Consider the following 115,343-nt stretch of genomic DNA (forward strand, 5'->3'; position numbering starts at 1 on the left):
GCTCTGATCGTCGTTCTATCGCAAGTGATTGGCGAAAAATCGGACAAGATATGGAGCGAGGGTTAATTCAGTATGACAGAGAGCTTACCAGAAGAGCCAAAATCAGTGGCACAAACAAATAGTGCTGAAATCATTGACAGATTGCAAAATCTTCCACCACAAGAACGAGAAGATTTAATTGCAACTATGGAAATGTATTCTGGTCCAATTCCACATCCAGATATTCTGAAGGGTTATCAAAACCTTTATCCTGAAGCCGCAAAGAGAATTATAGAGAATGGGTTACAGGAGTCGGAGCATCGAAGAAATTTGGAGACTAAACGTCAAAAAAGACGTGGCCGTCTAGCGTATATATGCTTATGGGGCGGCTTGGTGATAATGACACTTTTTCTAGTGTTCTCATTTTATTTAATTTTAAATGGTCATCAGATTATTGGTTCCGTTTTTGCAGGAACCAGTTTCATAGTACTGATGGGGACTGTGTTTGATTTAGCAGCCAAGCTATCTGGCAATGATGACTTGCATTCAAATGATGATTAGATTATTACAAATAAACAATTAAGTTATATATTATACTTATAAAGGGGTGCGGTTATCCCTTGTGTAGTTGGCACATTCCTAACTCTGGCGGGGGCGGGATGTGCTTTTTATTTTATAAATCTAATAATTGTGCCTTTTTTTTATCAAACTCATCTTGTGTAATTATTTCAGAGTCTAATAATTCCTTATATTGTTTGATTTCGTCTGCGACACTGGTGTCAGATGAACCCCCAATGTTATCTGAAACTGACTGTTGATTGCGGCTGGCATCAATAATTCTGTCTAATAAAACAGATAATTCTTCAACTCGTTTCTGAGCACCTTGAGCTACCCATGAATCAGCTTTGGTTTTTGAATCAATAAACGAAAATTCAACAGATTGTCCGTCTGCTAAGTAAACGTTGACCCCAACACTAGAGACCTCACTATATCTTTTGCCACCAGTAACGGCACCTACGATTGCACCAGCACCGCCAAAAAGAACGCCGCCAGTAAGTGCACGAGCTACTCCGTGATGTTTAGTCACTTCTTTGCCTTGAACATAAGGCCTATAGCTGGTGATGTCATAAAAATTCATTAACCGTTTTTTGCTGAGTATTGAAGGGCGAAGCATAAGCTTTTGTGATACGAAATCGGCTTCGATTCCATCAACTTTAATGGCTCTCTCAGAAGAAAACTTAACTGGCTCAGGAATATCTTCTTCATCCTGACGTGCTATATCTGGATCAAATGTGGGCAATACAAAGTTATCCACTTTATCTTTAACGGTACTAAGTGGCATAGAATTAAGCTTGAATTTCTCAGAGATAGTGGGTGGAATATGATACCCAAGTGATTGGAGAAGTTTATTCTCACAAGCTGCACAGATTATCCCTCCTTTAATTTTAAGTTTTGCATCGAAGAGAGCAATCTCGTTTCCACAGTTAGTACATGTGTTCATGATGCACCTCCAAAATAATTAGTTCCCCAAGTATCCCCACAGTGTACCTAATCTGCTCATATCCTCCTTTTGATATTCACCTTTTAACGACTTGAGCTTTGGTCAGATTATCTATCAAATATTTCCTTCCCATATTTTTGTACCATGTTTTTTCGCCATCCAGTGTAATCGATGTTGGACACTATCTCACCTTTACCAGTTTTAGGATTGCGCATCCATCTTTCCTTCAGGTCGGGCAATCCGGCAATGTACGGATCTACCGTGCACCGACAGCCGTCATGAAAAGGTGGAAAATTCATTCCAAATTTGACACGAGAAGTTTGAAATATCTTTTGGTCCATTTCGCCGCATTTAGGGCAAGTTTTTTTGTCCAAAGTGGCACTGATTTGATATGCATCACTCTCACATTCTTTAAGTTCTATGAACATTTCTTTAGATATATTTGAGGAGGACCTAGAGCTTTTTAATTTTTGTTGTAATTCTGTTATTGTTGTACCTATCGCGTTAGGAACGTTGATTATGCCATCTTTAGAGTTATGTTTGTGTGCCCAAGTAAGATTTCTATATTTATTTAGTAAGGCTTGACCATGGGGTGAAGCAACTAAATAGGTGTCTAAAATTTTATCTGCATATTGTTCTGGTTTAAGTTGAGATTCAATCCTAGTTATAAGTTCTTGTTTTCTTCCTGAAACTGGTAGCTTATTTTCTCGTAATATTTCTTTAAGTTGTGGTACTAGTAGAGATTTTAGTGACTCTGATGGAGAACCTTTTTCTAGATACCCCGTACTAATTAGTTTTTTACGGTGTGTAGTAGGATCTATTCCGAATTCATATTTGAAATAGAGTGGTGGCAACGCGTTTATTGATTTATTATTTGACCACATCATAAGGATGATGTCACCAGGTAAGATATCAGATTCGAGTGGAACAAGCAATTTCTTGTCTATATCGGTATCACCTAATGATACCAAAGGATTGACGGATTTTTCTGACTCGCTTTTGGTATCTGAGAGATTTTGAGATAATGTGTTTTTGTGTGGATGACCCCATAGCATTTTCTTAATAGTTTCAATGATCTTCATTATAAGGAACCTCCTTTTTATAGAATTTATGGATTGCGTCTATGGTGTAATCTTCCATAAAAGGAGGTACATCAAATTCTTGCATAAAAGTATAAGCGTTAGCATCCTCAACGTTAACGCTTTCAAAATACATTGGCACGAGAATGTTAATCGCACCTTTGTTAGCCTCTGCTTCAATTGGGGTCTTGCTTATTGTATGAAAATAAAGAATGCCCGAATCCTGATGCTCAATGTGACTAATTTCATGGCAAGTGACATAGGGCAACTGTCTTGATAAATACCAATTCATATTTATAACTATCTTGTTTGTTTCAGGGTTAGATCCGGAAGGGGTATATGGTGAAAAATCTTCACATAAATCATAGCTGATTCCATGATCAACAGCATATTCTAGGGCTCTGCCTAAATATTCATTCATGTCTGCCACCTCGCAGGAGACGCTTCATAAGTTCGAGGTCTTCTGGAGGTATCGGTCGACCCTCGAAAGTCATAATAACGTCATCATCTTCAATATCAACTTTTTTGGGCTTGTTTGATACGGCCTTTTCACTCGTTTTGCCTAACAAATAATCAGTTGAGACTCCAAGTACATTAGCAACTGCATTCAGTTTCTCTATCGAAGGTACTTTGTTCTTCCATGAGTAGATAATATTAGTTTTTAATCCAGCCTTATCGTTTAACTGCGAGAGACTATATCCTTGTTCTTTAGAAATTTTTTTGATTCGTTCAAACATTGTCATATCAATGTTCCTCCAATATGACCAGTTAATAAATAAACTTTAGTTATAAAAGGCTTGATAAAATTAAACTATAGTTGTAATATTAACTCATCAAGTAATCAAGCAACTAAAAACCAACAACTTCGTTGTGTTACTTTGGCGAGAAACAGGAGGCGAAGATAGGTTTAAACTTGCTTATTTAATATGCCTTTATTTTAAACTATAGTTTAAAATAAAGCAACAACTTGATGAATTATTTTAAACTTTTATTTAAGGAGGAAGTCTAATGACCGAAGAAGCTATGTTAGATTCAGTATCGCGAAAATTATTTAAGACATTTCGTGATGCATATCAAGATAAGGGGTGGACGCAAAAGTATGTTGCTGAGTTATTGGATATTAATCCGCAACAATTCAATCGAGCTATTCGCGGGTTAGATAATACGCCAAAGGCAAAGCTGATTCGTGAAAAGGCCCGCGACTTGTTAGGAATCAAATAGAAAGGAAGTACGTTATGAGCGATTTAGTCACCATGCATGATCAGCAAGCAGTTACAACTAGTTTGCAGGTTGCAGAAGTGTTCGGCAAGAATCATCCCCATGTATTAAGAAGCCTCGATGAATTAAAAAAAGATGTGTCCAATTTTGGATACATGTTTGTTGAAACAAAGATTCCCGATTCATACGGTCGGATGAGGCGAGCATTTTACATGAATCGCGATGGCTTCACATTATTAGCAATGGGATTCACCGGTTCGAAAGCATTGGAATTCAAGCTTCAGTATATCGAAGCGTTTAACCGCATGGAAAAGCGAGTTAGCCAGTTTGATATTCCGGCAACTTTGCCAGAAGCGCTGCGACTCGCGGCAGACCAAGCGGAGCAGATTACCATTATGAAGCCGAAAGCTGAATACACCGACAAAATGTTGTCCAATCCAGGGCTCGAAACTACTTCGATGATTGCCAAGAACTACGGTTACTCGGCTACCGCATTCAACAAGTTGTTGAACGGCCTAGGTATTCAATTCAAACAAGGCAAGACGTGGTTACTTTACGCAAAGTACCAAGACAAAGGGTACACACACGTTGAGCCATACGAGTACGTGAATAGCGAAGATTTAAGGCGCGTACGCAATACGATGAAGTGGACGCAGAAAGGTGTCAAGTTCTTGTACGACTTTTTAAGACGCCAAGGCATTCTGCCACTTGTTGAGCAGCTCGATGGTGAGGCGGACGGGCAGACTAGCATGGAGGTGTAAGCATGGTTGTTGAAATGTCTACTGAGCTTGGTCGAGCACTGGCTGACCGGTTTGATGGCATTGCAAAAGAACAAGCGCGAACGATGCTGGAGCCATTGGTTGAGAAAGTATCCTATCAGTATATTTTCGTTGATCGTAAGCGTGCTGCCGAGATGTTAAGCATCTCATTGGCGACATTTAGCAAGATGCAAAAGATTCCACAGATTCGATTAGTTGAAAGGCATTTGCCAGATTGCAGTAAGACACTATATGAGCCACAGGAGCTAAAGAAAGCATTTCTATCAATTATGGAATAAATCATAACGCGGGCAGCGCCAATTGATAGAATGGTGAGGTAAAAAAATGGAGATCTTTTTCGGAATCATCGCACTAATCTTGCTAGTCCGGTCGATCCAAGTTGGCTGGCGGCAAATGGTCAAGGAAGTCGTTAACATGTTTGGAATTTAAGGAGGGAATGGAACTATGAAGCGAAGCAATTTGGCTGAACTGCTAACCAGTTTAAGCAAGGATTATCGTATTGAGCCTTGTGACAATGAGACAACTAGTATCAAGTATAAAGGGTCACCAGCATTTACTATTTCTGAAACGACTCAATTTGAATTCTTTAGTTTTATCGAGGAGTCAATGCCTTTTAGCCACAAAGCTTACATGGCAGTATCGGAGTATGCGATGACGCCTATTAACGAACGACGTGAGGCGCAAAAATATGTATTCCCAATCTGGAATAATTATGGGGGCGAGAGATACTTCATGGGTCGGTGCTTCTATAACGTCACGAAAAATATTGATGAAGCATTTCAAGCCAGTCAAGAAAAAATTGATGGTATGAACTACTTATATGCCTTTGATCTAAACGATATTAAGGAAGAGGTTACTAATGAATAGAATAAAAAATGTTCATGATTGGGTGCAACCAATCATGAACACCAAATTTGAAACTCATCAAATCTTATTTCGCATTTATCATACGCCCAAACCAACACTTTGGCAACGAGTTTGGGGGTGGCTACGATGATGACAACCCAGTCGGATTTTGATAAGTTCAGTAGTTTGAATAAGCCAAGATACGATTTTACAAAATATACATCTATTAGTGCCCCTAAGAAACAAACAGCCGATGCTATTCCACTACTAACACTGGGTAGCAGAAAAGCCTTTTTTAATCGTCCATGTAAAGAGCTGTTAAGTGGGTTTCGCTTTGTCACGTTTGGATACTATGATGGCAAATTGCTACTTACATTTAAACGTAATGGCGAAGGCGATGATGGAGCAAGCAAGCTATCAGTTTTGGGAAAGTATACTCTACAAACTGGCTTTGGATACCCGGCAAAAATATTGGGACAACAGACGGATGCAATCAATTTGGATGTCTTTGTATATAAGTTCAAATTAACGATGGTTGACCAACAGCATGCAGTGATTGATTTGAAGGAAGTTAATTCTAAAACACGAAAGCAGGCAAAGTAATGGAAATCGATGAGCTTGTTACAAGAGTTAAAGCAATTAAGATTTTAATTGCATTCCAAGATGTTCCATATAAGGACTTATCGGATACAGATCCATTACTACACAAATATTTAAATCAGAATTTGATTGATTCATACGTGTTTTTGGATAAAGCGGAAGTACAACTTAATAAGCTACGGGGGTTCGAATAATGTTGAATTCATTGTTGAAGGAAGAACTAACCACGGTGAACGAACGTGAGCATGAGGGCTTTCAGATTGACTCATTACAGTCTGCTGATTGGGCAATGCGAAAGCTGCAGGCCATCGAGGAACACGATACGGAGGTTCAGAATGCTGCCAAAGCAGACATGGACCAGACGATTGCTTGGCGGGATCGAAAGCTGACTGAAAATCAAGCCAGTCGAGAATACTTTGAGAACTTACTCAAAGATTATCTTTACCGAGAACGCCAGCACAATAAAAAGTTCAAAATCGATACGCCACACGGTAAGGTCACTACTCGTAAAACTCCTGCCGGATTGAAGTATGAAGATGCGACCGTGTTGAAATCTTTACGTGATCAAGGCATTACAGAGTTCATTCGAACTAAAGAAGAGGTTAACAAGAAAGATTTGAAGAAAGCTGGTTCAATCATCAATGGCAAATTTGTTTTAGATGACGGCCAAATCGTGGATGGCGTGGCTGAAAAGCCGGCCGGTGAATCCGTTAAATTTGATTTGTAGGTGACAATATGAAGTTTTATGAGGACGGAAAGATTCCTGTAATTCCAAACATGTACTTTATCTATGGTGACGGCGGGACTGGGAAAACGTCATTAGTTAGCCAATTTGTAGGGCACAAGCTATTGTTTAGCTTTGACCTGTCGAGCAATGTGCTGATTGGTAACAAAGACGTGGACGTTGTCATCTTTGAACATCAAGATGCACCGAACGTGCAGGGACTCGTTGAGCAAATGATTATGCGAGCAATTGGCAATCCAAAATATCAAGTTATTGTGTTAGACAACGTGACTGCTTTACAGAACTTGGTACTAGCAAATATCAATGACTCCAAGGATAATCGGCAAAACTATCAAGCACTGCAATTGTGGTTTCGAGGCCTCGGAACAATCCTAAAAGAGAGCGGCAAAACGATTTATGCGACGGCTCATCAAATTGATAACGGCGCAGACGGCATGAATAATGACGGTCGATTCGCAGCCGATATGAATGAGAAAACGTTTAATGCTTTCACAGGATTGTTCGATCTAGTTGGTCGGATTTATTTGAAAGATGGTAAACGAATGATTGATATGGATCCGGAGAAAGGTAATCACGCGAAAAATCGAATTGATGAACGCAAACTCATCGAGGCGGACGAATTAATTAAATCTAAGGGAGAGAAATAAATATGGCTTTATTTACAGCAGATTCAAAGAATGTTTTCGGACAAACGGTGGAGGAAGCAGGTACTTACAACGTTGTCGTTGCACCTAGCTCTCAATTCACGAATAGCAAGCAAACAGGCAAGCCGATGGCGGTTTTTGACTACGAGGTCATTGATGGTAAGTACGCCGGTGGTCAGATTCGATTTGACAATGAAGTTTGGGACGGGTCAACCAAAGAGAAGGCAGACCAATCAGCCAAGCGATTCAGCACTATTGCCGTAGCATTAGGCGCAGCGGATGGTACCGTGTTTGATTCAGTTGAGCAATTTGTTAGTCAATCGATTGGACATAGACTTGCTGTGAGTGCTGATTGGGAAACTAGTCAAAATGGCAAAACGTACCTTGCTGTTCGTGGGTATCAAGCATTTATGTCAGACGGGAGCAAGCCGAACGGTAAAGTGCGCCCGCAAGGCCAATCAGCCACACCAAGTAATGGCTTCGGCAGTAAAAGCGCTCCTAACCAGAACGCCGGCGGATTTGGAAACCAGCCTACAGGCCAGACTAATGCGTTTGGCGCACAGACACCGCAATCAAACAACACCGGCGCTGGCTATTCCAACGCCAACTATCGGGGAGGCATGTCCGATGATATTCCGGACAATTTGCCCTTTTAACTGGAACGATTTAATGACTAAGCTCCAAAAAGAATCAACGCTACACCGGGTGAATTAAATGCAACGATCAAGAACTCAGCTAGTTGAGAGTGAAGGCAAGATCTATCTGGTCACGGAGCTTGACCAGAAGCCCAATTTAGATCACGTAGAGACTGTTAGCGGCACGAGAGACCAATTCTATATGGATTGGGAAATAGCCGATACGCGCAAAGCTAGACCGCAACAACGACGTCTATTCTTTGCACTACTAAATGACATCATGGACTGGTCGGTTACACCGCAAGACTACTTGAAGTCACTCTTTTACTTGCAGTATCAAATTTATACCGATGGCAAGCAGATTAGTCTATCAGACGTCACCACGTCAAGCGTAAGCGATGCTAATCAGTTGCTCGACCTAGTTATCGACTTCATGTTTGAATGGCGTGTGCCGTTTAAGAAGGGTTATGAGCTATTGCCGCGTGACCAAGAGTATTACTTGTTTGAATGCTGCCGGCATCGTGTTTGCATGATTTGCGGTAATCGAGCTGATATCCATCACGTCGATGTGATTGGTGCCGGGATGAATCGGACGCATGTTGACCACACTAAACGGCATGTAATGTCCGTGTGCAGGCGTCACCATTCAGAGCTTGAGCAGATTGGTGCGCCGGCATTCAGTGCGAAGTATCACGTACCAGTTGATGGGATCAAATTAGACGTAGAGACATTAAAACGAATTGGCTTGAAGGGTAATTACAGCAGTGACTGAATCCACCAGAATGGGTGAGAAGCCCGTTGACTGGAGGCAATTATGGTTTATGTACTCATGGTAAATGGCTCGACCGCCGCGGTTTACTCAACTATTGCGGCGGCCCGGAGCGATAAGAAACGGCTTGAAGATAAAATTCAAAATTTAGTAATTATGGCAGTACCATACCGCACTCATGCGGTACTGGATTGAGGTGAAGCAGATTGGCAGGAATTCACTGGATCAAGCTTAAAACGGCCATGTTCGATGATGAAAAGATTCGGCTGATTGAAGTGATGCCGGAAGCCAATGCAATCATTGTGATTTGGATTCGATTGCTAGTGTTGGCCGGGAAGACTAACGATTCGGGATTGATCTATATCCAGCGTGATATGTCGTACTCGGATGAAATGCTTGCAGCATTGTTCAATCTGCCAATTAGTACAGTCAGATTGGCTATGACGACATTAGAGAATTTCGACATGATTGACGTCAGTGAGAACGGCGTGATCAGTATCAATAACTGGGACAAACATCAAAATATCGAGGGTATGGAAAAGGTCAGAATACAGACGGCAGAACGGGTTCAACGCTTTCGTGATAAGCAAAGACAACAACAGATTGAGAGTAACGCTACATGTAACGTTACAGTAACGGAAGGTAACGCAACAGAATCAGACTCAGAATCAGATTCAGAAACAGAATCAGATAGTAAAGAACATGGTCCGGCTACCGCCGAACATTTCGACTGGCAAACAGTAATTGACTATCTTAACGAGAAGACTGGCAAAAGATTCAAGCATACTGATTCTAATAAGAGATTAGTCGTAGCACGGCATAAAGACGGTGGTTATACCGTTGATGACATGAAGCAGGTAATTGATAACCAATGTGCCGCATGGTTGACCAATCCTAACATGAATCAATATTTACGACCGGCGACATTGTTTCGTGCTTCTAAGTTTGAAGGCTACTTGAACAACGAACCCAAGAAAAGTAAGCCAACTACACGAGAGGACTGGTTTGGTGAAACGAATTAAAGAGTTATTCGATCCAGCCAAGGTTCAAGCAATTGCCGCAGCTAAAGGCATCGATGTGAGCAAACTGCCAACTAAGGAACAATTGGATGAAGCAACGCTCAAACGTGCTCAGCAGGCCGTTGTGGTGAATCACCAGCGATACTATCGTGCGATGTCTGTTTGGTCGGGAAACGTACGACTGCAGTTCAAATTTAATGATTGGGATGTACAAAAGCAGACTAATAGTGAGGTAGCTAAAAAGTTAGGTAATCAGGCGTTTGTATTAGCCAAGCAATTAAAGACGGCTAAATTTAATGTGCTGTTGTCCGGTGTTTACGGTGTTGGTAAGACCTCACTAGCATTGGCAATTGCTGACCAGTTGGCACAGTCAGGCCAAACGGTCATGTTTGTTTCAACCGCCGAACTACTCCGGCTTGTTAATGATAAGTACGAGGCGCCGGACGTGCGTATCCGATTGATTGAGATTGGCAAGGCCATGAAGTCGGTGGACGTGTTGATCCTTGATGATTTCGGCACTGAGGGCGGTAAGCCGACCGAGAACAACTACTACAAGCCAGTTCACCGCGACCTGCAGACGATGATGTACCAAGTGGCTAATGCCCGCTGTGACTTTGAGCATAACGAAGTGAAGCACTCAACCATCGTAACGACCAATAACACACGAGGACAACTGGAATCCATGTACGACAAGAAGATTATTGATCGGCTATTGAGCAAAGTTAAGGCGCATCAATTGCTATTTGACGAGATGAAGGGAGTACGGAACGTATGAAGATTATCGATAAGCAAAAAACTAATATCGAATTCGGTGATGTAGTTCAGGATGAAGGTGGCTATTATCTGGTAGTCAGTTTGGATGGTGATTATGCCCTAGTTGAGCTTGAGAGGTTTACAGTGCTGGGCAACGTTCCAGAAGCCAATCCTAATAATTTAAAGGTTTACAAGGTTCCAAGTGTTTTGACCATTGGTTGACATAGAAAGGAGTGCGACCAAGTATGATATGCGAATTATGTCATGGCACTAAAGTTGTGAGCCATCCGCTAGGTAGTTATGGCTTCACGACTGGCCCGTGTCCCAATTGTACGGACTATGTTCATGACCACTATGAGAGTGAGTTGGAGGCGATTGTCGATGACAAGAATCGATCGCGAGTTATTGCTAAGTAAGATCCAAGACGCTGAGCGCAAGTATAAGTCGGTCGCTAAAGCCCCGCCGTGTGTTTTGGCGGACATTCAAGCGCTGACGGCAGTAACTGAGCACCGAGCAGTGCTGACCAAATATGAACTCAATATCATGAAGCGACAGTTTAATGGCGAAATGAGTATGACCGAGGCTGCCACGAAGATGGGACACTCGACCAGTTGGTACAAAGCGCGAGCGCCCGAAGTTAAAGTTGGAAACTATCGAATTATGGAGGACAAGTTGGATGAGTAAACAACGAAAGCACACGAAAAAGTCAACCATCAAGAAAAAGCGGCGGCGGATGCGCCAGAACGCTGACAAGCACAGCAAGGCTGCCAGTGAACAGTCGAGAATAGTGCACGATTATGCACCATATCAAATTGGAGGTGCAAAATGAGTATTGAAGAAAAAGTTTTAGCCAAGATGTCTAGTTATTTAAGTAGTGACGAGTTGGACGAAAAGATCGAAACGGCCATCAAGAAAGCCACTGACGATGTTATCGGCAATCTGTTTACCGAATACAGATCGCCAGTCAAGAAAATTATCGATGAAAATTTGCGAGCTGGACTTTTGACTGAAATGAAGAATACCGATTATTCACAAAGCGTTGTTTCACTCGACCTGCTGGTTAAGCAAGTAATCAAGGATGCTTCGGCTGAGAACAATAATACCCTAAAGCGTTTCAAACAATGGGCAACATTTGAAGCGCCTGAAAGCGTCAAGACATCGGAAATCTTTGATAAATATCTTAAATTTGTCGAAGACAATATTGATGTGAGTGATTTAGAAGTTAATACGGATGAAAAGCCATACTACGAAGGCGGTCTGGCAACAATGGAGATTGATGGCAGCGATTCTAGTTGTGACAAAGTTCAATTGAAGTGTGAAAAAGATAGCGACTTAGATATCAACTTTGGGATTATGCGTTATGGCGAACCACACATTTGGTTCCGTGATAATGGAAGTTGCAGTTTGCGAATGGTCGATGAGTTTGAGTTCTGGTTGCGCAACTTGGAAGCAAATAATGTACCAATTGATGTTGATGAACTAGATATGAGCGGTGAAGTCGAAATTGATGAGGAGCCAGAACCAATTTATTAATGAAAGGCGTGAACAAGCGTTTATGAGGATGATTTAAATGAGTCCAAGTGAGTGGGATGGATTTGCTGAGGAGTATTTGGAAAATAAGCGTTGTGCTTGTACGGTGATGAATCAAATTAACGAGATGAACAATGTCAATTTTATTGATTATGTTCTAAAAGGTAATCGAAACTTGCTGAACGGTATCGTACCGGCGTTTCCGGCCTACGATATTGCCGCACGGATAAAGAATAATGGTTGGCAGCTTACACTTAAGCAACGGCACGCAATTACCAATGTTTACTTATTTTCAAATTACGGATTGAAACAGGAGGACTTGGATTGAGCATTGAGGTTAAAGAGCCAACGAACGAGGAACGTAAGCAGGTGTTTAAACTGTTCGGGGAGGACTAGGAATGGTAGCGAAAGTAAGTGATGTGGAAACTTATCCATATAGTTGTTGTCCACATTGTGGCAAAACTGATTTTCACACAAAGATGAGATTATCAGGTAGCTCAGAGTTCCACTTCCATGGGGATGGGACGAAGGCAGATAATTCCGATATGTATGATGGCATCGTTGACAAGCAGACGAGTAAATATTGTTGGTGCTCGAATTGTGGCATGAGACTTTTCGAGGTGGAAGCATGATTAAAATTTATCGTAAGACGGCTATGATTCAGGCTGAGCAGTTCGATGGCAGCGAGGAGATGATTGTTCAATATGGTGTTGTTCGTGAACGGTCAGTTTACTATAATGGTGGTTTTGACTGCTATATTCCACCGAGACGCAATTCTCTTCGCTTGAATGATTGGATAGTAACCAAATTTAGTGGCAAATATAAGGTGATTAGTGATGATGTGTTCAAGCAGACGTATGCTGAGTTGCCGGTGGTTCCGGTAGAGGTAGCCATGGTGATTCAGAAGTACAAACGTAAGGGCTGGGATATCATGCGCTTTATGTATGACAATTGGGAACAATATGAGGATTATAGCAATTGGATTAATGATAACTCTGAGATAGCGGCTCGCGCGTGGCTCGATGGCTATCAAGTGGAGGAGAGCTAATGCTATCAGTGAATGTTAGTGATTTGATTACATTGCTAGAACAGCAGGATCCGGATTCGCCAGTTGTAGTGCTTGATAGCCGGACTAACTCGGTACTGTGGCTTGATGAGTTTGACGGCAAAGTGGTTGATGAGAAAGACGGGATTGTACGGATTATGGGTAGCTAGGAGGCTTGCTAAGTGGATCAGAAACTAGTTAGAGAAATTACCAAGTTAGTGACGGACCTGGTCCGAGGAGAGCGGAAACGAGAAATCGCAAATGAGCAGACGTGGAGGGTGAAAAACACTAAGCTGTTACTTAAAAACTACGATATTTTGAAAGAACACTCAAAGGATATCGATACGGACATCGATCGTTATCTTAAAGATGTGTTCGACCAGGACGACTTGAAATTGCGTAGTATTGCCGGTTATAAGGCTCGAACCAATAAAATGATGGAATACACCGATTTGATGTTAGCAGCCTACCGAAGCTATGCGGATAAGCGTGATGATGCTACCAGACGTCGTTACTACATTATCCGATACTTGTATATTGAGCCGAAGAAGTTGACATTGATCCAAATAGCTAACCGGTTTGGCGTTGCAGAACGGACAATCATGCGTGATCAGAAAGAAGCAGTAAAAGAATTCTCGATTTTTTTATTTGGAATTGTCAGTATAGAGGAAATGGTGGGGTAATTGTCACTTTCGTGTCGTTACAGTGGCAGTACATTCATTGTATATTGATACGGTAAAGTAGTGGGTGTTTAAGAACCATTCATTTCTTTATCCTCCAAACATTAATACAGACGTACGGTGTCGCCGTGGGCTAATTGGTAAGCCACAATGTGATGCGGGTTCGAAACCCGCCGGCGATATTTCATGAAATGTTTTTGAGAGTAATTGCTGGAATTATCAATCGTTAACGCCTATCATTCCACTAAGTATAGTAATGAATAGGTGGTGAAATAATGGACGACGAGTTAATTACTGAAGAAACAATTGAAGAACAAAATGCTGAAGAAGGTATTGTTATTGGAGAAGGCACAATGCGTGACCTCGAAGACTTCTAGATTGAATATTATACAAAAACTCTCGCTTAATGGCGGGAGTTTTTGTATAATTAATTTAGTTAAAAATCTAATTAATAGGGAGACTTAAGGTATGACTACATCGAAATTATCTGCTCAGATTGTTGTTTCTGAAAACATTGACCGTGTAAATAACCCTAACGGATTAGGTGATACAGTGAGATTAGTAAATCCTACTTTGACACTTGGAATGCCCATTGTACCCACTGCACTTTCTTTTTCGATATCTGTTCTAACTGATGGTTTGAGTTTTGACACCGATCATCATATTAAATTGGCGATTGAAGATGAAAGTAACAACGAGATTAGTAAGGTTGAGGGTGACGTTAAATCGTTTGCTGCGCCCCATATGGGTGGCTTCAACATCAACTTTGATTTCAGAAATGTAGTCTTTCAAAAATCAGGAAGATACACTGCAATATTTAGCATAGATGGTGATCCTGTTCAAAGCCAAAAGTTTAGAACCTTTTCAGATAAAAATGAAGCAACTGTAAATAGAGTCGATTAAACTCATGGAGCCTACTAATAATATATTTCTTGACGCAGATCCAGATTTCAATGAAGAAAACGTGCCTTTTAACGATAAAAGAAGGCTTTTGACTGCTGTTTTTGGAGCTTTTGTGGTAGCATCATCTATAAATAGTAGTCCAATTAATATACAAACTGTTAATCCCAATATTAAAAGTTCAAGTGTCAAAATTGAGAATCGTGGAACTCATGATACTTTAAATTACCAATTGGATGGAGGGTCTATTATGTCTGAAAATAATGGTTTTTTAAACGGAAGAGACTATGAATCCCTCAATAAGCTTATTGATAAGCAAAATCAACACCTTGAGCAACAAATTGCTATGACTAAAGAAATCATTGATACCCAAGAAAAAAATCAAAAAGAGAATATGGAACGTATTGAAACAACTATAAAAGAATTGAATAAAAAAATTGATGGTTTGCCAAGTCAAGAAGAAACGGTTAACAAAATTAGAGATGAAATAAGAGCTGACCACAGGCAGTGGAAGACTTGGGCAATAGCAATTGGTGCTATTGTGATTCCAAGCGTGGTACAAGTCGTTTTACATTTTTTGAATTAGAAGCTTCACTTAATTGTGAGGGTTCTTTTTTTGTTCTATATAAAAAGGAAAATGAGGTGTGGTGGTATGTAATGGATAAACGAGAACAGGCTGGCAAAGACTACATTGCCGGGATGAAGTACAAAGATATTTCAGCTAAGTATGGTGTGCCAGTTGGAACGCTTAAGTCGTGGCGTGCTCGTGACCACTGGGAAAAGGATGCAACTGCAACCCAAAAAGTGCAACCAAAAGTAAAAAAGGATGCACCCAAGGTTGCACCTAAAATAGTAGAAGAATTAGAGGCAAACAACGAGCTGACTGAAAAGCAAAAACTGTTCTGCCTCTTTTATTTACAACGTTTTAATGCGACGTGGGCGTACCAGCAAGCATACAAGTCTAGCTATGAGGTGGCACTAACCAACGGGCCACGGATGCTCGGAAATGCTCGGATTAAATTACAACTGGCTGAGCTAAAAAAACAACAGTCAACCGATTTGTATTTCGATATTCAAGATATCATCAATGAACTACGCCAGATATCCAGAGCCGACGCCAGAGATGTCGTTGATTTCAAGACGGTCAAGCGGCTGTCTTGGTATAAGGTGCGCGATAAAGTTGGACCGTATGAGGATAGTAACGGTCACTTTAGGTGGGAGCCTAAGATTGATCCTGAAACCGGTGAGCAAGCATTCTATTACGAGAATATAGTTAAGTTGCATGACAGCAATGAAATTGATACCAGCAATATCAAGTCGATTCGAATCGACAAGGGTGAGGCTGTGGTCGAGATGTATGACAAGTACAAAGCACTGGATAGCCTTGCCAAGTATGCTGATATCTACACAACGGTACGTGATTCGCAGGGTGTTCAAATTAAAGATGATATCGAAGGAGATGATGGCGATGACGACAGTGGTGAAACTAAAGAGTAAGGTTGCGCCATCGTTCCGCCAGCTTCACGTTGACATCAAGCAGCAGCGACACAGTAACTATTGGTTAAAAGGCGGTCGTGGTAGTACGAAGTCTAGTTTTGTCTCGATCGAGATTATCTTGGGCATCATGAAGGACCCGCAAGCTAATGCAGTCGTGTTGCGGAAGGTTGCGGCGACTCTGCGTGATTCGGTCTATGATCAGTACTTATGGGCGATTGACGCGCTGGGTGTTCAAGACTACTGGAAGGATTCAGTTAGTCCAATGACGCTCACGTACAAGCCGACAGGTCAGCAGATCCGTTTCAAAGGTGCCGACAAACCACGGAAGATTAAGTCGCAGAAGTTTCGCCATGGATTCACTAAATTTAAGCACTATGAAGAGGTTGACGAGTTCGCCGGTTGGCCGGAAATTCGTTCGATGAACCAATCACTAAACCGTGGTGGCTCGGATATTATCACGTTTTACTCGTACAATCCGCCAGCTAGTCAGAACAGTTGGGTTAACCTGACTACTGACAAAGAAAGCTTGCGTCCCGACACCTTGGTGCATGCAAGTGACTATCTGACTGTGCCAAGAGGATGGCTAGGCAAGGAGTTCTTAGCTGATGCCGAGCAACTTAAACTAGACAATCCTAAAGCGTACGCTCATGAGTATATGGGCGAAGTCACGGGGACAGGCGCCGAGGTGTTTGATAATATTATCAAGCGCCAAATCACGGATGATGAACTACAACTATTCGATAACATTAAGAGAGGTCTTGACTTCGGTTTTGCGAGTGATCCGCTAGCCTTTGTTGAGACCTATTTTGATGTCGCGAGACACCGGCTGTATATCTTCAATGAAATCTATCAGGTCGGCTTAAAAAACCGTAATGCGGTTGAACTGATTAAGCGACTCAATCCAGAGAACAAGGCAATCGTTGCAGATTCGGCATCACCGGGCGTGATTGCTGAGTACCGCGACATGGGATTGAACGTGATTGGAGCGCGTAAAGGTCCTGGCAGCCGTGATCAAGGTTATAAGTGGCTGCAGGATTTACGTGAAATTATTATTGATCCAGTACGGTGCCCCAACGCCGCCCGTGAGTTCACCGGCTACGAGTTGGAACGTGACAAGAACGGTAATTTGAAAGCCGAATATCCAGACGGCAACGATCATACGAACGATGCTACGAGATATGCAGAGGAATCACTAATTAGGAAAGGAGGATTTAAACCTTGGAAGTAAAACCAATGATTGAACTACTAAAGAGGACCGATCCGCGAAGAGTTAAGTTTGCTGAAAAGTTTCGTAGGTCATTGCGATATTATTCAAACGAGAATGATATCACGTTGCGCAACAATGGCGAATCTAAAACCAATGATGATGGCAAAGACGAGATTCTACGTCACGCTGATAATCGTGTGAGTTCCAACTTTCACCAATTGCTGGTTGATCAAGAGGCTGGTTATCTAGCTACGGTGCCTCCGGCAATTGACGTTGAAGATGAAGCGTTGAACGATGAGATCAAGGAGGCGTTGGGTGATAACTTTAATTTGCGACTCAATCAGCTTGTTGTTGATAGCAGTAATGCGGGGATTGCTTGGCTGCATTACTGGATTGATGATGATAATCAATTTCGTTATGGGGTTGTTCCGCCTGACCAAGTGACACCAATTTATAGTAACGACTTAGACCGTAAGCTATTAGCGTTGCGGCGGTCATATAAGCAACTTGATCCAGACACAGCTAAGTATTATTCAATCCACGAATACTGGACTAGCGATGATGTTACCGTGTTTAAATCCCGATTGCCTGATTATAGTGATCTAACTACGATGGACGATCGGTTTAGCATTACGGATGTTTCAAGTGGTCAAGACTTGGGGGCTAGCAGCTCAATCAAGCATGGATTTGGTCGGATACCATTTATTGGCTTTCCTAAGAACAAGTATGAGCGACCAGATCTATTCAAATACAAGGGGCTAGTTGATGTCTATGACGATGTCTTCAATGGCTTTGTAAATGACCTCGATGATGTTCAGCAAGTTATCTTAGTGCTCACCAACTACGGTGGAACTGACTTAGATATATTCATGAAGACATTGAAAGAAAACAAAGCTGTGAAGATGGATAGCATTGGCCCTGGCGATAAGTCAGGCGTCGATAAGTTAACCATCGATATTCCTGTTGAAGCTCGTGATAACGTTCTGCAGCGTACTGACAGCAAGATATTTGTTGATGGTCAGGGCATTAACCCGGTTGACTTTAAAGCGATTGGTAATGCCTCAGGAACGGCAATTAAAGCATTGTACGGGCATCTTGAACTCAAAGCGTCGGTCACTGAATCTTACTTTAGAGACTCGATTACCGAATTGGTCCGCGCAATTATGCGCTGGCTTAAGGTTAGCGATGCGGATGGCCGTTCAATCACGCAAACGTGGACTCGGACGTCGATTCAAAATGACTTGGAGCAGGCTCAAACACTCGCGCAGGTCGCTCAATATTCTAGTGCTGAGACGATTGCTAAAGGCAATCCATTAGTGCCTAGCGATGGCTGGCAAGATGAGGTCAAAGCACGTCAGGATGATATTGTCGTTAATGATGGCTATGGCAATCAGCAGGCACAGGATGATCTGAACGATGGTGGTAAAGATGGGGAAGCTTAGTTATTGGGAACGCCGGCAACTAAAAGTTAAAGCACGCCAGCTAGATAACTCGGCCAGACTTGAACGGGTGATGCAAGCCGAACTGGTTAAGACTTATCACGACATCGCAAAGGAAGCGTCGATGTGGGTTGACAGATACGCTAAAAATCAAGGTGTCAACTCAGAGCAAGCCATGAAGTCGTTACAAGGTATCAAAACCAAGCACTGGCAAATGACGCTTGAGCAGTTCGAGGCCAAGGCCAAACAAGGCGGCTATGAAACGGAACTCAATAATGAGTATTATCGTAGCCGTATTGCAAGACTAAGTGCCTTAGAGGAACAAATTCGACGGCTAACCAAAGGACTTGCTCGTAAACATGCTGCGACCATGCGAACGGCGCTAAGCAAGCAGTACGACGATACGTATATGCGAACGACGTATAATATACAGGCGCAACAAGGTGCATTCACTGCGGACTTTGCACAGTTTAACGAGACTCAATTAGAAATGATTGTATCTAGTCCTTGGACGAAAGATGGCAAAGACTTTTCGAAGCGAATCTGGCAAAACTATCAGCAGGAGTTGCCAAGCTATTTAATGGATTCATTGTTCAGAGCGACAGTCATGGGCTGGGGACCACAAAAGGTTGGCCAGATGATGCATGCCCAGTTCCAAGACGTGCAACGTAATCGAGTGCATAATTTGGTCACGTCTGAGATGGGCCACATTGCGGAAGAAGCCACGGCCAAGAGTTACGAAGAGAGTGACATTGACGAGTATGAGTACATGGCGACGTTAGAGAGTCACACTTGCACAATCTGTGGTCATTTAGACGGCAAGCGTTTTAAGATGTCTGAGCGCCAAGTTGGTGTCAATTATCCGCTCATTCATGCCCGTTGCCGGTGTACGACTGTTCCATTCATTGCTGACTTACCAGACGTTGGAGAGCGTTGGATGCGTGATCCTGAAACTGGTAAAGGCAGACTGATTAAAAATGTTAAATTTGACGAATGGAAACGTCAGTATGTTGACAAGGATACTCAAACAATTTGGAATACTCACGATATACGAAAACTTACTACTGATGCACCAATTAGGCAATTACGTGAGATGAGTAAAGAACAAATTGTAAGTTTGATTGATGAAGTGAAACGACCACGACCGGATATCATGCAAGATGTCTACCATGGTGCCTATCGTCAGAACATGCTAGACCGCGCCACTAAACTGGGCTATGATGCTTTGCCGACCAGTATCAGTCAGGCGGATGCCAAGCAGATTCCGGATAAAGCAAAAATTTACCGGTATACTGATCGTAAGCAGCAGTTCCTATATGGAGCATTAGAATATTCAACAACAAATAATTCATTGAATGGTCGTGGCATTTATTTTGGTACTGATTATGAATACGCAAGAGATAAATATGGTGGTGGGAATAGCGAGTTAGTAACAGCTGTAATGAGTAGTGATGCAATCATTGTGGAGCAACTAGTATTTCAGGCAGAAGTACAACAAATAATGAAACGGTTTGATATTGATACGTACCCAGATGCAACAATTGGTGAAATGCTTTTTGATATAATAGGCATGCAACTTGGTATTGATGGATGGTATAATTCAAATGGTGATAAGTATGTTGTATTGAATCGTGGAAAGCTGGGTGTTATCAATGAAAGTAAATGAAGTCGATCCTGATGTTCGTGAATTCTTGTATTATCGCTTTAATGAACAGCAAGAAGCCGCAGACATTGATTTTAATTCGCCAGAAATGAAAGCCTTCCGGAAAAATCTAGATGTCAATATTTTTACAGCAGAGATTAAATATCATTATTCCAAGTATGCACCCAGCATTCAAGCGTGCTTAGATAAAGCACGTAAGATCACCGAAGACCATTGGCATGTCAAAATTGAATGGGAGTGATTTGATTTGGCTAAAGACGATTATTTTGTAGTGATGTATTTGTTACTTAAGCGACTTTATGGATTATTAAAACAAGGCAAGCAGATTGATGATAAGGAATTGGATGAATTAGGCCGACAGTATAACCGAGATTATTGGAATTATATTCTATATAATCTTAACAATGAAGGGTATATCACCGGGATTCAACGACTTCAAACACTTTCTGGTGATAGCTTTATTCATAAAAACGTTCAGATTACGCCTGCTGGAATTGAGTACTTGTTTAGTAATTCAATGATGGAGAGAGTAAAAAATACGTTAAAAGATATTAAAAGCATAGTTCCCGGTATTTAGGCGCCCAACAAAAATGTTGAGTGCTATTTTTATGCTCAATTGTCCCCAGCACGACGTAAAAAGGCTTATTTATTTTGCCTTGAATTGCGGTCGCACCGCGTTAACAAAGCGTGAAAGGATTGATTATTGATGAAGCGTGAAGCATTAAAGAAAATGGGCCTGACCGATGAGCAAATCAATTCGATTATGGAAACTAACGGTCACGATATCGAGAATGCGAAAGCCTCGGTTGGCGACGTTGAAACGATTAAGCAGGAAAACGAAACGCTTAAAGGCCAGTTATCTACCCGTGATAAGGACATGAAGGCATTGAAGAAGCAGCTTGGTGACAACGAGGACTTAACCAAGCAAGTTACTGACCTTCAAACCAAGTACGATCAAGATACTGAAAAGTTGGCGGCTCAGCTTACTCAAACCAAGTTAAATGGGGCGCTGGACTCAGCGTTGACCGATGCTAAGGCGCGCAATCCTAAAGCTGTTCGTGGTCTGTTAGACATGGATAAGGTTAAGTTAACCGATGATGGTAAGCTTGATGGCTTTGGTGAACAATTGGACGCTTTAAAGAAGTCGGATGCTTACTTGTTCGATGAAGGGAAGCAACCACACTATGATCCTAAAGGTGGCGGCGGTCCCCAAGATGATAATCCGGCACAAGCCCTAATTGATGCATTCAAACAATAAGAAAAGAGGAAATTAAATTATGGCAACAGTAAATTATGCAGACGCCTACCAACAAGCAATCCAACAGGCATTCTATGACGGACATTTGTTTTCAGCACCACTGTGGAATTCACCTTCAAACGGTGCAATCAAATTCGACGGTGCTAAACACATTAAGGTACCACGATTAACGATTGATGAAGGCCGTCGGGATCGGTCACGTCGGATGATTACGCAACCTAGCGCCAACTATTCTAATGATTGGGATAGCTACGAACTAAAGAATGAACGCTACTGGTCAACCCTAGTAGACCCATCGGACGTTGATGAATCTAACATGGTAATCTCAATCGCCAATATCACTAAGCAATTCAACCTTGATGAAAAGATGCCGGAAATGGATCGTGAAATGTTCTCTAAGCTTTATCAGCAAAAGGTAGCGGCGGCTGATGGTGGCTTGCATACCGATACGCTTGATGAAAAGAATATTTTGACCGCGTTTGATGACATGATGGTCAACTTCGATGAAGCTCGGATTCCGCAACAAAACCGAGTGCTTTACATCACACCTAAGAATAACGCAAAGTTAAAGCGGGCCGAAGCACTTAACCGTGAACTTAACTTAAAGGATCCTAACAACATTCAACGGACTGTTTATAGCTTAGATGACGTGGCAATCAGCGTTGTGCCATCAGACCTGATGCAAACGGCCTTTGACTTCACAGTCGGTTCGAAAGCGGTGGACGATGCCAAACAGATTGAAATGTTCTTGATCTACAATGGTGTTCAAATTGCGCCACAAAAGTACAGTTTCGTTGGTTTTGACGCACCAACTGCCGGCAATAGCGGCAATTACCTTTACTACGAACAATCATACGATGATGTCTTACTCTTGAAGACCAAGACAGCTGGGATTGAATTTGTAACTAGCGACAAGACGGTGAGCAAGTTAGCCAAGCCGACTGATACTAATACGGTCGATGAAATTAAGGCATATCTTGACCAAGAAGGTATCACTTATGAAGCTGGTGCTGTAAAGGCTGACTTATTGGCATTAGTAAAGTAGTTTGGAGTGATTAAGATGGAAGAATTACCACGGCGGCCAGTCATACTGGCGCTGCTAATGAAGTTAAATCCTAAACCAGCTGATATGGTCAACTATGATGATGTGATGTCGTATGTCCTCGATAAAGCGATTGCTGATGTGGCTAATTACACTCACGTTGCTGTGATTGACTTGCCAGCGGCATTGGATAGTACGATTATGGCTATGGCACAGCAAGTTATCGATACTCATCAACTATTAGCGCCGTCCGAGGGGCAGTCGGGCGATGTTGATTCGATTAGTGAGGGTAATACGAGTGTTAAATTCAAATCGGCCGCCCAAGTTTATAGCGAGTTACAGGCCGTCAATACAATCAGCGACAATTTTGTCATGCAGCTCAATTCATTTAGGCGGGTGATGCGCTAATGGATGGATTTAAACGGATGGCGACCATCTTACCAAGACTGTGGCATGATCGTGTAACGATTACTGGAGTGCGGCCGGCTAAAGATGGTCCGTTCACCACTACCGAGGACGTGACCGTGTGTACTGACCGGCCTGCTAAAGTCGTATTGAGTGGGCTCAAAGCTGGTGAGCAATCATTCTTCGGCACTGACAGCTATGACGCAAAGTTAATCATTGATAATGGCGTCAAAATTGACGCTGGCGACCTGATTAGCGTGACTGATGTAAATGGTCACACGACCAAGTACAAGCGTGCCAGCAAAGGGTATACCGGTTATGCCAGCCATCAAGAAGTAGCGATGGTACGTGATGAAAAAGCTAAGGAGGTGAGTGTCGATGGCATGGGGAAAGGTTGACGATGCTCAGTTTGAAGAGTTTGCCAACAAAGTTAGTTCATTAATTAAAACTGATGAATTAAAGAAGCAACTTGAGCGGAGTACTAAACGTGTAGGAAAACGGGCAATGGAAAGTGTGAAGAGTAAGACACCTGAAGGTCAATATCCTATGGGCTCTGGCAGAACAGGGGGACATTTGCGAAGAACTTGGCATGTCAGAGGACCATTCATTTCTGATGGCATTATTTCGATGAAAATTTATAATAACACCGATTATGCAACATATGTTGAAAACGGTCATCGAACACGGACACCACATACTGCTGAATCTATCAAGAGGTCTAGAGGCGTGCATTGGATTCCGGGTGAACATATGTTGATGAAGACGATGTTTGAAATTGATGATCAATTACCGAAGCTACTTACACCGGCGCTTAAAGACTTTATGCGGGAGCTGATGTAATGGCATTTAACTTAATTAAACGAATTGCGGATGAATTGAGCGAATTGTTTCCAGATACGCCGATTTACCGTAATGACCAGCGTGGCGGGTTTCAAGAACCGTCATTTTTTATTGAAAAAATCACGAATAAAATTACGCCTAATTTGTTTGGCATCCAAGTTCGAGATAACCATTATCAGTTAGTTTATTTTCCTGATCCTGACAAGCCAAGCGAGGACATGGAGGCAACAGAGGAATTGTTAACGGACAATTTTAAACAACTCTCTGGGTTTGCAACTTTGTGTAACCGTAATTTTGAGTACAGCGATGGTACATTACTCATGACGTTTGAAATAGTTTTTCGTGCAATTCCTGATGAGATGGAAACAAAGCAACAGGTTATGGATTACAAGGGAGGTCTTAAGCGTGGCTGAAACTAAAAAGATTACTAAAAGAACTGTGGCGAAGAAAGCGACAGTCCTAAAGTACAGTAAAGCTGACCTACTCAAGAGTACCGGCTTTACTAAGCTAGAACTAGATATTTTGTCAGTCGCCCTAAATGACGACACCGAATACACATTTAATGAAGCAAAACAAGCGATTAAGAAATTAAAGGAGGCTATCTAAATGGCTGGTGGAATTTGGAAAGCTCAAAACAAAGTACGGCCAGGTGCTTATATTAATACGGTCGGCGTGGCACAAGGTAAGACCGATACTGCAGCAGGCCGAGTGATGTTGGCAAACGGCGTTGATTATAGTTGGGGTGCAAATGGCACTATTCAATTATCTGGCGACAGTGATTTTCAAGCGTTAATTGGTGTTGGTATTGCGGATCCTAAGGCAATTACAATTCGTGAAGCACTCAAGGGTGCACTAACCGTGATTCTAATCAATGCAAACAAAGGCACGAAAGCGACCGTAACTGATGATGCACTGCCATGGTCGATCACTGCGAAATATGCCGGGATTCGTGGCAATGATTTGACAGTATCGGTGCTTAAAGACCCTGCGGACGATGCCAAGCTAACTGTCACGACACTGCTTGGCACATCAGTGGTCGATGAACAAGTCATCACGGTTGATGGTACTACGCCGTTGGTTGCGAACGATTATTTGGATGTGAAAGCAGCTGCTGATGTGGCAACCAAACTTAAAGCGTTAACGGGCAAGACGACCTATAAGCTGGCCGGTGGGACTAGTGAAGTTGGTGATGTCACTCAATTGCTTTCCGAAGCCATGGAGAGCATGACATACAGTGTTGTTACGACTGCTGGTTATGCGGTAGACAATGAAATCCATCCACTTTTGGCGACGATGGTCAAACGGATGCGCGAAGATGAAGGCTATAAGGTAACTGGGGTTGTACCTTGCGACCCAACAGACAAGCAATTCAATTATGAAGGCGTTTCTGCGGTAGCAAATGGCGTGACCTTGCTTGATGGAACTGTATTAGATTCCACGATTGCTGCGGCATATATTGCTGGAGCCTCCTCGGCTACTGATGGTAGTACGTCATTAACGTATTCGATTTATCCAGATGCTGCGGACGCCAATCCTCGTTTATCAAATAGTGCCATTATCGATAATCTTCAAGCCGGTCACATTGTGTTTACAGTAAAACGTGATGGCGATGTGGTCATTGAACAAGATATTAATAGTCTGACCCAATTTACTGCCGACAAGCCAAATTACTTTGCTAAAAATCAAGTTATCAGAACTGCTGACGATATTGCCAATATGGTTCAAGAAACCTTTGAAGATCAATTTGTCGGTCAAATCAACAACAACGCTACTGGCCGTGACCTATTTAAAGCGAGCTTAGTTTCATATTTAACAGGCTTACAGGATAGCAACATGATTCAAAACTTTGTTGAAGATGATATCGAGGTTTTAGCTGGTAATGATAAGGATGCAGTAGTCGTCAATTTGGCAGTTCAACCAAACGAAGCAATGGAAAAACTTTACATGACGATCACAGTTAAATAGAGGAGGACGACAAGATGAGTTCAGTAACACAGTTTCTAAATGGTCAAGATACGATCAGCTCAAAAGAAGCCACTGCCTTTATGAACTATAAGGGTCAAAACATCAGTTTGATGGAGTTAACGGAGCTTAGTGCTGATGTTGAAAAGAACAAGGAAAAGATTCAAGTGATTGGGTCACGGTGGGCTAAGAATAAAACAACTTCGTTATCCGGTAAAGGTAAGTTGTCGGGCTATGTCACTAGCTCAAACTGGCTCAAATATGGGCTTGACTATGCGCATGGCGGCAGTGATATGTACTTTGACATCACTGCAACGATTAATGACAACACGAGTGCTACAGGCTCTCAGACAGTATTGCTTAAGAATGTAAACTTGGATAAAGTTCCAGTACTTGATTTAAAGTCAGACGATGGCGTATTGAAGTGGGATTCTGACTTTACGTTTGATGATGTGAAGTTAGTCACCCCATTCAAGGATATTAAATAACGGAGGAATTTAACGATGGCAGATAATTCAGTAGCTGAGGTTAAAACAAAACAAATTGGCATTGATGCTTTTTTACGAGAAAACACTGGTGATCCAGTTGAAACCAAAGAAGTACCGATTGATCGATTAGGTTTGTCGATTACGATTCGCTCATTATCAGAAAAACAAATGAGCCAAATCCGTAAGCAAAGCACTCGCAAGTTCCAAAACAAGTCTGGTGAACGCTTTAATGAAACGGATGATGATCGATTGGTCGAAAACATGTTGGTGGCTGCGGTGGTCAACCCGGATTTAACTAACGCCAAATTGCAAGAATCATGGAATGCGATCGGACAACCGGCAAACATTCTACGAAACATGTTGCGTGGTGGTGAATATACGGATTTGTCGTCTGCTATCCAAACGTTCAGCGGTTTTGATACTAGTGGTGTAACCGAGGTTGCAAACGACGTAAAAAAATAATTGCGAACGGTGAAGGCAATGAGTTTGAGTATTACTTCTATTGCTTGAACCAATGGGGCTGGAAGCCTAAAGACTGGGTATCGCTTACTTTTAAAGAGCGTGGCTTAGTCATCGCAGGCATCGACATACACGCCGAAGAACAAAAAAAGCTACAAGACGAATTAGAAGCTAAGAGCAGGTAAAAATGCTGTTAGCTTTCTTACATACAATCAGGAGGTGAGCAAATGACAACTGTTGAAGGGTCAGTCATAATCAATGATCGTTTTACGACGGTACTTAACAAATTGGATTCTGGGTTAAAACAATCAACCAATAGTTTTCGCCAGTTTAAACAGCAAATGGCACAAGGAAGCATGGGAAACTTTGGTAGCAAATTCAAAGCTGGCTTTAATCAACTAGACAGTGGAGTTAAACAATCCAGTGGGTTATTTAAGTCGATGTTGGGCGCTAATGTTGTTGGCGCTGGAATCACAAAAGGTGTCGGCATGGCTGCCAATGGCATTAAATCGATTGTTGGTGAGTTGGATGATTCCAGCAAAGCTTGGCAAACTTTTAATGGCAATATGAACCAGCTTGGATCTAGTCCGAAACAAATCAACAGTGCTCGTGACTCGATGCAAGACTTTGCCCAGAAGACAATCTACTCAGCCTCTGATATGGCGTCAACATATAGCCAACTGGCCGCAGTCGGCACTAAGAACACTGGTCAATTGGTAAAAGGATTTGGTGGGTTGGCTGCTGCTTCATCAGATCCTGCACAGGCGATGAAGACTTTAAGTCAACAAGCGACGCAGATGGCAGCCATGCCCAAGGTACAGTGGGCTGATTTCAAGCTGATGCTTCAACAAACACCCGCTGGGATTTCAGTCGTCGCTAAGACGATGCACAAGTCGTCTGCGCAATTGGTTAAAGATATTCAAGGGGGCAAAGTCAGCACTCAAGATTTCTTCAATGCAATTTCTAAAGCTGGTACCAATGCAAACTTTTCGAAAATGGCAACACAATTTAAAACTGTGGGCCAGGCAATGGATGGTTTAAAAGAAAACATTGGGATCAAACTATTACCGGCCTATCAAGCGTTAAGCAAGGTTGGCATTAAAGCAATTAGTGGCCTAGCTGACTCAGTCTCTGATATGGATTTCAGTGGCATTCAGACTAAGCTTGTTTCAGTCGCTAATGGTGTGGTAAGTGGTGTTAAGACGGCCGGGACGTTCATTTCTGAATTTTGGAGCTCAATGGCTTATACATCTACCGTAAACGCTGTGACCGGAGCACTGAGTTCGTTAGGCGGTGCGATGAAGAATATCGGCAATGCCTTTTCTGGTAGTAATGGCATCGATAACCTAGCCAGCTCACTAGGCCGACTTGCTGGGGCTGGTATTACCGGCGCAGCAAACACAATCAAATCGGTCAGCGATGCGGTCAAACAAATGAGTCCCGGCCAGATTAAAGCTGCCGCAATTGCAATTGGTTCGTTGGCAGCCTCGTTTAAAGCTGTTGGACTGATCAAAGGTGGGATGGACCTAGCTGGAAAACTTGGATTAGGAAAGCTTGGCACCGCAGCGGCGACTGCTGTAACTGGCGTTAAGAATGCATTTAAGGGTGGAAATATTTCTGGTGCGATTCGTGCATCCTTTAGTGGCGTTGGTTCAATTGTTTCGGCAGCCTTTTCGCCGGTCACACTTGTAATTGTAACTATTACGGCAGTTATTGCGGCTGGCGTAGCAGCATGGACGAGTAATTTTATGAACATCAGAGGGGTCGTTGAAGGACTCGTACCAATCTTTGGGATTGTTGGTAGCGCTGTGAAGTCGGCTTTTAGTAATATTGCAGGAACCTTAGCACCGCTTGCACCAGCGATTAGAGCAGTTGGAGCAGTAGTTATTGGCGTGCTTGCCATTGGTTTTGTCACTGCATCGGTGGCAGCACTAGCACTAGTTGCTGCTGGTCAAATGGTTGTTGGCGTAATCAGCGCCATAGTTCATGATGCAATGGCTTTGAAAGATGTCTTGACCGGGAATTTCAGTGGAGCAGCTAAAGAGTTTGCCGCTGCTAGTGACAGCTTACAAAATGGTTTCGATGGTGCTAAAAATAGTATTACTGGAATTGGCAAAGTACTTGGAACCGTTAAAGATTCGCTAGGACAGATTGGCAAGTCGAACCCTAAAGTTAAGGTCAAGGCAGACACCAGTGATTTAACAACGGGATTAGATAAAGCATTGGCAAGTGGCGGAAGTAAGACCAGCACCGTCAAAGTCAAGGGTGATACAACACAACTAACTAATAGCTTAGACTTAGCAACTAAAACGCCTAAAAATAGTACGGTTAAAGTCAAAGGCGATACTACTGGCTTAACCAATAGTTTGGACTTGGCAACTAAAACGCCTAAAAATAGTACCGTCAAAGTTAAGGGAGATACAAGTGAGCTAACTAACAGTTTGGATTTAGCAACCAAGACACCTAAAGCAAGCACTGTAAAGGTTAAGGGCGATACCAGTCAATTGACCAGTAGCATGAATCAGGTCACTGGATCTAAAAAGAACAGTACTGTCAATATCAAAGGTGATACGACTCAATTAACGAGCAGTTTAAATAGTGCAACTTCGTCTAAAAAGGCAGCAACTGTGAAAGTAAATGCTGATACAACTCAGCTTAGAAATAGTATGAATTTAGCAATGCCAGTTAATAAAACCAGCAAGATGGTTAAAATCGACGCTGATACTAGTGCAGTTAAACAAAAAACTGCGGCATTAGGCAAGCCAGTTAAAGGCGGAACCGTTAAATATGATACTAAAGTTGCAAAGCCTAAGGTACCACAGCCAACGATGCCAAAACTGTCTCAAATCGATGCACCAAAAGTTGGTAAGCCTAAAGTGCCACAACCCGCCAAGGTTAACGTTGCGCAGATTTCAGCACCCAAGGTTGGAAAACCCAAGACACCACAACCCACAAAACCGAAAGCATCGACGATTGCAGCGCCCAAAGTCGGTAAGCCGAAAACGCCGCAACCTACTAAAGTGAAGGCGACCAATATTGCAGCACCAAAAGTTGGTAAGCCTAGAGTTCCACAGCCTGCTAGAATTACAATTCCAGCGTTGGCTGCGCCAAAGGTTCGACGACCATCAATGGCGCCAGTTGTTTCAGCAGTTAGAGCTGGCATGGCTAGTGCAGTAAGTGCAGTTCGAAGCGGTGGTGCTCAAATGGCCGGCGCTGTTCGTTCTGCGGTTTCAAGTGCTGCATCAGCTGCACGTTCTGGTGCGGGTGCAATGCGCTCTGCCGGTGCGATGATTGGTGCTGGCTTGGCTGGTGGGATGCGGTCACAGGTTGGTTCTGTGGCTGCGGCCGCGAATGCCCTAGTTGCACAAGCAAATCGTGCAGCCAGAGCAGCCGCCAAGATTCACTCACCTTCACGGTTGTTTGCTGAAATTGGGGACTACATGGGTCAAGGTATGGCCGTTGGGATGAATGGTTCTGATACGTTGGTGGCTGCTGCTGGGACGAACCTGGCTAGTGTGGCTGCTAAAGGTGCGTCTGATGGTACGCCGGTCGTTAACGCCAACTACGAGGCACCAAGTAGTATACCAACAACGACGCCGTTTAATAAGTCGGTAAGCAACAGCTATTCGACGACTACTAATAACGGTGGTGACAACAGTTCATCAACGATTCTGAACATCGCAGCCGGAGCAATTCAAGTCGTTAATCGGAATGGTGATGAAACTGGTGAAGAGATTGCTCGTAAGCTAGAAGAACATTTGAAAAAGATCCACAGTAAATCAATGAGTTCGAGGTGATTGAGTTGGCACATATCGGCATTTATTTAACTGATGATAAAAACAAAACGTTTGAATTGCCGGTAAATCCTGCCGAGCTAATGGTTGCTTATGCGACCGATGACGCCACGGAACAGGTCGTCAAGCTTGGCGAAATTAACCGAATTGGTGAAGTTAAGTTACGCCAAATTAGTATTCAAAGTGTTCTGCCAGTTGAGACTAGCGGTGTACACTATGTGACGGCAAGCAAGCCATTCAAAACGGCACAGGACTACATTAATCGATTAACTAGTATCCACGCGTCAAAGAAGCCATTGCGACTTGTGTTATCGGGATCAAAAATTTCGATTAAAATGACGATTGCTAGTTTTGAGTATGGATTTCAAAATGGAAATTCCGACGAGTATGTTTACACGCTTAAGTTGACAGAATATAAAGCATATCAAGCACAGAAGCTGAAAATTGTGAAGAAGAAAGTTGCCAAAAAAGGTAAGAAGAGACCGGCACCGCCAAAGAAAATTGGACGGGGCTCTAAGGTGAGAGTCAATGGTCGATTACATCTGGACAGTTATGGAAGTGGTCCTGGTCAAACAGAACGAAATGCAATCAGGAGGATTTCAATTGTGGCAAACGGCCGAGCCTATCCATACCATGTTGTAACGCTCAGTGGTGGTTGGCGTGGCTGGGTAAAAAAATCAGCCGTAAAGGCGGTGTAGGTGGTGGCAATTACAACGTTTACGATTGGTCGACGGACAACGAGCGATGTTTGGGACGTAAGAGAATTGGTAGCCGGAGATGTCGTATGGACTACCGATTTGAATTATTCCGCTGGATCACTTGAGTTTGATGTAATTGAAGTTGATGAAGGTTTCACGCCACACAATGGGGATATTGTTAAGTTTTATTGGGATAATGTTCAATTGTTTTATGGCTTCGTTTTTGATTTCAAATATACTAATGAAAAATTTAGTGTGATTGCTTATGACAAGTTACGTTATTTGAAGAATCAAGATTCACTAGTCTGGCCAGTGTCGACGCTATCTCAACGGTTCAATAAAGTGGCAACTATGGCTAGTATCAGTCACAGAGTTGTGAACGGATCTAACCACAAGTTGGCAGCAGAGGTAGCAGACGGTAAATCATACTTTGATATGCTACAAAGTGCTATTGAAATAACCGAACAAGCAACTGGAAGTCTGTACTTCGTGATGGCGAACTATGACAAAGTGGAGCTTAGAAAAGCACCATATAAAGCTTTGACGCTAGTTGTGGGTGACAAATCACTCATGACAAAATTCGACTATGAGCGGAGCATTGAAGATGCCGCAAATGTTGTTCGGATTGTCCGTTCGGATGATACTACTGGTGGAGAGAAAACAGCCACAGCATCAAGTGCAACGACCACGAAACTGACGATTGCGACTAGTGGTAGTAAACACAGCATTGATAACTGGGGCCGCTTGCAATATGTCGAACAGGCTAAAGATAAATCAAACTTTGCCCAAATGAAGACTCAAGCTGAGCAGCTGCTTAAAGTTAAAAATAAGCAAACGACTACGTTAAAACTGACAGTGATTGGTGACCCATCCTTGGTGGCCGGTAACGCAGTATATTTACGGGTACAGAGTCTCAAAGATATTGGTCTTGGGACTAAGTCTTTACTGATTACCAAGGCGACACATCATTTTAATGCTGACTACACTGCTGAAATTGAAATGAAGGTGTAAGCATGGCCGGTGAATGGTTGGTGAAAGAGATGATGGCTCGTGGTGGTCATGATTCAGATTATTCAGATGTTGTGTTTGGCACTGTAGTAAGTACATCACCGTTGCAAGTCCAGATTAGCAATACGATGACTCTAACGAGTGCATTCTTGACAACTGGTCAAGCTGTTTCTACGCATAGTGTGCCGATGGTGATTGATGGTGAGCGGAAAACAGTGAAAATTGAAAATGGCTTAAAGTCTGGTGATCGAGTTGCGATGATTCGCGGCGACGGCGGCCAGACTTTTTATATCTTTGATCGTGTGTAGGAGGTGACATGATGGACGAGGTTGAAACGGCTAACGATGACGTTGTCAGTGATGTGATTACACCGGATGCTGAGGAAGAGACACTGCCAACACGGACTTATAAAGTGAGTAAAGGTCATATCATCGGGATGACTGATGATTATGATGCCATGGTGCAAGCCGTCGATAAAATCATGCGAACTGAGCGGTTTGTTTTTCCAATTTATGATGAGCAGTACGGGAATGATTTCGATGAACTGCTGGGCAAAGGATTCGACTATGCCACGGTTGAAGTCGAAAGAATGCTGACTGAGGCATTAGAGGCTGATGACCGGGTCAGTGACGTTTCCATTGATAGCATTGAGCGAACAGATTCAACTACGCTGACTGTCGTTGGCACTGTTGAAACAATTTATGGTGAAATCAGGATAGAAAGTGAGGTGAATGCTGGTGAATCCTGAAACTTTGGCACAGCAATTTGAGGCACAAGATTTTGACTACTACCTAAATGCAATGCTTGACCGTGTCTCGGATACAATCGACAAGCGTGAAGGTTCTATCATCTACGATGCGTTGGCGCCTGCCGCTAACGAGCTAGCCATCCAAACAGTTCAACTCGCAAATGTGGTTCGACAATCCTACGTCATGACTGCCAGTGGCGAGTTTCTGGACTATCGAGCTGCTGAAAGAGGCACAACGCGACAATCAGCCACTGCTACTCAAGCGACAGCAAAGTTTACCGATTCAACGGGTCAGCCGGTAACAAGTGTGCATGTTGGTGATCAGTTCGCTAGTTTAGGTGCAGAGCCGGTTTTTTACCACGTCACTGCTGTTAATGATGACTTGAGTGGTATCTTGACCGCGGATGTCACTGGCACGACACCAAACAGTTATCGTGGCCAGATTCTACCAGTTACTCCTAACGATTCGCTGTCTTGGGCTGAAATTACAGACGTGCCGGTACCAGCTCGTGATGCTGAAACTGATGACCATTTAAGAAAGCGACTACTGTTACCCGATTCGTCAATCGCGTACGGAGGCAACGTTGCGGACTATCAGGACATGCTATCTAAAATTACCGACGTTGGGGCCGGTCAAATTTATCCGGCTTGGCAAGGCGGTGGCACGGTGAAACTAGTAATTTTAAACAACGATTTAAGAGCAGCGAGTGCGGGACTGATTCATTCTGTGAAAGAACAAATCGATCCAGCTGAAGCGACTAGTGAAGGCTATGGATTGGCACCAATTGGTCATAACGTGACTGTGGTGGCACCTACTGAATTAGCGATTAATGTGGCAAGCACGATCGAAGTAGATAGCCAAATCACAATTGCCGCTGTTCAGGCTCAAATTGAAGCAGGTATCAGTGACTACTTTAAGCAGCGGCGTATGGATTGGAATAACGTCGATAGAATCACTGGGCGTGGTTACAAGTTAACGATTTACCGAGCCCAACTGTTGACTGCAATTTTAAAAGTTGATGGCGTGGTCAATGCGTCATTACCACGACTAAATGGTACTGATGGTGATGTGACACTCGTTTTTAATAACTCGGTGTCACAGCTGCCAGTTCTGGGGACGGTGACGTTAAATGGGTAGTCTTTCGAGCTATTTGCCAGATTATTATGATGACGTGGTTGAAATGCAAGCACTTATGGATGCAGAGCAAGTTGTCTTCGATGGTAGTGAGACTGAAATGAAGCAACTGCTGCTTAACCAATTTGTGGTGCAGGCAGATAGTGTTGGACTTAGTATTTTTGAAACACAACTTGGCATCCAACCTGAGCCCAATGAATCGTTAGATACGCGTCGATACAACGTCCTGGCTCGAACATTGCCGCCCAAACCGATTACGATTCGTTACTTGCGTGAGCTACTTCGAGCTGTCAATATTCCAGCAACTATCGACGTGAATGCCATTGATTCCATAGTCAAAACGATTAGCCAAGAAAATCTTATTACAGCATCACAGCTCAAACGGCTAAAGTACTTGCTTAGTGTCTGTTTGCCTGCAAATTTGGCCTATCAGATCATTAAGCACGCTGAGGTAAAGACTAAAGAACCAATTAACTATGGTCAGGCAATTAGCTTATCTGTTTTGACCAGTGTTGGGGCGACACCAACTAATTTTGTCAATTTGACGTCATCGCAAGTGAACTATGGTGAAGCTGCGAGAATCAATATCAGAACAGCAGTTAACGCTGAGTTGATTGATTTTAGGCTAGCGGCTACACAGAAGCTAACTTATGGGGAAGCCAGACATATCAGCATTGCAACAGCTACTAGCGCCACTTTAAAGGAGGTGATATAAAATGGCAACTTATGGAAATTCTCAATTGACTGCCGCTGGATTACTGCTTGCTAGCCGAGCAGCCAGTGGACAAACCAAGTTCAAACTGACACGTACCACGTCAACGGCTAAAGACTTGAGTAGCACCGCTGTTGACGCAATGACAAGTCTACCCAACGAAGTTCAAACAGGTTCGCTAACTGATAACTTAGTGACAAGAAGTAGTGATCATACCATTAAAACGGTCGAAGTACTTTTCACTAATCGAGATTTGAAAGCTGGGTATATTCTCAACGCAATTGGCATTTATGCCAAAGAGGATGGCAGCAATACCGAAATTTTATATTCAGTAATCAAAGCCAAAACTGCTGAAACGATACCTAGTTTTGCGGATAAGGTATTGCTGGAATTCCGATTAGCGGTGACAGTGGTCGTTGGTCAGATTGAAAATGTGACGATTGATGTTAAACCGACTGACTTGGTCACAGTGACATATTTGGAGAATCAGCAAACGCCGGTAGCACTTGGATCAACCAGTTTTGGTGTAAATACTTCCAAGCTTGACCTTAACGATTATCCCAGATTTAAAGCATGGGGGTACTACAACGGTGCTGGTATTCCTCAAACGACGCCTTATGCTGGGGTGCCACGGATGTTTGAATTTACGATGACCGTTGACTTGCTGGTGAATGGTCAAACGATGGTGCCTAAGTTCTTTTTGGCACAAATCAAAGCGGCATTACCAGACTTTGATTTGACTAAATTCAAAACGAATCGAGCTAGTGATGGCAAATGGATGTACTTGATTTCAGAACCAGCGACCATTGGTATCGAGTGTCTCAATGCAACTTTTAAATAATTGGGAGGAAAAATCATGAAAATTACAAATGCATTAGAAAACGTCGGGGGGGGGCAGAATGCTGATCTATTAGCATTTCTAACCCTTTCCTTATCTGTGATTGGCGGTGTCTACAATGACTAATACAATTTTTGATCATGGTGATCCAAACTGGGATAAGATTGTGAATCAGAAACTCATTGATTTATCGGCAGCAACCAAAGACACAGGGTGGGTAGATTTAAATCTATTAAATGGTTTTTCAAATCTTAACAGTACAAAAACGCAAATTCGTATGATTGGCCATACCTGCTATTTAAAAGTTGAAATGAACAGCCTTACGACTGACACAGTCGCGTTTGTTGTTCCTACAACATTTAAACCGGTACCTATTCAAGCAATCGGTAGAACAACTGGTGGCTATGCCTTTCCAGTCACCCTACAGCAGAGCGGTGAATTTCAAGTTGAGTCCTCAAAAGAATGGAAGACACAGCCTACGGATTATTTGAAAGCTTTACTAATTTGGAATAATTAGGGTCGCTCATAATTGGGCGACCTTTTAAAATGAAAGGAAACTCAATTATGACAGTAAAATTAGAGACAATTATACACGGAGAAGCTAACTGGGAAGGCAAAGCCAATCAGAATTTTAATGAACTGAACTCAGACACGCTTCATTCATCAGGAGGGGTCGTGAGCAAGAACAATCTAATTCTCAACTCTGCAAATCCAAGAAACACTATGCATTGGAGAGCTCCGGTAGGTGGGAAGATTACGATTGAAACCAATAATTTATACAAGAATGGAATGAAAAATTTATTTAGCTTGATTCATAATGAACAGAAGCCTGGAGAAGATGAGGAAGTTTATGCACTTACTGATGACTATCCATTGGAGCCAAACAGTAACTATGACATTTTCGTCGTAGCGTTTGGTGCTGTTGGCCTTAGTAATATTGATATATATATGATTTGTCATGATGCCGATGGTAAGGTAAATCCTACTTTGTTAGCTTCTAGAGTAGTACCGAGTCCCGTAAAAGCAGTCTTATATAAATTCAGTTTTAATTCTGGAAACAATGTTAGAGGTGCGTTTCGAATTGATAATAACGGATCGAATGATGGCGTTGACCATCATTTGTATTTCGGTGAGGTCTTTGTAGGAAAGTCAGAGTTCTGGAGTCCAGCACCAGGAGATGTGCGTGGTGATGATACTGGAGTAATCCCACTAACGATGGTTGGTGCAGTCGATGGGATTTATGGTGATGGTAAGTCTCCCGAGGCACGACGTGTTAATGATATTGTGCATTTGACATCAGGCATTGTTGCTACAGCAGATATTCCAAATGGGACAAAGATATTAGCTATTCCGGATGAGTTCTTGGGTGCGGATGGTGAATTGGTTGGATTTTGTCGTAACGTTTTGACGCAAGAAAGCTTCCCAGTGACTATCAAGAATGGTGGGATGTACGTCGCCAAGCTATTAACAAATGGGCAGAAGCTCGATTTTGCAGGCATGACGTATTTAGGAAAGGACGTATAAGAATGGCACAACTTTTATATTTTTGGGACGAAGACGAAGTATTAGATCACAGTGAACTAATTATGACGGATGATGGATTACCTGATCCATTACCCAGTAATTCAACGTTAATTGCTCCGGCAAACGGCTTGTTTGAGCCTATTCATATTAACTCGGATAGAACCGCGTGGTTTGGAATATCCAAGGAAGAATGGTTGGCTGCACATCCAGCGCCTAAGCCTGAACCAACGGCTGAGCAGATGATGCTCATGCAACAGGCAAGTGATATAACGCAATTAAAGCAGTTGGCAATGGCACAAGCAAGCCAGATTGCCGCTCAAAGTAAAGGAAGTGCAGAATAATGACAATTTATGATCAATGCAAATTGTTCAAATCATGGGGACAATATGATGCAAACTATTATCGGGTATTCGTTGGTGCAGGGCTTACAACTGAACAGTTTGAAGAAATTACTGGTGAAGAATATGTAAAGGAGACGGTGACTGATGTCAAAAATTAGTTTAGTATTAGAAAAATTCGGGGGGGGGGGGGGGGGGGGGCAGAGTAGCTTAAACACAGCTGTTCTAACCCTTTTATCATGCAGTCATGGGGGTGCTATCCATGACTAATGCATATCGGAAAATTGATTTTGGTCAAACAAATTGGACAGGTCCACTTGATGGAATGCTGGAGGCTTATGGTAAAGCTACGGATGACACCGGTTGGATAGATTTGCCATTAATGAATACAGTACCACTTGGCTATTTAAGTTATTTGAAAGTACGAGTTGTTGGTGAATCAGTCGCTCTCAGAACTCAATTTGCTGTCGGCACTTCGGGAGCAATTAATATTGCAGTAATTCCGTCAAACCTAATTCCATTTGGATTCCGTTATTTGGTGGGATTTAGACTTGGTGGTATGGGTCCAATTCAGCTGATAATGGATTCTGACCATCGATTAATCGCCAACATTCCTAAAGATGCCATTGATCAACAAATTAATTGTGACACAGTAATTATGAATGGATACAGACTATAGCAGTAGGAGATGAGATAGTGTGCTTGCTCACGTAGTAAAAAATAGATTTTGGCTGTGGAAGGCACTTGAAACGTATGGGCTTGGAATATACTTTATTATCAAGCAAAATGCGTTTGAGTTCGAGCCACCACGGCCAAGCCTACTAGATATTTTTGATGACCCGCCGGCTATTTTCATTTTAGCCGTTGTCGGAACGTTTGCTTTGGTCTATTCGTTATGGGATATAAATTTATCGTATTACAAACCAGTTATGACAGGGTTATTAACCTTTGCATGGCTATTTTTTATGATTGCTTTTGGTATCCACGACTTTGAAATTCAACGTTTTATCAGTTTTGAGTCGATGTACAGCTTTTTCGTACTAGCCTCGACTGTTTGTGAGATTGTGATTGGGGATGACTAATAATGAGCGACGCTGTTATTGTGGCCTTAATCACAACAATGGGATCAATCTTTGTTGCGGCGTTGACTATTTGGAATAGTAATAAGGCTGCTGGCGGCGATAGCAAGGATAAATTAATCAAAGAAAACGAACGACTACAGAAGCAAGTTGATGGTTTGCAAGAGATTGTTGACTATTACAGAAAGAAGGAACCGAAATGATGGAATTTATTCAACTGATTAATGGTGGAACAATCTTTTTAATCGCGGTCGCAACTTACCTGATTATTTGGGCAGTCAAGATGAGTAAGCTAAGCAATCAATTTTTGCCAGTTGCCGCGCTAATCATTGGTGCTGTAATTGGTGTCTTAGTTAGCACCGTCCAAGGAGATGTTACTTGGCTAGTCGGTTTGATCGATGGCATGGTTGCTGGTGCAGTGAGTGTCGGTGGCAATGAATTAATCAAATCAATTTTTGCCATGGTCCAACCTAAGGAGGCGGCAAAATGACCTTGAATGGTTTTGATTTAGCTAGTTATCAGGCTGGCCTTGATGTGAGTGAGTTAGCTGGTGATTTTGCAATCGTGAAAGCAACTGAGGGTGTTGACTATGTGAATCCGTTAATCAGTGGACACGCCAAGCAGACATTGGCGGCTGGTAAGAAACTTGGTGTTTATCATTTCATTCGAAACGATTCTGAGATTAAAGAACAAGCTGATTACTTTTTGACAACAGTCAGCTCATACGTTGGCAAGGCAATGCTAGTCTTGGACTTTGAAAATACTAGCGGTTCGACGATCCAGAATCAATCTGGAGTCTTCTTAGCCAAACAGTGGCTGGACTATGTTTATGATCGTACCGGCATTCGACCACTGATTTATACCGGATTGTCGTGTGAAAACTCATTGGATTGGTCATCCGTTGTCAGTGGTAGTTATGCTTTATGGATTGCGCAGTACAACAACTACAATGCCGTCGAAGGATTTGCGCCCCGTGATTTGTACGGCTCCCTCAAACACTGGAAATCGGCAGCACTTTTCCAGTACACAAGTTCAGGACGTCTAGCTGGCTGGAATGCTGGCTTAGACTTTGATGTGTTCTATGGCGACGAGAAAACTTGGGATAGCTATGCTAAAACGCCCAAGACACCGACGGTCAGTGAATCAGTCACCAAGTCAGCACAAAGTGGGCCACAATGGGTTTCAGAGTCCAAGACCTATACACTCAAGACGGCCGTCAAACTCCGTACTGGCGCTTCAACATCTGCTCGTGTGATCACGACTTTAGCGGCTGGTTCAACGATTAAAACGGATGCTGCAATTATCGTTGGCGGTTATCGGTGGGTTCGTCAGCCTCGCTCTGGTGGATATGGCTATTTTGCAACTGGGCCAGCCAATAATACTTTAGCTTATGTGAGTTCAGGCACTGACCACACCTATTACACGGTCAAATCTGGCGATAGTTGGTGGGCGATTGCCAATAAGTTCGGTTTGAATATGAGTTCACTTGCCAAATTGAATGGGAAATCTACCAGTTCGATGATTCATCCGGACGACAAATTGATGATCAGATAGTAAAGAGGCGGTCAAGTGATTGACCGTCCATACATAAAAAATCCCCATGTTGATGGATGGGCGACATGGGGCGAACTTGAAACGGACAACTAGCTCTAGTTATCCGTGCTAACAATGGGCTAAGGGGAGCGACACCCCTAACTCTTATCAATTACGCAAAAGGTGTGTAATTTACTTTGGAAAGATTGAATTAAATTTACTGATGATCAGTATGTAACTGACGCTGCCCACTGGAAAGTACCACAAAAGTTCCCACAATTCGGTAATTAAGCATAGATTATCATAGACAGTAAATTTTTAAAATACTATTAAATTGGCATTGGTATAGTACTATAAATCCCTATATATAGGGAAAGTAACCCATATTGTATAACAAAAAAAGTTTCAATACCATATAGACATTTGGCAGAAACTTTGCTTTGGGGTTATTTTTTAGCTTGTTCCTTCAATAAATCGCGGATTTCACTCAAATATTGTTCTGATAAATCTGGTGTTGCCTCGTCTTCTTCATCGTCCGCCGGTTCAGTTCGCACCACGCGATTAATAATTTTGACCATAAAGAATACGACAATCGCAACAATGAAGAAGTTGATGACGGCATTGAGAAAGGCGCCGTATTTAAAAGTGGCTTCCCCAATCGTGAACTTCAAATTGGATAAATCAATTTTGCCTAAGAAAATCCCAATTAATGGATTAATGAGATAGTCCGTCAAAGATTTGACGATAGCCGTGAAAGCCGAGCCAATAATGACCCCAACGGCTAAATCAATCACATTACCACGCGCAATAAATGTTTTAAATTCTTCAATCATCATGTATAAACTCCCTTTAGTTTTATCTTAACCAGTATAGCGAAAACTGAAAGTGTCCTCAACCGTATTGCTTAGATTAACGGGATTTGTGCCAGTTTGATTGTTGAATTTTCTAATACTGAGCAATTGGTTTAAATTATTTATTGATTATAGATATCATAATAATATACAAGTGTTAAAATCTGCATATTAAGAAAGGGTGGTTCAGATGTTAGGGTGGATTTGGTCATTGATTGTCGGTGGCGTGATTGGTGCGTTAGCAGGAGTGATTACGAGTCGGGATGTGCCAGCAGGCATACTTGGAAATATTATTGCCGGACTAGTGGGTGCCTGGATCGGTCAGGCCTTATTGGGAACTTGGGGACCGTCACTTGCCGGGATGGCAGTGATTCCGTCCATTATTGGTGCGGTAATCCTAGTCTTGATTGTCTCCGCACTCTTTGGGATGCGAAAGCGAAGCTAAGGCTAGCTTAAGGTAATTACAAAAATTAGCGCGTGATAAAGTAGGATTGAAGCCCGGTTGAGGCTCAATCCTATTATTTTGGTCTTTCAAACGACTGCTAATCGTTTAAATCACCGATAAAAGCGGTTGCATTTCCTGCTTGAGTTCGCTAAAGTGAAAGTATGACAACGAATTGAGAGGGTATTTTGAATGTATAAAATGATCGTATGTGATTTGGACGAAACTTTAATGAACGATGATGGCACGCTTTCGGATAAGAATGCGGCGGCAATTCAGGCGGCGACTGCCAAAGGCGTCTATTTTGTGCCAAATTCTGGGCGTAGCTACACGTCTTTCCAAAATGATTTGGAGAAGATGCAACTACGCGATCGCGCGGGTCAATATTCGATTTCTTATAATGGTGGGTTGATTCTGGAAAACGCGGGTAACCGTCCAATTGCGGTGAATGCGATGCCATATGAGATGGCGAAAAAAGTTTTCCAAGTGGGGGCGGCAAACCATGAGGCAGCCACCCATGTCTATACCCAAGATGTTTTGTACATTTATCATCCGACGCCAGAAGACTCAGCTTATTTGACCAATCGCGGCGTGTCCTTTGAAGTTCTGACGGATACTGATTTTACGCGTTTTAAGCAGCTAAATATTATGAAAGTAATTATGGCCTTGCCAACGATGACCGGGCGCAAAGAGATGCGTGCAGCGGTTGAAGCACAAGTCGATCCTAGCGAGTTAGCTGTGACGTATTCCTCAGATCGCTATGTTGAATTTAATCGCGCCGGTGTTAACAAAGGATCAGCGTCTGTTCAACTGGGCAAGTTACTCAGGATTGCCCCTGCTGAAATTATTGCTGCCGGTGATAATAGTAATGATTTACCAATGTTAAAGGCGGTTGGACTACCAGTGAGTGTTCAAAATGGGCTCGATGTGGTCAAATCTGTGGCTAAATATGTGACCGTTGCAGATAATAATCATGATGCCATCGCTGAAATTATTAATAAATTTATTCTATAAAGCTGTGGTGACAAAGCCGCAACATACTCCGTTTGAACTGAGGCTTTTACAAGTGGTATGATAGACACTGAAAATAGTGTTTTTTGATATTTTTGCCAGTGATAACTCACTGGACATCAGTGAATGGAGGAACGCGCAATGAGTGCGATTCGAGACGATTTAGCCAAAGCAATCAAAAATAAGAATCTCGTTGAAATCTATTCAAAAGGGACCAACGAGCAATTTAGTGTCGGCTATGTCATGCAACAAGACGAAAAGTTTGTCTTAGTCGAAGCCATTAATGTTGACGGTGAGTTAGATGGTCTAGTGGTTTTTCGGAAGACTTCCTTAGCTAAAGTGATTGCCGTTTCCGATTACTTGAAGAGTATGGCAACTATTGTTAGTTTAGCGCAGCAACGGGGCTACTATGATATTTGGAATACGGAACGGTTGATTACCAAGTTTTTGAAAAAAGAAGCTCATCACCAGCATTCCTTGTTAAAGACGTTACTGAAGTTGGCATTCAAGAAAGACCAAGTGATTCAATTATCTGGTCGGATCAAGAAGCATGGCGACAGTTACACGGGCTTTATTCACAGCGAACATAAAAAGTATATTGAATTTAATTACGTCGATACGTTTGATTTAAGCCAACGACCACAAATCGCGGTACGTTATGCTGAAATCGACGAAGCAAGTTTCCATAGTTTCGAAACGTTCAATATTACGGCGGTCATTGAAAGTTACATGCCGGGTGATTTTCATTAAATTGATCTTAGAGGACGTCAAGTTAGCTTTTCGCTAACCTGATGTTTTTTTATGACCAAAAATGACCAATTTAAGGAAAGAAACGGTTAAGAATATTAAGTTTCACGAGATGAAATATACAAATGGCGTTGGTTTCGATACAATAGGACTAGTTAATATCGGGTTTCTGGGGAGGGGCGCACCATCGTTTATGTGTATTGGTACATCGCGGCATTCGATCATTGGTATTCGGTCATGCTGGTGTTTCTGTTACAAATCTTAATTAATCGTGAATTACGGCAGCGGCGAGTCTACTTCACCGTTGTGATGATGGCGGTGTTTCTCACCGGATTATACATGTGGTATGACGATTATTCGGACATTGCAACCTTTATTGTTAATTTAGGATTATTGGGATTCGTCCGCAAGAAGAAATATTTCATTGTGACTAGTTTAACGGCAACCTTGTCGTACATTCTATTCAGTTTCTTTGGTAACTTTGCGACTGAAACGATTTTTCATTTATTACGATTAGGTCTTAATCAATGGAGTGGTTGGCTATTTGAAATTGTCGGTGAAACCATTGTGACCGCCTGCATGTTGGCCGTTGCAATCAGTTTCCAGATTCTGTATAAGCGGCATGCGCGGCAGTTCAGTGATGAAGTTTTACTCAATGTCATCGTCAGTGCCTTGGCAGTCGTGGCGATTGCCTTCTTTGCGATTACGACCGCTGCCGATAATTATAATATTGGTTCAGGTTTCTTAGGAATCTTAATGATCATTCTGGTCGCAATCTTAATGATTAATGGTGGAACTTTCATTTATCTGTTTTACAGTTATACGATGCGGGTTCAAGCGCACCGGCAAGCTTTGGAACGGAAACAATATGATATTTATGTGGATAATTTAGAGCGTAGTTATCAAAATTTACGGAAATTTCGACATGACTATCAAAATATTTTGCTCTCATTGGGCGAATATGTCCATGCGACCGACAATGCGGATTTAAAGCACTATTTTGATGAAGTGGTCGACCAATCACAAAAAAGTTTAACGCGCGATTTTGGTCATTTTGACAATTTGGAACGACTTAAAGTTCGGTCGTTGAAAGCCATTATTCAGAATAAATTTTCGGTGGCACGACAAGCTGGTATTCAGGTGCGTTTAGAAGCGAGTGAACCAGTGAGTCAGTTAGCCATTGATCCGGTCGTGTTAGCCCGCGTTTGTGGGATCTTATTGGATAATGCCATCGAAGCGGTGACTGGCCAAAGCGATGGTCAAATTGCAGTGGCGGTGGTCAAATATCCTAAAATGGTTGAATTAGTGTTTGCCAATTCGTTACAAACACCGATTAAGCGTTTAGACGAGCTAATGACTGCCGGCCACACGTCTAAAGGGGCGGGGCACGGACAAGGTTTAGCAACGGTTCGTGAATTATTGGACCCGTTGGAAAATGTGACTTATGAACTTGGTGCCGGTGAACGGTTTGAATTCATTATCAGTATTGAAAGTGAGTGACGGGCTTGTTACAGACTTTTATCGTTGAAGATGATCCAGAACAATTAGCGACTTTGAAACAGATCGTGACGAATCATATCATGATCAATGATTTTGATATGGCCTTAACCTTAGCTACAGGGACGGCCCAGAATTTAGTGGACCATATCAGTACGCAGCCTGACGTAGAGGGCTTATACTTCTTAGATATTGAATATCCAGGACAGGCGCTGAACGGACTAGAACTAGCCAGCAAAATTCGTGAGTTAGATGTAAACGCCAAAATTGTGTTTGTGTCGACGCATGCGGAAATGGCGTTTTTGACCTTTGAGCGGCGGATTGAACCTTTAGATTTCATCGTGAAAGACTTGGGTCAAGCGGCAGTCAAAGCTAAAGTGGAGAAAGACATTCGCATTGCCTATGAACGATACAATAAGCAGGGTGTTGCTAGTAAAGCAATGTTTTCGTATTCGAAAGGTGGGCAACTCTTTAATTTACCGTTAGCAGAAGTTTTGTTCATTGAAACTGGGACGAGTCGGAATAAACTGTTGTTGCATTTGGTCGATCGTATTGTTCAATATAATGGCAAAATTAGTGATGAAACGGTGGCTCATCCGGAATTATTCCGTGTGCACAAAAGTTTCTTAGTCAATCCGCAAATGCTGGTACGAGTCAATAAGCAGCAACAATTGGGCTATTTTGCCAACGGAGAAACGATTGATATCGCCATCCGTAAAATGCACGACTTGTTGGCGTTGATTAAGCAATCGCAATTGCCGGTCAAACTGAATTAGGAACTCTTATGTAACAAAATCGTCTGTTTTAAAGGCGTTAAAGTGACGTTGGTGCAAGCTATTTTAGGCTTTGCACCTTTTTTGTTGGCTGGGATTCGGACTCGACTATGATTAATCTATCAACTTAGTCAGTCTTGGGGACTGATTGGGAGGGGAGACATTAGTTGTGAAGCAATTTTGGTCGCTTGCATTGATGATTCTCGCCGGATGCTTATTAATTCTAGGTTCCGAGTATAGTTTGCAGGGTGATTCTCGCCGGTATCGGCACCAGGTAACTGCTACGATGACTTATGACGCTGCCAAAAAAACGGCGATCATTCGAGGCCGGACTAAGCATGGGGTGATCGTCACATTGCGAGCTGGAAAAACAGTTCGACAAGTTATTTCAAATAAGCAAGATGGTCGTTTTTATGTCAAAATGGTCGTGAATCGCGGCTCACAAGTTTCAGTAAGAGTCGTCGGACTTAAAACAAAAATATTAAAGGTGCCAGTAGCGTCAAAGCATTAGGTTAACCAATGGGTCGATCCGAAGGGTTACTTTCGGGTCTTTTTTGCTAAAAAAGGGTTAAGCTTGTTGAGGATTAGTAGGCGGACTGCGGTAAATAGCGTATGGTTAATTAGACTTTAAAAAAGGAGTCGTGAAAAAGACCATGTTAATCGTTAGTTTGATATTGATCGTTGGCTTGATTGGTACCGGAATCTTACGGTTTCGCTATCATTATCGGTTGTCGATGGGGGCGATTACCGAAACGGCTTTTGCGTGTTCGTTATTAAATATTGGGGTGTTTTTATTTTTTGTTTTGTTGGGACAACTATCCGGTCCCGTTGTTAATGGTGGCTTTTATTTACCAGTCTATCGTTTGTTACAAGGTGGCCTCATTCCGCTGATTGGCATCATCTTGTCGATTTATGGCATGCGGCGTGAAAAAGGGCTAATGAACTGGTGGTTATTGCAATTTAATTTGTTGTTTTTAATTTTTGATATTTTATTAGTGTGGTTTGGGGGCTATGCGAGTTAAGCACGCTTCAAAGTTTGCTTGATGACATTGTAGCATTCACGGCCGTTGGCGACTGGCGTTTGGTCAACCGTGACGGTGGTGGCTTGATCACGATCAAAGAGTGCGGCAGTTTTAAGGTCGGTTGCCACAATTTTTACACTGAGCGTCACGGCATGGTGATTGGCTAACTGAATCGCGAGCCGGACTTCATCACCCGTGATTGGCTGGGCAGTGACGGCCGTTCCAAGAATCAAGCTCAGGGCAGTTTCTAAATCCGCGGCGTCACCAGCAGTGAATTGGCGTTTATGACCAGTCCGGACGTCAGTAATGAGGTAATTGATCGTATTGACCGCATTTACATAGGCTTCCCCATTTTGATGTTGTGGTGCCGTGCCACGGCTAATTTGGGATAAAGGCCGACGATGGATAATAATCAGTCTGATCAGGAAAAACATGACAATAATGACAATGATACTTGTAAAACGGCTGAATAATGACATAGGACTGCAACACACTCCTTCATGTAAACTGACAAACACAGTTAATTGATTAACTAAAGCGTTTATTAAGATTAACGGTATCTATCCTACCATTATTTTCATGAAATGGGGCTATAGATGTGTAACCTTTTGAATTATTTTAGTCCTAGCAATCAAAAACTTGATATCACAAAATAAATATCATGTACTTTGTAAATTTTAAAAATAAATTATCATTTTTATACCTTTATTGATAATCTTCACACTTTCTTCACAATTATATAATAGTATATACATGTACCTAATAATTATACACTTGTTCATTTTACTCCCCCAAAGTGGATGAACGAGTAAGTACAATCCCCCATATTGTACTTAAACCTAACTCTTTGGCCCTACTGCTACATGCGGTAGAGTCATTTTTTTATCTAGACGGACCCCAAACGGGCCCCAAAAAATTTGTGGTAGAAAATTTTGCCACCTCAATTTTACGTATGCGAAACTGTGTAACTTATTAATTGCTGCGGTAAAATTAATTAGAAGAGGTGAGGCGTAATGCAAGTGATCGATCGTGGTCTAAGTTGGGTTTGGCGTGTCTGCCTATTAATTGGGTTAATCGTTGGAATTATTATCCCACCGATGTTATTAAGGTTAGTGAACGAACTAGACGATAAAGGCGGCCCAATTGGCTGGCAAATCGCCCTAGTCATCGCTTATTTTGCAATTTTTATTTTAGTCATCATTGCCGCGAGTGCGGCTTATCGACACTATACAGGTGAGGTCCAGTTAAAGCGATTACGACATCAAGACTTTGCCTATGTTCTGGGCGGTTATTTAGCAATCATCTTATGTGAAGGTATTTTCCAAATAATTAACCAATTGCTCTATCAACAAAATCAAACGCAGAATAATGCGGCAATTAAAAGTTTAATGAGTGGTAGCCCAGTTGCGATGTGGATGATGGCTATTAGTGCGGTTTTTTTGACGCCAATCGTCGAGGAGTTGGTTTTTCGCGGCGTGCTCACAAATCTCTTTTTTAAACAAGAATGGTTAAAAATAGGCCTGAGCGGCTTGGTTTTTGGTAGCCTACATAGTAGTTCAACCGTTCCAAGCTTTTTGATTTATGTCACTATGGGGCTTATTTTAGCGCTGGTTTATCGTTTATCTGGAAAAATTCAGGATTCGATTATTTTACATTTCTTAATCAATGCTGGGGCGATGAGTATTATGATTATTGGCCTGCTAAATTAAAAAAACACTCGCAAGTCCAAAAAACTTGCGGGTGTTTTTAGTTAAATCTCAGTTCCAGTATATTTAATCTTTTTAGGATCAGCTTGCTTGATACGATCAGCGGCGAAATTAACGGTCTCACGCGTGGCGGCATATGTTTTGTCATCCATACCCAACAGGTCCATACAAGAATTAACATGATCAAAAATCGATGATTTGGCGTCGATTGCCTTTTGTGAAAGTGAAATGTTCACTTGGCGTTCGTCATCTTCATCACGATTACGTTCGACCCAACCTTGAGTTTGCATGCGCTTAAGCAACGGCGTTAAAGTACCACTATCCAAATTAACGTGTGATCCAAGCTCACGCACAGTCATCGGACTATTCTCCCAAAGTGCTAAGAGGGTGATGTACTGCGGATAGGTAAGCTTGAATGGCGCTAAAGCATCTGCATAAAAATGATTGAATCGCTTGTTTGCGGTATATAGGGCAAAACAAAGTTGATCGTCCAGCAAAATATTCTTGGTTGGAGTTGCCATTAAACCAGCCTCCTTTTTATTATTCTAGTATATTGTACGCAATTAATTAGGTATTTGCAATATTTATTACTGTTAATAATGAAATAAGTAAAATAATAAATTGGGAGACTCGGCTTTTAAGCAATTAGCTAGCCTGCAAAAATTGTTTACCAACTGAACTGTTCAAAAATAATTTTGCTAAAGCGGTTTGATTGATGACTAGTTGCTGACTATCATCGAAGACATATAGCGGCACTTGAATCGGTAGGGACTCAGCCACACGATGCTCAACTGGCACCGCCCAAGCAGCCTTAGTTGTTTTAGACTGCTTTTTCGTGGTTGGTTGGACCTTGAGACTTGCGACGAGTTGGAATTGACCATTGTGCTTGGCAGAACTAGCATGATGGACGTGCACCCCGTGTAAGCGCTGATTGAGACGCAAGCCATGTCCCTTAGTCGTTAAGCGTAGTTGTTGTTTGAGCTTTAAAGGATAATCGTGTTGATTATCAATATTTTTGAGACGAATCTTAAACTTGCCAAGTGGGATCTCACGATGGTCATGTTCGACCGTCAATTCATGCTGATCCAACTTAGGACTGTGTTTAATTGGTTCAAAAGTGTATTGTTGTAAAAATTTAGTTACAGAATCCAAAATATCACTCCCTACCTTTAACCTAGTCGTCTGAGAATGAATGTCAATTAATTTGCTGGAAGATTGCGGTCAGTTGATTTTTCAAGTAGAATTGGAGGCAACAGGAGGGGACACAAAATGTTTTTAACTACGGGTGATTTACAACGATCACATATGATTAAATCAGTTGTTTCGGCAACTGAACATTTGATGTTCGAATCAGATGGCATTGATCAATTTGAGCGGTTTGATGGGCTAATTGATAAAGTAAAACAAGATCTCATGGCTAAAGCCGAAGCACAGGATGGCGATGGCCTAATTTATGTGAATTTCAATACTGAAATTGCACAAATGAGTGTGGCACCACGTTTTCTGGTGGTCACTGGGTATGGCACCGTCGTGAAACTAGCGGAATAATGGCAGAAAAAAAACAACCAATTCTAATTGAATTGGTTGTTAGTATTGAATTGATGCCCCAGGCAGGATTCACGCTTGCTGATATGACTGGCTTTATGAGTAAAGCGTGCAAAATTATTCGGCAATTCTTTTAACTGATTTAGGGGTAGTAATGTCATCTAAATATTGTTCGATTTTGTTGTCAATTTTAACTTTGTATTCTTCAATCAAATATGAATATACCTATGCAGTTGTTGCTAAATCAGAATGACCAAGACACTTAGATATTGCATATAGATCAGCACCGCAATAGAGCAGGTAAACTACGTGAGTATGCCGTAATGAATGAAAGTGAAAGCCAACACGTTTAATTTCAAGGACTTTTAGTGATTCTCGTAAGGTCTGGTTAACTGCTGCGGATGTTGGTACGGTTTCATATTGATTATTGATTAGTGAATATTAAATTTGCACGTTTATGTTGCTTTATTTCGATAAACATGTCAGTTAATTCTTGATTGATGCGAATAATTCGGTTTGAAGCTTCGTTTTTAGTTGGGATTAATTCTTGAGTACTTTCATTAAGTGCATGTCTACGGTGATGGTTTTAAATATAACTTTCCACTGTAGTCCTTGAATTTCACCTAAACACATACCAGTATAAATAGTAGTTAAAATCGTTTGATGCGAAGTAAAATTCTTATTAATGTGATTAAAAGAATAGTCTGCCCAATCTATTCATGAAACCCAAAAAACAGGAAAAAAAGCAATCACGATCAAATTTTATCCACAATTATAATTTGATCGTGATTTTTGATTTACAACCAGTATATTTGATAAAATATCGGCTGATCGAAACGCTGTGTTGCATAAATTACTTAGATTGACCTCTTGGTTGAACAGATTTTGAAAAAAGCGAGACTATCGATGTTGTATTCAATGTAAGACTTGCCAAAAAAAAGTCGATCAAAAACATTTGCACTACTCAATTGAATCCACGTTTGGAGCATGTGACACAATTCTAGCAGGGATATGTAATAACCTGAACCGTAAAGTCATGACGTATGCATGGCTTTAGTTGTCGATAATGCAGCTGATTTCATGGCTTGAATAAGATTATAGGCAACGCCGCTAATCAACATATGAAAAGTATTGATTAGATAACTATTGGTAATGAACCAGCAATGGTTCTAAAAACTCACGGACACCATGTGAAGTATATTGATTACCAGGACGCTGTTTAACATTTAGTAAAACACCACTAACCGCGTCAAAAGCCAAAAGCGGGTGATAACCCTCCGTTTGATAATGGGCATTATAGGCGGCATTTTCTTGCTTACCGAATGTATCGGCATGTGTTGAATCAATGTCAATGATGAGTTCTTGCTGATTACGGTCTAATAAGTTGAAATCACCAAGTTGACGAATAATGGCTTCGAATTCTTGAATGTTGGTTTCAGTTAAACGTGAGAAAAAGCGTGAAATGGTCGGTTGTGATACTGCTTTACTTTGACCCAGTAATAGTTGATAAAGGCGGTCATATTGTAGTCGGTTAGCGGCGGCATCGTGTTTATAGCCTGCAATGATCTGAAAAATATGTTGTGTGAAAATTTTGACTGAAGTATGTTTTGGTGATCGACGACGGTCTTTGATATGCAATAGTTGTTGAATAATGTTGTCGAAATTAATTTGATTCATGAATTCTTTGATTAGCACCAAGCCGGCATCTCCAGTAAGGTCACCACCATTATTAGTTATTTTAAGACCAGTTTTGTTAAATAGCATAGATTCATGTAAAGTTGTCATTGGAAACTCCTCTTTTATCGTTGGTTATGGTGACTTCACGATATCATAGTGGAGTTTCTTTTTGCACCCAATTGGTGCAAACGAAAATCAGCCAAGTGCCTTATCGTCTAACGACTCAAAGGTACTTGGCTGATTTTCGTGAATATATTGGGTTACATTATATCTGAAAAGAGTATTGACGGTACAATAGGCTGATAAAGTTCGATTACTGTTCTTCAAATTGGCTCTCGCTTAACGGTGATATTTTTTGGAGCTTTTAGGAGAGCAAGGTAATACTGCATGTTTAAAAATTTGAAACAACGTAATCGCATAATACAGTACGGTTTGATATAGTTGACTTAAACAAATTAAAGATGTGGTGAGAATATGAGACATCCTGGTGAAATTTTGAGGCCCGAGGTTGATAGTTTTGGAATAGCATCAATTGATGAACGTTACTCTGAAATGAATGATAGCTATAACGAGGAACGTTACGGTGAATCCGTTAATTATGCGCGAAGCATGATTGAATCAACTTGTAAATGGGTATATAAAGCACTTAATGATGAGGATATTGATAAAGATAGGTATCTTGGTCTGAATAAATTAATCAAAGGTACATTAAGCTCCTTGAGTTCAGAGTTAGCGGCAAGCGAACGATTTCCAACGGTATTCGATAAAGTGACTGATATTGTCACTGAGATAGGAAATTTACGAAATCTAACTTCAGTTTCACATGGATCAGCGGTGAGATCACAAACTATAACACCCGTCGAGGCAAGGTTTGTTATCTTTGCAGCAGAAGATATAACTTTGACGTTACTAGACTTATTATTCAATAAGACACATTCTTTAAAGGAGAATGCGGTACATTCTGTTATTGATCCTAAAGGAATGACAAAGCTTCGTGAAGATGATAGTTTTGTTACCTATAAGTTAGACGGTAACGTTTCTTTGGGTACAAGAACTGAATTTACAGTGTTCAAGAATTGTAATGTTATTAATCAGGTGATTGTTACCTTACCAAAATGGGTCGATGCTAACTCAGATCAAGAGTTTATGTCTGAACATATGCGAGATTACATGGAGGATGATGCAATAGAAAAGGGTAAAAAGGGAATTAGCGGGTATATGTATTATTCTGCTAAGAAGGATTTCTTGTATGAGGTACAAATTGAGGATAATGCAATTTATATCACAAGTGTTTAACTTTTTAAGGTGGTTTTATTATACTGGTAAACCTCAGGTATGTAGTGCTTGAAACTGCCTCTTACTCACATAGTAGAAGCTTTTTATATAGTTAAATTAGATAAGGAGTGATGTGGTATGTACCAAATTGATATAACTGAGTATTTAGAGAACAGAACTAACCGAGAATCCTTTGGAGTAACGAGTAAGGAGATATTTGTTGATCTAATGCGTCAAGTTGAGATGAAGTTTAGTGATTCAAAGATTGATTGGAATTCTTATATGAATTGTCTCTCAACTGGTGAACGTAATGTTTATGAAATTGATTTATGGCAAAAAAATGACAAAGAAATTTGGTCGATGATTGAACACCATGAGTTTATCAGCAACACTGAAATAATTTCTTTTTTGAGGGGTAATACCAAATAAAATTTTTTAGTCAAAAAAGCGACCAGATTTGAGTGAAAATCTGGTCGCCAAATGTTAGTTCTATTAAGGGCGGTATGTGGGAATCGAACCCACGCGTGCCGGAGCCACAATCCGGTGCGTTAACCACTTCGCCAATACCGCCAACAAGTTGATTAAATTACCAACAGAATCTAGTATACACTAAAACTGGTCCTTGCAAACCGATTCTAATGAATCTTTTGGAAATTAATGCATAAAAATAGAAAAAGGTTTATTTTTGGGGGAACTTTCGCTATAATTAACTATGTTATTGAATAACTACTGCCCCAGTGGCGGAACTGGCAGACGCGCAGCGTTCAGGTCGCTGTATTGGCAACAATGTACAGGTTCGAATCCTGCCTGGGGCATCTCAAACATGTACGATAAAAAAAGACATTAGCAAGCCTCAAATTAAGGGCTTGCTAATGTCTTTTTTTATAGGCTAGTCGACCTGTCTGGTGGTAATTGAACCATCCAAATAAACAAAATAGCTTTGGCGGAGACTCCCACGTGTTTGAGTAGTCGTTTTTGTAAAAGCATCAACTTGATAATAATGATGACCGTGAGCATCGATATTAACGTTAGGAACTGCTTTAAAAGACTCATCTTTAGAGTCATTTAGAACTTGTTCGACCGCTGATGCAGCTTCAGGCGCACCGGTAATGTGATCATTGGTGGCTTGATATTGTTGACCAGTCTTTTTCTCGGCACTGGCGTCCTTAGCCTTGGCTTGTGCCGCCGAGGTTGATTGGCGATTGGCGGCAGCAATTTCGTTGGCTTTCTTAGGTGTAATAGTTGGTGCAGCTTGAGCTGCGCAACCGCCGAGTAGGCCAGCTAGTCCTAACATGGCTAGGATTAAAAATCGCTTGCGCATATAAATTCCTCCAATCATTGCGTTTGAGTGGTCGAGAGGCTCGGGATGGTACTTTGATGGATCACACGGACGTCCACCTTAGCCATCACTAAAATACTAATAATCAATAGTGTTGCTAATAATAATTTTTTCATTGTTGTTCCTCGGTTATTTCCAGTTTGGTACCCAAATAATCCGATCAATTTCAGTAGGGGTGACACTGATCTGTTGCCCCGCATCGGCACCGGCTTCCACCGCGACCACATAAGTAGTAGGATCGGCTTCAACGGTGACCACTGAACCACGTTGGCCGTTGACCGTGTCAATGAGACTGTAAAGCGGAATTTGGGTGGTCGGAATTTCCATTTCATATAATGTAAATTGTAAGAAATATGATTTAGTGCCAGTCTTAATTTGTAACGGCGTATCACTCGCGCCATAATCGGGTAAATTCCGATTTTGAGCGTTAGGATCGTTTAAATATTGCATTTCATCCACGGCATCAATGGCCATTTTCCATTGACCACCAGTAAGTTGGGTCTTAGAAGAAAGTGTCATGACGGAATTTGCGTAGATATCAATGACGTTAAAGGCTTCGTTGACTTGTTTTTTCGGCAAGTAACCAATGACATAGCCATGATCCGCGACTTTTAATTCAACGCGGACAGACCGTTTGGCGCCATCAACTTCTTCAACGAGTTGCACTTCACCAATATTGGCATCCGCGTCGACGCGATATTTTTTGGCATATAAATAATCGGCTTTAAGGCCGGACTCATTATAGTCATCATAGGGCTTGAAATAGCCACGGCGACTGGCATCCGCTAAAGCGGCCTCAAAGTTTTTCTGATAATAATCGAGACCAACGACGTAGGAACGAAAAATAGCTCGTGAATTCGCGTTGATTCGGCGATTCTGGGGTACACTAACCGGTTTTGGCCCCGGTTTAAGTAACTTTTGTTTGTAAGCATCATTTTCGTTTTTAAGGTCGGTTAAAGTTTGATCTTGCTGTTGATTAGCCAAGGTCTGACGAACGAGCCGCGTTCGAATGGATTTTAGCAGGGTCGCTTGTTCCTTAGCCGACTGTTTCAAACGATGGAGATGCACTAAAACGATAATCAAAATTAAACCTAAAATTAAGCATCCTGCGGCGAGGCCGAGGAGAATTGGTAAAGCTCTCATAAGTATTCACTCCAAGAATAGGTGCGTGTTAGATTTCATTATAGTGGACACTTGCACGTTATGCTAATTTTGCGCTTGTCAGCGACCACTCAAATGGGTTATGATGTTTCGTAAATGATTCTTAGTTAACTTGTAAATTAGAAGAAACGGCGGCGACAACGGTGCAGGTGTTGATAAAAATTTACCGGCGGTACCGATATTTTTGGAAATACGCAATTTTTGGCTTTATGGCCGCATTAGTAAACGTATTCGCTTTTTGGTTATTGCACACGGTTTTATTGGAACACTATTTATTTTCAAATACAATTGCTTGGATTCTGGCAACCTTATTCAGTTTCTACGTGAATAAAGCGGTGGTTTTTCGCTCCAAATCAAAAAACTTCTGGCATTGGTGCCAAGAGTTTGCCGGGTTTATGTTAACGCGGGGACTCTCATATTTATTTGATACTTTCTTAATGTTCGTTGGTATCTCGGTATTTTTCTGGGCACCAATGTTTGTTAAAATTATTGATCAAGTCTTGGTCGGTATTTTTAACTATGGGACGTCGCGATTGATATTTATGGAGCACAACCAAAAGATGCGGATGCGGCGTAATATTCTCAAACGTTTAAGCAATCGTAATGATTAGGACCTGGTTAACTGCCAGGCCCTTTTTTTGTCTTTCGAGCGTGATGCAATGACAAACGATTGTTTTAGATCAGGTGCCCGCTTAACAGATAGTGCAGGCTGACGCCACAGATGACAGTTAAGATGAGACCGGCAATCAACAGTGCTAAAAGTTGGGGACTGAGCCGACTTTCTTGTTTTCGGGCAAAAGCGACTTCGATTAAGCCAATCGAGCCGATCCCTAAAACGCCTTTAAGTCCTGTCAGCAACCACGCGGTACTAAAGGTTTTGGTACTGAGATAGACGCCACTGACAATCAATAAAAGGTAACCCAACCGGCTCAAAATGAGATAACGGTTGGTGGCTTTGACGGAATGTCTGGTCAGGCCAAGGGCGACCATCACGAACAACCACAGCCAACTTCCTAAGTGGATACTTAAAATCATTAAAACGCCTCCGTTCAACACTTCGAGTCTAATTTTAGCATGAAAGTGTTGTGCGGGGGCGTTAAGTTTTTATTTGGTTAAGGTTAAATTTTTTGCTTGGACGTAATCGACTAGTTCGATGACGGTTTTAAAGCGATTAAATGGCGTGACGATGTGGACACCGTTGAAGCGTGCACAGATGCCATCAATCAAATCTTTGGCAATCTGAATGCCCACGGCGCGTTCATTACCATCACTTTCAGCCTGCGCCATCCGTGTCAAAACTGACTTTGGTAAGCGGATGCCATGGACTTCATGATGTAAAAATTCGGCATGCCGTTTCGAAACGAGTGGCAAGATGCCCACAAACACCGGAATGTGGATCTGATGTGCTGCGAGCGCTGCTGCCAACGCATCGACATTAGCCAGATCGAACACGGGTTGGGTAATGATATAATCGCAACCATAACTTATTTTGCGTTCAATTGACTTAGTTGAAACGTCGGTACGATAGGCATTTGGGTTAAAGGCAGCGGCAACCCGGAAATCGGTCGCTTGTTTCAAAGACTTTCCAGTGGGACCAATGCCACTATTGAACTGTTTAATAAGCTTGATCAGTTCGACCGACCGAACATCGCCGACAGAAGTTGCGCCGGGAAAATCACCTAATTTGGCCGGGTCACCCGTTATCGCGAGAATGTCCTCGATGCCGAGACTATGCAAGCCCATGATTTCAGATTGCAAGCCAATCAGATTATGATCACGAGTCGTCAAATGGACAATTGGGGTAATGCCGTAGTTGAGTTTAAGTTCTGCGGCAATGGTGGTGTTCGCGATACGGACCGTGGCGAGGGAGTTATCTGAGAGCGTTAGGCCATCAACGCCCGCGGCTTTCAAACGTTGCGCACCTTTAAAAAATTTAGTGGTTTCAAAGTCTTTCGGCGGGTCGAGTTCGACCAACGCCGTTTTTTGTGTGGCAACTTTTTGTAAAAAAGTATGCCGGCCAATCGTGGCGGCCAGTGGCGTTGGTTCTGGTTGTGCCGTTTGACCAGCATGTGGCACAATCGTGCGACTGGCTAGGCCACGTACAAGTGCGGCGGTGTGTAAGGGGGTAGTCCCGCAACAACCGCCGATGAGATTTAGGCCTAGTTGACGGAAACGCTCAGCATATTCTTCAAAATAACTGGGTTCGCCATCATAGACCACGCGCCCGTCTTGATCAGTACCGGGAAGTCCAGAATTAGGATAAACCGCGAGTTTTACCGTGGCTGGGATCGCTAAATTTTCAAATGACTGAGCCAAGTAATAGGGCCCTAAGCGACAATTAGTGCCGATGACATCGGCTCCAGCGGCCGCTAATTGAATGACCGCGTCCGCAAAAGTCGTACCATCACGCAATACCCCAGGCGCTAACATTGAAACGTTCGTGATGACTGGTAAGTCTGTCTGAGCCTTGACGGTCTTTAACGCTGCCAACAATTCGGGTAACTCGTAGTAAGTTTCTAATAGAATGCCATCAAGTTGCTGCGTTGCTAATAAGGCGGTCAACTGTTCCGTCAGACTGGCGGCGACCGTTGCGGGCGTTGCTTGCAAAACGGTCTGATCCGTATCACCTGCGAGCCCTCCAATCGTGCCTAAAATGTAAGCGGGGTGGTCGGCGGCAGCTCTGGCTTTAGTGGACAACTTGACCGCGGCTTGATTAATGGCCGTGACTTGGTCTTGCAAGTCGTAACGCGTTAATTTCAAACGATTAGCGGCGTAAGTGTTGGTTTGAATGACGTCAGCTCCGGCACTTAAATAGGACTGGTGGACGCGTAAAATCGTGTCTGGATGAGTCAGATTCAGATTTTCGAAGGCCGATGCAATCCCGTAATTACCATACAGCAGAGTCCCCATCGCGCCATCCGCGACTAAGACTCGTTGTTTTAATGCTTGTCGTAAATCCATCGCGGCACCCCCTAATGTGTTGGCGTATTGAGCTGAGCTTGAATTGCGTTACGAGCAGCGACCATGTTCTTTAAGGCCGCCAAAGTTTCGGGTTCTTGGCGGGTCTTTAGCCCGCAATCGGGATTGATCCAAAATTGGCGCGGCTTGATCACGCGGAGCGCCCGTTGAATGTTAGCCTCAATTTCGGCCACACTAGGCACGCGTGGACTATGGATATCATAAACGCCCAGCCCAATTTCTTGGTCGTAACCGGTCTGTTCAAACGCGGCGATGAGTTCGCCATGACTCCGCGATGTTTCAATCGAGATCACGTCCGCATCGAGCGCTTTAATGGTATCGATGATGTCGGCAAAGTTCGAGTAGCACATATGCGTATGAATCTGAGTTTCATTTTTGACGCCGGTCGTCGTAATTTTAAATGAATAGACCGCTTCAGCTAGGTAGGCTTGCCAGTGGCGTTGTTTCAGCGGTAGGCCTTCACGCAAGGCTGGTTCGTCCACTTGAATAATTTTGATACCAGCCTTTTCCAAATTTTGGACTTCTTGTCGTAAGGCTAACGCGATTTGGTTTTGAACCTGGGCTTTGGGGATGTCGTCGCGCACGAAGCTCCAGTTGATGATCGTCAAGGGCGCTGTCAGCATGCCCTTAACCGGTTTCGTGGTCAAACTTTGCGCATAAACTGATTCAGCAACTGTAATAGGTTTGGTGTAGGCAACGTCGCCGAAGATCACGGGTGGGCGTACGCCACGCGAACCATAAGATTGGACCCAGCCATTTTGCGTCGCGTAAAAGCCAGTCAATTTTTGCCCAAAGTATTCAACCATATCGGTCCGTTCAAACTCGCCGTGGACTAAGACGTCTAAACCGAGTTTATTTTGAAGCGCAATCCAACGCTTGGTTTCAGCGTGTAAGAAAGTTTGATAGTCCGCATCGCTTAATGCGCCTTTTCGCCAAGCTGCACGTTTGGCGCGAACGGTATGGCTTTGCGGAAAACTTCCAATGGTCGTTGTCGGTAATAGCGGCAAGTTGAGACGGGCGTGTTGCAATTTGATCCGCGTCGCAAAGGGGGCTTGACGCTCAAAGGTTTGTCGTGGCAATTGGGCTTCAGCGGCCCGCACACTTTGATTATTGCGATGCGTCGAGTTATTGAGTGCCTGTAGCTTGGCTTGATTAAGGTCAAATGCCGATTGAACCGCTGCAATGCCGTGATTAGCGGCCCGCGTCAGTACCGCCAATTCTTGTAATTTTTGGTCGGCGAAGGCTAAGCCACCTAGTAAGACTGGATCAGCTTGGGTTTCATTTTTGGTGGTAATAGGCACGTGTAATAGGGAATTCGCAGGTTGTAACCACAGGTGGTCAGGGGCCGCAATCGTTTGTAATTCTTGGACTAATTGGGCTTTTTTAGCCAGATCACTGGCCCAGACATTATGGCCGTCAATCAATCCGGCGGCGAGAACTTTATCGGCTGGAAAACCACTGGTTCGTAGATGTGCCAAGTTTTCACCGTGATCATGCACGAGATCTAAGCCAATCGCCTGGACGGGTAATTTGACGATTTCATCGTATAAATCCAAACTATCAAAATAAGTTTGTAAGACGATTTTTAAGGTTGGTACGGCGGCGTGTAAAGTGGTTAACGCTTTTCGATAGGGCGCTAATTCCGCGGGGTTAGTGGTCTTAACGAGTGTAGGTTCGTCTAGTTGAATCCAGGTCGCCCCAGCAGCAGCCAGTTCGGCGAAAACTTGTTGATAGAGTGGTAGGAGTTGTGGTAACAGTTCGGCCACTCCAGCAGCATCCAAATAGTCACCGTGCCGCTTGCCAAGTTTCAAAAAGGAAACCGGACCTAAAATGACAGGTTTGCCATCGATACCTAAGGCTGTCTTGGCTTCTTGATAGTAACGTAGCCAACGATTATCCAATAATTTAAACTGGACGTCATCGAATTCAGGCACAATGTAATGATAGTTAATATTGAACCATTTGGTCATTTCGGCAGCGACCGCTGTTTCAGTGCCGCGGGCGATGGCGTAATAGTCGGATAAGGTCAATGCTTGATCAAAATGCCCGAAACGTTTAGGAATGGCACCAAAAGCGGCCAACGTGTCCAAAACATGATCATAGTCGGAATTATCGGCAACGGGCAGATAGTCGATGCCCAAAGCCTGTTCTTTTTTTAAGTTAGCTAGCCGTAACTGTTTGGCAGTGGTGTGAAAATCAGCGTCACTTAATTTGTGTTGCCAATAATGTTCCAAAAGATGCTTCCATTCACGATGTTCACCTAAGCGTGGATACCCCAGATTGCTACTAATAACTGTCATAATTGACCACTCCTTCATGTTAATGATTGATTTTTAACAAAAAAACGACAACTTCGCCTGAAAAGGACGAAGTTGCCGTTCGTGGTACCACCTTAGTTTACCAATACCTCACGATATTGATCTTATCCCGTACGTTTCATACGGTAGCTGGTTAACAGTAGCTGGCTGTCATCACCTGGCAATTGCTCAGTGGTGCCGTTTAGAGGCCATTTTTCAGAAGTTGCACACTAACTTGGTTCACACTTTTCCAAGCTCACTTGGTAGTTGCAACAACTTACTTTCCTCATCAGGACGTTATCTTGTTTTATGATTGATTAAAAAATACCACCAAAAGTGACTAAAGTCAAAGCAAATTCTAATAAAAAGCTCTAATTTATCATTTTATGTTAATTTTCGACTTTTCTGCCTAGGCTGTCATAAACGGGCAATCGCTATCTTTAGTTGCTTTATGAGTATTTCACCAGTGCCTCATAATGGTCAATTTGTCCGTCTCCGTGGACCAGCACGTTTCGACTGCTGGTAGACTTTCCAGCTTAGGAAAAGCCTAACTTGTGAGACCGGCCTTTGGCTCACAAACGTGGTCACCATTGTTTTAGCATCAGTTCAGAAAGTATTAAGGATAAAAGTTAACCTGATTGATTAACTGGTTCTCAACTAATGCCAATAATGCCGCAAGTTACTGACGTGGCACGTGCGGATGGGTCTTCACAATTGGAACGACGATTGGCAAAATGACCTCACACTAGCGACGTGTTGACCGGTGGATACTGCTGATAATCATAATTTCATCACATTATTTTCTTGTGCCGTTTATAGATTTAAACAAAGTTCTTGCTACGATATTAAGCAATCACCGGCGTAACCAGCCGAAATAAAAATAATGAACAAGGATGATTAAAATGGCACAAGGAATTTTACAACGGCTGTTTGGCCGTCGTCAGACTAAAAAAGCGGTGCTCATTTTAGGCAGTGGACGCTCAGGCACGTCGGTTTTAACCAAATGTATCAATTTGATGGGAATTTCATTAGGGACTGACAATTTGCTGGCACCCAGTAAACGGATTAATCCCAAAGGGTATTTTGAAAATAAGGATATTATTAAAATTCATAAATCGTTGGGCGGAAAGTTGCGCTATCGACCATCGTATGAAGGGTATTATGATCGGCCTAAAATAAAAGGTGATCGTGACGCCTTAACCACTTATTTACAGAATTATTTTGAAACTGAGACCTATCTAGCCGTGAAAGATCCACGAATGAACGACTACATTGAACTATGGCAAGTCGTGTTGGCTGAGATCAAAGTGGAACCGGCTGAAATTATTTTGTTGCGAAATCCGATGGACGTGGTGAGCTCCAATGAACGGGCTTGGCATCGGAACAATACTTTGGCATTACGGCAATGGCAAGTTCGGACGCTGTTATCGCTCTGTGATACTGATCCGGACCACCGGATGTTGCTAACGTATGAGGATCTCTTTAATGCCCCTCTGTCTAGTTTGCATCGTGTGGCCGATAATTTAGGCTTACCGTGGCCGGCTGATGAAGCGACTTTACAGGCCCAAATCAATGATTTTATTGATCCAAGTTTACAAAAAAGCGACAGTGGTGAAGCCTTGAGTGACTTTGAGGCGCGGACAGATGTCGATCCGGATGTGAAAGCCTTGTACTTGTTGGGCCGACAAGCGACCAATGATGATCAATTTTTTGCTTCTGATGAATTTGATCAAAAAATTCATGGTTTGGTTGATGACTATCTGGCTAAGTATGGTGCTTTATATCGTGATTTTAATCCCAAAATTAATAGTCGGGTGTTCTATGTGCTGGGCACTGTACCAGCCGAAGTTGACCGAGTCACGGCATTGTTAACACAGGCCGGTGTCCAAATGAGTGATGAACAGAATGCCGGTCATCAAACCGCCACGGCGATTGAGCAGCAGTTAACACGTGGGACGGTTGATCTGGCGACGTATCCACGTGATTTTGCACTGGTTGAGCAAAAGGAGCAACTCAATAACTATTTGCGCCGCAATGCGAAAAAGCAAGCTTTGTGGGGTGTTGGCGACGTTGCTTATAGCGCAATCGTTGAGATGCTGATGACCGTTAGCACCGAATTGGGTGTGGTTAGTGCCCCAATCGTGATTGCCAACGACTATGCGGCCATGACAGCGGCATCAGCACAACAGACGGCAATACAGCAATTATTTCGAACAATCAGTGCGCTGCAAGGACAACCGTATTTGCTACTAATGGCAACCGATTTGGACCGCCCAACGACCGCTGAAAAGGTGACTGATTGGGTCAATGCGACCCACACCACGACAGATCAACCACGTGAACCCGCCTTGAAATTGGCAACGCCACTCGATTGGCCGACATTGGCAGTCGAGCTGACAAGCTTATGTCAACAGGCCACGGTATCCGAAACCAAGCAAGCGGTATTGACCAGTTTTATCAAGACGAATTATCAACAAATCATAAAATAGATAGGTGATTATTATGGAAAAAGTATTTGGTATTACGCCGCATGGTGGCAAATTGATTAATTTGGAAGATTTTTCAGCGGCAGCTTTGACTGAAGCCGAACAATTACCAAGTTTAACGATTAACGCTTGGACGTTATCAGATTTAGAATTAATTGCCATTGGTGGGTTTAGTCCACTGACAGGATTTATGACGAGTGGTGATTATCATTCAGTCGTCAAAACGATGCACCTGCAGAATGGTGTGCTTTGGAGTGTCCCCATCACATTACCAGTTGATCAGGCCACAGCGGACACTTTTGAGCTCAATCAAAAGATTGCGCTCAAAGATAAGCATGGCGACATTTATGGCACACTCTTAGTTGAAGATAAATATCGACCAGACAAACTATTAGAGGCGCAAAACGTTTATGGCACTACTGAGACCGCACACCCAGGTGTTAAGCGATTATTTGAAACTGGCGACGTGTATTTAGGCGGGCACATTAAGTTGCTGAAACAGCCTAGCCATGGTGATTTTAGTGATTATTATTTAGAACCCATTGCCACCCGTCAACTATTTCACGATTTGGGTTGGCAAACGATCGTTGGGTTTCAAACACGTAATCCCATTCATCGAGCCCACGAATATATTCAAAAATTAGCCTTAGAAAATGTTGACGGACTCTTTTTGAATCCTTTAGTGGGTGAAACGAAAGCCGATGATATTCCAGCAACCGTGCGGATGGCCAGTTATCAGACCATTTTGAAATATTATTATCCACAGGACCGTGTCCGCTTAGTCATTTATCCAGCAGCGATGCGGTATGCTGGGCCAAAAGAAGCCATCCTACATGCCATTGTCCGGAAAAATTATGGCTGTACCGATTTTATTGTCGGCCGTGATCATGCTGGCGTTGGCGACTATTATGGCACCTATGAAGCACAGGAACTGATTACTTCCGTGGAATCAGAACTTGGCATGCACTTTTTTAAATTCGACAATGCCTTTTATTGTAAAAAATGTGAAGCGATGGCGACGAGTAAAACTTGCCCACACAGTGACGCAGATCATATTTCATTAAGCGGGACCAAGGTGCGACAACTATTAAGTGCTGGCGTGGTCCCACCGAAAGAAGTTTCTCGTCCAGAAGTCGCTCAAGTCTTGATCGATGGCTTAAAAAAACAACGCACGCTGGGGGTGTAAGGATGATTAAATCTCAGAATATTACTTGGCAGCCGACAAAAGTGACCAAGGCGGCACGGCAAAATTTATTGGGACATAAGCCTGCCGTTTTATGGTTCACCGGGTTGTCTGGTTCAGGAAAGTCAACGATTGCGATGGCTGTCGAAAAACGACTCTTTGAAAGGGGCCTCAATAGTTATGTCCTCGATGGTGATAATATTCGGTTTGGCCTTAATCAGAATTTAGGTTTTACGGCCACCGACCGTCAAGAAAACATTCGGCGAATTGGCGAAGTTGCTAAGTTATTCGTGGATGCCGGGACGATTACCTTAACTGCCTTTATTTCCCCGTATCGTGCTGATCGTGATCAGGTACGTGCGCTACTGGCAGCCGATGAATTTATCGAAGTCTTCGTTGACACCCCCTTGGCCGTCTGCGAGCAACGGGATGTAAAACAGCTGTATGCCAAAGCACGCCGGGGCGAAATCAAAGGCTTTACGGGGGTCGATGCCCCTTATGAAGCCCCATTAAAACCGGAGCTAACGATTGATACCTCCCAACAATCGTTAGCTCAATCTGTTGATCAGATTATTGATTATTTGCAGGCCAAGCAGTATATTACAGCCGCCAATGCCGAGTCACAACTGTAATCAATCAGAGCCCCGTCAATAAGACCATTTAAATCACGCTGCCTGCAATAAAGGCGACGGTTTGAATGGTTTTTGTCAGCTAGTTGCGTTGTAATAGCGTATGCTAGCAAGGGTCAAGAAAGAATCAGGCCTAATGAAACTAATTTTTATTGGAGGGAAGGTTGGCAAATGCGTAAAAAAGGACTTCTGACCACGCTCATATTAGTGGTTTTGATTGCGATTGGCGGTGTTTACGGGTATCAGCATCACCAAAATGCAACGACGAGTAGCACCAGTACCACAACTAGCAACGTTCGTTCGGCTGCGGCCACAAAAAAAGATATTAACACGCGATTAGTGAAGACCGAAATCGAGGCACAAAGCTCAGTCACGACGACCTTGAAAAAGGCGGTAGCGGATACAAGTCTTAATTTGGACAAAATGTACACCAAAGTTGATCCCTATGGGGTTTCGCCGCTATCCGCAGTTGCAATTTTTCACACGACTAAAGCTGCAAAAGTGAGCTATACGGTCGTTGGTAAAAGTAAAGGAACTTCGATTACTAACACAGAGAGCAAGTATGGGACAAGCCATAATTTAACAATCTTAGGCTTATATGCCGATTATAATAATACGGTGAATTTAAAGGTGACTTATAAAGATGGCACAACGACCACCAAGACGATTCATCTGAAAACCGCTAAGCTACCTACATCTTTGGCGAGTGTGAAAATCAATGTCACGAAGTCGAATAAGAATAAAATGGCGTTAGGAACAGGAAATTCTAAATTAACGTTTATGGTACGAACGACTATTTCGGGGACCAATCAAGCTAAAAATTATAGTTTTGGGATTGATGCCGATGGCGCTATTCGTTGGTATACTACCAAGCCAACGTCGCATATATTTAAGCAATTAACTAATGGTCATTTATTGATTTGGACTAAGTCTAAAAATAGTCATTCTTATTTCGATGAATTAGTCGAAATGGATTACACTGGGAAAGTCTATAAAACCTACAAATTTAATCATAAATCGTGGGGGAAGGCGAAAGGGTCCAAAAAGCAAAACCATAATCAAGTTCATCATGATGTGACAGAGTTACCCAATGGTGATTTGATTGCCACCGTCTCGGATGGTGGTCGGACTTATGTGGAAGACACGATGATCGTGATTTCACATAAAACCGGGAAGATTACCAAAGTAATTAATATGAAGAACTTGTTACCAACTAAATTTTATACGCAGTATCATGCCACTAGTTCGAGCAAATATATGGGTAAGCGTGACTGGTTCCACCAAAACTCGATTTATTATGATAAAACGGACGATAGTTTGATTATTTCTAGTCGTAATCAGAATTTAGTGATGAAAATCGATTACAAGACGGAAAAAATCAAGTGGATCCTTTCTAGTAAAAAGCGGTCCGCTTGGCCGAAGTCCTATCGTAAGTATCTGCTGAAAGCGACTGGCAAAATTTCCTGGCCAGGTGGGCAACATGCCGCAATTGTTGATCCGTCAAGCTTGGGCCAGAAAAATTCATTGAATGTGCTGATCTTTAACAATAATATTGCGGTCGGTGAGACCAAGTCCGCGTTGAAGAAATCCTCTGGCAAGTATTCTGAGGGGGTCGAGTACAAAATTAATGAGAAGACCAAGACGATTAAGCAAGTGAGCGCGTATGGTAAATCGCTTGGTAAAGCCAATTTTGCCAATATCATTGGGTCAAATCGTTATTTGAGTGCGGCCAATCGCCTGATCGACTTTGGCTGGCTCGACGGTGGGAAAGCTGCCAATGTGATCGAATACGATACGAAGACGAAAGAACAAGTCTTTAATGTCAAATTGACCAATTTAGGTTCTGGTGGCTATGTGTACCGCTCTGAACGGTTCTCACTCTATCCAACAAAACATCGTTATGGCATTAATGAATAGGAAGCCGTTAAACAAGGCGTCCGGGAGCTAATCCTGGACGCCTTTTTGTCTGGAAAAAGTGGCTTGACCAACCCTTTCGTTAAACAATTTCAACCAATGTTAACAAACTGGTCATAATTGCCATTTCTTAATGATTGATTGCTGAATTATTTCACACCGTGTCACTAATTTAGTCACATGATAAGGTTAAACTTAAACCTAAGTTGACTAAGCAAGGATTTGCCGGATTGATGTGTGCAAACTTGAAGCAGTAGATTTTAGTATTGGAGTGAAAGCGTATGACCGTCCAAATTGCAGTAGTTTTAGTGACGTTGCTCGTCACCTTCGTTTTGATGGCGATGGAAATTACGACCCCCAATGCAGTGATTCTGTGTGCGTTGAGCTTTTTGATGTTTGTGGGCATTTTGTCGCCGGCAGACGCCTTGGCCGGATTTGCGAATGATGGCCTAGCGACAATTGCCTTAATGTATATCGTGGCGTATGCAATTGCTAAAAGTAACTTGATCACGCGGTTATTCAATCAGATCTTAGGCAATGGGAAAAACGAACGCTTTTCATTGTTAAAACTTTTGGCAACGGTTAGTTTGATTTCGCCATTTATGAATAATACCCCAATTGTCTCGACACTAACGCCGATGGTTCAACGTTGGTGCAAGCAAAAGGGATTAGCCATTTCGAAATTTTTGATCCCGTTGTCATATGCCACAATCTTGAGTGGCTTATTGACTGTCTTAGGGACGTCCACAAATTTGGTGGCGCAAGGATTATTATCAAAATATCATTTAAAACAATTTGGGCTCTTTGATTTAGCAGTTGTTGGGATACCGATCACGATCGTGGGGCTCGTTTATTTGCTCACGGTCGGTTATAAATTATTGCCCACTTATCACGGGAGTTCAGTGGATGAGATCATGGCGGAACCGGATGATTATTTAATTGAAATGTCGATTGGTCCGGAGTTTGATTATTTGAATCGCACGGTCGCGGAGGCGAAATTACAGCATTTACAAAATGTTTTTCTGGCGGCCATCAATCGTCGCGGTCAAGCCATCGTGCCGGTGACGGATGGGACGATTTTGAGATTAGGCGACCGACTGTACTTTACGGGTTCAGTTGATTGTATCCAAGAGCTGTTGCAAATTAAAGGTTTGATTCCAAGCACTGAAAAAATTAATATGGCGGATGTCACTAACGAACGAGCGCGCTTAGTAGAAATTTCGATTCCAGACACTTCGAGCTTGATTAATCAAACCATCAAGTCATCTCAGTTTCGCAGTGTCTATGGCAGCGTAATCGTGGCGATTCACCGTAATTCGGTGCGATTACATGATCAAATTGGCCGGATTGCGCTAAAGGGCGGCGACAACATTGTGGCGATTACCAACAGTGAACCCGCGCAGTTAGAAGCAATGCCGGACTTACACGTCTTTAATGTTCAAACGGTGCAGTCCAATCGTAAAAGTTATAAAGATTTTTTACCAATTTTATTATTGGTGGCGACAATTTTGATTTCAACCTTGGGAATTGTTGATCTGTTTGTTGGTTTAGCGGCAACTTGTGTGTTACTTTTTGTGACAAAATGTGTCAGCATTAGTGATATCGTCAAGGCTGTCGATATGAATGTCTTATTCTTAGTTGCAAGCAGTTATGGGCTCGGTTTGGCCATGTCCAATGTTGGTGCGGACAAATTCATCGCAAAATTGATGGTGACGGTTGCCGGAACTTCGGCGCCATTAATCTACATGTTTCTGCTCTATTTTATAACGAATTTTTTAACGGCGATTTTATCGAATGCTGCGGCCATCTCGCTAATGTTTCCCATCGTGATTTCAGCGGCAAAAATCGTCAATTTACCGGTGATGATGTTGGTCATGTTGATTACGATTGCGGCGACGGCTGACTTTTCAACGCCAATTGGTTATCAAACCAATCTGATTGTCTATGGTCCCGGTCATTATAAGTTTACGGATTATTTTAAAGTAGGGATTCCACTCAACCTGATTTGTATGGTGATCTGTGTGTTTGTGACCTATTACGTTTATATCGTGGCTTAAATTAAAATCCTTCACCTTGAACTAATCGCTGAAATTAAGCGGCTAGCTCGGGGCTTTTTTAGCTATTTTGAACCGATTTCGACAAATGAGTGAGACCGTTCCTGGCCCAAAAGTGGCGTTGTCGTTTCCAGACGATAGGTATCAATCGTCCTTGAATTCACTTCATAAGATTACAAAATAATTACTTTTGTAATCTGGGGTAAATCACTAGTATTGCAGTGGTAAAGTTGTTATACTAACAAAGTTTGCTTGGGAGCTGACGGGAAAGAAAACGGTTACCAAGCCATATTTTAATAAACGAAAGGAGCGTAAAAATGAATGATTTAACGAAGGGGAAACCGTTAAAACTAATTTTTTGGTTTACGATTCCATTACTTATCGGAAATATTTTTCAACAATTTTATAGCTTATCAGATACATTAATTGTCGGCCAGACGTTAGGCGTTAAAGCCCTAGCTGCCGTCGGATCTACTGGGAGTGTCCAATTCTTAATTATTGGCTTTGCCCAAGGCTTGACGGCTGGGTTGTCGATTTTAACGGCCCAACACTATGGTGCTAAAGATTTTAAGGGTGTACGCCGAAGTTTTGCCATCAGTATCGTTGTCAGTTTGATTGTGGGCATTATTTTAACAATCGTGTCACTGATTTTTGTCGATCATATTTTAGTTTTAATGCAAACACCGAAAGATATTATTGCGGATGCGCGAACCTTTTTACAGATCATGTTGGGTGGCATGCTAGCGCCGATAGCGTTTAACTTACTTTCCAACATCATTCGTGCGCTCGGAGACAGTCGGACGCCCTTATGGTTCCTGATTATCAGTTCGTTGATCAATATTGGTTTGGAATTACTATTTATTTTGGGCTTCCATTGGGGCATTGCCGGGGCTGGCTGGGCGACTATTTTAGCGCAGCTCATTGCAACCTTGATGTGTGTGGTCTATATCGTTGCCCGAGTCCCAATTCTGCACATTGGTCGGCGTCACTTTAAGTTACGTTTGCCAGAAGTTAGTGCCCATTTGAAGGTCGGTTTGCCGATGGCGTTTCAAATGTCAATTATTGCCATTGGGACGATCGTGCTCCAAGCAGCGTTAAACAGTTTGGGGACGAATTCAGTGGCCGCGACGACTGCTGCTCAAAAGATTGACCAAGTTGCCACTCAGCCGTTGATGTCCTTTGGCGTCACCATGGCCACCTTTGCTGCCCAGAATTTTGGCGCTCATCAATATGACCGTATCGTCAAAGGGGTCAAACAGACCATGTGGCTTTCAGGCAGTTTCAGTGTTGCCGCTGGGTTGATTGAGATCATTTGGGGAAAGCAACTCGTCGGACTATTCGTGGGTCATCAGGATATGGCGGTCTTAAACCTCTCCCAAACGTATTTTAATGTGATTGGGAGCACGTACATCTTGCTTTCGATGTTGTTTATTATGCGGAACACGTTACAAGGCTTAGGCCGTTCCGCAATTCCAACTTTGGCTGGGGCCGCAGAACTATTCATGCGAGTCTTTGCTGCGCTGATTATGGTCCGGTTATTGGGCTATCCAGGGGCTTGTTCGTCAGAACCCTTAGCTTGGTTAGGGTCGGTAGCGGTTTTGTTGCCAGCTTACTTAAAAGCGGTTCGCGAATTACGTCATTTGGCACGCTCAGAACGGCACAATCAAGAAGAAACAGCGCCAGTCATGGAAGCATCCGTAAAAAATTAATATTTTTGCTTGCAACTAAGGCAGTTATTTGATAATATTTGTTATCAATTTGAATGAAGGAGTTTTCTAATGGCGGTAGAATTAAAAATTGGCGATTACGTCCAAGGTAAAAAGTTTGCTTCACTTGAACACGATTTTAAGGGTGAAATTGAAAAAGTATATGAAAACTCAGTTTTAATCTTAATCAAGGAATACACGAAATCTGATGAACCAATTGTTAATGAATATAATCATCGTGCCGTGGTCCGTAAAGGGGACGTCAAGATGATTAAAGCGGGACCAGCACCAGTTGAGGTTCCTGAACCAGAAGCTTAATTTTTTCAATTTAGCGATGACAAGGCAGAAAATATATGCTATACTATTTTCTGTTGTCAATGCGGGTGTAGTTTAGTGGTAAAATACAAGCTTCCCAAGCTTGAGTCGCGAGTCCGATTCTCGTCACCCGCTTAAAATCCATCTCGGCCGACTAGTAACTTGGAAATCAGGTTGCTAGTTTTTTTATATCATTTTTTTGAAGTCGGTCCAGCGTGGCTACTAGCTGATTGGAGGACTATGATGAAATTTGAAAGCTATCAATTTGACGACTTAACACCACGTCAAATTTATGAAATCTATCACTTGCGAGTGGCAATTTTTGTTGTCGAACAAAGTTGTGCGTACCAAGAAGTTGATGAGACGGATTTGTCGGCCAGACACTTACTCGGAACGGATGCCAACGGTCAGTTAGTTGCTTATGCACGACTGATGCAAGAACCGCAGCAACAGGCGCGTTTTGGCCGGATCATCGTGCGTAAAACTGCTCGTGGCGCCGGTAATGGTCAAGCGCTTATCAGAGCGGCCATCCACCAAATTCGTTGCTTGTGGCCAGCCACCACGCAAATCAACATTCAAGCACAGCATTATTTGGATCGTTTTTATCGGTCATTTGGTTTTGTGCCGGTCTCAGCAGTTTATTTAGAAGATGGCATTCCGCATCAAGATATGATCCTAAAAATTAATGATTGAACTTAGTGGCGGCGACCTAGTCTTATTTCCGGTAGCGGGAATTAAGCAAATTGAACGCTTAGTGACAGGTCACTATTTATAAACTAAATCATACTAAAAAATCGTTTTGAGCTTAAAGCTTGCAACGATTTTTTTGTGGGCGCAATCAATTGAAGTTGTCCTTGCAAGCGTTACACTTATAACCATTAAAGACTAAGTTTGGGGGAATGGGGCAATGACGACAACACAGAAACTAACGACAACGGCAATGCAAACTTTGGTAGGACAATTACAGATGGTTGGGGCAAAGGTACGGTTGGTCCCCATCGTACGGCTGATCATTGGATTTGAAAAGACGACTAAGTTGAGTGTGCCAGGAACCGCGATTCGCGCACTAACTTTGGTTCCTGCTAAAACTGTGTTAGATGGGGTCACCCTGGCTGGCTTTCAGCTGAGACTCGCGACGGCGCAACTGCCAGCGGCGACCATTGACCGGTTGCAGGCGACCGCAGATGTGACCAGCTTGACCGTGATCACGATTCATCAAACGGTGGTATATCATGTTCAGTGGTCACCTTTATCGGACGAATTCGCAGCCAATTTGAATCAATTTTATACGACAACCGCGGATGAGTTAGAACTTGCGACCAAGCTGCGTCGTTCTTATGATTGGCCAGCAATTTTACGTGCCGCTTTGATCCCAGAACATTTTGAAACCATGGTCGCGGCGTTGTTAGCGGCCAAATTGCCGGGTCACTATACGGCCAACGATTTTAGAACTTATCTCCGTCATCAGATTGATACCATGCAAGCCGTGTCACCAGCGACAGAACGCTCATCATATTTATTGATTCGTCAAATTGCGACGGATGCAGACCGACCAAGTTGGGAATCGGTGGTTTACCATCCCAATGTGGCCGAGCAACCACTTTCAAATCTGGAAACGATGCCGTACGCCCAATTGCTGGCGTTGCCGGTATGGGTAGCGAATGGGGCTGACTTTTGGGAGGGCCTGGCTTGGTTACTCTGGAAAATGGCATTTGCCGGGGTTCAAAAAGGCCAGCGACTAGCAACGATTCGCGCACTAGCGGATTAATCTCGATAGTGGGCCGCACTAACGGTTAGTGGCAATTGAAAAAGTCATTGAAAACCACGGCTAACGCTAGTCAAATGGTGTAATCTCTGTTATACTAACGCATGTTAAAAACTCGTCTAATGAGAAAGAAAAAGTAAATCAGTTAAAGCTGCCAAGCAAGTCTGGGATGATGGAAGCCAGATCAGCGGACTGATTGAAGCGCGCTTTTGAAGACTACAATTTAAATAATAAGTGGATATTATATCAATTAGAGTGGTACCGCGGGAAATCTCGTCTCTTACATGTTTAAGTTAATGTGTAGGGGACTTTTTTTGTCCAGCCGCGGGCTACGCCGCAATTCAAGGAGGAAAATATGGATTACAAACAACAAGTTGCTGCGACTTTAGCACCAGCATTGCCAGAATTAACTGAGGCTGATATTTTAGCCAAAATTGAACAGCCCAAAACATCAAAACAAGGGGATTTAGCTTTCCCTACGTTTACCTTGGCAAAAATCATGCACAAGGCACCGCAAATGATTGCGGGAGAGGTCGTTGAAAAAATTGACCAGACGGACTTTGAAAAAGTCGTTGCGATGGGGCCATATGTGAACTTCTTCTTCAAGAAAGCCGATTTTTCAGCTGATATTTTAGCGCAAATTTTGACTGATGGGGCGCATTTTGGTGATGCCAAATTGGGTCACGCCGGTCAGGTCCCCATTGACATGTCTTCACCTAATATTGCCAAGCCAATTTCGATGGGCCATTTGCGTTCAACGGTTATCGGTAATTCATTGGCTAATATCTTAACCAAGATCGACTATAAACCAGTTAAAATCAATCATTTAGGTGACTGGGGGACACAATTTGGTAAGCTGATCACCGCGTATAAGATGTGGGGTAGTGAAGCTGAAGTCAAGGCCGACCCGATTAATAACTTATTGAAATATTATGTCCGTTTCCACAAAGAAGATGTGGCTCATCCTGAAATGGATGATGAAGCCCGGGAATGGTTCAAAAAGTTGGAAAATGGCGATGAAGAAGCCCTGACTTTATGGAAATGGTTCCGTTCTGAATCATTAAAAGCGTTCAAGAAGATTTATCAACGGTTAGATATTGAATTCGATTCATTTAAAGGGGAAGCCTTTTACAATGATAAAATGGATGAGATTGTTGATATTTTGGAATCAAAGAACTTGCTACACGAAAGTCAAGGTGCCGAAGTTGTTGATTTGAGTAAATATGACTTAAATCCCGCTTTGATTAAAAAGTCAGATGGCGCGACCTTGTATATTACACGGGATTTGGCGGCTGCCTTATACCGGAAGCGGACTTATGATTTTGTTCAATCTTTATATGTCGTTGGTAATGAACAGACGAACCATTTCAAGCAATTGAAGGCTGTTTTAAAAGAAATGGGCTTTGACTGGTCAGATGAAATTCATCATATTCCATTCGGTTTAATTACATCCAATGGGAAGAAACTTTCAACGCGGAGTGGTCGTGTCATCTTGTTGGATAAAGTCTTGGACGATGCGGTTGAACTTGCCCATCAACAAATTGACCAAAAGAATCCAGATTTAGCCCACAAAGATGCCGTCGCGGATGCGGTTGGGATTGGTGCGGTCGTCTTTCATGATTTGAAGAATGAACGGATGAACAGTTTTGACTTTAATTTGGAAGAAGTCGTTCGTTTCGAAGGCGAAACGGGGCCTTACGTCCAATATGCGCATGCACGTGCTGAAAGTATCTTACGAAAATCTGGTCAGCCTGATTTAGCTACAACGGGTCAACAATTAAGTGATCCAGCGGCTTGGGATACGTTGAAGTTACTGAGTGAATTCCCAGCAACGATTGTACGAGCTAGTGGCGACTATGAACCATCCGTGATTGCCAAATATGCGATTCATTTAGCGAAAGCTTTCAACAAGTATTATGGCAACACGAAGATTTTAGTGGAAGATGATGAATTGACCGCACGCTTAGCCTTAGTGAAGAGTGTCAGCATCGTCTTGAAAGAAGCTTTACGCCTATTGGGTGTTAAAGCACCGGATGAAATGTAAATTACGCAATTTGTTAGAAATAACATCTTTGGGATAAAAAAAGCCTCGCAGAAAGTTTAAAAATTCTGCGAGGCTTTTTTTATCTGGCGAAACGCGTCTAAATATGATGGCTACAACACATCAGTACTATTAAATTTAGATTAATGCCGTATCTGATCGCCCATAGCAAATGCAGCCACACAACCAAATCCAGTATGACTTGAAATCGTCATCCCAATCGGATAAATGTGAACATCTGCGGTACTGATCTTTTCAATAATCCGAGCCTTAACAATTTTTGCCGCCGCAAAATCACCGCTGGTAGTCACAATAATCGGTTGGGTTGGATCACTTTGCATCGCAGCAAGTGTTTTATCAGCCAATTCAAATAATGATTTCCTACGTGTCCTTGTTTTAAAAACGAGTCGTAATTTACCTTCAGGATCAACATCTAAGATTGGTTTTACCCGCAATAATGTTCCCAAAGCGGCTGAGGTTCTGGAAATCCGACCACCGTGATAAAGGTAATTTAGATTATCGACGGTAAACCAAGATTGAAGGCGCATTTTATTTTCATCAAACCAGTTGACGAACTCGTCTAAAGTCGCGCCAGACTTTTGCAACTTGATGGCCTGAAGAACCAACAAACCTTCACCACCACTGGCCGCTAGTGTGTCCACAATGCGAATGTCAGCGTTTGGATAAGTTTCCAACAACATTTCTCGAGCTTGATGGGCACTCGACATTGAGCCGCTGAGTCCGCCAGAGAATCCCACGTAAACCATGGGAATCTTTTTTTCAACGTATGGTTTAAAGAATTCAAAGTACTCACCAACATTTACTTGGGTTGTCGTTGGCATCATTCCAGCTTGAATCTTTTGATAAAAGTCATTGATATCATAACTTTTCCCAAAATCATTGATTAAATCTTGATCACCAAGCTTTGTATGAAAGCTAATGGCCGTTACATGACCTGCCGTCAAAGTTGCCAACGGTAAATCACACTCTGAATCAGTCAGTATTTGATACATTCTCCAGCCCCCTTATGGTTGGGCAATTAATATTTTGGTTCCCAAATAATCATACCATGTATTTTCAGACTTAATGGGCTTTTAAACTAAATGAGTGACGCAATTAAAACCTCAAATAGCTTATCACCGTTTTTTTATGACTGCAACTGCGGATAGTTGAAAAACTTGATGCTGCTAATCTCAAAAGGATAACTCGTTTGACGTGATCAAGCCGTCATATTTCTAGTGCATCGTTGCGGTCATATTTAAGATAAGGCCTTAATTGTCCGTCTCCGTTGACCAGCTCGTTTGCTGTGGGGCAGTCCTGCAGCCAAAAATTGGTCTGCAGGGCGCTTTTAAGCCGAAGTTCACGTCTTAAAAGTCGGCCCAGACACTAACCTGGGTAAAACCGCCCAGCTAAGTGTCTCGACACGGTAAACGAGCTGGTCAACTCCGACGTCAAATAGTGATTTATTAAAAAGGATATTGATAAAATCAGTATCAACGAAAGGTCAATTACGGTAGAGTCACTAATTTAGCGCAGGGCGGGCTGGATGATGCTCAGTGGTGAAATTTTCATTTGCTGGTGAACTTCCAGCTTAGGAAAAGCCCGGCTTGTGAGACCGACCTTTGGCTCACAAACGTGGCCCACCACGTTCCAGCATCAGTCCAGCCCAACCGGAGTGGCAACTTATAAATATAATGGCGACATCACACCAGATTAAGCTTGATTCGGAAACTTTCAAGACCAAAACGATCCTGGCCCCTTTAACAAAATGACATGCTAAGCTGACGATAGTATGGGTCGATTGGCAAAAGTGGGGGCATGGTCATGAGTTATTTGGAATTGAAAGACATTCATAAATCATATTATATTGGGAAGACTGCTTATCCAGTGTTAAAGGGACTTAATTTAAATTTTGACCTTGGTGAATTTGTGACTATCTTGGGGGAATCCGGTGGTGGTAAATCAACTTTAATGAATATTATTGGGGGCTTGGATCGGGACTTTACTGGCACAGTTAAGTTGCAAGGGCAGCCCCTGGATCACCATCATGAACATCAATTGGATCAATATCGGCGAGAAACGATTGGGTATATTTATCAAGCCTATAATTTAATTAGTCATTTGAATGTGTTAGATAATGTGATGCTGTCACTGGATATGACTCGTTTATCGCGGGCAGCACGGTTGAAACGTGCTCGTGGATTGCTCAATCAGGTCGGACTGACTGATCAATTGAAAAAATATCCCAGTCAACTATCCGGTGGCCAGAAGCAACGGGTAGCCATTGCGCGCGCGCTGGCAAGTGATCCACAAGTCATTATTGCGGATGAACCTACCGGGGCGCTGGATTCACAAAACACCGCGGAAGTTTTGGCAATCTTGCAGAAGATTGCGGCTAACGGGCGACTTGTCATCTGTGTCACACACTCCAGCACGGTTGCGCATGCCGGGACGCGAGTGGTGCAATTGACGGATGGTAAAATTACCGATGATCAAGTCATCCGAGCGCCAGCCAAAGTGACTAAGTCGCGGGCCAAATTAGCTTCGCGGCCATTACCTTGGCACATTTCATTATTAACTGCGTTTAAACATTTGCGACATACTTGGACTTGGAACGCTTTGATCGTGCTAGGAACCGCAATTGGGCTCTTTGCAGTCATGCTTTTCATTGGCTTGGGAAACGGGTTAAAGGGTTATATTAATCATCAAATAAATTCGTTAGTTGATCCGCAGTCAATTACCGTAATGCGGTATGTCGATAGTACTAAAGATCAAGAAGAACAATTTGCGGCGCAGGCCGATCCAAGTGCGGCCGGCAGCTTCGCCACGCACATGCCTACTTTTTCAACGAGTCAGGTGACTGAATTACAGCACCTAACTCATGTGGTGAAAGTTGAACCGGGGATTGCTGCGAATGATGCGATGATTACGATTGGCAAGACGAGTTACTCAGCGCCACAATTAACGACGTGGACTAGTGCGAATCAGACCTCTGCGTTAAAGGCCGGGCACTTGGCCGGTAATAATCAAATCATTTTAGATCAACAATCTATCGCGCAAAAATGGTCGGCTAACAATTGGCGCAAACTGGTTGGTCAAAAGGTTACTGTGGCTTATCGGACTTTGAACAGTCAAAATCAACTAGTGACGGTGCAACGACAATTAACGGTGGCCGGGATTGCAGCTTCATCAACTGGAGCGGGTCTGAATGCCATCAATTATGAAACGATGCAGTCAATGCGCGCAGCGGCAAAAGTCACGACGCAACCAACGTTTGTGACGGTCCGTATCAAAAATCGACAACAGAATGAAGCGGTTGTGAGTGCAATTAATCATTTGAAGGTTAATGGTCAGCAACAGTTTGCGGCAACGAGTATTTCCTCAGCATTGGCCACCGTTAACACTTACGTTAACTTGGCTACCATGATTTTAGCAGCTATTGCGGGGATTTCATTACTTGTTTCAGCCTTAATGATCATCGTCACAATGTTTATGTCCGTGAGTGCCCGGATGAAAGAAATTGGGATCTTACGTTCATTGGGTGAAAGTCGACGGGATATTCGGCGACTCTTTACGAGTGAGTCATTGATGTTAGGCGTGTTGAGTGCAATTCTCGCGACAGGCTTGGCATACGGTATTGGCCTAGGGCTAAACCAGATCCTTTACCGAATTGCGGGTTATAATTTAGTTCAATTAGAATTTAGCAATGTGGTTGTGATCTTCATAATCGCATTAGTCATTGCTTGGTTGGCAGCAATTTTACCCGCTCGACGGGCAGCGCGCTTGAATCCAATTACGGCATTAGCTACGGAATAGTCAGTTGCCGACTTTTGAAAGAGACGTGTGAGATATTAATAATTGAAGCAAAAAAATGATTGATAGCGACTCAAATTACTGAGGGCTTATCAATCATTTTTTGCTGACTTTAAGTAATTATTTTGCGGCAACTAGCGCAGCAATTTCAATTTTTTTCATTTTCATCATAGCTTGGATCTGGGCAGGTGATTGAGTTAATTCGCGCATGTTTTTGGGGACGATTTGCCAAGAAATCCCAAATTGATCTTTCGCCCAACCACATTGTTCGGCCGTTGGGTCGGCGGACAGTTTTGACCAATAATAGTCGATTTCTACTTGATCAGCGCACTCAATGGTGAATGAAATTGCTTCGTTAATTCTAAAGACTGGACCGCCGTCTAATCCCATGAACTTTTGACCATTGAGGGTGAAAACAGCCGTGAGCACTTTACCAGCCATGCCTTCAAAATGAGCGTCCAATTCGCTGTCGGGGTAACGGGTCAGGCTTTCAAGCGTTGAATTCGGAAAAACTGACAGATAGTAGTTGATGGCCGCTTCACAGTTGTTATCTGCGAACCATAAACTTGGCACGATTGCAGTCATAAAATGCCTCCAATAATAGTTGTGCATAGTTTAACTGAACTTGAAAGCGAATACAAGGATTAAGCTGAAAATGGCCGAAACGTGGCATGCTTGGTCTCATATTCCGTTAATTTGGCAATTCTAGCCCCACGAAATTCAATGACTGAAACGCCATCAAAGTCGATGATGGTAGTTTCACGAGCTTTGAAATACCATTCAACGACGAAACAGTGTTCATCGACCGTCAAAATTCGGGTAATATCCCAACGAAGGACCATTTAAATGGGGAGTTGGTGAGCTAACCACTGTTGTAATTCTGCTAGGCCCTGATAAGTTGCACCATAACATTCGTGATAAGCCACATCTGATGTGAAAAAGGTCAGTTATTAGTTAACCAGCACTTGAAGTGGGCGCGAATGAGTTGTTCTTGATTAAGCTTGGTCATGATGATCTCCTGGGAAGTTTTCGCTAATTAGGTCAGTTAAAATCTTAATACCGCGTTCAAAACGAGCCGTTGATTCATATGAAAAGCTGAGTCGAATATTTTGATTGGGTTGAAAGTCATAAATATTACCAGGATTAAAGAGCACATTTTGAGCAGTTGCCAAATCGAATAGTTTCGGAATGTTGATGCGGTCGGCTAAGCGAATCCACAAGTAGAAACCACCAGTTGGCGCTTGCCAAGTTGCGATACCGTGGCCCCAATATCGTTGCAAAATAGCTTGCGCTGCGGCGGCCTTTTTGGCCAGCACGGCGCGGAAATTGGCTTGATAAGTTTCATAATCTGGGTCAGCCAAAATTTCGGCTAAGACTAATTGTGATAGTGAACTGGCGCCATAGTCGGTTTGCATCCGCACGTCGGTCAAACGGTCGATAACTGGCTTCGAAGCGACCGTCCAGCCAAGCCGCAAGCCGGGGGCTAATGATTTCGAAATACTGCCAAAGTAGATGACATTGCCGGTGGTATCGAGAGCTTTCAACGGTTTAGGCGGCTGTTGTGCAAACCAAACATCTTGGTAAGCGGCATCTTCTAAGATGGGGATTTGATGTTCTTGTGCATAGGCCAAGACCTGTTCACGACGTTCGGCACTCATCACGATGCCAGTCGGATTATTGAAAGTGGGAATGGTATACATAATGGCGTGGGACGTTTTGAGCGGTGGCGTGATTTGCCAATAAGCCATGCCTTGATTGTCCATCGGTACCCCGGCCAAATGGGTATGGGCGGATTGAAAGACTTGCAGCGACTTGACGTAAGTCGGGGCTTCCGTATAAATTGTCGCGTCTTTAGGAAATAGCGATACTGAAACAAGCTGTAGCGCCTGTAATGAGCCGGAGGTAATCAAAATATTTTCCGGTTGCGTCTGAATGCCGACCTTAGCTAAATGCCGGGCAATTTGTTGCCGCAGCGCCAAGATGCCAGCGGGCTCAGTATAGTTTAAGCTAGTCAAGTTGGCGCCCAGTTTAGCGAAAGCTTTTTGAAATAGGGCTCGTGGAAATTGTTCGGGAGCTGGTTCACCGGTGCTGAGTCGAATGACGGCATCGGTTTCAAATTGATTGATCTTTTGGAGCGCGTGCGTATTTGGTTTAAATTGACCGGCTCGGACATATTGTGACCAGTTCACGTGTTCGGCGAGTAGGCTGGACCAGTGATTGCCGGAGACCATCATCCCAGAACCGGGATTGCTCGTAATCAAGCCGACCGCAATCAATTCATCTAACGCCGTGATCAGCGTACTGCGATTGACCCCGAATTGTGTGGCGAGCTTTCTTTGGGACGGTAATTTGGCGCCCATCGGCCAGTCGCCACTTGCAATGGCTTGTTGAAAATAATTGGTAATTTGTTGGTAGATCGGTGTAGCGGCCTGTTTATCAGGTTGCCACGTCAGTTGAATCGTAGACATGCGGACATCACTCCTAAATGGTTGGTTTAAAAAGTCACAATTGGTTGGGGACAAAGTTAATTATCTCCATTATAATCATCTCATGATTTAAAGCCAGTTAAGCGATATTGATTTTTTTATGACTAAATTGGTTGGATAGGAGTTGTGAGATTGATGCAAGTGTTTTTACAAGGATTATTATTTGGGGTCGCGTATATCGCACCTATTGGCATGCAAAACTTGTTCGTGGTTTCAACGGCCATCGAGCAACCTTTAAAACGAGCCTTACAAGTGGCACTCATCGTGATTGGTTTTGATACCTCGTTATCATTAGCTTGTTTCTATGGGATTGGTAAGTTGCTACAAACAACGCCCTGGCTGGAATTAGCGGTTTTATTAATTGGCAGTTTACTGGTCTTTTACATTGGCTGGGGCTTGGTCCGACAAAAAGAAGTTGCGATGGGGACCATGGACACGAATTTTTCATACAAAGCAGCGGTCGTTACCGCCTTTTCAGTGGCTTGGTTGAATCCGCAAGCTTTAATTGATGGTTCAGTATTATTGGGTGCTTTTAGAGTATCTTACCTGATAACTTGACCCATTTTTTCATGTTAGGAGTCATTGTGGCTTCCGTGACGTGGTTTATTGGTCTGACTGGATTGATTAGTAAATTCAAGCATTTAATGCAGCCTAGGGTTTTATTGTGGATCAATCGTGTCTGTGGCATCGTGATTATTTTGTATGGGGTGAAATTATTGGCGACCTTTGTCACTAAAATATAGTTGCGGACCAGCGTCACAATCGGTATGCTAGTCATATTGGACTTTTAGCAGAAGGGAACGATTAGCAGATGGAAATTGCCGGTTTTGGCGTGGAAGCTTGGTTGAATCAGTACGAGAAAACCGCGACCACCGATATTAGTCAAAGCTCGATTGCCGCCTTGACAATGCAAGAAGTCGTTGATTTAGATGGGCACCATGGGCAAAAATTTTATCAACAATTAAATAACTTACGATTAGACTACGGTTGGATTGAAGGCTCACCAGCGTTCAAAAAGTTAGTGAGCGGATTGTATGAACACGTTCCGGCAGACAATGTCCTGCAAACGAATGGCGCGACCGGTGCGAATCAGCTTGCAATTTATAGCTTAATTAATCCGGGTGACCACGTGATCGCCCTATATCCGAGTTATCAGCAGCTTTATGACATTCCGAAATCATTGGGCGCCACTGTCGATTATTGGCATATTCATGAAGCCGCTCATTGGTTACCAGATCTCACGGAATTGCGGCAGTTAATCCGGCCAGAGACGAAGATGATTTTATTAAACAACGCCGTTAATCCGACTGGGAGTTTATTAGATGAAGCTATGTTGAAGCAGGTTGTTGAATTAGCTCGAACTGTTGGGGCTTATGTTTTAGCGGATGAAGTGTATGAGCCATTGGATGGCACGCCGTTTAGCTCGATCGCCGATTTGTATGAAAAAGGGATTGCCATCAACAGTTTGTCAAAAACTTATTCGGCACCAGGCGTTCGGATCGGTTGGACCGCGACCCAATCACGTGAATTGGCAGATCTTTTTCGTAAGTATCGTGATTATACGATGATTTGTGGTGGGGTCTTCAATGATCAATTGGCGGTGTTGATTTTGCAACATCGCGCAGAAATTTTACAACGGAATCGGGAAATTGTTAGTCGCAATCTGAAAATTTATACTGATTGGGTGATGCAAGAACCACGTGCAAGCCTGATTGCACCGCACGGTATTTCGGTCTCTTGCTTGAAGTTAGACTTGCCGACTGATGATGAAACGTTCTGTCGGCAACTGTTGGCTGAGACAGGCGTTTTACTCGTACCGGGGTCACGTTTTGATCTTCCGGGGCATGTTCGCTTAGGCTATTGTACGCAAACGGCGACATTGAAACGCGGTTTGACCAAATTAAGTGCTTTTCTGCGTCGCTATGACGCTTAAAATTAATAGTTATGCAATTTATTAGTCGATTTATACAAACGTTCAATGTATAAATCGGCTTTTTTGCGTCAAATCGTAGTTTAGCAAGTGAATATTTGCTATAATAGGCTCATAATTTATCAAAGGAGGTTTCGCGAATGAAGAAGACTGATCGGCAGGCTGCCATCGAACAATTGATTAACCAATATCCAATTGCGACGCAAGAAGACCTAATGGCTAAATTAAAGGCGGAGGGGATTGCCGCAACGCAGGCGACGATTTCGCGGGATATCCGTGAGATGCAGATTGTGAAATCACCGGACGACCAAGGACGTGCACGCTATACCATCTTTAAGGAAAGCAATCAAAACGAGCAAGATCGCTTATTTGAAAGCTTACACGATGTGGTCACTGGCGTTGATCGGGTCGAGTTTATGACGATTATTCACACGCTACCTAGCAATGGGAATTTGTTGGCGGCGATTATTGATGATTTGAAGTTACCCGAAGTGAGTGGCACGTTGGCTGGGCATGACACGATTTTTATTGTGAGTCCCAGTGTTGAAGTTGCTAAGTCCCTGCATACCTTATTAATGGCACATGTACAACTTGATGAAGATTTATAATTGACGGACACCGCCATACGGGTGTCTTTTTTGCTTTTGGGCTAATTTCACGTTATAGTTTAATTGAATAAGCAAAGAGAGTATTGGAGGTGTAACTTGATGAAATATACAAAAAAGCGTTCAGAGCGTAAGAACCAAAAGCAACGCGATGCAACTTTCGAAAAATTTAAGCAACAACAAAACGATTTAAATGCCAATCGGCGTGGTGTACGACGAAAGTAAAAGCTTGGGACAAAAAGGTCTCAGGCTTTTTTTGGCGGCTATTTAGTTAAAAAATACGTTGCTGGCTCGCCAGTGTATCGTAGCCATCCTATTTATTAAAATAAGTTATCAACTGGTCTGTTTGCTGGTCAGTACGTTTGTTGAGAGGAAGACTTGCAGCTAAAGACCGGTCTGCAGGATGCTTTTTTCAAGCCAAGCCCACGTCTTAAAAGTCGGCCCAGACACGGCAAACGAGCTGGTCAATTCCGACGTTAAATAGTGATTTAACAACGGAACCTTGATAAATCCAGTATCAACGAAAAATCAATATTAGAATTACTGTTTAGTGTAGGGCGGGCTGGATGATGCTCAGTGGTGAAATTTCTCTTTGCTGGTGGTGTTCCAGCTTAGAGAAAGCCCGGCTTGTGAGACCGCACTTTGGCTCACAAACGTGGCCACCACGTTCCAGCATCAATCCAGACCAACCGGAGTGGCAACCTAAGCGGATACTTATGAATATGGTAGCTACACACACTAATCAAACAAGTTTGCCATTAATTTTTGAAGATTTAGTCAAGGTTGTTCCTGAAAGTTTTGCATAATTGGATTTATGATACAATAATTGCAACGATTGAGAGTTTAAAGGCACCTTCAGTGGCGTGGTGAGATTGGCTGAAGTGATTAGTGCTAGAGATTGAACAAGGGGAAGATTATGCAAAAAAATGGTTTTTGGGCCACCGTCAAAGATGGGTTACACGTGGTTGGCCACTGGCTGAAGCCATATTGGCAACGATTTTCAGCCGTCTTTGGTCGCCAATGGCATCGACTCCAGCTGACTAGATGGGTAATTATTGCCATTCTGAGCCTGATATTGGTCGTCAGTGCGTATTTAACATTCGAGGCTAAAACGGCTAAAGTCGGCAATTTACAAGCTGAACTAGAAAAAACGACTGAAATCTTTGATAAAGATAATAAACGCGCTGGTTCGCTGTATTCACAAAAAGGGACTTATGTTCATTTGAGTGCGATTTCGACGAACTTACAAAACGCGGTCATTTCGACTGAAGACCGTAACTTTTATAGTGAACATGGTTTTTCCATCAAAGGGATTGGTCGGGCCGGTGTCTTGTACGTCATGAACAAGCTACTAAGGCGTAACTATATTAGTGGTGGTGGGAGTACTTTGACGCAACAATTGGTCAAAAACGCCTTCTTAACCCAGCAACAGACCTTTACACGGAAATTACGTGAAATCTTCTTATCAATAGAAGTGGAAAATGTTTATACTAAAAGCCAAATTTTAGCGATGTATTTGAATAATGCCTACTTTGGCCATGGCGTTTGGGGTGCGGAAGATGCCGCTGAACGTTATTTTGGGGTCCATGCTTCCGAGCTCAGCGTTGATCAGGCGGCGACTTTGGCTGGGATGCTCAGTTCACCCAGCGGTTACGATCCGATTACACATCCTAAGGCGTCCACGGCGCGGCGGAATGTCGTGTTGAATAACATGGTCAATAATAAGAAGTTAAGTCAAAGCGAGTATCAATTGTATTCAAAAAAAGCGATGACGCTAGCGGATAATTATCATTATGAAAGTGGTTATAATTATCCTTATTATTTTGATGCGGTAATCAGTGAAGCCATCAATAAGTATGGTTTGACTGAATCTGACATTATGAACCGTGGTTATAAGATCTACACTTCTTTGGATCAAGATGATCAAACTCAAATGCAAACGTCATTTAAGGATAGTACTTTATTCCCCGCTAATGCCGATGATGGGACTAAGGTGCAAGGGGCGTCGATTGCGGTTGATCCAACGACTGGTGGGGTATTAGCGGTCGTTGGCGGCCGTGGTAAGCATGTTTTCCGTGGGTATAATCGTGCGACTCAAATTGAGCGTCAACCGGGATCAACAATTAAGCCGTTGGCCGTGTATACGCCAGCACTTGAGAGTGGTTACACTTATGATTCAAAGCTATCAAATAAGCAACAGACTTTTGGGGCGAATAAATATGCGCCTAAAAACTACGATAGTGTTTATTCAACGTCAGTGCCGATGTACTCAGCTTTAGCACAGAGTATGAATATTCCAGCGGTCTGGTTGTTGAATAAGATCGGCGTGAATAAGGGTTATAAATCGGTCAAAAAGTTTGGCTTGAGTGTGCGTAAGGGTGATGACAATTTAGCCTTGGCTTTAGGTGGGTTAACGACTGGTGTCTCACCATCACAAATGGCGAGTGCTTACACGGCGTTTGCCAATGGTGGTAAAAAAACGTCTTCACATTTTATTACTAAAATTGTGGATGCCAGTGGCAAAACCATCGTGGATAACACCACGACGAAGTCTAAACGGATCATGTCAGCCAGTGTGGCTAAAGAAATGACTAGTATGATGCTTGGCGTTTACAACAGTGGGACGGGTGCCGCGGCTAAACCCTATGGCTACACAATTGCGGGGAAGACTGGGAGTACTCAGGCCGATTATGCGACCGGCTCTGGGACCAAAGACCAGTGGATGATTGCGTATACGCCAGATGTGGTTGTCACGACTTGGATTGGCTTTGATACGACCAATAGCACTCATTATTTGAAGAGTTTGTCGGAAAATCAATTATCCGCACTCTTTAAGAGTGAAATGACTAATATTTTGCCAAATACCAAAGGAACCAGTTTTGGCACGCAAGATGCGTCAACCTTGGCACAACAGAGTTCGGCAAATAATTCATCCGATAGTTCTACCAATGTTTGGAACAATGTCCAAGAGGGTGCGAACAAAGTTGGTCAGACGGTTAAAGACACGGCGAAGAATTGGTTCTCACAAGCTAAGAAGTTAATTGGAAACTAGTGCTTGTGCTATTCAAGGGCTTTCAAAAATGCTAAAATAATGTGAACACATACTCGAGGAGGAACCTAACCATGGCGGTAAATATTTATGACACAGCAAACACCTTAGAACAACAATTACGAGAAACTAAAGAGTTCAAAGAATTACAAACCACTTATGAAGCAATGAAGAAGAATCAAGCAGCTTTTGATTTATTCAAGGATTTCCAAGAAATTCAAATGCAATTGTCACAAAAGCAAATGAATGGCGAAGAATTATCCGATGATGAAGTACAAAAAGCCCATGATTTAGCGGATCAAGTTGGCAATGTCGATGAAATTAAAGCCTTGATGGGTAAGGAACGTAACTTGAATCAACTGATGAATGATTTGAACCAAATCATCACCAAGCCTGTTCAAGAGTTATACCGCGACTAATTCAATTAAGGACTTGAGAGACAATGGCGAAACTTTCGTGATTGTCTCTTTTTTCGTAAGGAGGAAAAAATGAAATTTATTCATGCTGCGGATTTACATTTAGATACCCCATTTCAAGGGCTAACGGATCTCCCAACGGCGTTGCAAACGCAGATCATGCGCGCGCCGATCGACAGTCTGAATCGGTTGGTCGATTTAGCAATCGATGAAGCCGTTGATTTCGTCCTGTTGGTAGGAGATCTGTTTGATCAAGCCCAACAAAGTGTGCAAGCACAAGCCGCCTTAATGTTGGCGCTAGAACGATTAAACGATGCCGAAATTCCGGTCATTTTATCTTTTGGTAATCATGATTTTCAACCAGATGACGCTGACTGGCATTTTCCAGCTAATGTCCATGCTTTCGGGTCACAAGTGGAAACCGTCACGCTGACCACGGCCCAGCAAACAAAAGTGGCGATTACTGGTTTTAGTTACGCCCAACGGTGGCTAACGACACCGATGATTGACCAGTTTCCAATGAAGACGTCTTCAGCAGACTATCAGATTGGCATGTGGCATGGTCAAACTGGTGTTGCTGGGGACCATTATGCGCCGTTTAAGGTCAGCGAGTTATTAGGAAAGCATTATGACTATTGGGCACTCGGCCATATTCATCAACGACAAGAATTAAATGCCGTGCCGCCGATTGACTATCCAGGCAATTTGCAAGGTCGTCAACGCAATGAAACTGGTGCTAAAGGCTGTTTACTGGTGTCGAGTACTGCTGATCATCAATTACGACCGGTCTTTAAACCATTAGCGACAATTCTATGGCAGGATTGGACGCCGACGCTTAGTGGCGAGGTTTCACGTTCGGCCTTGCTGGCACAGTTAACAGATCAGCTTAATGCAGCCATGACGACACCAACGCAATTAGTCAGTATCACGTTGCCGGAAACTTGTACCTTGACCACGGCGGCTAATTTAGCCTTGACGCAGGGTACCTTGTTACGACAATTACAGCAAGCAACGACTGGGGAAACTTGGTGGCCGGTTGATTTACAATTGGCTCAGACAACCAGTGCGCCGGCCACGCTTAGTTTTGGCGAGGATGGTGCAACTTGGCAAGCTGTTGGACAGCAAGTCATTAGTTCAGCTAAAGTTGCTGAAATTGCGGATCGACTGCTTGATGAGGATTTCTTAAATCGGGCGTTGTTGGAAACGCTGACCCCTGATCAATGGCAGCAACAAGTTCGGCAGTTGTTAACTGATCACTATCAGTTAACAACGCAAAAGGATGGGTCGACTAATGCAGATTAGCAAAATTGAAATTGCAGGTTTTGGTAAGTTTCATGATCAAACATTTGAGCTATCCGCTGGCTTGCAAGTTATTTATGGTGCCAATGAAACGGGCAAATCAACCTTACGGGCTTTTATTTTAGGCATGTTGTTTGGTTTTCCAACTCGTCGACAGTTGATTGCGCGCTACGAGCCTAAACAAACGACCCAATACGGTGGCGCACTTGAATTAGTGGTCAGTGGGCAGCGTTATCGTTTGACCCGGTTAGGTGATCAGGCGGCCACGTTACTAAATTTAACGACGCAGGAATCACAACCATTATCATTACTGGATCAGTGGCTAGCACCATATGATGAAACGAGTTATAAGCAATTATTTACCTTTAATCAAGCCGAGCTCACCGCGCTGAAAACGTTAAGTGCGACTGATTTGAATACACAATTACAACAAGTTGGGACAAGGGGCAGTGTTACCTGGCGTGAAACCGCCAATGAGTTGCGGGCGTCAGCAGATGAGTTGTACAAGCCTCGTGGCCGTAAGCCTGCGTTGAATCAAGCTTTAAAACAATATCAAACGTTGAAGCAACAAGTTCAAACGGCACAACAGCACTATCCAGAATATCAACAATTACAGGCGCAGATTCAACAGTTAGCAGCGGATAAAAGTCGCTTGACCCGAGAATTGACGAGTGATGCCGCTGAACAACAGCGGTTAGCGGAGTTACGCAATCAGTGGCCAGTGTATCAACAAATCCAGCAGTTAAAAGCTATCCAGCCGGAGCAAGGGACCTTGTCACCAGCTACAGTGGCGCAATATGACCAACTAGTGCAGACACAAACGGATTTGCAACACAGTTTGGCAAGTGCGCGTGAACAGTTGACACAACAGCCAGTGGACACCGCGTCTAAAGGCGTCATCGGGTTTTACGTTGGGCATCAAGCGCAATTTGATGACTTGGAACGTCATTTGCCAGCGCTACAACAAAACTTAGGACGCTATCAAACGTTGTCCAGTCAAGTTGACGCTGCTCAGGCGACCTATGACCAACAGTTGGCCGACCATCCAGAATTGACCGCAAGTTTGTCACCTAACAAACAAGCCGCGGTGGCAACCTTACGGGCAACACTCCAAGCCGGTCCAAATGCGACCACGTCACGTCAAGCACGACAGACAAAGACGGTTGGTCAAATTGCCGGTGTGGATTGGCGCTTAATTGCTGGTGGGATTGGTTTAGTCGCTGGTATCGTGTTGCCATTGGGTGCCTTTAAGTGGGTTCTGATGCTGGCTGGCCTAGGGTTACTTGGTTGGTTTGGCTGGGAACAGCTTGGTACAGGGACGTCATCAGACATCAAGCAAGCAGAACCAGCGCTGGTTGCTCAATTGACTGCGGCTGGATTTGCTCCCGACTTGGATCGTGCAGCAGCGAGCCAACAATTAGCAGCACTGGCCAATTTGCAGCAAGCTCAAGCGGTCGTGACTAGCGCACAACAACAGCTAGCCGCGCAAGCTGCAACCGTTTGGCAAGCTCTGAAGCCGTATCAATTTGCGGCGGATTGGGTCCCCGTTGATGAAAGTCAATTGGCAACCAGTGTTGACCGTGTCACGACCTTTTTTGAGACCATGCGTCAAAAGTTACAGACTGAACGATTGTCAGGTGCAGATTTTGCTTTCACGCAACGTCAAGTCCAACAATTGACCACGCAACATCAAGCGGTCGCGCAAAAATTACAAGCTTTAGCGGCAGAGCAGCACTATGTCGATGTGGCGGCACTGGCGGATGCGATTAGTGCGCAAGCAGCAGCGCAGACGAGTGCGGCGAGCTTACAGAAATTAACCGCACAATTAACTAGTGCTGAGTTAACGGCATTGCAAAAATTTGATAGTTTATCGGCGTTGCAAGCCGAGATTGCGGCAGTCCGCGCACAGGCGACCACTGCCCAAGCGACTTTGACACAACAAACCGCGGCATTAGTCACCGCGCAGACGCAATTACAGCGTTTAACGGAGGATGGCCGCTATACCGCACTACGGCAACAGCAGGCCAACCAGCAAACGGAGATTACTGTGATGGCCCGACAATGGGTCACGCGACAATTAGGTGCGGCCTGGATCGATCAAACTTTAAAACAGCTCACTAATCAACAATTACCCGCAATTTTATCGCAGGCAACGAGTTATTTCGTGCAACTGACGGGAGAGCGGTATAATGAGATTAAATTAGTCGCGGAGGCGTTAGTGTTAACGACCACAACGGGTACTGAGTTTGCGGTGGCCGAATTATCGACAGCGACCAAAGAACAGCTTTATCTCGCGTTGCGATTGGCCTTGATCGTGCATCTCGGTGAGCAGGCCCAATTGCCAATTATGATTGATGATGGTTTCGTGAACTTTGATGACCAACGACGTCAAGTTGCATGGCAACTATTGGAAAAAGTGGCAGCGACCCATCAGTTGTTGTATTTTACGAATGAAAAGGCTGCCTTGACTCAGCTATCGGCGGCTGGGATTTACCAATTGACTTAAATGAGGAGGGTGCGCCATGGCAAAAAAATTATTTGATTATCAATTAGATGAAACGGTAGATGGTTTCTTCCTATTAAAAGATTCAGAAGTTCGCATCGCTAAAAATGGCAAGAAGTTTTTAGCAATCAATTTTCAAGATACTTCCGGTGAAATTTCGGGAAAATTTTGGGATGCAAATGATCAAGATGTTGCGCACTTTCAAGCGGGACAGATTGTCCATTTGAAGGGTAAACGGGAAAATTATCAAGGAAATCCCCAAATTAAGATTCAACAAATGCGCTTAACACAATCGGGAGAGCCACAGGATGTCCAACAATTCGTGGAGCACGCTCCGATGAATACTGCCGCGATGGAAGAAGAACTTAATCAATTTGTTTTCGAAATTACGGAGCCAAATTGGAATCGAATTGTCCGGCATTTATTGACGCACTTTCATGATGCATTCTTTAGTTATCCAGCTGCGAAAAAGAATCATCATGCGTTTGCAGGTGGGCTGGCTTTTCACACGTTATCAATTTTACGGTTAGCCAAGGCAGTGGCGGATGAGTATCCACATGTCAACCGACCACTCTTGTATGCAGGAGCCATTCTGCACGATATGGGTAAAACGATTGAAATGTCCGGCCCGGTTTCAACCACTTACACGCTGGCAGGAAATCTTATCGGTCATATTGTCTTGATTGATGAGCAGATTGTTAAGGCTTGTCAGCAGCTCAAAATTGATGACCAAGCGGAATCAGTTTTAATTTTACGGCACATGATTTTAGCCCATCACGGCTTGCTAGAATATGGGTCACCGGTTCGACCACATGTGATGGAAGCAGAAATTTTACATCAATTAGATGAACTAGATGCTTCGATTCAAATGATGCAAACCTCGATTGACCATGCCGAACCAGGGAGCTTTACGGAACGGCTCTTTGCAATGGACGGTCGGAATTTCTATCGTCCCACTCATGATGAAACTAAAGGGGATCTACCACAATAAAAATAAATTGTGGTTTTGAAACCTGCTGATACAGTCAAAAAAAGATTGATAAGACTCAGTTTCGAGTCATTATCAATCTTTTTTTGTTGGGACTTTCAAGCCTAAAATTGCCCATCTAAGTGTCTCGACATGGCAGACGAGCTAGTCCACTCCGACGTTAGATGGTGATTTAACAAGGAAACAATGATAAACCCAGTATCCAGACCAATTGATATTGGGTTTACTAAATCAGTCCAGACCAACCGGAACGGCAAGTTAAGCTGATACTGCTGATATTACGCTACACTAGTTAGCCACTAATGGCCCAGCAATTTGGAAAGGCAGATAGACAGCGTTAAGTGAGAGCAATTCTAAATTTTCGTTGGCGGTTTGGATCAAGGCTTGCGCCGCTTTATGGTTGTTCACGATAAAGCGGGTCGCAGTCGCGGCTGCTAGTCGTTGTGTCAGACTGGTCGTGGACAAATTGGCTTCAGAAATATACGGCACTGCTTCTAAGTTGGTTTGGTCGATCAGCTGAGTATACGCTGGACTTTCAAACTGTCCAATTAGGGCACAATCCCTTGGAAAATAATGTTTGATCCACCACGTTGTCAGTTGTGTTGTATTGGTAAAAGTGTTCGTTTGAATCCCGGATTGGTCAAATAATTGTACTTCGGACTGTTGGCCTTGATGGTAATTGACCACTAAACCGACTAATCCGTCTTGCCGGTAGTATTGTTCTTGTTTCAGAATGCCTTGATGATTGAATAAGGCGTTAGCCGAAAGTCGACCTTCATGATTATAAAAGCTCCGTTTGGTCAATGCTTCGGACTTGAAATAGCTGATGTCACGAATATTATTTGGTTCATCTGGTTGATAAGTTACTTTGAGTCGCCACTGGTTATCCGCAAGTTTCAAATTGAGAACCTGATGAGTCTCATCCCAATGTTTTTCGGCAATATTGGTGGGTAGTGTGGCTTTCTGGTTGCTGGGAGTGCCTTGATTTTGAATCTGAAATAGTGGATTAATTAGCTTTAGCTGGGAACTCGCGATGCCGTTTTGACTGGCCCAAGCATCAATTTCGGCCGACAGATTGATGTCAAACAGGGCAGAATAGAGTCCAATCTGTTCAGTTCCGAGCGCGAGTAAGCGTTGGACCGTTTGCAACATGGCATGCGGTTGATTTGGCAAAAAAGCATCCAATGAGATCGCGTATTGATGTTCAGCGTCCACGGTCAATGGTGAAACTTGATGAGCGTTGCCGAACCAAGTGGTCAGTTGGTCTTCTTTCTGAGCGATTTGATGGGTCAGCTTAACCAGTTGGGCTTTAGTTTGCTGGGTGACTTGGTCAAAATGCTGTAATTGTTGTTGGTACTGGTTGGTCTGTTGTGTATGTATCTTGGCAAGCTTGGCCGTAATGATGGCCTGTTGTGATGTTGCTTGTGCGAGTTGTTTTTGTAACGCGGTCAATTTAGCCGTACTGTCTGCTTGTTTTTGCGTGAGTGCGGTTTGTGTGCTGGTCAGGTTAGCAAGTTGCCGAGTCAGTCGATGGTTATTTTGAGCGGTTAGTTGCAGTTGCTGACGATAGGTCTCAGCCAAATCAAGAATTCTAAACGGATCTTCTTCAGTATGTAGCACGGTGATAATGGCTTGTCGTTGTGTTTCACATTGCGCGATCGCCGTTGATAGCTTGGCTTGCTTGGCGTTTTGCTGCGATAACTGGCGCGAATAGGTGGCCTGGGTATGTTGGGCTTGTTCGATACTGAGGTGCAAGGTAGCAATCGTCTTTGCGTGGGTGTTCAACTGTTGTTTTAAAGCTGGTGTATCAACTTTTTGACTCGTCAGTAGGGCTTGTTGAGTGCTTTGGGCTTTTGTACTAATAATTGCTAACCGTTGTGTGGCAGCCAATTCGGCTTGTCGATCTTCATTTAATTCTGTCAGTAAACGGCCTTGAATTTCAGCACGGACTTGATTGTAATCAGCGGCGATGGCCGTGATTTTAGTCAATAATACATTGATATCATAGTTAGCCTTCTCTGTAGTGGTTGGTAATGGCGTGATTTTTGGGCGCGTGGCAGCGATTGTGGTCTCTTTTTTTTGACGTGATTTAAATCGTTTAAAAAAATTCATCGTTATTCCTCCAAAGTTTTTTGCGCAGCAATTGGAATTATCCTCCCCAAATAATTAATGTGTTTGGGCAGATGAATCCTTGTACAATCGCTTGCCTATAACCTTAGCACAACTAATTATAACTCGCACCTAAAAAATACACAGGCTTAACCATATAGTGTGCTTAATTAAAAATAATCATAAAATGATGACAATCGAAAGTGGTCATAAAGACCGTGATGAAAGGTCACGTTGTCAAACTAATAGCTAGTAAATTATTTCTTAATAAAACAAATAAAAATATTTAGTGGTTTTCATTGATGAATTTAAATCTAAAACTTTTTAATAATACAATCATAATTAAATATTTTTTCTTTGTGACTAAAATGATTTGATATAGTTAACTAATCACAGTGATAGCGCAGGTTACATAATAATAATTTTTGAAATGATTTCTCAAAACAATAGTAAATGGGGTGTTTAATTGATTGTGATTAATAAATGAGTTAGTTATAGTGTGGGTATCAGGGGAACCAGCTAACGCTAGCATTTAACGGCACAACGTCATTGATCCGCTGATAAAAATAAAGGAGGTCTCTTAGAATGCAGGTTAGGGGAATTCATTCTTATGAGCGCATTGATACAGAAACAAAGCAACGAGTTAAGATGTATAAATCTGGTAAGCAGTGGCTGTATGCCGGTTTAGTTACGACATTTTTTGTCACGGTACCAGTTTTTATTAGTAATCAGGTTAAAGCAGCAACAACGACAACACCGGCGGATAAGGCGTCTGTAACGACACCTACGAGTCAAACGGCTCCGACCGCCAAGCCAGCAATAGCGACCAAGTCGGCCAGCAGTACTTCATCAGTGAGTCAAGCGGTGACGCCTCAGGATCGGGCAAGCAGCAAAGCTAAAGTTGTGCCACCAGTGGTCTCAAAGACACCTCAGACGACAACAACGACTGCCAAGGCTATTGTTAGTGCGCCTGAAATTAGTCAACCAAGTGTGAATTTGGTTGGTCATACCGCAACGATTTCAGGTAAAGCCTCAGCCGGGGCAACCGTTCGGGCAATCGTCAATGGGGTGAGCCAAGGGACTGTGGCCGTGTCTGGTACAGGTTTTTATACCTTAACTGCCCAAGCCGGTCAACAAGTGAGTTTGGTTGCAAGTCGCGGTGGTATGAGTAGTCAAGCGGTTACTGTGAGCGTTCCGGGAGTCCCAGCCCCTCAATCAGTCGCACCTCAATCGGCAACGTCGGCATCTGCCACCAAGCCAGAGTCGGCAACTAGCGCTGACAATAATGGTCAGGCGAAAGCAGCGGTGAGTGCAGCAACTCAGTCGGTAACCTCAGCTGCTAAAACCGTGTCATCAATGAGCGCGGCAACGGTAACGACCAGTCAAGCGGATCTTAACTCAAATGGGGCTAAGCCAGCTGAACAGCCCCAAAACCAAATTTCGGCAGTTGCGCCGATTGTGACCAAACCTAGTCAACAACCTGCTGCCATGGCACCAACTCGTCCCACCACGTCAACGAGTGTGGTGATTGACCACACCCAAGTCGGGATGACTGATACACGCGAGGCAGAACTGAAGTTGGCGGCTGACTTGGTTGCGACCTATCAAAATCGAGCGACTGTGATTAATACGCCATTGGTTGAAGATGCGACCGTGGTGACCGATCCACAAGATCCTAACATTGCCGGTAATGCTGGTGGAAACGGGATTGGGTTAACTTCCACACCAACACAAACTTACGATAAAAAAGATGGTAGTTTTACGGTAACTGGTCAAGCAACGCCAGGTTCCCGCGTGACCTTTAAATCGGTTGACGGGGCAACCTTAGTTTCAGTAAATGCAGCCACGACTGGTGCTTTTACAGCTAAGATTAGTGGCGTCAAATCAGGCGCCCAAGTTTCGATTATTGTGGCTAAAGATGGGCTAGCATCGGCGCCACGATTGATCACGCTCAAAAATAACACGATTGATACGAGTGCCATTCATAAAACTGGTTTGTTGGAAGGTCAAGTCATTGGGAAACCAGGTTATTCAATTGATAACACGGCTACGGCGCAATTAGGCGAGACGGCCGCAGTCGCTGATATGGTTAAACAAGCGAATGCCGCTAATTTGCAAAAGCAAAACTCTGGCCGGGTTACCGATGTCACGGGGACCGAACTGAATCCTGAAAATGAAAATAGTGCCGATAGCAACGATCATTATGATGATGATATTTTATACGGTGGGAAGACGTATGTTTCCGGCGCCCATAAAGTTTCATCGATTGTTGCTGACATTATGAATAATCAAGGGGCACTCAGCTCGGATCATAATAATCTACAAACACGGTATACGGATATTGTGACGGCGACTGAAAATCCCGGTTTATCGGCTAAATTGTTAGGTGAAACAACCAACGGTGCCACATTTGGGTTTGACACGCGTATCAATAATTCACTAAAAATCGGTGCGTGGACGGTTCAGTCAGCCAGTCGTGCCGGGGCGATTGTTAAAAATAATCAAACTGGTGAGACGTTCCAAATCACGGATGCTTCTTCAATGTCTAACGTTCTGTTTGGTTCCGCAGGCGTCAAGGCTGGCGATGTTTTGGACAAAACTGCCATTATTGAAACCACTTATACCGGTGGCCCAATTGAAAAGTTATTCCAGATTTTCACAGCTGGGATTACAGGGATTTTAGGTGCTGGTGGGGTAGTCGCCTTAGTACCAGATACTTTGGCAAAAATTGTTGCTATTATTCCAACATTGAAAAACTCACCATACTACGCTGGCTTGGAATCATCTGTTCAAAAAGTGAAGGATGACCAAGCTGCTTTGGCTGCATTAGGGGGCAATTCGGTTGCCATCACGAAGTTGGCCGAAGTCAAGAAACAAGGGAACGGGACTTATAAAGTTACCAATGATTCGACGTTAACCGAGTCTCTAACCAATTACTTACAATCGGCCGTCAACTTCTGGATCGTCGATCTGTACGATATGATCGCATCCATCGTTGCGATGTCGAATACGAGTGTTAATGGTGGTGGAACCGCAATTGGTCAAATGCCAATTGTTGGGGGCTTGCTACAAGATTTGAGTGACACGCTTAATAATAAAGTTCAAGATGCCTTTACCACGGTGACACAATTTATCGCGGACACAGTCGGTCAAGCAATTGGTCAAGTTGCTGATTTATCGATTAGTGGACTGCAAAAAGTTGTTTTACCGGTCAGTTTTACGGACCCCGACTTTTCAGCACAAAAAGCCACCGATAGTAGTTTACAACTGGCACCATTAGGAGTCGGTGATTTCGCCCAATTAGTCGTTACTGCCACCCCAACTTTTTATGGCATCAGTCCAAAACAACCAGTGGAAAGTTCGATCATTTATCAACGCGTGAATAAGTCTAAGTTGCAAAAGCAATATGACGCATTAACGAGTGAACAAAAATTAAGTTCAGCCGGGATTGCAGCGCGGTTAGTGCTCGAAAATTTGAGCGGAACCCGCTATAACGATACGGACCCATTGGATCAGATGACTCCTGATAAAATTGCAACGGATTCTGATGGTGATGGTGTTTCTGATTTCAATGAAATGTACATCGATCACACCAACGAACATAAAAAAGATACCGATGGTGATGGTTTAAGTGACTTACAGGAAAAACAATACGGAACCAAGGCCGGCGTCCCTGATGATCGATTAGCGGGTAATGAGAGTGCGTTGAAAGCGGATCGGGATACCGATGGTGATGGCTTGAGTGACTTTGATGAAGTCACCAAGTATCACACGTCACCAACTAATCCTGATACGGATGGTGATGGCTTAAAAGATGGCGATGAAGTCAAATTAGGCACCAACCCATTGATGCGCGATACGGATGCGGACGGCATTATTGATGGTAAAGATACAGATCCATTAGGTGGCGACCCAGCTTTCTCTGAGGGCGTTGATAGCGACGATGATGGTGTCCCTGATAAAATTGAAATTGCCGATGGTACCGATCCTCATAATCCCGATACGGACGGCGATGGTCTAAATGATTTTCAAGAAAAACAATACGGCACAGACCCATTAAAGGCAGATACTGATAATGATGGGGTGTCAGATGGTCAGGAAGCCAAGGACAATACCAATCCATTAAAAGGTGATACGGATGGTGATGGGCTAACTGATGGAGAGGAAAAGACGCGCGGCACTAATCCGTTAATGATTGATACGGATGGTGATGGCTACAATGATGGGCGTGCAAAACAAGACGCCTCTCAATTTGATGTTGATAATGCTTTTGTGGCCATCGGTGGTGTTGAACTTTCTGTACCAACAATTAAAGGGAATACGACGGATGGTTACACGATTACGGGCCAAGGGACGACTGGCGCAACCGTTACTGTAACTGATCCGAATGGTAAGCAAGTTGGCTCAACGACCATTGATAGTGATGGCAATTATACGGTTGCGATTGACGGTTCAGTTGGTGAAAAAACGACTTTAACGCTTACACCAACCAAAGATGGCACAACCGGTGATGCAGTCACGATAATGACGCCAGCAAATGGCTCAGGTTCCGGCGATGGGTCAGGTTCAGGAGATGGTTCCGGTTCCGGCGACGGCTCGGGTTCGGGCGATGGCTCAGGATCAGGCGATGGTTCCGGTTCCGGAGATGGATCCGGGTCTGGTGATGGCTCAGGTTCAGGAGATGGTTCCGGTTCCGGAGATGGATCAGGCTCAGGCGATGGTTCCGGTTCCGGCGATGGCTCAGGATCAGGCGATGGTTCCGGTTCCGGAGATGGATCCGGGTCTGGTGATGGCTCAGGTTCAGGAGACGGGTCAGGCTCAGGAGATGGATCAGGCTCAGGCGATGGGTCAGGCTCAGGCGATGGTTCCGGTTCCGGAGATGGATCCGGGTCTGGTGATGGCTCAGGTTCAGGAGACGGGTCAGGCTCAGGCGATGGATCAGGCTCAGGCGATGGGTCAGGCTCAGGCGATGGTTCAGGTTCAGGAGATGGATCCGGGTCTGGTGATGGCTCAGGTTCAGGAGACGGGTCAGGCTCAGGCGATGGATCAGGCTCAGGCGATGGGTCAGGTTCCGGCGACGGCTCAGGTTCCGGAGATGGGTCAGGCTCAGGCGATGGATCAGGCTCAGGCGACGGATCAGGGTCTGGTGATGGCTCAGGTTCCGGCGATGGATCTGGCTCCGGCGACGGTTCGGGTTCCGGCGACGGCTCAGGCTCAGGAGACGGGTCAGGCTCCGGCGATGGGTCAGGCTCAGGCGATGGATCAGGCTCAGGCGACGGATCAGGGTCTGGTGATGGCTCAGGTTCCGGCGATGGCTCAGGCTCCGGCGATGGGTCAGGCTCCGGCGATGGGTCAGGCTCCGGCGACGGCTCAGGTTCAGGCGATGGATCAGGTTCCGGCGACGGGTCAGGCTCCGGCGACGGGTCAGGTTCCGGCGATGGATCAGGATCAGGCGACGGTTCTGGGTCTGGAGACGGGTCAGGTTCCGGCGACGGCTCAGGCTCAGGAGATGGATCAGGATCAGGCGACGGTTCTGGGTCTGGAGACGGCTCAGGATCAGGCGACGGCTCAGGTTCCGGAGATGGTTCCGGTTCCGGCGACGGCTCAGGCTCAGGAGATGGGTCAGGTTCAGGTGACGGATCAGGTTCGGGCGATGGCTCAGGCTCCGGCGACGGGTCAGGTTCCGGATCTGGAGACGGCTCAGGCTCCGGCGACGGGTCAGGCTCAGGCGACGGATCAGGCTCAGGCGATGGGTCAGGTTCCGGCGACGGATCGGGTTCAGGCGATGGTTCCGGGTCTGGTGATGGCTCAGGCTCTGGTGATGGCTCAGGATCTGGTGATGGATCGGGTTCGGGTGATGGATCGGGTTCCGGCGACGGCTCAGGTTCCGGTGACGGATCAGGCTCAGGCGATGGATCAGGCTCAGGAGATGGGTCAGGTTCAGGAGATGGGTCAGGTTCCGGCGACGGCTCAGGTTCCGGAGACGGATCAGGCTCAGGAGATGGGTCAGGCTCAGGCGACGGTTCCGGTTCAGGAGATGGATCAGGCTCCGGCGACGGATCAGGTTCAGGCGATGGCTCCGGTTCAGGAGATGGATCGGGCTCAGGAGATGGATCAGGGTCTGGTGATGGTTCCGGTTCCGGCGTTGGCGAAGGAATTGCGGCACCGTCTAAAGTAAGTGCCCTCAAGAAACAAGACGGTTCAGTTGTCTTGACTGGTCATGGGGTCAGTGGCGCAACGGTCACGGTTAGTGATGCCAGCGGTAAATCGCTCACTAAAGCAACCGTTGGTAGTGATGGGACATTTAAAGTGACTTTAGCAGTTAATACCATTAAATCTGGTGATAAAGTCAAGCTAATCCAACAAAAGGATGGGAAGACAAGTCCTGCCACGCTCGTAACAATTCCAGCAGATCAACCAACTAATTTACATGTCACAATTGCGGATGATGGCCATGCGCATGTGATTGGTAAAGGGACACCAGGTTCGACGGTGTATGTCTTTACTTCTAAGGGAGATTCTTTGGCTGCTGGAAAAGTGGAAAAGGATGGCACTTTTAATGTTCAAGTACCCCTTGATGAGAGTCAGGCCGGGACTGCACTTGCAATTGTGCAAGCAACGAATGGTGGGTTAAGCCGACCAATTAGTGTCAAAGTACCCCTTGCACATCCTAAATATATCGAAGTTAACCATAAGAATGGTCAAATTACTGTTGATGGTGTAGGTTTACCTGGCGCAACGATTACGATTAAAGACAGCCATGGTAAAACCATCACCACTGGTAAGGTTGGTCAAGATGGTAACTTTGCAGTGACGTTGCCAAGTCATTCAGTGAAACCAGGACAATCTATTTTAGTGGTTCAATCTGCGGATGGTAATGATAGTAATCCAATCACGATGACAGTTCCAAGTGAAGAACCTGGAAACTTGATCGTTAAGAATCACGATAAAGACCTGACGATCACGGGTACTGGTAAACCAGGTGCGACAGTCACAGTTGTAGATGATCAAGGCAAAGAACGTGGCAAGGCTCAGGTTGGAAATGATGGTAAATTTACCTTAACGTTCTCTAAAAATGGGCTGAAACCTGGTGACAAACTCTATGTGGTTTCAAATGATGCTGGAGTTAATAGTCGGCCAGTGGCGATCACAGTGCCTAAAATGACATCTGAATCTGGTAATGGCACTGATACCGGTGACGGTAATGGTACTGATAATAATAACAATGGTAATAACGACAGTGGTTCCGGTAACGATAACAATGGTGCTGGCAACGGTGATAACAGCAATAACGGCAACGATGTTGATCATATTGGCAACCCTGATCGTGACAATAACAATGGCAACGGTAATGGCAGCAATTCTGGACAACCTGGTCACGGTAACGGTGGGGCCAATGTTGGTACTGGTGATCTGGATGCCGATACAAACTTGTCAGGAACGGGTAGCAATCATCCTGATAACATCGGGAGCGGATCAAATGCGGGTTCACAAGCTTTGCCACAAACTGATGAAACGGCTGATAATGCCTCGGTGGTCGCTGGGACGATCATGCTAAGTCTAGTTGGTTTGTTAGCTGGAGCTGGTGTTCGTCGGCGTCATGAAACCATGTAAAAAAGGTTAGTCATTAATTAACAAAATTAACAAAGAGAGCGGCCAGGGAAACAATTTTCTTGGCCGCTTTTCTTGTGCCAAGATAGCGATTGAAACAACTTGTTTTGTAAACAAAAAAGGCTTGAATCCGTTTGTGGATTCAAGCCTTTTACTAGCCATAACTACTTATTAGTTAGAGCTTGATGATGAAGATGAGGTTGAGAGGTATGAAGACAAGATGTCCTTCAAATCGCTATCCTTAATTGAAACATTTCCGGCTTTAAGCACCTTAGCAACAACGTTATGCAAGACGGTTGAGTCACTCATATCGTTATCTAAGATTTGCTTTTTCAAATCAGCGGTGTGATCAGACATCTTACCCTTACCAGGGTTCTTGATCATCCGGATAATTTCATAACCATCAGTCGTCTTAACAGCAGAAGTGGTGTATTCACCATTCTTCAACTTGAAGGCGGCAGTCAAGAATTTAGCTGAGTAGCTTGTGTTGGTGTTATCAAAGGCTGATAACTTACCACCACTACTCTTAGTGTTGGAATCAGTTGAATACTTCTTAGCTAACTTGGTAAAGTTGGCTTCGCTGGAATCCTTCTTCAATTCTGACAAGACGGTGTCAGCAGTTGAACTCTTAGCAACTAAGATATGTTGCACCGTAACTTTAGGTTCATAAGACTTCCATTGCTTCTTGATAGCAGCGTTAGAAATCTTAGCCTTGTCTTTAACGGCTTCCTTCAACAATAAGTTAGAACGAATTTGTTCCTTGAAGGTCTTAGTCGTCAAACCGTTTTGTGATAAAACGGTTGAGAATGACGTCCCATATTGGGATTTATAAGTATTGTATTGCTTAGTCACTGCCTTCGTTGAAACTTTCTTACCGTAGTCTTTTTCAAGCACTTTGTTCAAAATCATTTGTTGTAAGACTTGCTTACCAGATGAAGTGCCCTTCATACTACTGTAATATTGACTTTCGGTGATCTTACCGCCTGAAGTCGACGCAACTGTCTTGCTACCGCAACCGGCTAAGGTGAACATCATTAACACACCGGCGAGCGCAATAAGCCATTTTTTCATTCCTATAACACATCCTATTCTTGAAATAGTTCTGCTCTAGCAGACTTACCAGACTACTATACCATAACTCCACGGGCTTCTGCAGGGTGATGGAAATCTTTACAAAATTTTCAGACTATTCACACAGTCTTCATAAAATCTACCATAACCATTAGCTAAATTAAATGAAAGACAACTGTAAAGTTGCCGAACAAAAAATCGTTAAGCTGCTCAGCAACTCAACGATTTCAGTTTATGCCTTGGGTGCCAAGTCATCTAGCGTCTTTTGTAGATGATCAGAATACTTTTTCATGATTGCGAGGTGTGGTTCCAATTTAAATTGAAATTTATCCACTTCAGTAGCAATATCATCGAAAACTTCACCAGCATGCGCCATTTGAACAGTCAGATCACTAGAAGCGTCTGAAAAATCTTCACGCGCTGATTGTAATTGATCGGCGGCGTCTAACACTTCTTGAACGTAATCTTTGACGTCTGTGTAAACCGCTTTAGGTGTTTTATGATTGATCAGCATATAGGCGGCCAGACTCAAGCCTAGGCCAGCCATACTGCGACGGAAAAATTTAGCCAAATGCAAAACCTCCTAATCGTTAATGTGAGCTTTGATGCCATTTTGAAGCCGGGTATAGTCGGTTTCGTCGTATTTCTTAGAGTTATCTTTGAAAATCATGCGGAAATCATCTTTGTCACTATACCGTGGAATGAGATGAAAATGGGAATGGAAGACGGATTGATAGGCAACCGCCCCGTTATTGTTGACCACGTTCATCCCGATAATTGCATCATCAGAAGCCTTGATGGCACGAGCAATCATAGGAATCCGGGCAAAAACGGCACTGGCTAAGTCAGTATCATAAGCAAAAATATCAGGGACGTGAGTCTTAGGAATGACTAAAGTGTGGCCTGGCGTTCCTTGTGAAATATCCAGAAACGCTTTGACCATGTCGTCTTCATAAATCGTGTAACTAGGGATATCACCCTTAATAATTTTGCAGAAAATACAATCGTCATCGAGTTTCGGTTCAAAAGCAGCCATAGGATAACCTTCTTTTCTAAAATTTAGTTCTATTATACACTAACCATTTTGAAAATGAGGGCGCTTTAATTAGGTGACTAACCTTACTGGTCAGTTAAGGCGTCAGGCAAGTCGGCTATGCTATAATAGATTTCACTTAGTTCAGACAGAAAGAGGTAAGTTTAATGGCACTAACAGTGAGCCACTTAGTTGGCGGTTATTCGCAGATTCCGGTCTTAAAGGATATTAGTTTTCAAGTTGAACCCGGCGAGTTAGTGGGCTTGATTGGATTAAATGGCGCGGGTAAATCAACCACCATTAATCACATTATTGGGTTGTTGCAACCAATGAAGGGGACCATTACGTTGAATGGTACTACCCTTGCAAGTGATGCCCAAGCCTATAAGCAGCAAATTGCTTACATTCCAGAAACACCCGTCTTATATGAAGAATTAACGTTAAAAGAACATTTAGAAATGGCGATGCTGGCCTATGGCTTAGACCAAAAAGCCGCTTGGGAACGCGCCAATCATTTATTGAAGATTTTTCGTTTGGACAATAAACTCGATTGGTTCCCAGCTAATTTTTCTAAAGGGATGAAACAGAAAGTCATGATCGTGTGTGCGTTCATCACTAACGCAAAGTTATACATTATTGATGAACCATTTTTAGGCCTAGATCCATTGGCGGTACATGACTTGTTACATTTGATTGGTGAAGTTAAGCAACAAGGCGCGGCCGTATTGATGTCAACGCACGTCTTAGACACTGCTGAGAAGTTTTGTGACCGGTTCGTCTTGCTTCATGCTGGCGAGATTCAAACACAAGGCACGTTTGACGAAATCAAGGCACATTATCCTGATGCTGGGGAATCGTTGAACGATATTTATCTCAGCTTGACGGGAGTGACACGCGATGAATGAGTTGTACCAAAACCGTTTGTCCCGCCATTTGCGACAAATGTTGCGGTACTTACGGCTAGTTTTCAATGATCATTTTGTCATTGCGCTAATGTTCTTTGTCGGTGGCCTTGGTTTGGCGTATGCTAATTGGCTGAAAACGGTGAGTCCACGGGATACTTGGATTGTTTTAGTCGTTGGGTTGATTTTATGGCTCGGCTTAGCACTTGGCCGGGTAGCAACTTTGTTAGAGCCCGCGGATGTCGTCTTTTTGTTGCCACGTGAGCATGATCTACATGGTTATTTTGTCCATGCTTGGCGTTATAGTTGGTGGCTTGCCCAAGCCGTCCAAGTGGTTTTAGTCGGGTTGACCGTGCCAATTTTAATGTTGGTCGATCGCCTGTCGGGACTGAGCTTGTTAGCATTGCTGGTCACTCAACTGGCGTTAAAAGACAGCCAGCTAACGGGTTACGTGACGCGTTTGTATCGCTTAACGGCGGCACAACGTCGCTGGTCACAGCTTGGTAACTGGGGCTTAGCCTTAGTGATCCTCGCATTAAGTTTATTTAGTTCTACTTGGCTAGGTTTAGGCTTAGCTTTGGTACTTGCAGCCGGCCAACGCTGGTGGCACAGTCAGGTTTGGCCAACGACAGTGGTGGCTTGGCGAGATGATATTAAGCTGGAAGCCAACCGCATGCTGGGCATTTATCGTTTCTTTAATTTGTTTACGGATGTTCCCATGGTCCAAGGCACAGTCAAGCGGCGGCGCTATTTAGATTGGGTCTTCAACTGGGGTCCTCGTGATCAGCGACACGCATTCAATTATTTATTTGCACGTGGTATGGTGCGGGGTACAGAATTTAGTGGTCTCGTGGCGCGACTGACATTAATTGGTGCGATTCTGCTGTATTTCAGTGGGCACGGCTGGTTGGCAATTGGTTTAGATGTGATTTTCATCTACCTGATTGGCTTTCAATTGTTGCCGTTTTATAAGCGATACGATAATATTGTGTTTACGCATATTTACCCAATTGGCTTGACCCAACGTTTGAAAAGCTTCCAACGACTGCTCATGATCGTCTTGAGTGGTACCGGCTTAGTCTTTTTAGTGGCGTTTTGGTTAAGCAACGCATCGTTAGTTCAAGTTGGACTTTTAGCAGTGATTAACGTGCTGGAAATCTATCTCTTAGTTGCTTGGTATGCCAAGCTTCGATTGGGATAAAAGTCAGTTGGCACAACGGTTAAAAAGGACTTGACGTGGTCGCTTTTGGTCTTTAGAATGTGATTGTTAAGTGAATTAAAGGGACGCAAGATAACTAATTATTTTTGAGAGGAGTGGGCTGATGGATTTCGAACTTGATGATGGCTGGGATGTCTATCCAATATATGGCAATACCAATAAAGCTTTCATGGGCAAAAAGAATCAACAACGATTGTTTTTGAAACGAAACGCGTCGCCGTTTTTAGCAGCACTCTCGATGGAAGAAATTACTCCGCGGTTAATCTGGACCAAACGAATTTCGAGTGGTGATACCTTAACTGCCCAAGAATGGCTCAATGGTCAAACTTTAACGAAGCAACAAATGCGACTGCCTGAAGTGGCGCATTTATTGGCACGTGTGCACAATTCCAAGTTGCTTCATCGAATGTTAACTAAAGTCGGCGGTCAAGTGGTTCGACCACATGACTTTATCCGACAATATTTGAGTGAATTACCAGATGATTTGCGGCAACATCCATTGATGGCGACCGTCTTAAAAACGTTGAAAGGCACGTTACCAACTTTACCAACAACAGATTATCGAGTGTGTCATGGGGATTTGAATCATAAAAACTGGCTATTATCCGATCATCGCCAACTTTATTTGGTCGATTGGGATTCAGCACGTTTTGCTGATCCAGCCTCAGATATTAGTATGCTGTTGTGTGAATATGTGCCATTGGATGACTGGCAAGCTTGGTTTTCAGAATATGGTGAAACCATGACACCTGAACTTCAGCGACGGGTCATTTGGTATGCTAAGATTAATTTATTATTGAATATTAAAGATAATTATTATCGTAATCAGTATCACAAAATGAATCATGAAATTATCTTCTTAGAAGAATTGTCACAGCATCAACTGTAATTTTTAGAAGTTAAGACCGGTAGCTGCGAGTCCCAGGCGGAATTCGCAGCTATTTTGTTGAAATAATAACTAGAGGAGTTATCAAAAATGCGTGTACGGAATAAACCTTGGGCCCCAAAATTAATTAATGCCCATCCAGAATTAATTACGGAAACGCCGACAGATTTTCGGGGAAAATGGCAAAGCCGTTTTAAGGCCACTCAGCCACTCCAGATTGAAGTTGGGAGTGGAAAGGGCCAATTCATCATTGAGATGGCCAAACGCCACCCAGAAATCAATTATATCGCCATTGAGATTCAAACTTCGGTGATCGCAGTTATTCTGCGTGAGTTAGTTGATGCCCCACTGCCAAATTTACAATTGGCTCATGCGGATGGTCAAGCAGTCACGGCCTTTTTTGAACCTAATGAAGTTGATCGATTGTACTTAAATTTTTCAGATCCGTGGCCTAAAACGCGGCATGCTAAACGTCGACTGACTTATAAAACTTTTTTGGCGGGTTATGAAGAAGTTCTAAAGCCAAATGGTCAGATTGAATTCAAGACAGACAATCGGGGCTTATTTGAATTTTCGTTGACCAGCATGAATAATTACGGGATGCAATTTGAACAAGTGTGGTTGAATTTGCATGCCGCCGTGACACCGGAAGAAAATGTTGAAACTGAATATGAACAAAAATTTAGCCAATTTGGCCCCATTTATAAAATTATTGCGACGTTTCCAGCCGCAACCAAGACCGATTAAGAAAAATTCGTGTCTGGGACAAATCGGTTAACGACGACTAAGCCTGATGAACGGAAAGTCTGCGTGACTGAGGAGGATATATGGCAAATAAAAAACAACTAGGATTGTCACAACGCCATCATATGACGATTCCGTGGAAGGATTTCATTCGTAACGAAGATGTTCCGGCTAAGAATGCCAGTTTACAAGAACGGACGTCGATTGTCGGACGCATCGGAATCTCACTGTTGTCTTGTGGAACTGGGGCTTGGCGGGTGCGTGACGCGATGAATAAGGTCGCCCGGAGTCTCAACTTAACTTGTTCGGCAGATATTGGGCTAATTGCGCTGCACTATACTTGTTTTAGCCATGATCGCAGCTATACACAGGTGCTGGCACTACCCAATACCGGTGTTAACACGGATAAACTGAATGTTTTAGAGAAGTTTGTCAGTGAGTTTGACGAACGCTATGCAACCTTAACGATTCGTGAACTACACACAGCAATCGATAAGGCTCAAAAACGGCCAAAACAATATACGCCGGTGACGCTAGGACTGGCTGCCGCGTTAGCCTGCAGCGGATTTATTTTTCTACTGGGTGGTGGCTTACCTGAAATGTTGTGCTCCTTTCTAGGAGCCGGTTTTGGGAACTATGTCCGGGCAAAGATGGGTAAACGGTCGCTGACCACGATTGCGGGGATTGCCGTTAGTGTGGCGGTGGCGTGCCTAGTGTACATGGCAAGCTTTCGATTACTTGAGATGGGCTTTCACGTCTTAGCAGAACATGAGGCTGGCTACATTGGGGCGATGCTGTTCGTGATACCGGGCTTTCCGTTTATCACGAGTATGCTAGATATTTCAAAGCTGGATATGCGGTCGGGACTCGAACGGTTAGCCTACGCGATCATGGTCACGTTGATTGCGACGTTGGTCGGTTGGCTGGTCGCAACACTATTTCATTTTAAACCGGGGAACTTCTTACCCCTCGGGTTATCTCCGTTAATGTTGATGTTGTTACGGCTACCTGCGAGTTTTTGTGGGGTCTACGGCTTCTCGATTATGTTTAACAGCTCACAAAAAATGGCCATTACGGCGGGGTTCATGGGTGCCATTGCCAATACGCTCCGGTTAGAACTTGTTGAACTGACCACGATGCCACCGGCCGCCGCGGCCTTTTGTGGCGCACTAGTGGCGGGATTACTGGCTTCTCTGATTAATCGTTATAACGGTTATCCGCGGATCTCACTGACCGTGCCGTCCATTGTGATCATGGTGCCGGGGCTTTATATTTACCGAGCCATTTACAATATTGGGAGCAACCAAATCGGCGTCGGAGCCCTCTGGCTGACTAAAGCGATGTTAATTATTATGTTTTTACCGCTGGGGCTCTTTGTGGCACGGGCGTTGATGGATCGTGAGTGGCGTCACTTTGATTAAAGTAAACATAAATTAAACTAGTCTGGTTAAAGTCATTGAACTGACTGTGACCAGACTTTTTTTGCCTAAAATAAAATTTTTTAGGCAAAATGCTTGCCTTAGCCGTAACTGTAAGTTTTATACTAGTGATAAGCAATAACGATGAAGGGAAGATGGCAAATGAAATACCGTCAATTTGGCAATACAGGTTATAAAATTAGTGAAGTTTCGCTTGGTACCTGGCAATTAGGTGGAAAATGGGGACTGCCATTCAGTGAAAAAGACGCGATGGCTACCTTAGCCGAGGCCTATGATCAAGGGGTAAACTTTTTTGATACCGCTGATGGCTATCAGGGTGGTGCCAGTGAACGAACCGTTGGGCAATTTTTGAAGCGTCATTCGGATATTCACTATACGACTAAAATTGGCCGAAAAGAAGCCCCCTTAACGGCGGACCACTTTAGCCCTAAGAGTATCGACCGTTATGTAGATGAGTCGTTAAAGAATTTAGGCGTGGACGCTTTAGATACGGTCTTATTGCACTGCCCGCCAACTCAGGTTCTGTACCAACCGGAAACGTTCTTCGAGTTAGACCGGCTCAAAAAAGCAGGTAAGATTCGGCACTACGGGGTAAGTGTTGAAAAGGTTGAAGAGGCCATTAAGGCGATGGATTACGATATTTCAGCGATTGAAATTATTTTCAACATGTTCCGGCTCCGGCCAGCTAACCTGTTTTTTGACTTAGCCAAACAGCATAATATTGGTATTTTAGCTCGGGTGCCGTTAGCAAGTGGGTTACTCAGCGGCAAGTATACCGCTGAAACGACTTTTGCACCTACGGATCATCGGACTAACAACCGCCATGGTCAACACTTTGACCAAGGTGAGACGTTCTCTGGCGTGGACTTCTTGACCGGGGTCAAGGCCGCTGATGAACTCAAGACTCGGTTGAAGACGGATAACTTAGCGGCGTTGGCCTTACGGTACATCTTGATGTATGATGCGGTTTCCGCGGTTATTCCGGGTGCCAGTAACCCTAACCAAATTGAACGTAATACGACTGCGGCCGATCTGCCGGCATTGAGCAATCAACAAATGGCGATTGTGCGGGATGTTTACGATCAATACATTAAAAATCCGGTGGAATATCGCTGGTAAAATGAGTGTGAGTGGATCAGACTACTGTTAAAGCCCCGTTGATTCGCTGAGGGCGACGTCAGCGGGACAGATCTGCTTAGAAAAATGAGTTGATTTGGAGATGAACGTATGCGTGATGAACTGACTTTATTGCATTTTGACGATGATCCCGAGGCAGTGTTGTCGCCTAGTACTGAGGGCAATTTTAAACTGCCAGAAAAAGCTTTATTAATGTTGACGGATGACCAGCACTTTCAACAAATTGTGACGCACTATCACGGGGTCGAAGTTGCACATTTTGACTCGATTACCAAAGTTGCGCGAGTTTATCAGGTCAACCGGCATGGTCAAAAGATTGCGATGGCGCAAGCACCATTAGGAGCGCCCGGTGCGGTCATGATTTTAGAGAGCCTAATTGCGTTTGGCGTGAGACAAGTTTTGGGTGTCGGCAGTTGTGGGGCTTTGACAGAGCTCCCAGAAAATATTTTTTTGAGTCCAACGGCGGCTTTACGGGATGAAGGAACTTCTTTTCATTATTTGCCCGCTAGTGAGTGGGCGACCGTTGACCCAACCATGGTTGCCGGGATTCAAAAAGGGTTATTGCAACGACATATTCCGGTTAGACTAGTGAAAACTTGGACGACGGATGCCATTTTTCGTGAAAACAAATCAAGAATTACTAGCGTGAAGTTAGCTGGCTGCGAGGTCGTTGAGATGGAATGCGCCGCATTAGTAGCTTGTGCGAAATTTCGAAAAATTAAGTTTGGTCAACTCTTGTATACGGCGGATTCTTTAGCCAACTTGGATCGACATGATCCACGTCAATGGGGAACTGATGCGGTCATCCCGGCGATTGAACTTGCAATAGAAATTTTAGTTGAATTGCCAGCTTAAACAATTGTTTTAATGTTTTTAAGCAATCAAAAAAGATGCTCACCGCAATTATAGGTGAACATCTTTTTGATTAAAGACGATAAATATCTAAAATACTGCCAGTATTGGCATCCGCCAAAAATTCGTACTGAACGAGTTGACCATCTTCGTAACGGGTGATCCCACCATAGTAGACGTCAGTTCGTAAGGCGAACTTTTGTAGTGGGGCTTTTTTCATTTCAATCCAAGAGCCTTCAATTGGTGCTTCCTTTAAAAAGGCCCGTTTGACTTGGTTTAAGATCTGATTAGGGGTTGGTCGGCGCAACCGTTTTAGTAGCCCGCCAACGGAGAATCCACCAGCGATACCGGCCATCCCAACAGCTAATAACCCGCCGTATTGTAATTGTTTATTCATGTTGCGTGCTCCTTTCGACCAACTTAACATGGGATTTTTTGCTCAAAATTAGTATACCAATGATTGACGATAATACAAATAAAAGTCATAATTAATCAGTAAGAATCGTCAGAAATAGGCTATAATGTTTAATTGAACGCTTAGAATGAGAGTAAAGGGGTTTCAAATGTTAATTACAAGTTATAATCCATCCGAATTAGGCGATACATTGATCGCTATTTTACGACCAGATACTGCTGAACAAAAGATCGAAACACATCAAAATGTCACCCGGATTAGTGACGTTGCAACTGGTGAAACACTTGGTTACAACTTTTTTGAAGTTTCGCAGACCCTAGGACAATTAGATGTTAACGGCCAAGTTCATTTAACCACTGACCAAGTTGACCAATTAAATAAATTATTAAAAGCAACTGATTTTGAACCAGATTTAGTTTTAGACACGACGCCGAAATTTGTCGTGGGCTATGTTGAAAGTGCCGAAGCCCATCCCAAGTCTGATCATTTACAAGTGACCCAGACGCAAATAGGGGAGGGTGAAACGTTACAGATCGTGAGTGGCTCACCAAATATGCAAGCCGATATTTTGGTCGTTGTGGCTAAGATTGGTGCCATGATGCCAAATGGATTAATTATTTGGCCGGGTGAACTTCGAGGCATTGCAAGTAACGGGATGATCGTTTCTGGTCGTGAACTGCACTTACCAAATGCGCCACAACGACCAGGTGCTTTGATTTTGCCGGCTGATTATCAAAAAGTTGGCGAACCATTTGACTTTAAACGTGCCCAAACTTTATTTGAGGCTTAATTAGGTTGAACACTAAAAATAGGATGATTGAAAATGAACCATTATGATGGCCCGGCATTTTACCGGAAATATCGAGATTTTATAACTAAAAAACCGACTTCGGCCGCGGCCAGTCAATCAACCAGCACGGCACCGCGTCCAGCATCAGCGGGACTGTCGGCGGCCACTAGCGCTGCTAAGCCGGTTTATTCAACTGGCGCAACAGTGCAATCAGCAGCCAGCCAGCCAACCTCAACTGAACCTTTCAATGGGGTGACACATGGTGACTTTCATCCGACACATATTCCGGCACAATTAACACGGTCGAATGTGGCAGTTGGGGTGACAGTCACACATGATGAAACAGCTTATTTGGAAGTTGAAGCCAGTTTGCATAAACCGATTGAAACGTATTTTTTGTTCGCGGATGAGGCGTCAACAAGTGAGCCAATCGTGGAATTGTCCGCAGCGCCAGTGGCTGAAACTAACTATCCGGCAACTGAAATAACGAGTGAAGCTGCGCCGACTGTGGTTTTTGAGCCAGCGACTTCAGTGACCAGTGTTGCTACAACCATGGCAACCAGCACCGCGCCGACGGAAGTATTTGAGCCGACTAGCCTTGTTTCTGCAAGCATGGCCGCATCAGACTCAGCAGTGACCAGTATGGTCAATTCAGCCGAGTCAGTGACGCCACCGACAAGTGAGACTAGCACTGAGTCGACGATTTTGTCGACTGAAGCTGAGACTACGACGATCGAGTCGGCTGAAATAACGTCGTCTGCGGATTCAGCTGCAGTTTCTGCAGCGACCCAATTGGCAGACCTAGCAGAGACTGCCGACAGCGAAAGTCCGAGTTCAGCGCCAATTTCAACAGCTGCTAAACCGAATCATGGTCTTGGATTGTCACTAGATGCCATCATGACAGAGGAGCATAATGCTCAGTCAGATTTGGCTTTATTTAAAGACCAACCAGAAGCTGAGACTGCCGAGACACCGGTCTCTGAGCAGTCAATGGGTACTGACGATGCCGGTGACGACGAAATGTATCAACCAGTCGGTGTACGGCCACGGGCTCAGCCGGCGGTAAAGCCAGCGAGCAGCGCGACTAAAGTCACATCGCAAGCGCCGATAGCGGCGTCAGCAGCAAGTGCGACTAGTGCGGATGCTGAGCCGACTTCAGCAGTTCATTCCGGCACCTCAGCCGCGCCAGTTTTAGCAGACAAAGATTTGGCGGCCTATCATTTGCCACCGCTTGATCTGTTAAAAGCGCCAGTGGTTCCCGATGAATCTGAAATGGATGATTGGATCGAAAGCAAGGCCAGTGCGCTAGATGAGTCGCTGGATGCTTTTGGTGTCGATGCAAACGTCGTTGATTGGACCGTTGGACCGACCGTGACCCAGTTCCAAGTAAAATTGGCACGTGGCGTCAAGGTCAGCAAAATCACGAATTTGAATGATGATTTGAAATTAGCGTTAGCAGCGAAAGATATTCGTATCGAAGCGCCAATTCCGGGTCGCAACACGGTCGGAATTGAAATTCCAAACAAGAAGTCGCGGCCGGTAATGTTGTCAGAAGTTCTGAATTCACAGAAATTTAAGGACAGTCGCTCACCATTAACAGTGGCATTGGGTGTCGATCTATTTGGCCAACCACAAGTGACTGATCTCCGTAAAATGCCGCACGGCTTGATTGCTGGGGCGACGGGTTCTGGTAAATCGGTCTTTATTAATAGTATCTTGGTTTCACTGCTCTATAAGGCTAATCCACAAGAAGTTAAGCTTTTGTTGATTGATCCTAAAGCAGTGGAATTAGCGCCATATGACCGGGTGCCGCATTTGTTAGCGCCGGTGATTTCAGAACCGAAGGCCGCTTCAGCCGCGCTGAAATGGGTCGTGGATGAAATGGACAATCGGTACGATAAATTGGCCGCGGGCGGTGCTCGTAATATTGAGCAATTCAATGCCATGGCTGTCGAACATCATGAAGATGGGTTGAAGATGCCGTACATTGTCATCGTCATTGACGAATTAGCCGATTTGATGATGGTCGCTTCTAGTGAAGTTCAAGATTATATTGCCCGAATCACTCAAAAAGCTCGGGCCGCGGGGATTCATTTGTTGGTTGCCACGCAACGACCAAGTGTTGATGTCGTTACTGGTTTAATCAAAAACAATATTCCGACCCGGATTGCCTTTATGGTGGCGAGTCAGATTGATTCGCGCACGATTTTGGATGCGAGTGGTGCGGAACGGCTGTTAGGTCGCGGGGATATGCTATACCTCGGAAATGGCCAAAGTACGCCGATTCGCTTACAAGGGACGTATGTGGATAGCGAAATTGATGACATTGCGCAATACGTTCGTGATCAAGCTGCCCCACATTACGAATTTCAGCCGGATAGTTTGGTGAAACATGAAGAAGCCGCCAAGAATCAGGATGATCTCATGCCGGAAGTTTTAGCTTATTTAGCGGATGAAGACACCGTTTCAACGTCAAAATTGCAACGAACTTTTTCCGTCGGCTATAACCGAGCAGCAAATATCATTGATGATTTGGAAAACCGCAACTATGTGTCACCAGCTAAGGGTTCCAAGCCACGTGATGTCTATTTCACGTCGGACGATTTAACTAAATTACAAGCTAACTCATAATTAAAAATTAACGATTCACCGCTTCATTGATGAATCCTAAACATGGGAGATTATTAAACAATGGATAAAGAGACGGTTTATTATTTTGTTGGGATTAAGGGTTCTGGGATGAGCTCATTAGCTTTGATTTTGCACGATAAGGGCTTCCAAGTCGAAGGTTCTGATATTGAACAATATACCTTTACGCAAAAAGGCTTAGCAGCGGCTGGCATCAAAATGTTGCCATTCTCAGCGGACAATATTCACGCTGGGTTAACGGTCATTGCTGGGAATTCCTTTACAGATGATCATCCTGAAATCAAGAAGGCGCGTGAGATGGGCTTACCAGTCTATCGTTACCACGAATTTTTGGGTAAATTGATGGAAGGCTACACGAGTATCGGTGTTGCCGGGACGCATGGTAAGACATCTACCACCGGATTATTGTCACATGTGTTGAGTAACATTGCGCCTACCAGCTATTTGATTGGTGATGGCACTGGTAAGGGAACTCCTGATGCCCGCTTCTTTGTTTTTGAAGCGGATGAATACCGTCGTCATTTTGTGGCTTACCATCCAGACTATGCTATCATGACGAACGTTGACTTTGACCATCCAGATTATTATAAAGA

The 115,343-nt window shown here is 43.5% G+C and carries 126 protein-coding genes, 4 tRNA genes and 1 pseudogene (2 of these 131 cut by a window edge); 106 read left to right on the forward strand and 25 right to left on the reverse strand.

The genetic code is table 11. From position 1 onward, the window contains the following. Nucleotides 1–122, forward strand: partial view of a hypothetical protein gene (locus RA086_RS05385; RefSeq protein ID WP_308702836.1) — the 3' portion only. The gene continues 109 nt to the left of window position 1, outside the view; only the last 122 of its 231 coding nucleotides appear in the window; its start codon lies beyond the left edge, outside the window; it ends in the stop codon at nucleotides 120–122. Then, on the forward strand, nucleotides 106–540 hold the full coding sequence (locus RA086_RS05390) for a DUF2335 domain-containing protein (protein WP_308702837.1): 435 nt from the start codon (nucleotides 106–108) through the stop codon (nucleotides 538–540). Before RA086_RS05385 ends, RA086_RS05390 begins: the two co-directional genes overlap by 17 nt. Nucleotides 541–652: 112 nt before the next feature. Here RA086_RS05390 and RA086_RS05395 read toward each other — a convergent pair whose 3' ends face one another. The 4 genes from RA086_RS05395 to RA086_RS05410 form a co-directional block, all read right to left on the reverse strand. Then, nucleotides 653–1,480: an SHOCT domain-containing protein gene (locus RA086_RS05395; protein WP_308702838.1), complete on the reverse strand. Its 828-nt coding sequence runs from the start codon at nucleotides 1,478–1,480 to the stop codon at nucleotides 653–655. A gap of 107 nt (nucleotides 1,481–1,587) precedes the next feature. After that, nucleotides 1,588–2,562, reverse strand: a complete 975-nt coding sequence (locus tag RA086_RS05400; RefSeq protein WP_308702839.1) for a minor capsid protein — start codon at nucleotides 2,560–2,562, stop codon at nucleotides 1,588–1,590. Further along, nucleotides 2,549–2,980: an ImmA/IrrE family metallo-endopeptidase gene (locus RA086_RS05405; RefSeq protein ID WP_308702840.1), complete on the reverse strand. Its 432-nt coding sequence runs from the start codon at nucleotides 2,978–2,980 to the stop codon at nucleotides 2,549–2,551. Before RA086_RS05405 ends, RA086_RS05400 begins: the two co-directional genes overlap by 14 nt. Then, nucleotides 2,973–3,302, reverse strand: coding sequence for a helix-turn-helix domain-containing protein (locus RA086_RS05410; RefSeq protein ID WP_308702841.1), 330 nt, complete (start codon nucleotides 3,300–3,302; stop codon nucleotides 2,973–2,975). The genes RA086_RS05405 and RA086_RS05410 overlap by 8 nt, the downstream gene beginning before the upstream one ends. Before the next feature lie 265 nt (nucleotides 3,303–3,567). Between RA086_RS05410 and RA086_RS05415 the strand changes: the two genes are divergently transcribed. The 59 genes from RA086_RS05415 to RA086_RS05705 all read left to right on the forward strand — a co-directional run bounded on the left by RA086_RS05415 (nucleotide 3,568) and on the right by RA086_RS05705 (nucleotide 40,410). Beyond that, on the forward strand, nucleotides 3,568–3,780 hold the full coding sequence (locus RA086_RS05415) for a transcriptional regulator (protein ID WP_308702842.1): 213 nt from the start codon (nucleotides 3,568–3,570) through the stop codon (nucleotides 3,778–3,780). A gap of 14 nt (nucleotides 3,781–3,794) precedes the next feature. Further along, nucleotides 3,795–4,538 carry a Rha family transcriptional regulator gene (locus tag RA086_RS05420; protein ID WP_308702843.1) on the forward strand — a complete coding sequence of 248 codons (744 nt, stop codon included), beginning with the start codon at nucleotides 3,795–3,797 and terminating at the stop codon, nucleotides 4,536–4,538. A gap of 2 nt (nucleotides 4,539–4,540) precedes the next feature. Next, nucleotides 4,541–4,834, forward strand: coding sequence for a hypothetical protein (locus RA086_RS05425; protein ID WP_308702844.1), 294 nt, complete (start codon nucleotides 4,541–4,543; stop codon nucleotides 4,832–4,834). A 166-nt stretch (nucleotides 4,835–5,000) separates the two neighbouring features. Beyond that, a complete protein-coding gene (locus RA086_RS05430) occupies nucleotides 5,001–5,423 on the forward strand; it encodes a hypothetical protein (RefSeq protein WP_308702845.1) in 423 nt (140 codons plus the stop codon). Then, the gene (locus RA086_RS05435) at nucleotides 5,416–5,553 is read left to right on the forward strand and encodes a hypothetical protein (protein WP_308702846.1); all 138 of its coding nucleotides are present in this window, start codon (nucleotides 5,416–5,418) and stop codon (nucleotides 5,551–5,553) included. The genes RA086_RS05430 and RA086_RS05435 overlap by 8 nt, the downstream gene beginning before the upstream one ends. Continuing rightward, nucleotides 5,550–6,005 (forward strand): hypothetical protein, encoded by a 456-nt coding sequence (locus RA086_RS05440; RefSeq protein WP_308702847.1) that lies wholly within the window; start codon nucleotides 5,550–5,552, stop codon nucleotides 6,003–6,005. The genes RA086_RS05435 and RA086_RS05440 overlap by 4 nt, the downstream gene beginning before the upstream one ends. Beyond that, entirely contained in the window at nucleotides 6,005–6,196 is a 192-nt protein-coding gene (locus RA086_RS05445) for a hypothetical protein (protein ID WP_308702848.1), read from the forward strand. The genes RA086_RS05440 and RA086_RS05445 overlap by 1 nt, the downstream gene beginning before the upstream one ends. Beyond that, nucleotides 6,196–6,729, forward strand: a complete 534-nt coding sequence (locus tag RA086_RS05450; protein WP_308702849.1) for a host-nuclease inhibitor Gam family protein — start codon at nucleotides 6,196–6,198, stop codon at nucleotides 6,727–6,729. The genes RA086_RS05445 and RA086_RS05450 overlap by 1 nt, the downstream gene beginning before the upstream one ends. A gap of 8 nt (nucleotides 6,730–6,737) precedes the next feature. Then, on the forward strand, nucleotides 6,738–7,394 hold the full coding sequence (locus RA086_RS05455; protein ID WP_308702850.1) for an AAA family ATPase: 657 nt from the start codon (nucleotides 6,738–6,740) through the stop codon (nucleotides 7,392–7,394). Between the two features lie 2 nt (nucleotides 7,395–7,396). Next, nucleotides 7,397–8,047, forward strand: a complete 651-nt coding sequence (locus tag RA086_RS05460; RefSeq protein ID WP_308702851.1) for a DUF669 domain-containing protein — start codon at nucleotides 7,397–7,399, stop codon at nucleotides 8,045–8,047. A gap of 58 nt (nucleotides 8,048–8,105) precedes the next feature. Then, on the forward strand, nucleotides 8,106–8,798 hold the full coding sequence (locus RA086_RS05465; RefSeq protein WP_308702852.1) for a putative HNHc nuclease: 693 nt from the start codon (nucleotides 8,106–8,108) through the stop codon (nucleotides 8,796–8,798). A gap of 42 nt (nucleotides 8,799–8,840) precedes the next feature. Beyond that, on the forward strand, nucleotides 8,841–8,990 hold the full coding sequence (locus RA086_RS05470; protein ID WP_308702853.1) for a hypothetical protein: 150 nt from the start codon (nucleotides 8,841–8,843) through the stop codon (nucleotides 8,988–8,990). A gap of 11 nt (nucleotides 8,991–9,001) precedes the next feature. Then, a complete protein-coding gene (locus RA086_RS05475; protein ID WP_308702854.1) occupies nucleotides 9,002–9,817 on the forward strand; it encodes a phage replisome organizer N-terminal domain-containing protein in 816 nt (271 codons plus the stop codon). Beyond that, nucleotides 9,804–10,589 (forward strand): ATP-binding protein, encoded by a 786-nt coding sequence (locus RA086_RS05480; RefSeq protein ID WP_308702855.1) that lies wholly within the window; start codon nucleotides 9,804–9,806, stop codon nucleotides 10,587–10,589. Before RA086_RS05475 ends, RA086_RS05480 begins: the two co-directional genes overlap by 14 nt. Continuing rightward, nucleotides 10,586–10,789, forward strand: coding sequence for a hypothetical protein (locus RA086_RS05485; RefSeq protein ID WP_308702856.1), 204 nt, complete (start codon nucleotides 10,586–10,588; stop codon nucleotides 10,787–10,789). Before RA086_RS05480 ends, RA086_RS05485 begins: the two co-directional genes overlap by 4 nt. 23 nt (nucleotides 10,790–10,812) lie before the next feature. Beyond that, on the forward strand, nucleotides 10,813–10,983 hold the full coding sequence (locus RA086_RS05490) for a hypothetical protein (protein ID WP_308702857.1): 171 nt from the start codon (nucleotides 10,813–10,815) through the stop codon (nucleotides 10,981–10,983). Then, nucleotides 10,949–11,251: a hypothetical protein gene (locus RA086_RS05495; RefSeq protein WP_308702858.1), complete on the forward strand. Its 303-nt coding sequence runs from the start codon at nucleotides 10,949–10,951 to the stop codon at nucleotides 11,249–11,251. The genes RA086_RS05490 and RA086_RS05495 overlap by 35 nt, the downstream gene beginning before the upstream one ends. Beyond that, the gene (locus tag RA086_RS05500) at nucleotides 11,244–11,396 is read left to right on the forward strand and encodes a hypothetical protein (RefSeq protein ID WP_308702859.1); all 153 of its coding nucleotides are present in this window, start codon (nucleotides 11,244–11,246) and stop codon (nucleotides 11,394–11,396) included. The genes RA086_RS05495 and RA086_RS05500 overlap by 8 nt, the downstream gene beginning before the upstream one ends. Next, nucleotides 11,393–12,100: a hypothetical protein gene (locus RA086_RS05505; RefSeq protein ID WP_308702860.1), complete on the forward strand. Its 708-nt coding sequence runs from the start codon at nucleotides 11,393–11,395 to the stop codon at nucleotides 12,098–12,100. Before RA086_RS05500 ends, RA086_RS05505 begins: the two co-directional genes overlap by 4 nt. A 37-nt stretch (nucleotides 12,101–12,137) precedes the next feature. Beyond that, the gene (locus RA086_RS05510) at nucleotides 12,138–12,425 is read left to right on the forward strand and encodes a hypothetical protein (protein ID WP_308702861.1); all 288 of its coding nucleotides are present in this window, start codon (nucleotides 12,138–12,140) and stop codon (nucleotides 12,423–12,425) included. 300 nt (nucleotides 12,426–12,725) lie between these two features. Then, nucleotides 12,726–13,145 carry a DUF1642 domain-containing protein gene (locus tag RA086_RS05515; protein ID WP_308702862.1) on the forward strand — a complete coding sequence of 140 codons (420 nt, stop codon included), beginning with the start codon at nucleotides 12,726–12,728 and terminating at the stop codon, nucleotides 13,143–13,145. Then, the gene (locus RA086_RS05520; protein ID WP_308702863.1) at nucleotides 13,145–13,312 is read left to right on the forward strand and encodes a hypothetical protein; all 168 of its coding nucleotides are present in this window, start codon (nucleotides 13,145–13,147) and stop codon (nucleotides 13,310–13,312) included. Before RA086_RS05515 ends, RA086_RS05520 begins: the two co-directional genes overlap by 1 nt. 12 nt (nucleotides 13,313–13,324) lie before the next feature. Continuing rightward, entirely contained in the window at nucleotides 13,325–13,825 is a 501-nt protein-coding gene (locus RA086_RS05525) for a hypothetical protein (protein WP_308702864.1), read from the forward strand. A 119-nt stretch (nucleotides 13,826–13,944) separates the two neighbouring features. After that, nucleotides 13,945–14,004 (forward strand) — tRNA-OTHER (locus RA086_RS05530). Between the two features lie 286 nt (nucleotides 14,005–14,290). Next, nucleotides 14,291–14,725, forward strand: coding sequence for a DUF6941 family protein (locus RA086_RS05535; RefSeq protein ID WP_137624964.1), 435 nt, complete (start codon nucleotides 14,291–14,293; stop codon nucleotides 14,723–14,725). A 4-nt stretch (nucleotides 14,726–14,729) separates the two neighbouring features. Then, nucleotides 14,730–15,308, forward strand: a complete 579-nt coding sequence (locus RA086_RS05540; protein ID WP_137624965.1) for a hypothetical protein — start codon at nucleotides 14,730–14,732, stop codon at nucleotides 15,306–15,308. A 71-nt stretch (nucleotides 15,309–15,379) separates the two neighbouring features. Then, nucleotides 15,380–16,219, forward strand: a complete 840-nt coding sequence (locus tag RA086_RS05545) for a terminase small subunit (RefSeq protein WP_308702865.1) — start codon at nucleotides 15,380–15,382, stop codon at nucleotides 16,217–16,219. Then, a complete protein-coding gene (locus RA086_RS05550) occupies nucleotides 16,191–17,447 on the forward strand; it encodes a PBSX family phage terminase large subunit (RefSeq protein WP_308702866.1) in 1,257 nt (418 codons plus the stop codon). The genes RA086_RS05545 and RA086_RS05550 overlap by 29 nt, the downstream gene beginning before the upstream one ends. After that, nucleotides 17,438–18,868 (forward strand): phage portal protein, encoded by a 1,431-nt coding sequence (locus RA086_RS05555; protein ID WP_308702867.1) that lies wholly within the window; start codon nucleotides 17,438–17,440, stop codon nucleotides 18,866–18,868. The genes RA086_RS05550 and RA086_RS05555 overlap by 10 nt, the downstream gene beginning before the upstream one ends. Then, nucleotides 18,843–20,531 carry a minor capsid protein gene (locus RA086_RS05560; RefSeq protein WP_308702868.1) on the forward strand — a complete coding sequence of 563 codons (1,689 nt, stop codon included), beginning with the start codon at nucleotides 18,843–18,845 and terminating at the stop codon, nucleotides 20,529–20,531. Before RA086_RS05555 ends, RA086_RS05560 begins: the two co-directional genes overlap by 26 nt. Continuing rightward, nucleotides 20,518–20,769 carry a hypothetical protein gene (locus tag RA086_RS05565; RefSeq protein WP_308702869.1) on the forward strand — a complete coding sequence of 84 codons (252 nt, stop codon included), beginning with the start codon at nucleotides 20,518–20,520 and terminating at the stop codon, nucleotides 20,767–20,769. Before RA086_RS05560 ends, RA086_RS05565 begins: the two co-directional genes overlap by 14 nt. Before the next feature lie 6 nt (nucleotides 20,770–20,775). Continuing rightward, complete coding sequence (locus tag RA086_RS05570) at nucleotides 20,776–21,105, forward strand: YjcQ family protein (protein WP_308702870.1); 330 nt, start codon at nucleotides 20,776–20,778, stop codon at nucleotides 21,103–21,105. 129 nt (nucleotides 21,106–21,234) lie between these two features. Beyond that, nucleotides 21,235–21,786, forward strand: a complete 552-nt coding sequence (locus RA086_RS05575; protein WP_308702871.1) for a phage scaffolding protein — start codon at nucleotides 21,235–21,237, stop codon at nucleotides 21,784–21,786. A 19-nt stretch (nucleotides 21,787–21,805) separates the two neighbouring features. Continuing rightward, nucleotides 21,806–22,831 carry a capsid protein gene (locus RA086_RS05580; protein WP_308702872.1) on the forward strand — a complete coding sequence of 342 codons (1,026 nt, stop codon included), beginning with the start codon at nucleotides 21,806–21,808 and terminating at the stop codon, nucleotides 22,829–22,831. A gap of 15 nt (nucleotides 22,832–22,846) precedes the next feature. Next, nucleotides 22,847–23,236: a head-tail connector protein gene (locus RA086_RS05585; protein WP_308702873.1), complete on the forward strand. Its 390-nt coding sequence runs from the start codon at nucleotides 22,847–22,849 to the stop codon at nucleotides 23,234–23,236. Further along, nucleotides 23,236–23,631, forward strand: a complete 396-nt coding sequence (locus RA086_RS05590) for a hypothetical protein (RefSeq protein ID WP_308702874.1) — start codon at nucleotides 23,236–23,238, stop codon at nucleotides 23,629–23,631. The genes RA086_RS05585 and RA086_RS05590 overlap by 1 nt, the downstream gene beginning before the upstream one ends. After that, a complete protein-coding gene (locus RA086_RS05595; RefSeq protein WP_308702875.1) occupies nucleotides 23,612–24,073 on the forward strand; it encodes an HK97 gp10 family phage protein in 462 nt (153 codons plus the stop codon). The genes RA086_RS05590 and RA086_RS05595 overlap by 20 nt, the downstream gene beginning before the upstream one ends. Then, nucleotides 24,073–24,486 (forward strand): phage tail terminator family protein, encoded by a 414-nt coding sequence (locus RA086_RS05600; protein WP_308702876.1) that lies wholly within the window; start codon nucleotides 24,073–24,075, stop codon nucleotides 24,484–24,486. The genes RA086_RS05595 and RA086_RS05600 overlap by 1 nt, the downstream gene beginning before the upstream one ends. Continuing rightward, nucleotides 24,479–24,679 (forward strand): hypothetical protein, encoded by a 201-nt coding sequence (locus RA086_RS05605; RefSeq protein WP_308702877.1) that lies wholly within the window; start codon nucleotides 24,479–24,481, stop codon nucleotides 24,677–24,679. Before RA086_RS05600 ends, RA086_RS05605 begins: the two co-directional genes overlap by 8 nt. Then, entirely contained in the window at nucleotides 24,680–26,038 is a 1,359-nt protein-coding gene (locus RA086_RS05610) for a phage tail sheath family protein (protein WP_308702878.1), read from the forward strand. It begins immediately after the preceding gene. Between the two features lie 14 nt (nucleotides 26,039–26,052). After that, a complete protein-coding gene (locus RA086_RS05615) occupies nucleotides 26,053–26,523 on the forward strand; it encodes a phage tail tube protein (RefSeq protein WP_308702879.1) in 471 nt (156 codons plus the stop codon). A gap of 15 nt (nucleotides 26,524–26,538) precedes the next feature. Beyond that, nucleotides 26,539–26,985: a phage tail assembly chaperone gene (locus RA086_RS05620; protein WP_308702880.1), complete on the forward strand. Its 447-nt coding sequence runs from the start codon at nucleotides 26,539–26,541 to the stop codon at nucleotides 26,983–26,985. Nucleotides 26,986–27,209: 224 nt separating this feature from the next. Further along, on the forward strand, nucleotides 27,210–30,779 hold the full coding sequence (locus RA086_RS05625; RefSeq protein WP_308702881.1) for a tape measure protein: 3,570 nt from the start codon (nucleotides 27,210–27,212) through the stop codon (nucleotides 30,777–30,779). Nucleotides 30,780–30,784: 5 nt separating this feature from the next. After that, entirely contained in the window at nucleotides 30,785–31,474 is a 690-nt protein-coding gene (locus tag RA086_RS05630) for a hypothetical protein (RefSeq protein WP_308702882.1), read from the forward strand. A gap of 3 nt (nucleotides 31,475–31,477) precedes the next feature. Beyond that, nucleotides 31,478–32,485 (forward strand): XkdQ/YqbQ family protein, encoded by a 1,008-nt coding sequence (locus RA086_RS05635; protein WP_308702883.1) that lies wholly within the window; start codon nucleotides 31,478–31,480, stop codon nucleotides 32,483–32,485. Between the two features lie 2 nt (nucleotides 32,486–32,487). After that, the gene (locus RA086_RS05640; protein ID WP_308702884.1) at nucleotides 32,488–32,790 is read left to right on the forward strand and encodes a DUF2577 domain-containing protein; all 303 of its coding nucleotides are present in this window, start codon (nucleotides 32,488–32,490) and stop codon (nucleotides 32,788–32,790) included. An 8-nt stretch (nucleotides 32,791–32,798) separates the two neighbouring features. Beyond that, complete coding sequence (locus RA086_RS05645; protein ID WP_308702885.1) at nucleotides 32,799–33,230, forward strand: DUF2634 domain-containing protein; 432 nt, start codon at nucleotides 32,799–32,801, stop codon at nucleotides 33,228–33,230. Continuing rightward, nucleotides 33,220–34,368 (forward strand): baseplate J/gp47 family protein, encoded by a 1,149-nt coding sequence (locus tag RA086_RS05650; RefSeq protein ID WP_308702886.1) that lies wholly within the window; start codon nucleotides 33,220–33,222, stop codon nucleotides 34,366–34,368. The genes RA086_RS05645 and RA086_RS05650 overlap by 11 nt, the downstream gene beginning before the upstream one ends. After that, nucleotides 34,361–35,080, forward strand: a complete 720-nt coding sequence (locus RA086_RS05655; protein ID WP_308702887.1) for a putative phage tail protein — start codon at nucleotides 34,361–34,363, stop codon at nucleotides 35,078–35,080. Before RA086_RS05650 ends, RA086_RS05655 begins: the two co-directional genes overlap by 8 nt. A 1-nt stretch (nucleotide 35,081) precedes the next feature. Beyond that, a complete protein-coding gene (locus RA086_RS05660; protein WP_308702888.1) occupies nucleotides 35,082–35,918 on the forward strand; it encodes a hypothetical protein in 837 nt (278 codons plus the stop codon). A gap of 115 nt (nucleotides 35,919–36,033) precedes the next feature. After that, nucleotides 36,034–36,432 (forward strand): hypothetical protein, encoded by a 399-nt coding sequence (locus RA086_RS05665; RefSeq protein WP_308702889.1) that lies wholly within the window; start codon nucleotides 36,034–36,036, stop codon nucleotides 36,430–36,432. 47 nt (nucleotides 36,433–36,479) lie between these two features. After that, nucleotides 36,480–37,439 (forward strand): hypothetical protein, encoded by a 960-nt coding sequence (locus tag RA086_RS05670; RefSeq protein ID WP_308702890.1) that lies wholly within the window; start codon nucleotides 36,480–36,482, stop codon nucleotides 37,437–37,439. Between the two features lie 2 nt (nucleotides 37,440–37,441). Next, a complete protein-coding gene (locus tag RA086_RS05675) occupies nucleotides 37,442–37,780 on the forward strand; it encodes a hypothetical protein (protein ID WP_308702891.1) in 339 nt (112 codons plus the stop codon). Continuing rightward, the gene (locus tag RA086_RS05680; protein ID WP_308702892.1) at nucleotides 37,780–37,938 is read left to right on the forward strand and encodes an XkdX family protein; all 159 of its coding nucleotides are present in this window, start codon (nucleotides 37,780–37,782) and stop codon (nucleotides 37,936–37,938) included. Before RA086_RS05675 ends, RA086_RS05680 begins: the two co-directional genes overlap by 1 nt. 101 nt (nucleotides 37,939–38,039) lie before the next feature. Continuing rightward, nucleotides 38,040–38,456 carry a hypothetical protein gene (locus tag RA086_RS05685; RefSeq protein WP_308702893.1) on the forward strand — a complete coding sequence of 139 codons (417 nt, stop codon included), beginning with the start codon at nucleotides 38,040–38,042 and terminating at the stop codon, nucleotides 38,454–38,456. A 19-nt stretch (nucleotides 38,457–38,475) separates the two neighbouring features. Continuing rightward, entirely contained in the window at nucleotides 38,476–38,859 is a 384-nt protein-coding gene (locus RA086_RS05690) for a hypothetical protein (protein ID WP_308702894.1), read from the forward strand. Between the two features lie 2 nt (nucleotides 38,860–38,861). Further along, nucleotides 38,862–39,059 (forward strand): hypothetical protein, encoded by a 198-nt coding sequence (locus RA086_RS05695; protein ID WP_308702895.1) that lies wholly within the window; start codon nucleotides 38,862–38,864, stop codon nucleotides 39,057–39,059. Further along, nucleotides 39,056–39,346 (forward strand): phage holin family protein, encoded by a 291-nt coding sequence (locus RA086_RS05700; RefSeq protein ID WP_308702896.1) that lies wholly within the window; start codon nucleotides 39,056–39,058, stop codon nucleotides 39,344–39,346. The genes RA086_RS05695 and RA086_RS05700 overlap by 4 nt, the downstream gene beginning before the upstream one ends. Further along, nucleotides 39,343–40,410: a GH25 family lysozyme gene (locus RA086_RS05705; protein ID WP_308702897.1), complete on the forward strand. Its 1,068-nt coding sequence runs from the start codon at nucleotides 39,343–39,345 to the stop codon at nucleotides 40,408–40,410. Before RA086_RS05700 ends, RA086_RS05705 begins: the two co-directional genes overlap by 4 nt. Nucleotides 40,411–40,835: 425 nt before the next feature. Here RA086_RS05705 and mscL read toward each other — a convergent pair whose 3' ends face one another. Beyond that, nucleotides 40,836–41,222: a large-conductance mechanosensitive channel protein MscL gene (gene mscL, locus RA086_RS05710; protein WP_308704418.1), complete on the reverse strand. Its 387-nt coding sequence runs from the start codon at nucleotides 41,220–41,222 to the stop codon at nucleotides 40,836–40,838. A gap of 208 nt (nucleotides 41,223–41,430) precedes the next feature. On the opposite strand from mscL, the gene RA086_RS05715 reads away from it, so the two are divergent. The 7 genes from RA086_RS05715 (at nucleotide 41,431) to RA086_RS05745 (ending at nucleotide 46,732) form a co-directional block, all read left to right on the forward strand. Beyond that, entirely contained in the window at nucleotides 41,431–41,685 is a 255-nt protein-coding gene (locus RA086_RS05715; protein ID WP_308702898.1) for a GlsB/YeaQ/YmgE family stress response membrane protein, read from the forward strand. A 189-nt stretch (nucleotides 41,686–41,874) separates the two neighbouring features. Beyond that, the gene (locus tag RA086_RS05720) at nucleotides 41,875–42,696 is read left to right on the forward strand and encodes a Cof-type HAD-IIB family hydrolase (protein WP_308702899.1); all 822 of its coding nucleotides are present in this window, start codon (nucleotides 41,875–41,877) and stop codon (nucleotides 42,694–42,696) included. A 138-nt stretch (nucleotides 42,697–42,834) separates the two neighbouring features. Then, the gene (locus RA086_RS05725; protein WP_308702900.1) at nucleotides 42,835–43,443 is read left to right on the forward strand and encodes a hypothetical protein; all 609 of its coding nucleotides are present in this window, start codon (nucleotides 42,835–42,837) and stop codon (nucleotides 43,441–43,443) included. Nucleotides 43,444–43,635: 192 nt separating this feature from the next. Next, on the forward strand, nucleotides 43,636–44,940 hold the full coding sequence (locus RA086_RS05730) for a sensor histidine kinase (protein WP_308702901.1): 1,305 nt from the start codon (nucleotides 43,636–43,638) through the stop codon (nucleotides 44,938–44,940). After that, nucleotides 44,937–45,713, forward strand: coding sequence for a LytR/AlgR family response regulator transcription factor (locus tag RA086_RS05735; RefSeq protein WP_308702902.1), 777 nt, complete (start codon nucleotides 44,937–44,939; stop codon nucleotides 45,711–45,713). The genes RA086_RS05730 and RA086_RS05735 overlap by 4 nt, the downstream gene beginning before the upstream one ends. Nucleotides 45,714–45,879: 166 nt before the next feature. Continuing rightward, complete coding sequence (locus tag RA086_RS05740) at nucleotides 45,880–46,221, forward strand: hypothetical protein (protein ID WP_308702903.1); 342 nt, start codon at nucleotides 45,880–45,882, stop codon at nucleotides 46,219–46,221. Between the two features lie 142 nt (nucleotides 46,222–46,363). Continuing rightward, the gene (locus tag RA086_RS05745) at nucleotides 46,364–46,732 is read left to right on the forward strand and encodes a hypothetical protein (RefSeq protein ID WP_308702904.1); all 369 of its coding nucleotides are present in this window, start codon (nucleotides 46,364–46,366) and stop codon (nucleotides 46,730–46,732) included. On the opposite strand, the gene RA086_RS05750 is transcribed toward RA086_RS05745, so the two are convergent. Further along, nucleotides 46,729–47,211, reverse strand: coding sequence for a hypothetical protein (locus tag RA086_RS05750; RefSeq protein WP_308702905.1), 483 nt, complete (start codon nucleotides 47,209–47,211; stop codon nucleotides 46,729–46,731). The genes RA086_RS05745 and RA086_RS05750 overlap by 4 nt on opposite strands. 534 nt (nucleotides 47,212–47,745) lie before the next feature. Here RA086_RS05750 and RA086_RS05755 point away from each other — a divergent pair. Continuing rightward, entirely contained in the window at nucleotides 47,746–48,441 is a 696-nt protein-coding gene (locus RA086_RS05755; protein ID WP_308702906.1) for a CPBP family intramembrane glutamic endopeptidase, read from the forward strand. 41 nt (nucleotides 48,442–48,482) lie between these two features. On the opposite strand, the gene RA086_RS05760 is transcribed toward RA086_RS05755, so the two are convergent. Together RA086_RS05760 and RA086_RS05765 are read right to left on the reverse strand one after the other, a co-directional pair. Next, nucleotides 48,483–48,959: a MarR family winged helix-turn-helix transcriptional regulator gene (locus tag RA086_RS05760; protein ID WP_308702907.1), complete on the reverse strand. Its 477-nt coding sequence runs from the start codon at nucleotides 48,957–48,959 to the stop codon at nucleotides 48,483–48,485. Nucleotides 48,960–49,083: 124 nt separating this feature from the next. Continuing rightward, on the reverse strand, nucleotides 49,084–49,590 hold the full coding sequence (locus tag RA086_RS05765) for a hypothetical protein (protein ID WP_308702908.1): 507 nt from the start codon (nucleotides 49,588–49,590) through the stop codon (nucleotides 49,084–49,086). Between the two features lie 117 nt (nucleotides 49,591–49,707). Between RA086_RS05765 and RA086_RS05770 the strand changes: the two genes are divergently transcribed. Then, nucleotides 49,708–49,986 (forward strand): hypothetical protein, encoded by a 279-nt coding sequence (locus RA086_RS05770; protein ID WP_308702909.1) that lies wholly within the window; start codon nucleotides 49,708–49,710, stop codon nucleotides 49,984–49,986. 222 nt (nucleotides 49,987–50,208) lie between these two features. On the opposite strand, the gene RA086_RS15950 is transcribed toward RA086_RS05770, so the two are convergent. Together RA086_RS15950 and RA086_RS05775 are read right to left on the reverse strand one after the other, a co-directional pair. After that, nucleotides 50,209–50,415, reverse strand: coding sequence for a tyrosine-type recombinase/integrase (locus RA086_RS15950; protein WP_407659084.1), 207 nt, complete (start codon nucleotides 50,413–50,415; stop codon nucleotides 50,209–50,211). A 711-nt stretch (nucleotides 50,416–51,126) separates the two neighbouring features. Then, nucleotides 51,127–51,768: a transposase gene (locus RA086_RS05775; RefSeq protein ID WP_308702910.1), complete on the reverse strand. Its 642-nt coding sequence runs from the start codon at nucleotides 51,766–51,768 to the stop codon at nucleotides 51,127–51,129. A 366-nt stretch (nucleotides 51,769–52,134) separates the two neighbouring features. On the opposite strand from RA086_RS05775, the gene RA086_RS05780 reads away from it, so the two are divergent. Next, nucleotides 52,135–52,956 carry an abortive infection family protein gene (locus tag RA086_RS05780; protein WP_308702911.1) on the forward strand — a complete coding sequence of 274 codons (822 nt, stop codon included), beginning with the start codon at nucleotides 52,135–52,137 and terminating at the stop codon, nucleotides 52,954–52,956. Between the two features lie 117 nt (nucleotides 52,957–53,073). Next, nucleotides 53,074–53,364, forward strand: coding sequence for a hypothetical protein (locus RA086_RS05785; protein ID WP_308702912.1), 291 nt, complete (start codon nucleotides 53,074–53,076; stop codon nucleotides 53,362–53,364). 68 nt (nucleotides 53,365–53,432) lie between these two features. Here RA086_RS05785 and RA086_RS05790 read toward each other — a convergent pair. Further along, nucleotides 53,433–53,505, reverse strand: a tRNA-His gene (locus RA086_RS05790). A 161-nt stretch (nucleotides 53,506–53,666) separates the two neighbouring features. Here RA086_RS05790 and RA086_RS05795 point away from each other — a divergent pair. Continuing rightward, nucleotides 53,667–53,750: transfer RNA gene (locus RA086_RS05795), tRNA-Leu, on the forward strand. Between the two features lie 74 nt (nucleotides 53,751–53,824). Here RA086_RS05795 and RA086_RS05800 read toward each other — a convergent pair. Next, nucleotides 53,825–54,256, reverse strand: coding sequence for a hypothetical protein (locus RA086_RS05800; protein ID WP_308702913.1), 432 nt, complete (start codon nucleotides 54,254–54,256; stop codon nucleotides 53,825–53,827). Nucleotides 54,257–54,403: 147 nt separating this feature from the next. Then, the gene (locus RA086_RS05805; RefSeq protein WP_308702914.1) at nucleotides 54,404–55,417 is read right to left on the reverse strand and encodes a hypothetical protein; all 1,014 of its coding nucleotides are present in this window, start codon (nucleotides 55,415–55,417) and stop codon (nucleotides 54,404–54,406) included. 167 nt (nucleotides 55,418–55,584) lie between these two features. Between RA086_RS05805 and RA086_RS05810 the strand changes: the two genes are divergently transcribed. Beyond that, nucleotides 55,585–56,046 (forward strand): GtrA family protein, encoded by a 462-nt coding sequence (locus RA086_RS05810; RefSeq protein ID WP_308704420.1) that lies wholly within the window; start codon nucleotides 55,585–55,587, stop codon nucleotides 56,044–56,046. Between the two features lie 64 nt (nucleotides 56,047–56,110). Here the strand turns inward: RA086_RS05810 and RA086_RS05815 are convergent, their stop codons facing one another. The 3 genes from RA086_RS05815 to metE form a co-directional block, all read right to left on the reverse strand. After that, nucleotides 56,111–56,470: a DUF1516 family protein gene (locus RA086_RS05815; RefSeq protein ID WP_308702915.1), complete on the reverse strand. Its 360-nt coding sequence runs from the start codon at nucleotides 56,468–56,470 to the stop codon at nucleotides 56,111–56,113. Nucleotides 56,471–56,539: 69 nt separating this feature from the next. Further along, on the reverse strand, nucleotides 56,540–58,396 hold the full coding sequence (locus RA086_RS05820) for a bifunctional homocysteine S-methyltransferase/methylenetetrahydrofolate reductase (RefSeq protein WP_308702916.1): 1,857 nt from the start codon (nucleotides 58,394–58,396) through the stop codon (nucleotides 56,540–56,542). Nucleotides 58,397–58,407: 11 nt separating this feature from the next. Continuing rightward, entirely contained in the window at nucleotides 58,408–60,714 is a 2,307-nt protein-coding gene (metE, locus tag RA086_RS05825; RefSeq protein ID WP_308702917.1) for a 5-methyltetrahydropteroyltriglutamate--homocysteine S-methyltransferase, read from the reverse strand. Nucleotides 60,715–61,613: 899 nt separating this feature from the next. Between metE and RA086_RS05830 the strand changes: the two genes are divergently transcribed. The 11 genes from RA086_RS05830 (at nucleotide 61,614) to argS (ending at nucleotide 74,807) form a co-directional block, all read left to right on the forward strand. Then, nucleotides 61,614–63,200 (forward strand): hypothetical protein, encoded by a 1,587-nt coding sequence (locus tag RA086_RS05830; protein ID WP_308702918.1) that lies wholly within the window; start codon nucleotides 61,614–61,616, stop codon nucleotides 63,198–63,200. 13 nt (nucleotides 63,201–63,213) lie between these two features. Then, entirely contained in the window at nucleotides 63,214–64,383 is a 1,170-nt protein-coding gene (sat, locus tag RA086_RS05835) for a sulfate adenylyltransferase (RefSeq protein WP_308702919.1), read from the forward strand. 2 nt (nucleotides 64,384–64,385) lie between these two features. Next, complete coding sequence (cysC, locus tag RA086_RS05840) at nucleotides 64,386–65,012, forward strand: adenylyl-sulfate kinase (RefSeq protein WP_308702920.1); 627 nt, start codon at nucleotides 64,386–64,388, stop codon at nucleotides 65,010–65,012. A gap of 168 nt (nucleotides 65,013–65,180) precedes the next feature. Beyond that, a complete protein-coding gene (locus RA086_RS05845) occupies nucleotides 65,181–66,926 on the forward strand; it encodes an aryl-sulfate sulfotransferase (protein WP_308702921.1) in 1,746 nt (581 codons plus the stop codon). Between the two features lie 278 nt (nucleotides 66,927–67,204). After that, nucleotides 67,205–68,980 (forward strand): SLC13 family permease, encoded by a 1,776-nt coding sequence (locus RA086_RS05850; protein ID WP_308702922.1) that lies wholly within the window; start codon nucleotides 67,205–67,207, stop codon nucleotides 68,978–68,980. A 314-nt stretch (nucleotides 68,981–69,294) separates the two neighbouring features. Beyond that, entirely contained in the window at nucleotides 69,295–70,686 is a 1,392-nt protein-coding gene (locus RA086_RS05855; RefSeq protein ID WP_308702923.1) for an MATE family efflux transporter, read from the forward strand. A 69-nt stretch (nucleotides 70,687–70,755) separates the two neighbouring features. Beyond that, on the forward strand, nucleotides 70,756–71,001 hold the full coding sequence (locus tag RA086_RS05860; RefSeq protein ID WP_308702924.1) for a DUF2187 domain-containing protein: 246 nt from the start codon (nucleotides 70,756–70,758) through the stop codon (nucleotides 70,999–71,001). Between the two features lie 61 nt (nucleotides 71,002–71,062). Further along, a tRNA-Gly gene (locus RA086_RS05865) sits at nucleotides 71,063–71,133 on the forward strand. A 108-nt stretch (nucleotides 71,134–71,241) separates the two neighbouring features. Beyond that, nucleotides 71,242–71,691 (forward strand): GNAT family N-acetyltransferase, encoded by a 450-nt coding sequence (locus RA086_RS05870; RefSeq protein WP_308704421.1) that lies wholly within the window; start codon nucleotides 71,242–71,244, stop codon nucleotides 71,689–71,691. Between the two features lie 214 nt (nucleotides 71,692–71,905). Continuing rightward, nucleotides 71,906–72,766 (forward strand): hypothetical protein, encoded by an 861-nt coding sequence (locus tag RA086_RS05875; RefSeq protein WP_308702925.1) that lies wholly within the window; start codon nucleotides 71,906–71,908, stop codon nucleotides 72,764–72,766. A gap of 352 nt (nucleotides 72,767–73,118) precedes the next feature. Continuing rightward, nucleotides 73,119–74,807: an arginine--tRNA ligase gene (argS, locus tag RA086_RS05880; RefSeq protein WP_308702926.1), complete on the forward strand. Its 1,689-nt coding sequence runs from the start codon at nucleotides 73,119–73,121 to the stop codon at nucleotides 74,805–74,807. A 140-nt stretch (nucleotides 74,808–74,947) separates the two neighbouring features. On the opposite strand, the gene RA086_RS05885 is transcribed toward argS, so the two are convergent. Further along, entirely contained in the window at nucleotides 74,948–75,817 is an 870-nt protein-coding gene (locus RA086_RS05885) for a DegV family protein (RefSeq protein WP_308702927.1), read from the reverse strand. A gap of 811 nt (nucleotides 75,818–76,628) precedes the next feature. On the opposite strand from RA086_RS05885, the gene RA086_RS05890 reads away from it, so the two are divergent. Next, nucleotides 76,629–78,620, forward strand: a complete 1,992-nt coding sequence (locus RA086_RS05890; RefSeq protein ID WP_308702928.1) for an ABC transporter ATP-binding protein/permease — start codon at nucleotides 76,629–76,631, stop codon at nucleotides 78,618–78,620. A gap of 117 nt (nucleotides 78,621–78,737) precedes the next feature. On the opposite strand, the gene RA086_RS05895 is transcribed toward RA086_RS05890, so the two are convergent. The 3 genes from RA086_RS05895 to RA086_RS05905 form a co-directional block, all read right to left on the reverse strand. Next, nucleotides 78,738–79,202, reverse strand: coding sequence for a VOC family protein (locus RA086_RS05895; RefSeq protein ID WP_308702929.1), 465 nt, complete (start codon nucleotides 79,200–79,202; stop codon nucleotides 78,738–78,740). Nucleotides 79,203–79,261: 59 nt separating this feature from the next. Further along, on the reverse strand, nucleotides 79,262–79,429 hold the full coding sequence (locus RA086_RS05900) for a hypothetical protein (RefSeq protein ID WP_308702930.1): 168 nt from the start codon (nucleotides 79,427–79,429) through the stop codon (nucleotides 79,262–79,264). 183 nt (nucleotides 79,430–79,612) lie between these two features. Beyond that, nucleotides 79,613–81,085 carry an aminotransferase-like domain-containing protein gene (locus RA086_RS05905; protein ID WP_308702931.1) on the reverse strand — a complete coding sequence of 491 codons (1,473 nt, stop codon included), beginning with the start codon at nucleotides 81,083–81,085 and terminating at the stop codon, nucleotides 79,613–79,615. A 153-nt stretch (nucleotides 81,086–81,238) separates the two neighbouring features. Here RA086_RS05905 and RA086_RS05910 point away from each other — a divergent pair. From RA086_RS05910 to RA086_RS05950, 9 genes and pseudogenes are all read left to right on the forward strand, one after another. After that, a pseudogene (locus RA086_RS05910) lies at nucleotides 81,239–81,846 on the forward strand (LysE/ArgO family amino acid transporter). A 68-nt stretch (nucleotides 81,847–81,914) separates the two neighbouring features. Further along, nucleotides 81,915–83,036 (forward strand): aminotransferase, encoded by a 1,122-nt coding sequence (locus tag RA086_RS05915; RefSeq protein ID WP_308702932.1) that lies wholly within the window; start codon nucleotides 81,915–81,917, stop codon nucleotides 83,034–83,036. A 137-nt stretch (nucleotides 83,037–83,173) separates the two neighbouring features. After that, nucleotides 83,174–83,641: an arginine repressor gene (gene argR / locus RA086_RS05920; protein WP_308702933.1), complete on the forward strand. Its 468-nt coding sequence runs from the start codon at nucleotides 83,174–83,176 to the stop codon at nucleotides 83,639–83,641. A gap of 99 nt (nucleotides 83,642–83,740) precedes the next feature. Further along, nucleotides 83,741–83,863: a hypothetical protein gene (locus RA086_RS05925; protein ID WP_308702934.1), complete on the forward strand. Its 123-nt coding sequence runs from the start codon at nucleotides 83,741–83,743 to the stop codon at nucleotides 83,861–83,863. Between the two features lie 691 nt (nucleotides 83,864–84,554). Next, nucleotides 84,555–86,690, forward strand: a complete 2,136-nt coding sequence (locus RA086_RS05930) for a transglycosylase domain-containing protein (protein ID WP_308702935.1) — start codon at nucleotides 84,555–84,557, stop codon at nucleotides 86,688–86,690. Between the two features lie 71 nt (nucleotides 86,691–86,761). Beyond that, complete coding sequence (locus RA086_RS05935) at nucleotides 86,762–87,106, forward strand: YlbF family regulator (RefSeq protein WP_308702936.1); 345 nt, start codon at nucleotides 86,762–86,764, stop codon at nucleotides 87,104–87,106. Between the two features lie 69 nt (nucleotides 87,107–87,175). Then, nucleotides 87,176–88,405: a metallophosphoesterase family protein gene (locus RA086_RS05940; protein ID WP_308702937.1), complete on the forward strand. Its 1,230-nt coding sequence runs from the start codon at nucleotides 87,176–87,178 to the stop codon at nucleotides 88,403–88,405. After that, a complete protein-coding gene (locus tag RA086_RS05945) occupies nucleotides 88,395–90,908 on the forward strand; it encodes an ATP-binding protein (RefSeq protein WP_308702938.1) in 2,514 nt (837 codons plus the stop codon). Before RA086_RS05940 ends, RA086_RS05945 begins: the two co-directional genes overlap by 11 nt. A 16-nt stretch (nucleotides 90,909–90,924) precedes the next feature. Next, nucleotides 90,925–91,896: a 3'-5' exoribonuclease YhaM family protein gene (locus RA086_RS05950; protein WP_308702939.1), complete on the forward strand. Its 972-nt coding sequence runs from the start codon at nucleotides 90,925–90,927 to the stop codon at nucleotides 91,894–91,896. A gap of 285 nt (nucleotides 91,897–92,181) precedes the next feature. On the opposite strand, the gene RA086_RS05955 is transcribed toward RA086_RS05950, so the two are convergent. After that, on the reverse strand, nucleotides 92,182–94,005 hold the full coding sequence (locus tag RA086_RS05955) for a hypothetical protein (RefSeq protein WP_308702940.1): 1,824 nt from the start codon (nucleotides 94,003–94,005) through the stop codon (nucleotides 92,182–92,184). A gap of 582 nt (nucleotides 94,006–94,587) precedes the next feature. Here RA086_RS05955 and RA086_RS05960 point away from each other — a divergent pair. Then, a complete protein-coding gene (locus RA086_RS05960; RefSeq protein WP_308702941.1) occupies nucleotides 94,588–101,616 on the forward strand; it encodes an Ig-like domain-containing protein in 7,029 nt (2,342 codons plus the stop codon). Between the two features lie 168 nt (nucleotides 101,617–101,784). Here the strand turns inward: RA086_RS05960 and RA086_RS05965 are convergent, their stop codons facing one another. The 3 genes from RA086_RS05965 to RA086_RS05975 form a co-directional block, all read right to left on the reverse strand. Continuing rightward, the gene (locus RA086_RS05965; protein ID WP_308702942.1) at nucleotides 101,785–102,684 is read right to left on the reverse strand and encodes a peptidylprolyl isomerase PrsA; all 900 of its coding nucleotides are present in this window, start codon (nucleotides 102,682–102,684) and stop codon (nucleotides 101,785–101,787) included. Between the two features lie 232 nt (nucleotides 102,685–102,916). Continuing rightward, nucleotides 102,917–103,255, reverse strand: coding sequence for a hypothetical protein (locus tag RA086_RS05970; protein ID WP_308702943.1), 339 nt, complete (start codon nucleotides 103,253–103,255; stop codon nucleotides 102,917–102,919). 12 nt (nucleotides 103,256–103,267) lie between these two features. Continuing rightward, on the reverse strand, nucleotides 103,268–103,720 hold the full coding sequence (locus RA086_RS05975; protein ID WP_308702944.1) for an HIT family protein: 453 nt from the start codon (nucleotides 103,718–103,720) through the stop codon (nucleotides 103,268–103,270). Nucleotides 103,721–103,884: 164 nt separating this feature from the next. On the opposite strand from RA086_RS05975, the gene RA086_RS05980 reads away from it, so the two are divergent. From RA086_RS05980 to RA086_RS06010, 7 genes are all read left to right on the forward strand, one after another. Further along, nucleotides 103,885–104,622, forward strand: coding sequence for an ABC transporter ATP-binding protein (locus tag RA086_RS05980; protein WP_308702945.1), 738 nt, complete (start codon nucleotides 103,885–103,887; stop codon nucleotides 104,620–104,622). Then, nucleotides 104,615–105,820: an ABC transporter permease gene (locus tag RA086_RS05985; protein WP_308702946.1), complete on the forward strand. Its 1,206-nt coding sequence runs from the start codon at nucleotides 104,615–104,617 to the stop codon at nucleotides 105,818–105,820. The genes RA086_RS05980 and RA086_RS05985 overlap by 8 nt, the downstream gene beginning before the upstream one ends. Nucleotides 105,821–105,941: 121 nt before the next feature. Then, nucleotides 105,942–106,727 carry a phosphotransferase family protein gene (locus RA086_RS05990; protein ID WP_308702947.1) on the forward strand — a complete coding sequence of 262 codons (786 nt, stop codon included), beginning with the start codon at nucleotides 105,942–105,944 and terminating at the stop codon, nucleotides 106,725–106,727. Between the two features lie 87 nt (nucleotides 106,728–106,814). Then, the gene (gene trmB, locus RA086_RS05995; RefSeq protein ID WP_308702948.1) at nucleotides 106,815–107,471 is read left to right on the forward strand and encodes a tRNA (guanosine(46)-N7)-methyltransferase TrmB; all 657 of its coding nucleotides are present in this window, start codon (nucleotides 106,815–106,817) and stop codon (nucleotides 107,469–107,471) included. 80 nt (nucleotides 107,472–107,551) lie between these two features. Continuing rightward, entirely contained in the window at nucleotides 107,552–108,889 is a 1,338-nt protein-coding gene (locus tag RA086_RS06000; RefSeq protein WP_308702949.1) for a threonine/serine exporter family protein, read from the forward strand. A 159-nt stretch (nucleotides 108,890–109,048) separates the two neighbouring features. Continuing rightward, on the forward strand, nucleotides 109,049–110,026 hold the full coding sequence (locus RA086_RS06005) for an aldo/keto reductase (RefSeq protein ID WP_308702950.1): 978 nt from the start codon (nucleotides 109,049–109,051) through the stop codon (nucleotides 110,024–110,026). Between the two features lie 108 nt (nucleotides 110,027–110,134). Beyond that, nucleotides 110,135–110,899: a nucleoside phosphorylase gene (locus RA086_RS06010; RefSeq protein ID WP_308702951.1), complete on the forward strand. Its 765-nt coding sequence runs from the start codon at nucleotides 110,135–110,137 to the stop codon at nucleotides 110,897–110,899. A gap of 70 nt (nucleotides 110,900–110,969) precedes the next feature. On the opposite strand, the gene RA086_RS06015 is transcribed toward RA086_RS06010, so the two are convergent. Continuing rightward, nucleotides 110,970–111,293, reverse strand: coding sequence for a PepSY domain-containing protein (locus RA086_RS06015; protein WP_047999495.1), 324 nt, complete (start codon nucleotides 111,291–111,293; stop codon nucleotides 110,970–110,972). Between the two features lie 166 nt (nucleotides 111,294–111,459). On the opposite strand from RA086_RS06015, the gene ytpR reads away from it, so the two are divergent. The 3 genes in view from ytpR to murC are tightly spaced (at most 60 nt apart) and all read left to right on the forward strand, a layout consistent with a single transcriptional unit that may run on beyond the window. Beyond that, nucleotides 111,460–112,101 (forward strand): YtpR family tRNA-binding protein, encoded by a 642-nt coding sequence (ytpR, locus tag RA086_RS06020; RefSeq protein ID WP_308702952.1) that lies wholly within the window; start codon nucleotides 111,460–111,462, stop codon nucleotides 112,099–112,101. A gap of 33 nt (nucleotides 112,102–112,134) precedes the next feature. Continuing rightward, the gene (locus RA086_RS06025) at nucleotides 112,135–114,732 is read left to right on the forward strand and encodes a DNA translocase FtsK (RefSeq protein WP_308702953.1); all 2,598 of its coding nucleotides are present in this window, start codon (nucleotides 112,135–112,137) and stop codon (nucleotides 114,730–114,732) included. Between the two features lie 60 nt (nucleotides 114,733–114,792). Continuing rightward, nucleotides 114,793–115,343: the 5' portion of a UDP-N-acetylmuramate--L-alanine ligase gene (gene murC, locus RA086_RS06030; RefSeq protein ID WP_308702954.1), read on the forward strand. 763 nt of this gene lie beyond the right edge of the window; 551 of the gene's 1,314 nt are visible here — the first part of the coding sequence; the start codon lies at nucleotides 114,793–114,795; its stop codon lies off the right edge, out of view.

Origin of the sequence: Lactiplantibacillus brownii (assembly GCF_031085375.1) — a bacterium.
GTDB lineage: Bacteria > Bacillota > Bacilli > Lactobacillales > Lactobacillaceae > Lactiplantibacillus > Lactiplantibacillus brownii.

Coding starts and splice junctions, on each gene's coding strand:
- RA086_RS05845 (WP_308702921.1), top strand. CDS start 65,181: ATGCGTAAAAAAGGACTTCTGACCACGCTCATATTAGTGGTTTTGATT.
- RA086_RS05985 (WP_308702946.1), top strand. CDS start 104,615: ATGAATGAGTTGTACCAAAACCGTTTGTCCCGCCATTTGCGACAAATG.
- RA086_RS05565 (WP_308702869.1), top strand. CDS start 20,518: ATGAAAGTAAATGAAGTCGATCCTGATGTTCGTGAATTCTTGTATTAT.
- RA086_RS05930 (WP_308702935.1), top strand. CDS start 84,555: ATGCAAAAAAATGGTTTTTGGGCCACCGTCAAAGATGGGTTACACGTG.
- RA086_RS05915 (WP_308702932.1), top strand. CDS start 81,915: ATGGAAATTGCCGGTTTTGGCGTGGAAGCTTGGTTGAATCAGTACGAG.
- sat (WP_308702919.1), top strand. CDS start 63,214: ATGGAAAAAGTATTTGGTATTACGCCGCATGGTGGCAAATTGATTAAT.
- RA086_RS05515 (WP_308702862.1), top strand. CDS start 12,726: ATGATTAAAATTTATCGTAAGACGGCTATGATTCAGGCTGAGCAGTTC.
- RA086_RS05520 (WP_308702863.1), top strand. CDS start 13,145: ATGCTATCAGTGAATGTTAGTGATTTGATTACATTGCTAGAACAGCAG.
- RA086_RS05895 (WP_308702929.1), bottom strand. CDS start 79,202: ATGACTGCAATCGTGCCAAGTTTATGGTTCGCAGATAACAACTGTGAA.
- RA086_RS05495 (WP_308702858.1), top strand. CDS start 10,949: ATGACAAGAATCGATCGCGAGTTATTGCTAAGTAAGATCCAAGACGCT.
- RA086_RS05415 (WP_308702842.1), top strand. CDS start 3,568: ATGACCGAAGAAGCTATGTTAGATTCAGTATCGCGAAAATTATTTAAG.
- RA086_RS06010 (WP_308702951.1), top strand. CDS start 110,135: ATGCGTGATGAACTGACTTTATTGCATTTTGACGATGATCCCGAGGCA.
- RA086_RS05470 (WP_308702853.1), top strand. CDS start 8,841: ATGGTTTATGTACTCATGGTAAATGGCTCGACCGCCGCGGTTTACTCA.
- RA086_RS06025 (WP_308702953.1), top strand. CDS start 112,135: ATGAACCATTATGATGGCCCGGCATTTTACCGGAAATATCGAGATTTT.
- RA086_RS05870 (WP_308704421.1), top strand. CDS start 71,242: ATGAAATTTGAAAGCTATCAATTTGACGACTTAACACCACGTCAAATT.
- RA086_RS05875 (WP_308702925.1), top strand. CDS start 71,906: ATGACGACAACACAGAAACTAACGACAACGGCAATGCAAACTTTGGTA.
- RA086_RS05975 (WP_308702944.1), bottom strand. CDS start 103,720: ATGGCTGCTTTTGAACCGAAACTCGATGACGATTGTATTTTCTGCAAA.
- argS (WP_308702926.1), top strand. CDS start 73,119: ATGGATTACAAACAACAAGTTGCTGCGACTTTAGCACCAGCATTGCCA.
- RA086_RS05665 (WP_308702889.1), top strand. CDS start 36,034: ATGACTAATACAATTTTTGATCATGGTGATCCAAACTGGGATAAGATT.
- RA086_RS05430 (WP_308702845.1), top strand. CDS start 5,001: ATGAAGCGAAGCAATTTGGCTGAACTGCTAACCAGTTTAAGCAAGGAT.
- RA086_RS05600 (WP_308702876.1), top strand. CDS start 24,073: ATGGCATTTAACTTAATTAAACGAATTGCGGATGAATTGAGCGAATTG.
- RA086_RS05725 (WP_308702900.1), top strand. CDS start 42,835: ATGAGTGCGATTCGAGACGATTTAGCCAAAGCAATCAAAAATAAGAAT.
- RA086_RS05445 (WP_308702848.1), top strand. CDS start 6,005: ATGGAAATCGATGAGCTTGTTACAAGAGTTAAAGCAATTAAGATTTTA.
- RA086_RS05945 (WP_308702938.1), top strand. CDS start 88,395: ATGCAGATTAGCAAAATTGAAATTGCAGGTTTTGGTAAGTTTCATGAT.
- RA086_RS05695 (WP_308702895.1), top strand. CDS start 38,862: ATGAGCGACGCTGTTATTGTGGCCTTAATCACAACAATGGGATCAATC.
- RA086_RS05560 (WP_308702868.1), top strand. CDS start 18,843: ATGGTGGTAAAGATGGGGAAGCTTAGTTATTGGGAACGCCGGCAACTA.
- RA086_RS05780 (WP_308702911.1), top strand. CDS start 52,135: ATGAGACATCCTGGTGAAATTTTGAGGCCCGAGGTTGATAGTTTTGGA.
- RA086_RS05595 (WP_308702875.1), top strand. CDS start 23,612: ATGGCATGGGGAAAGGTTGACGATGCTCAGTTTGAAGAGTTTGCCAAC.
- RA086_RS05670 (WP_308702890.1), top strand. CDS start 36,480: ATGACAGTAAAATTAGAGACAATTATACACGGAGAAGCTAACTGGGAA.
- RA086_RS06015 (WP_047999495.1), bottom strand. CDS start 111,293: ATGAATAAACAATTACAATACGGCGGGTTATTAGCTGTTGGGATGGCC.
- RA086_RS05860 (WP_308702924.1), top strand. CDS start 70,756: ATGGCGGTAGAATTAAAAATTGGCGATTACGTCCAAGGTAAAAAGTTT.
- RA086_RS05715 (WP_308702898.1), top strand. CDS start 41,431: ATGTTAGGGTGGATTTGGTCATTGATTGTCGGTGGCGTGATTGGTGCG.
- RA086_RS05585 (WP_308702873.1), top strand. CDS start 22,847: ATGGAAGAATTACCACGGCGGCCAGTCATACTGGCGCTGCTAATGAAG.
- RA086_RS05505 (WP_308702860.1), top strand. CDS start 11,393: ATGAGTATTGAAGAAAAAGTTTTAGCCAAGATGTCTAGTTATTTAAGT.
- RA086_RS05770 (WP_308702909.1), top strand. CDS start 49,708: ATGTTTTTAACTACGGGTGATTTACAACGATCACATATGATTAAATCA.
- RA086_RS05580 (WP_308702872.1), top strand. CDS start 21,806: ATGGCAACAGTAAATTATGCAGACGCCTACCAACAAGCAATCCAACAG.
- RA086_RS05955 (WP_308702940.1), bottom strand. CDS start 94,005: ATGAATTTTTTTAAACGATTTAAATCACGTCAAAAAAAAGAGACCACA.
- RA086_RS05510 (WP_308702861.1), top strand. CDS start 12,138: ATGAGTCCAAGTGAGTGGGATGGATTTGCTGAGGAGTATTTGGAAAAT.
- RA086_RS05450 (WP_308702849.1), top strand. CDS start 6,196: ATGTTGAATTCATTGTTGAAGGAAGAACTAACCACGGTGAACGAACGT.
- RA086_RS05625 (WP_308702881.1), top strand. CDS start 27,210: ATGACAACTGTTGAAGGGTCAGTCATAATCAATGATCGTTTTACGACG.
- RA086_RS05750 (WP_308702905.1), bottom strand. CDS start 47,211: ATGTCATTATTCAGCCGTTTTACAAGTATCATTGTCATTATTGTCATG.
- RA086_RS05425 (WP_308702844.1), top strand. CDS start 4,541: ATGGTTGTTGAAATGTCTACTGAGCTTGGTCGAGCACTGGCTGACCGG.
- metE (WP_308702917.1), bottom strand. CDS start 60,714: ATGACAGTTATTAGTAGCAATCTGGGGTATCCACGCTTAGGTGAACAT.
- cysC (WP_308702920.1), top strand. CDS start 64,386: ATGATTAAATCTCAGAATATTACTTGGCAGCCGACAAAAGTGACCAAG.
- RA086_RS05575 (WP_308702871.1), top strand. CDS start 21,235: ATGAAGCGTGAAGCATTAAAGAAAATGGGCCTGACCGATGAGCAAATC.
- RA086_RS05455 (WP_308702850.1), top strand. CDS start 6,738: ATGAAGTTTTATGAGGACGGAAAGATTCCTGTAATTCCAAACATGTAC.
- RA086_RS05460 (WP_308702851.1), top strand. CDS start 7,397: ATGGCTTTATTTACAGCAGATTCAAAGAATGTTTTCGGACAAACGGTG.
- argR (WP_308702933.1), top strand. CDS start 83,174: ATGAAGAAGACTGATCGGCAGGCTGCCATCGAACAATTGATTAACCAA.
- RA086_RS05745 (WP_308702904.1), top strand. CDS start 46,364: ATGTTAATCGTTAGTTTGATATTGATCGTTGGCTTGATTGGTACCGGA.
- RA086_RS05640 (WP_308702884.1), top strand. CDS start 32,488: ATGGCCGGTGAATGGTTGGTGAAAGAGATGATGGCTCGTGGTGGTCAT.
- RA086_RS05535 (WP_137624964.1), top strand. CDS start 14,291: ATGACTACATCGAAATTATCTGCTCAGATTGTTGTTTCTGAAAACATT.
- RA086_RS05675 (WP_308702891.1), top strand. CDS start 37,442: ATGGCACAACTTTTATATTTTTGGGACGAAGACGAAGTATTAGATCAC.
- RA086_RS06000 (WP_308702949.1), top strand. CDS start 107,552: ATGGCAAATAAAAAACAACTAGGATTGTCACAACGCCATCATATGACG.
- RA086_RS05925 (WP_308702934.1), top strand. CDS start 83,741: ATGAAATATACAAAAAAGCGTTCAGAGCGTAAGAACCAAAAGCAACGC.
- RA086_RS05700 (WP_308702896.1), top strand. CDS start 39,056: ATGATGGAATTTATTCAACTGATTAATGGTGGAACAATCTTTTTAATC.
- RA086_RS05705 (WP_308702897.1), top strand. CDS start 39,343: ATGACCTTGAATGGTTTTGATTTAGCTAGTTATCAGGCTGGCCTTGAT.
- RA086_RS05485 (WP_308702856.1), top strand. CDS start 10,586: ATGAAGATTATCGATAAGCAAAAAACTAATATCGAATTCGGTGATGTA.
- RA086_RS05850 (WP_308702922.1), top strand. CDS start 67,205: ATGACCGTCCAAATTGCAGTAGTTTTAGTGACGTTGCTCGTCACCTTC.
- RA086_RS05655 (WP_308702887.1), top strand. CDS start 34,361: ATGGGTAGTCTTTCGAGCTATTTGCCAGATTATTATGATGACGTGGTT.
- RA086_RS05610 (WP_308702878.1), top strand. CDS start 24,680: ATGGCTGGTGGAATTTGGAAAGCTCAAAACAAAGTACGGCCAGGTGCT.
- RA086_RS05420 (WP_308702843.1), top strand. CDS start 3,795: ATGAGCGATTTAGTCACCATGCATGATCAGCAAGCAGTTACAACTAGT.
- RA086_RS05440 (WP_308702847.1), top strand. CDS start 5,550: ATGATGACAACCCAGTCGGATTTTGATAAGTTCAGTAGTTTGAATAAG.
- RA086_RS05830 (WP_308702918.1), top strand. CDS start 61,614: ATGGCACAAGGAATTTTACAACGGCTGTTTGGCCGTCGTCAGACTAAA.
- RA086_RS05720 (WP_308702899.1), top strand. CDS start 41,875: ATGTATAAAATGATCGTATGTGATTTGGACGAAACTTTAATGAACGAT.
- RA086_RS05680 (WP_308702892.1), top strand. CDS start 37,780: ATGACAATTTATGATCAATGCAAATTGTTCAAATCATGGGGACAATAT.
- RA086_RS05890 (WP_308702928.1), top strand. CDS start 76,629: ATGAGTTATTTGGAATTGAAAGACATTCATAAATCATATTATATTGGG.
- RA086_RS05940 (WP_308702937.1), top strand. CDS start 87,176: ATGAAATTTATTCATGCTGCGGATTTACATTTAGATACCCCATTTCAA.
- RA086_RS05465 (WP_308702852.1), top strand. CDS start 8,106: ATGCAACGATCAAGAACTCAGCTAGTTGAGAGTGAAGGCAAGATCTAT.
- RA086_RS05400 (WP_308702839.1), bottom strand. CDS start 2,562: ATGAAGATCATTGAAACTATTAAGAAAATGCTATGGGGTCATCCACAC.
- RA086_RS05950 (WP_308702939.1), top strand. CDS start 90,925: ATGGCAAAAAAATTATTTGATTATCAATTAGATGAAACGGTAGATGGT.
- RA086_RS05550 (WP_308702866.1), top strand. CDS start 16,191: ATGACGACAGTGGTGAAACTAAAGAGTAAGGTTGCGCCATCGTTCCGC.
- RA086_RS05645 (WP_308702885.1), top strand. CDS start 32,799: ATGATGGACGAGGTTGAAACGGCTAACGATGACGTTGTCAGTGATGTG.
- RA086_RS05885 (WP_308702927.1), bottom strand. CDS start 75,817: ATGTATCAAATACTGACTGATTCAGAGTGTGATTTACCGTTGGCAACT.
- RA086_RS05760 (WP_308702907.1), bottom strand. CDS start 48,959: ATGGCAACTCCAACCAAGAATATTTTGCTGGACGATCAACTTTGTTTT.
- RA086_RS06005 (WP_308702950.1), top strand. CDS start 109,049: ATGAAATACCGTCAATTTGGCAATACAGGTTATAAAATTAGTGAAGTT.
- RA086_RS05965 (WP_308702942.1), bottom strand. CDS start 102,684: ATGAAAAAATGGCTTATTGCGCTCGCCGGTGTGTTAATGATGTTCACC.
- RA086_RS05755 (WP_308702906.1), top strand. CDS start 47,746: ATGCAAGTGATCGATCGTGGTCTAAGTTGGGTTTGGCGTGTCTGCCTA.
- RA086_RS05685 (WP_308702893.1), top strand. CDS start 38,040: ATGACTAATGCATATCGGAAAATTGATTTTGGTCAAACAAATTGGACA.
- RA086_RS05990 (WP_308702947.1), top strand. CDS start 105,942: ATGGATTTCGAACTTGATGATGGCTGGGATGTCTATCCAATATATGGC.
- RA086_RS05805 (WP_308702914.1), bottom strand. CDS start 55,417: ATGAGAGCTTTACCAATTCTCCTCGGCCTCGCCGCAGGATGCTTAATT.
- ytpR (WP_308702952.1), top strand. CDS start 111,460: ATGTTAATTACAAGTTATAATCCATCCGAATTAGGCGATACATTGATC.
- RA086_RS05905 (WP_308702931.1), bottom strand. CDS start 81,085: ATGTCTACGATTCAACTGACGTGGCAACCTGATAAACAGGCCGCTACA.
- trmB (WP_308702948.1), top strand. CDS start 106,815: ATGCGTGTACGGAATAAACCTTGGGCCCCAAAATTAATTAATGCCCAT.
- RA086_RS05490 (WP_308702857.1), top strand. CDS start 10,813: ATGATATGCGAATTATGTCATGGCACTAAAGTTGTGAGCCATCCGCTA.
- RA086_RS05395 (WP_308702838.1), bottom strand. CDS start 1,480: ATGAACACATGTACTAACTGTGGAAACGAGATTGCTCTCTTCGATGCA.
- RA086_RS05855 (WP_308702923.1), top strand. CDS start 69,295: ATGAATGATTTAACGAAGGGGAAACCGTTAAAACTAATTTTTTGGTTT.
- RA086_RS05815 (WP_308702915.1), bottom strand. CDS start 56,470: ATGATTTTAAGTATCCACTTAGGAAGTTGGCTGTGGTTGTTCGTGATG.
- RA086_RS05660 (WP_308702888.1), top strand. CDS start 35,082: ATGGCAACTTATGGAAATTCTCAATTGACTGCCGCTGGATTACTGCTT.
- RA086_RS05615 (WP_308702879.1), top strand. CDS start 26,053: ATGAGTTCAGTAACACAGTTTCTAAATGGTCAAGATACGATCAGCTCA.
- RA086_RS05620 (WP_308702880.1), top strand. CDS start 26,539: ATGGCAGATAATTCAGTAGCTGAGGTTAAAACAAAACAAATTGGCATT.
- RA086_RS05540 (WP_137624965.1), top strand. CDS start 14,730: ATGGAGCCTACTAATAATATATTTCTTGACGCAGATCCAGATTTCAAT.
- RA086_RS05785 (WP_308702912.1), top strand. CDS start 53,074: ATGTACCAAATTGATATAACTGAGTATTTAGAGAACAGAACTAACCGA.
- RA086_RS05775 (WP_308702910.1), bottom strand. CDS start 51,768: ATGACAACTTTACATGAATCTATGCTATTTAACAAAACTGGTCTTAAA.
- RA086_RS05435 (WP_308702846.1), top strand. CDS start 5,416: ATGAATAGAATAAAAAATGTTCATGATTGGGTGCAACCAATCATGAAC.
- RA086_RS05545 (WP_308702865.1), top strand. CDS start 15,380: ATGGATAAACGAGAACAGGCTGGCAAAGACTACATTGCCGGGATGAAG.
- mscL (WP_308704418.1), bottom strand. CDS start 41,222: ATGATTGAAGAATTTAAAACATTTATTGCGCGTGGTAATGTGATTGAT.
- RA086_RS05820 (WP_308702916.1), bottom strand. CDS start 58,396: ATGGATTTACGACAAGCATTAAAACAACGAGTCTTAGTCGCGGATGGC.
- RA086_RS05980 (WP_308702945.1), top strand. CDS start 103,885: ATGGCACTAACAGTGAGCCACTTAGTTGGCGGTTATTCGCAGATTCCG.
- RA086_RS05960 (WP_308702941.1), top strand. CDS start 94,588: ATGCAGGTTAGGGGAATTCATTCTTATGAGCGCATTGATACAGAAACA.
- RA086_RS05590 (WP_308702874.1), top strand. CDS start 23,236: ATGGATGGATTTAAACGGATGGCGACCATCTTACCAAGACTGTGGCAT.
- RA086_RS05500 (WP_308702859.1), top strand. CDS start 11,244: ATGAGTAAACAACGAAAGCACACGAAAAAGTCAACCATCAAGAAAAAG.
- RA086_RS05935 (WP_308702936.1), top strand. CDS start 86,762: ATGGCGGTAAATATTTATGACACAGCAAACACCTTAGAACAACAATTA.
- RA086_RS05800 (WP_308702913.1), bottom strand. CDS start 54,256: ATGCGCAAGCGATTTTTAATCCTAGCCATGTTAGGACTAGCTGGCCTA.
- RA086_RS05410 (WP_308702841.1), bottom strand. CDS start 3,302: ATGACAATGTTTGAACGAATCAAAAAAATTTCTAAAGAACAAGGATAT.
- RA086_RS05405 (WP_308702840.1), bottom strand. CDS start 2,980: ATGAATGAATATTTAGGCAGAGCCCTAGAATATGCTGTTGATCATGGA.